Origin of the sequence: Paractinoplanes pyxinae, from assembly GCF_026626335.1 — a bacterium.
GTDB lineage: Bacteria > Actinomycetota > Actinomycetes > Mycobacteriales > Micromonosporaceae > Actinoplanes > Actinoplanes pyxinae.
Genome location: NZ_JAPNTZ010000002.1, coordinates 113,143 through 225,433 on the forward strand (window position 1 = coordinate 113,143; position 112,291 = coordinate 225,433).

The 112,291-nt window shown below is 70.5% G+C and carries 115 protein-coding genes, 1 tRNA gene and 2 riboswitches (2 of these 118 running past the window's edge); of the genes, 76 read left to right on the top strand and 40 right to left on the bottom strand.

Annotation, left to right across the window (positions count from 1 at the left end; genetic code table 11):
• Nucleotides 1-2,629, top strand: the 3' portion of a protein-coding gene (locus OWR29_RS05205) for an SseB family protein (RefSeq protein WP_267561342.1). 1,007 nt of this gene lie to the left of the window's left edge; only the last 2,629 of its 3,636 coding nucleotides appear in the window; the start codon falls outside the window, past its left edge; its stop codon occupies nt 2,627-2,629.
• Nucleotides 2,626-2,991 (top strand): UCP033725 family protein, encoded by a 366-nt coding sequence (locus OWR29_RS05210; RefSeq protein WP_267561343.1) that lies wholly within the window; start codon nt 2,626-2,628, stop codon nt 2,989-2,991. Before OWR29_RS05205 ends, OWR29_RS05210 begins: the two co-directional genes overlap by 4 nt.
• On the opposite strand, the gene OWR29_RS05215 is transcribed toward OWR29_RS05210, so the two are convergent.
• The 3 genes from OWR29_RS05215 to acs form a co-directional block, all read right to left on the bottom strand.
• Nucleotides 2,988-3,911, bottom strand: coding sequence for an alpha/beta fold hydrolase (locus tag OWR29_RS05215; protein WP_267561344.1), 924 nt, complete (start codon nt 3,909-3,911; stop codon nt 2,988-2,990). The two genes, OWR29_RS05210 and OWR29_RS05215, sit on opposite strands and share 4 nt — an antisense overlap.
• A 47-nt stretch (nt 3,912-3,958) precedes the next feature.
• Nucleotides 3,959-4,471 (bottom strand): hypothetical protein, encoded by a 513-nt coding sequence (locus OWR29_RS05220; protein WP_267561345.1) that lies wholly within the window; start codon nt 4,469-4,471, stop codon nt 3,959-3,961.
• A 127-nt stretch (nt 4,472-4,598) separates the two neighbouring features.
• Nucleotides 4,599-6,584 carry an acetate--CoA ligase gene (gene acs, locus OWR29_RS05225; RefSeq protein WP_267561346.1) on the bottom strand — a complete coding sequence of 662 codons (1,986 nt, stop codon included), beginning with the start codon at nt 6,582-6,584 and terminating at the stop codon, nt 4,599-4,601.
• A gap of 214 nt (nt 6,585-6,798) precedes the next feature.
• On the opposite strand from acs, the gene OWR29_RS05230 reads away from it, so the two are divergent.
• Nucleotides 6,799-7,530 carry a Fic family protein gene (locus OWR29_RS05230; RefSeq protein ID WP_267561347.1) on the top strand — a complete coding sequence of 244 codons (732 nt, stop codon included), beginning with the start codon at nt 6,799-6,801 and terminating at the stop codon, nt 7,528-7,530.
• Between the two features lie 68 nt (nt 7,531-7,598).
• Nucleotides 7,599-8,075: an SCO5741 family PH domain-containing membrane protein gene (locus tag OWR29_RS05235; protein WP_267561348.1), complete on the top strand. Its 477-nt coding sequence runs from the start codon at nt 7,599-7,601 to the stop codon at nt 8,073-8,075.
• Nucleotides 8,076-8,428: 353 nt separating this feature from the next.
• Here OWR29_RS05235 and OWR29_RS05240 read toward each other — a convergent pair whose 3' ends face one another.
• A complete protein-coding gene (locus tag OWR29_RS05240; protein WP_267561349.1) occupies nt 8,429-9,229 on the bottom strand; it encodes an HAD family hydrolase in 801 nt (266 codons plus the stop codon).
• Nucleotides 9,230-9,568: 339 nt separating this feature from the next.
• On the bottom strand, nt 9,569-9,922 hold the full coding sequence (locus OWR29_RS05245; RefSeq protein ID WP_267561350.1) for an STAS domain-containing protein: 354 nt from the start codon (nt 9,920-9,922) through the stop codon (nt 9,569-9,571).
• Nucleotides 9,923-10,139: 217 nt separating this feature from the next.
• Between OWR29_RS05245 and ssd the strand changes: the two genes are divergently transcribed.
• The 9 genes from ssd (at nt 10,140) to OWR29_RS05290 (ending at nt 15,549) form a co-directional block, all read left to right on the top strand.
• Nucleotides 10,140-11,213 carry a septum site-determining protein Ssd gene (gene ssd, locus OWR29_RS05250; protein WP_267561351.1) on the top strand — a complete coding sequence of 358 codons (1,074 nt, stop codon included), beginning with the start codon at nt 10,140-10,142 and terminating at the stop codon, nt 11,211-11,213.
• Entirely contained in the window at nt 11,210-12,433 is a 1,224-nt protein-coding gene (locus tag OWR29_RS05255; RefSeq protein WP_267561352.1) for a TadA family conjugal transfer-associated ATPase, read from the top strand. The genes ssd and OWR29_RS05255 overlap by 4 nt, the downstream gene beginning before the upstream one ends.
• Nucleotides 12,430-13,137, top strand: a complete 708-nt coding sequence (locus OWR29_RS05260) for a hypothetical protein (RefSeq protein ID WP_267561353.1) — start codon at nt 12,430-12,432, stop codon at nt 13,135-13,137. The genes OWR29_RS05255 and OWR29_RS05260 overlap by 4 nt, the downstream gene beginning before the upstream one ends.
• Nucleotides 13,134-13,418: a hypothetical protein gene (locus OWR29_RS05265; protein ID WP_267561354.1), complete on the top strand. Its 285-nt coding sequence runs from the start codon at nt 13,134-13,136 to the stop codon at nt 13,416-13,418. Before OWR29_RS05260 ends, OWR29_RS05265 begins: the two co-directional genes overlap by 4 nt.
• 97 nt (nt 13,419-13,515) lie before the next feature.
• Complete coding sequence (locus OWR29_RS05270) at nt 13,516-14,187, top strand: type II secretion system F family protein (protein WP_438872558.1); 672 nt, start codon at nt 13,516-13,518, stop codon at nt 14,185-14,187.
• Nucleotides 14,188-14,305: 118 nt separating this feature from the next.
• Nucleotides 14,306-14,434, top strand: coding sequence for a DUF4244 domain-containing protein (locus tag OWR29_RS05275; protein ID WP_250002493.1), 129 nt, complete (start codon nt 14,306-14,308; stop codon nt 14,432-14,434).
• Nucleotides 14,431-14,790: a TadE family type IV pilus minor pilin gene (locus OWR29_RS05280; protein WP_267561356.1), complete on the top strand. Its 360-nt coding sequence runs from the start codon at nt 14,431-14,433 to the stop codon at nt 14,788-14,790. Before OWR29_RS05275 ends, OWR29_RS05280 begins: the two co-directional genes overlap by 4 nt.
• Entirely contained in the window at nt 14,787-15,314 is a 528-nt protein-coding gene (locus tag OWR29_RS05285; RefSeq protein ID WP_267561357.1) for an Rv3654c family TadE-like protein, read from the top strand. The genes OWR29_RS05280 and OWR29_RS05285 overlap by 4 nt, the downstream gene beginning before the upstream one ends.
• A gap of 1 nt (nt 15,315) precedes the next feature.
• Nucleotides 15,316-15,549 (top strand): hypothetical protein, encoded by a 234-nt coding sequence (locus tag OWR29_RS05290; protein WP_267561358.1) that lies wholly within the window; start codon nt 15,316-15,318, stop codon nt 15,547-15,549.
• On the opposite strand, the gene OWR29_RS05295 is transcribed toward OWR29_RS05290, so the two are convergent.
• Nucleotides 15,484-17,805, bottom strand: a complete 2,322-nt coding sequence (locus tag OWR29_RS05295; protein ID WP_267561359.1) for a DEAD/DEAH box helicase — start codon at nt 17,803-17,805, stop codon at nt 15,484-15,486. The genes OWR29_RS05290 and OWR29_RS05295 overlap by 66 nt on opposite strands.
• A gap of 133 nt (nt 17,806-17,938) precedes the next feature.
• Between OWR29_RS05295 and OWR29_RS05300 the strand changes: the two genes are divergently transcribed.
• The 6 genes from OWR29_RS05300 to topA all read left to right on the top strand — a co-directional run bounded on the left by OWR29_RS05300 (nt 17,939) and on the right by topA (nt 25,788).
• Nucleotides 17,939-18,295: an STAS domain-containing protein gene (locus tag OWR29_RS05300; protein WP_267561360.1), complete on the top strand. Its 357-nt coding sequence runs from the start codon at nt 17,939-17,941 to the stop codon at nt 18,293-18,295.
• A complete protein-coding gene (locus OWR29_RS05305; protein ID WP_267561361.1) occupies nt 18,292-18,732 on the top strand; it encodes an ATP-binding protein in 441 nt (146 codons plus the stop codon). Before OWR29_RS05300 ends, OWR29_RS05305 begins: the two co-directional genes overlap by 4 nt.
• A gap of 272 nt (nt 18,733-19,004) precedes the next feature.
• The gene (locus OWR29_RS05310) at nt 19,005-21,338 is read left to right on the top strand and encodes a sodium-translocating pyrophosphatase (protein WP_267561362.1); all 2,334 of its coding nucleotides are present in this window, start codon (nt 19,005-19,007) and stop codon (nt 21,336-21,338) included.
• A 93-nt stretch (nt 21,339-21,431) separates the two neighbouring features.
• The gene (locus tag OWR29_RS05315) at nt 21,432-21,962 is read left to right on the top strand and encodes a hypothetical protein (RefSeq protein ID WP_267561363.1); all 531 of its coding nucleotides are present in this window, start codon (nt 21,432-21,434) and stop codon (nt 21,960-21,962) included.
• Between the two features lies 1 nt (nt 21,963).
• Complete coding sequence (locus OWR29_RS05320; protein WP_267561364.1) at nt 21,964-22,785, top strand: hypothetical protein; 822 nt, start codon at nt 21,964-21,966, stop codon at nt 22,783-22,785.
• A 195-nt stretch (nt 22,786-22,980) separates the two neighbouring features.
• Nucleotides 22,981-25,788, top strand: coding sequence for a type I DNA topoisomerase (gene topA, locus OWR29_RS05325; RefSeq protein WP_267561365.1), 2,808 nt, complete (start codon nt 22,981-22,983; stop codon nt 25,786-25,788).
• On the opposite strand, the gene OWR29_RS05330 is transcribed toward topA, so the two are convergent.
• Nucleotides 25,789-27,090 carry a D-arabinono-1,4-lactone oxidase gene (locus OWR29_RS05330; protein WP_267561366.1) on the bottom strand — a complete coding sequence of 434 codons (1,302 nt, stop codon included), beginning with the start codon at nt 27,088-27,090 and terminating at the stop codon, nt 25,789-25,791. It lies immediately after the preceding gene.
• Nucleotides 27,091-27,205: 115 nt separating this feature from the next.
• Between OWR29_RS05330 and OWR29_RS05335 the strand changes: the two genes are divergently transcribed.
• Nucleotides 27,206-27,835, top strand: a complete 630-nt coding sequence (locus OWR29_RS05335) for a TetR/AcrR family transcriptional regulator (RefSeq protein WP_267561367.1) — start codon at nt 27,206-27,208, stop codon at nt 27,833-27,835.
• A gap of 7 nt (nt 27,836-27,842) precedes the next feature.
• Here OWR29_RS05335 and OWR29_RS05340 read toward each other — a convergent pair whose 3' ends face one another.
• Entirely contained in the window at nt 27,843-29,048 is a 1,206-nt protein-coding gene (locus OWR29_RS05340; RefSeq protein WP_267561368.1) for an amino acid deaminase/aldolase, read from the bottom strand.
• Nucleotides 29,049-29,275: 227 nt separating this feature from the next.
• On the opposite strand from OWR29_RS05340, the gene tmk reads away from it, so the two are divergent.
• On the top strand, nt 29,276-31,522 hold the full coding sequence (gene tmk, locus OWR29_RS05345; protein ID WP_267561890.1) for a dTMP kinase: 2,247 nt from the start codon (nt 29,276-29,278) through the stop codon (nt 31,520-31,522).
• 385 nt (nt 31,523-31,907) lie between these two features.
• Here tmk and OWR29_RS05350 read toward each other — a convergent pair whose 3' ends face one another.
• Entirely contained in the window at nt 31,908-33,101 is a 1,194-nt protein-coding gene (locus OWR29_RS05350) for a DNA polymerase III subunit delta' (protein WP_267561369.1), read from the bottom strand.
• A 163-nt stretch (nt 33,102-33,264) separates the two neighbouring features.
• Here OWR29_RS05350 and OWR29_RS05355 point away from each other — a divergent pair, with 163 nt between their 5' ends.
• From OWR29_RS05355 to OWR29_RS05365, 3 genes are read left to right on the top strand one after another with little or no spacing between them, the layout of a single operon-like run.
• Complete coding sequence (locus OWR29_RS05355; RefSeq protein ID WP_267561370.1) at nt 33,265-33,591, top strand: YbaB/EbfC family nucleoid-associated protein; 327 nt, start codon at nt 33,265-33,267, stop codon at nt 33,589-33,591.
• Between the two features lies 1 nt (nt 33,592).
• Nucleotides 33,593-33,910 (top strand): hypothetical protein, encoded by a 318-nt coding sequence (locus OWR29_RS05360; RefSeq protein WP_267561371.1) that lies wholly within the window; start codon nt 33,593-33,595, stop codon nt 33,908-33,910.
• A complete protein-coding gene (locus OWR29_RS05365) occupies nt 33,910-34,521 on the top strand; it encodes a hypothetical protein (RefSeq protein ID WP_267561372.1) in 612 nt (203 codons plus the stop codon). The genes OWR29_RS05360 and OWR29_RS05365 overlap by 1 nt, the downstream gene beginning before the upstream one ends.
• Nucleotides 34,522-34,859: 338 nt before the next feature.
• On the opposite strand, the gene OWR29_RS05370 is transcribed toward OWR29_RS05365, so the two are convergent.
• Complete coding sequence (locus OWR29_RS05370; RefSeq protein WP_267561373.1) at nt 34,860-36,656, bottom strand: hypothetical protein; 1,797 nt, start codon at nt 36,654-36,656, stop codon at nt 34,860-34,862.
• A 157-nt stretch (nt 36,657-36,813) separates the two neighbouring features.
• Between OWR29_RS05370 and OWR29_RS05375 the strand changes: the two genes are divergently transcribed.
• On the top strand, nt 36,814-37,650 hold the full coding sequence (locus OWR29_RS05375) for a PSP1 domain-containing protein (protein ID WP_267561374.1): 837 nt from the start codon (nt 36,814-36,816) through the stop codon (nt 37,648-37,650).
• 1,145 nt (nt 37,651-38,795) lie between these two features.
• Here OWR29_RS05375 and OWR29_RS05380 read toward each other — a convergent pair.
• Nucleotides 38,796-40,457, bottom strand: coding sequence for a metallophosphoesterase (locus OWR29_RS05380; RefSeq protein WP_267561891.1), 1,662 nt, complete (start codon nt 40,455-40,457; stop codon nt 38,796-38,798).
• A gap of 172 nt (nt 40,458-40,629) precedes the next feature.
• Between OWR29_RS05380 and OWR29_RS05385 the strand changes: the two genes are divergently transcribed.
• A tRNA-Thr gene (locus OWR29_RS05385) sits at nt 40,630-40,706 on the top strand.
• Between the two features lie 52 nt (nt 40,707-40,758).
• Here OWR29_RS05385 and OWR29_RS05390 read toward each other — a convergent pair.
• Both OWR29_RS05390 and OWR29_RS05395 read right to left on the bottom strand, forming a co-directional pair.
• On the bottom strand, nt 40,759-41,301 hold the full coding sequence (locus OWR29_RS05390; protein ID WP_267561375.1) for a type 1 glutamine amidotransferase domain-containing protein: 543 nt from the start codon (nt 41,299-41,301) through the stop codon (nt 40,759-40,761).
• Between the two features lie 18 nt (nt 41,302-41,319).
• A complete protein-coding gene (locus tag OWR29_RS05395) occupies nt 41,320-41,778 on the bottom strand; it encodes a DUF2231 domain-containing protein (protein WP_267561376.1) in 459 nt (152 codons plus the stop codon).
• Between the two features lie 401 nt (nt 41,779-42,179).
• Between OWR29_RS05395 and OWR29_RS05400 the strand changes: the two genes are divergently transcribed.
• From OWR29_RS05400 to OWR29_RS05430, 7 genes are all read left to right on the top strand, one after another.
• Nucleotides 42,180-42,629 carry a DUF6232 family protein gene (locus tag OWR29_RS05400; protein WP_267561377.1) on the top strand — a complete coding sequence of 150 codons (450 nt, stop codon included), beginning with the start codon at nt 42,180-42,182 and terminating at the stop codon, nt 42,627-42,629.
• A gap of 158 nt (nt 42,630-42,787) precedes the next feature.
• On the top strand, nt 42,788-43,717 hold the full coding sequence (locus OWR29_RS05405) for a helix-turn-helix domain-containing protein (RefSeq protein WP_267561378.1): 930 nt from the start codon (nt 42,788-42,790) through the stop codon (nt 43,715-43,717).
• 45 nt (nt 43,718-43,762) lie between these two features.
• Nucleotides 43,763-43,957: a DUF397 domain-containing protein gene (locus tag OWR29_RS05410; RefSeq protein WP_267561379.1), complete on the top strand. Its 195-nt coding sequence runs from the start codon at nt 43,763-43,765 to the stop codon at nt 43,955-43,957.
• A 298-nt stretch (nt 43,958-44,255) separates the two neighbouring features.
• A complete protein-coding gene (locus OWR29_RS05415; protein ID WP_267561380.1) occupies nt 44,256-45,179 on the top strand; it encodes a helix-turn-helix domain-containing protein in 924 nt (307 codons plus the stop codon).
• Nucleotides 45,180-45,233: 54 nt separating this feature from the next.
• Nucleotides 45,234-45,431: a DUF397 domain-containing protein gene (locus OWR29_RS05420; RefSeq protein WP_324291219.1), complete on the top strand. Its 198-nt coding sequence runs from the start codon at nt 45,234-45,236 to the stop codon at nt 45,429-45,431.
• A gap of 329 nt (nt 45,432-45,760) precedes the next feature.
• On the top strand, nt 45,761-45,958 hold the full coding sequence (locus OWR29_RS05425) for a DUF397 domain-containing protein (protein ID WP_267561381.1): 198 nt from the start codon (nt 45,761-45,763) through the stop codon (nt 45,956-45,958).
• Nucleotides 45,959-46,018: 60 nt separating this feature from the next.
• Entirely contained in the window at nt 46,019-46,669 is a 651-nt protein-coding gene (locus OWR29_RS05430) for a DUF6226 family protein (RefSeq protein WP_267561382.1), read from the top strand.
• Between the two features lie 24 nt (nt 46,670-46,693).
• On the opposite strand, the gene OWR29_RS05435 is transcribed toward OWR29_RS05430, so the two are convergent.
• The gene (locus tag OWR29_RS05435; RefSeq protein WP_267561383.1) at nt 46,694-47,803 is read right to left on the bottom strand and encodes a geranylgeranyl reductase family protein; all 1,110 of its coding nucleotides are present in this window, start codon (nt 47,801-47,803) and stop codon (nt 46,694-46,696) included.
• A gap of 43 nt (nt 47,804-47,846) precedes the next feature.
• Here OWR29_RS05435 and OWR29_RS05440 point away from each other — a divergent pair, with 43 nt between their 5' ends.
• The 6 genes from OWR29_RS05440 to OWR29_RS05465 all read left to right on the top strand — a co-directional run bounded on the left by OWR29_RS05440 (nt 47,847) and on the right by OWR29_RS05465 (nt 52,127).
• Nucleotides 47,847-48,407 carry a sugar O-acetyltransferase gene (locus tag OWR29_RS05440; protein WP_267561384.1) on the top strand — a complete coding sequence of 187 codons (561 nt, stop codon included), beginning with the start codon at nt 47,847-47,849 and terminating at the stop codon, nt 48,405-48,407.
• On the top strand, nt 48,404-48,973 hold the full coding sequence (locus OWR29_RS05445) for a TetR/AcrR family transcriptional regulator (RefSeq protein ID WP_267561385.1): 570 nt from the start codon (nt 48,404-48,406) through the stop codon (nt 48,971-48,973). Before OWR29_RS05440 ends, OWR29_RS05445 begins: the two co-directional genes overlap by 4 nt.
• Entirely contained in the window at nt 48,970-50,214 is a 1,245-nt protein-coding gene (locus OWR29_RS05450; protein ID WP_267561386.1) for an MFS transporter, read from the top strand. Before OWR29_RS05445 ends, OWR29_RS05450 begins: the two co-directional genes overlap by 4 nt.
• Nucleotides 50,215-50,722: 508 nt before the next feature.
• Nucleotides 50,723-51,301 carry a hypothetical protein gene (locus OWR29_RS05455; RefSeq protein ID WP_267561387.1) on the top strand — a complete coding sequence of 193 codons (579 nt, stop codon included), beginning with the start codon at nt 50,723-50,725 and terminating at the stop codon, nt 51,299-51,301.
• 20 nt (nt 51,302-51,321) lie between these two features.
• Nucleotides 51,322-51,591 (top strand): hypothetical protein, encoded by a 270-nt coding sequence (locus OWR29_RS05460; RefSeq protein WP_267561388.1) that lies wholly within the window; start codon nt 51,322-51,324, stop codon nt 51,589-51,591.
• A gap of 11 nt (nt 51,592-51,602) precedes the next feature.
• Nucleotides 51,603-52,127: a GNAT family N-acetyltransferase gene (locus OWR29_RS05465; RefSeq protein ID WP_267561389.1), complete on the top strand. Its 525-nt coding sequence runs from the start codon at nt 51,603-51,605 to the stop codon at nt 52,125-52,127.
• Here the strand turns inward: OWR29_RS05465 and OWR29_RS05470 are convergent.
• From OWR29_RS05470 to ku, 3 genes are read right to left on the bottom strand one after another with little or no spacing between them, the layout of a single operon-like run.
• The gene (locus OWR29_RS05470) at nt 52,093-53,373 is read right to left on the bottom strand and encodes an MFS transporter (RefSeq protein WP_267561390.1); all 1,281 of its coding nucleotides are present in this window, start codon (nt 53,371-53,373) and stop codon (nt 52,093-52,095) included. The two genes, OWR29_RS05465 and OWR29_RS05470, sit on opposite strands and share 35 nt — an antisense overlap.
• A gap of 40 nt (nt 53,374-53,413) precedes the next feature.
• A complete protein-coding gene (locus OWR29_RS05475) occupies nt 53,414-53,902 on the bottom strand; it encodes an NUDIX domain-containing protein (RefSeq protein ID WP_267561391.1) in 489 nt (162 codons plus the stop codon).
• 13 nt (nt 53,903-53,915) lie between these two features.
• Complete coding sequence (ku, locus tag OWR29_RS05480; protein ID WP_267561392.1) at nt 53,916-54,809, bottom strand: non-homologous end joining protein Ku; 894 nt, start codon at nt 54,807-54,809, stop codon at nt 53,916-53,918.
• 92 nt (nt 54,810-54,901) lie between these two features.
• On the opposite strand from ku, the gene ligD (OWR29_RS05485) reads away from it, so the two are divergent.
• The 4 genes from ligD (OWR29_RS05485) to OWR29_RS05500 are packed head-to-tail and all read left to right on the top strand — an operon-like array spanning nt 54,902 to nt 57,535.
• The gene (gene ligD, locus OWR29_RS05485) at nt 54,902-55,849 is read left to right on the top strand and encodes a non-homologous end-joining DNA ligase (protein ID WP_267561393.1); all 948 of its coding nucleotides are present in this window, start codon (nt 54,902-54,904) and stop codon (nt 55,847-55,849) included.
• Nucleotides 55,842-56,747, top strand: coding sequence for a non-homologous end-joining DNA ligase (ligD, locus tag OWR29_RS05490; RefSeq protein ID WP_267561394.1), 906 nt, complete (start codon nt 55,842-55,844; stop codon nt 56,745-56,747). The genes ligD (OWR29_RS05485) and ligD (OWR29_RS05490) overlap by 8 nt, the downstream gene beginning before the upstream one ends.
• Nucleotides 56,748-56,780: 33 nt before the next feature.
• A complete protein-coding gene (locus OWR29_RS05495) occupies nt 56,781-57,125 on the top strand; it encodes a PadR family transcriptional regulator (protein ID WP_267561395.1) in 345 nt (114 codons plus the stop codon).
• Nucleotides 57,122-57,535: an HAAS signaling domain-containing protein gene (locus OWR29_RS05500; protein ID WP_267561396.1), complete on the top strand. Its 414-nt coding sequence runs from the start codon at nt 57,122-57,124 to the stop codon at nt 57,533-57,535. Before OWR29_RS05495 ends, OWR29_RS05500 begins: the two co-directional genes overlap by 4 nt.
• 1 nt (nt 57,536) lies before the next feature.
• Here the strand turns inward: OWR29_RS05500 and OWR29_RS05505 are convergent, their stop codons facing one another.
• Both OWR29_RS05505 and OWR29_RS05510 read right to left on the bottom strand, forming a co-directional pair.
• Nucleotides 57,537-59,198 carry a DNA repair helicase XPB gene (locus OWR29_RS05505; RefSeq protein ID WP_267561397.1) on the bottom strand — a complete coding sequence of 554 codons (1,662 nt, stop codon included), beginning with the start codon at nt 59,196-59,198 and terminating at the stop codon, nt 57,537-57,539.
• A gap of 138 nt (nt 59,199-59,336) precedes the next feature.
• Complete coding sequence (locus OWR29_RS05510; protein WP_267561398.1) at nt 59,337-61,772, bottom strand: helicase-associated domain-containing protein; 2,436 nt, start codon at nt 61,770-61,772, stop codon at nt 59,337-59,339.
• Between the two features lie 85 nt (nt 61,773-61,857).
• Here OWR29_RS05510 and OWR29_RS05515 point away from each other — a divergent pair, with 85 nt between their 5' ends.
• Genes OWR29_RS05515 through OWR29_RS05525 form a run of 3 tightly spaced genes read left to right on the top strand, consistent with a single transcriptional unit; the run spans nt 61,858 to nt 63,180 of the window.
• The gene (locus tag OWR29_RS05515; RefSeq protein ID WP_267561399.1) at nt 61,858-62,061 is read left to right on the top strand and encodes a hypothetical protein; all 204 of its coding nucleotides are present in this window, start codon (nt 61,858-61,860) and stop codon (nt 62,059-62,061) included.
• A 58-nt stretch (nt 62,062-62,119) separates the two neighbouring features.
• Nucleotides 62,120-62,743 (top strand): HAD family hydrolase, encoded by a 624-nt coding sequence (locus OWR29_RS05520; protein WP_267561400.1) that lies wholly within the window; start codon nt 62,120-62,122, stop codon nt 62,741-62,743.
• Between the two features lie 50 nt (nt 62,744-62,793).
• Entirely contained in the window at nt 62,794-63,180 is a 387-nt protein-coding gene (locus OWR29_RS05525; protein ID WP_267561401.1) for a cold-shock protein, read from the top strand.
• Between the two features lie 4 nt (nt 63,181-63,184).
• On the opposite strand, the gene OWR29_RS05530 is transcribed toward OWR29_RS05525, so the two are convergent.
• From OWR29_RS05530 to OWR29_RS05540, 3 genes are all read right to left on the bottom strand, one after another.
• Nucleotides 63,185-63,997, bottom strand: a complete 813-nt coding sequence (locus OWR29_RS05530) for a 1,4-dihydroxy-6-naphtoate synthase (protein WP_267561402.1) — start codon at nt 63,995-63,997, stop codon at nt 63,185-63,187.
• Between the two features lie 71 nt (nt 63,998-64,068).
• Nucleotides 64,069-64,695, bottom strand: a complete 627-nt coding sequence (locus OWR29_RS05535) for a futalosine hydrolase (RefSeq protein WP_267561403.1) — start codon at nt 64,693-64,695, stop codon at nt 64,069-64,071.
• A 231-nt stretch (nt 64,696-64,926) separates the two neighbouring features.
• Nucleotides 64,927-66,975 carry an MFS transporter gene (locus OWR29_RS05540; RefSeq protein ID WP_438872553.1) on the bottom strand — a complete coding sequence of 683 codons (2,049 nt, stop codon included), beginning with the start codon at nt 66,973-66,975 and terminating at the stop codon, nt 64,927-64,929.
• Between the two features lie 44 nt (nt 66,976-67,019).
• Here OWR29_RS05540 and OWR29_RS05545 point away from each other — a divergent pair, with 44 nt between their 5' ends.
• A complete protein-coding gene (locus tag OWR29_RS05545) occupies nt 67,020-67,892 on the top strand; it encodes a DUF3027 domain-containing protein (RefSeq protein ID WP_438872554.1) in 873 nt (290 codons plus the stop codon).
• Here OWR29_RS05545 and OWR29_RS05550 read toward each other — a convergent pair.
• On the bottom strand, nt 67,889-68,101 hold the full coding sequence (locus tag OWR29_RS05550; protein WP_267561893.1) for a DUF2530 domain-containing protein: 213 nt from the start codon (nt 68,099-68,101) through the stop codon (nt 67,889-67,891). The genes OWR29_RS05545 and OWR29_RS05550 overlap by 4 nt on opposite strands.
• A gap of 173 nt (nt 68,102-68,274) precedes the next feature.
• Between OWR29_RS05550 and OWR29_RS05555 the strand changes: the two genes are divergently transcribed.
• From OWR29_RS05555 to OWR29_RS05570, 4 genes are all read left to right on the top strand, one after another.
• Nucleotides 68,275-69,699, top strand: coding sequence for an NCS2 family permease (locus OWR29_RS05555; RefSeq protein WP_267561405.1), 1,425 nt, complete (start codon nt 68,275-68,277; stop codon nt 69,697-69,699).
• A gap of 61 nt (nt 69,700-69,760) precedes the next feature.
• The gene (locus OWR29_RS05560) at nt 69,761-70,222 is read left to right on the top strand and encodes a MarR family winged helix-turn-helix transcriptional regulator (RefSeq protein ID WP_267561894.1); all 462 of its coding nucleotides are present in this window, start codon (nt 69,761-69,763) and stop codon (nt 70,220-70,222) included.
• Nucleotides 70,223-70,289: 67 nt separating this feature from the next.
• The gene (locus OWR29_RS05565; RefSeq protein ID WP_267561406.1) at nt 70,290-71,609 is read left to right on the top strand and encodes an MFS transporter; all 1,320 of its coding nucleotides are present in this window, start codon (nt 70,290-70,292) and stop codon (nt 71,607-71,609) included.
• Nucleotides 71,610-71,668: 59 nt separating this feature from the next.
• The gene (locus tag OWR29_RS05570; RefSeq protein WP_267561407.1) at nt 71,669-72,118 is read left to right on the top strand and encodes a hypothetical protein; all 450 of its coding nucleotides are present in this window, start codon (nt 71,669-71,671) and stop codon (nt 72,116-72,118) included.
• Here OWR29_RS05570 and OWR29_RS05575 read toward each other — a convergent pair.
• Nucleotides 72,106-72,441 (bottom strand): hypothetical protein, encoded by a 336-nt coding sequence (locus OWR29_RS05575; RefSeq protein WP_267561409.1) that lies wholly within the window; start codon nt 72,439-72,441, stop codon nt 72,106-72,108. The two genes, OWR29_RS05570 and OWR29_RS05575, sit on opposite strands and share 13 nt — an antisense overlap.
• A gap of 54 nt (nt 72,442-72,495) precedes the next feature.
• Between OWR29_RS05575 and OWR29_RS05580 the strand changes: the two genes are divergently transcribed.
• Complete coding sequence (locus OWR29_RS05580; RefSeq protein WP_267561410.1) at nt 72,496-73,110, top strand: TetR/AcrR family transcriptional regulator; 615 nt, start codon at nt 72,496-72,498, stop codon at nt 73,108-73,110.
• A gap of 22 nt (nt 73,111-73,132) precedes the next feature.
• Here OWR29_RS05580 and OWR29_RS05585 read toward each other — a convergent pair whose 3' ends face one another.
• Nucleotides 73,133-73,579: an anthrone oxygenase family protein gene (locus OWR29_RS05585; protein WP_267561411.1), complete on the bottom strand. Its 447-nt coding sequence runs from the start codon at nt 73,577-73,579 to the stop codon at nt 73,133-73,135.
• A gap of 91 nt (nt 73,580-73,670) precedes the next feature.
• Between OWR29_RS05585 and OWR29_RS05590 the strand changes: the two genes are divergently transcribed.
• A complete protein-coding gene (locus tag OWR29_RS05590; RefSeq protein WP_267561412.1) occupies nt 73,671-74,270 on the top strand; it encodes a TetR/AcrR family transcriptional regulator in 600 nt (199 codons plus the stop codon).
• Here the strand turns inward: OWR29_RS05590 and thpR are convergent.
• The 4 genes from thpR to OWR29_RS05610 all read right to left on the bottom strand — a co-directional run bounded on the left by thpR (nt 74,240) and on the right by OWR29_RS05610 (nt 78,172).
• On the bottom strand, nt 74,240-74,767 hold the full coding sequence (gene thpR / locus OWR29_RS05595; RefSeq protein ID WP_267561895.1) for an RNA 2',3'-cyclic phosphodiesterase: 528 nt from the start codon (nt 74,765-74,767) through the stop codon (nt 74,240-74,242). The genes OWR29_RS05590 and thpR overlap by 31 nt on opposite strands.
• On the bottom strand, nt 74,716-75,792 hold the full coding sequence (sepH, locus tag OWR29_RS05600) for a septation protein SepH (protein ID WP_267561413.1): 1,077 nt from the start codon (nt 75,790-75,792) through the stop codon (nt 74,716-74,718). Before sepH ends, thpR begins: the two co-directional genes overlap by 52 nt.
• Nucleotides 75,793-75,947: 155 nt before the next feature.
• Nucleotides 75,948-77,063 (bottom strand): phosphoserine transaminase, encoded by a 1,116-nt coding sequence (gene serC, locus OWR29_RS05605; RefSeq protein WP_267561414.1) that lies wholly within the window; start codon nt 77,061-77,063, stop codon nt 75,948-75,950.
• Complete coding sequence (locus OWR29_RS05610) at nt 77,060-78,172, bottom strand: citrate synthase 2 (RefSeq protein WP_267561415.1); 1,113 nt, start codon at nt 78,170-78,172, stop codon at nt 77,060-77,062. The genes serC and OWR29_RS05610 overlap by 4 nt, the downstream gene beginning before the upstream one ends.
• Nucleotides 78,173-78,382: 210 nt before the next feature.
• Here OWR29_RS05610 and pdxH point away from each other — a divergent pair, with 210 nt between their 5' ends.
• The 7 genes from pdxH to OWR29_RS05645 are packed head-to-tail and all read left to right on the top strand — an operon-like array spanning nt 78,383 to nt 84,204.
• Nucleotides 78,383-79,009 (top strand): pyridoxamine 5'-phosphate oxidase, encoded by a 627-nt coding sequence (gene pdxH, locus OWR29_RS05615; RefSeq protein WP_438872559.1) that lies wholly within the window; start codon nt 78,383-78,385, stop codon nt 79,007-79,009.
• Nucleotides 79,006-80,316: an MFS transporter gene (locus OWR29_RS05620; protein ID WP_267561417.1), complete on the top strand. Its 1,311-nt coding sequence runs from the start codon at nt 79,006-79,008 to the stop codon at nt 80,314-80,316. Before pdxH ends, OWR29_RS05620 begins: the two co-directional genes overlap by 4 nt.
• Before the next feature lie 10 nt (nt 80,317-80,326).
• Complete coding sequence (locus tag OWR29_RS05625) at nt 80,327-81,247, top strand: aldose 1-epimerase family protein (protein WP_267561418.1); 921 nt, start codon at nt 80,327-80,329, stop codon at nt 81,245-81,247.
• Nucleotides 81,247-81,879 (top strand): nitroreductase family protein, encoded by a 633-nt coding sequence (locus tag OWR29_RS05630; protein ID WP_267561419.1) that lies wholly within the window; start codon nt 81,247-81,249, stop codon nt 81,877-81,879. The genes OWR29_RS05625 and OWR29_RS05630 overlap by 1 nt, the downstream gene beginning before the upstream one ends.
• A gap of 43 nt (nt 81,880-81,922) precedes the next feature.
• Nucleotides 81,923-82,216 carry a type II toxin-antitoxin system VapB family antitoxin gene (locus OWR29_RS05635; RefSeq protein ID WP_202993985.1) on the top strand — a complete coding sequence of 98 codons (294 nt, stop codon included), beginning with the start codon at nt 81,923-81,925 and terminating at the stop codon, nt 82,214-82,216.
• Nucleotides 82,216-83,382, top strand: coding sequence for an acyl-CoA dehydrogenase family protein (locus OWR29_RS05640; protein WP_267561420.1), 1,167 nt, complete (start codon nt 82,216-82,218; stop codon nt 83,380-83,382). Before OWR29_RS05635 ends, OWR29_RS05640 begins: the two co-directional genes overlap by 1 nt.
• Nucleotides 83,383-83,424: 42 nt before the next feature.
• Complete coding sequence (locus tag OWR29_RS05645; protein ID WP_267561421.1) at nt 83,425-84,204, top strand: DUF4230 domain-containing protein; 780 nt, start codon at nt 83,425-83,427, stop codon at nt 84,202-84,204.
• A gap of 61 nt (nt 84,205-84,265) precedes the next feature.
• Here the strand turns inward: OWR29_RS05645 and OWR29_RS05650 are convergent, their stop codons facing one another.
• Nucleotides 84,266-84,454, bottom strand: coding sequence for a PspC domain-containing protein (locus OWR29_RS05650; RefSeq protein WP_267561422.1), 189 nt, complete (start codon nt 84,452-84,454; stop codon nt 84,266-84,268).
• 286 nt (nt 84,455-84,740) lie between these two features.
• On the opposite strand from OWR29_RS05650, the gene OWR29_RS05655 reads away from it, so the two are divergent.
• The 7 genes from OWR29_RS05655 to OWR29_RS05685 all read left to right on the top strand — a co-directional run bounded on the left by OWR29_RS05655 (nt 84,741) and on the right by OWR29_RS05685 (nt 94,998).
• On the top strand, nt 84,741-86,591 hold the full coding sequence (locus OWR29_RS05655) for a DUF5941 domain-containing protein (protein WP_267561423.1): 1,851 nt from the start codon (nt 84,741-84,743) through the stop codon (nt 86,589-86,591).
• Entirely contained in the window at nt 86,588-88,738 is a 2,151-nt protein-coding gene (locus tag OWR29_RS05660; RefSeq protein WP_267561425.1) for a bifunctional glycosyltransferase/CDP-glycerol:glycerophosphate glycerophosphotransferase, read from the top strand. Before OWR29_RS05655 ends, OWR29_RS05660 begins: the two co-directional genes overlap by 4 nt.
• Before the next feature lie 133 nt (nt 88,739-88,871).
• Nucleotides 88,872-90,176 (top strand): ABC transporter ATP-binding protein, encoded by a 1,305-nt coding sequence (locus OWR29_RS05665; protein WP_267561426.1) that lies wholly within the window; start codon nt 88,872-88,874, stop codon nt 90,174-90,176.
• Between the two features lie 103 nt (nt 90,177-90,279).
• On the top strand, nt 90,280-91,182 hold the full coding sequence (locus tag OWR29_RS05670; RefSeq protein ID WP_267561427.1) for a hypothetical protein: 903 nt from the start codon (nt 90,280-90,282) through the stop codon (nt 91,180-91,182).
• Between the two features lie 68 nt (nt 91,183-91,250).
• Nucleotides 91,251-91,745 (top strand): ATP-binding protein, encoded by a 495-nt coding sequence (locus OWR29_RS05675; RefSeq protein ID WP_267561428.1) that lies wholly within the window; start codon nt 91,251-91,253, stop codon nt 91,743-91,745.
• Nucleotides 91,746-91,832: 87 nt separating this feature from the next.
• Nucleotides 91,833-92,573, top strand: coding sequence for an HAD family hydrolase (locus OWR29_RS05680; RefSeq protein WP_267561429.1), 741 nt, complete (start codon nt 91,833-91,835; stop codon nt 92,571-92,573).
• Between the two features lie 61 nt (nt 92,574-92,634).
• The gene (locus OWR29_RS05685; protein ID WP_267561430.1) at nt 92,635-94,998 is read left to right on the top strand and encodes a glycoside hydrolase family 65 protein; all 2,364 of its coding nucleotides are present in this window, start codon (nt 92,635-92,637) and stop codon (nt 94,996-94,998) included.
• A gap of 66 nt (nt 94,999-95,064) precedes the next feature.
• On the opposite strand, the gene OWR29_RS05690 is transcribed toward OWR29_RS05685, so the two are convergent.
• Nucleotides 95,065-96,096 carry a coiled-coil domain-containing protein gene (locus OWR29_RS05690; protein ID WP_267561431.1) on the bottom strand — a complete coding sequence of 344 codons (1,032 nt, stop codon included), beginning with the start codon at nt 96,094-96,096 and terminating at the stop codon, nt 95,065-95,067.
• 3 nt (nt 96,097-96,099) lie between these two features.
• Nucleotides 96,100-96,233: riboswitch (cyclic di-AMP (ydaO/yuaA leader) on the bottom strand.
• Nucleotides 96,234-96,443: 210 nt separating this feature from the next.
• Nucleotides 96,444-96,594: riboswitch (cyclic di-AMP (ydaO/yuaA leader) on the top strand.
• A gap of 3 nt (nt 96,595-96,597) precedes the next feature.
• Between OWR29_RS05690 and OWR29_RS05695 the strand changes: the two genes are divergently transcribed.
• Entirely contained in the window at nt 96,598-97,638 is a 1,041-nt protein-coding gene (locus OWR29_RS05695) for a coiled-coil domain-containing protein (RefSeq protein WP_267561432.1), read from the top strand.
• A 154-nt stretch (nt 97,639-97,792) separates the two neighbouring features.
• Here the strand turns inward: OWR29_RS05695 and OWR29_RS05700 are convergent, their stop codons facing one another.
• Nucleotides 97,793-98,566 carry an ABC transporter ATP-binding protein gene (locus OWR29_RS05700; protein WP_267561433.1) on the bottom strand — a complete coding sequence of 258 codons (774 nt, stop codon included), beginning with the start codon at nt 98,564-98,566 and terminating at the stop codon, nt 97,793-97,795.
• Nucleotides 98,567-98,607: 41 nt separating this feature from the next.
• Nucleotides 98,608-99,504, bottom strand: coding sequence for an ABC transporter permease (locus OWR29_RS05705; protein ID WP_267561435.1), 897 nt, complete (start codon nt 99,502-99,504; stop codon nt 98,608-98,610).
• Between the two features lie 178 nt (nt 99,505-99,682).
• Between OWR29_RS05705 and OWR29_RS05710 the strand changes: the two genes are divergently transcribed.
• Nucleotides 99,683-100,285 (top strand): TetR/AcrR family transcriptional regulator, encoded by a 603-nt coding sequence (locus tag OWR29_RS05710; RefSeq protein WP_267561436.1) that lies wholly within the window; start codon nt 99,683-99,685, stop codon nt 100,283-100,285.
• A 90-nt stretch (nt 100,286-100,375) separates the two neighbouring features.
• Nucleotides 100,376-100,681, top strand: coding sequence for an Atu4866 domain-containing protein (locus OWR29_RS05715; protein ID WP_267561437.1), 306 nt, complete (start codon nt 100,376-100,378; stop codon nt 100,679-100,681).
• A gap of 24 nt (nt 100,682-100,705) precedes the next feature.
• On the opposite strand, the gene OWR29_RS05720 is transcribed toward OWR29_RS05715, so the two are convergent.
• Nucleotides 100,706-101,944: an MFS transporter gene (locus OWR29_RS05720; protein WP_267561438.1), complete on the bottom strand. Its 1,239-nt coding sequence runs from the start codon at nt 101,942-101,944 to the stop codon at nt 100,706-100,708.
• A 73-nt stretch (nt 101,945-102,017) separates the two neighbouring features.
• On the opposite strand from OWR29_RS05720, the gene OWR29_RS05725 reads away from it, so the two are divergent.
• Together OWR29_RS05725 and OWR29_RS05730 are read left to right on the top strand one after the other, a co-directional pair.
• Nucleotides 102,018-103,016: a LacI family DNA-binding transcriptional regulator gene (locus OWR29_RS05725; RefSeq protein ID WP_267561439.1), complete on the top strand. Its 999-nt coding sequence runs from the start codon at nt 102,018-102,020 to the stop codon at nt 103,014-103,016.
• A 43-nt stretch (nt 103,017-103,059) separates the two neighbouring features.
• On the top strand, nt 103,060-103,605 hold the full coding sequence (locus OWR29_RS05730; RefSeq protein WP_267561440.1) for a hypothetical protein: 546 nt from the start codon (nt 103,060-103,062) through the stop codon (nt 103,603-103,605).
• Here the strand turns inward: OWR29_RS05730 and OWR29_RS05735 are convergent, their stop codons facing one another.
• Both OWR29_RS05735 and OWR29_RS05740 read right to left on the bottom strand, forming a co-directional pair.
• Nucleotides 103,606-105,162: a GGDEF domain-containing protein gene (locus OWR29_RS05735; RefSeq protein WP_267561441.1), complete on the bottom strand. Its 1,557-nt coding sequence runs from the start codon at nt 105,160-105,162 to the stop codon at nt 103,606-103,608. It lies immediately after the preceding gene.
• Between the two features lie 55 nt (nt 105,163-105,217).
• Complete coding sequence (locus tag OWR29_RS05740; RefSeq protein ID WP_267561442.1) at nt 105,218-105,928, bottom strand: TetR/AcrR family transcriptional regulator; 711 nt, start codon at nt 105,926-105,928, stop codon at nt 105,218-105,220.
• A 90-nt stretch (nt 105,929-106,018) separates the two neighbouring features.
• On the opposite strand from OWR29_RS05740, the gene OWR29_RS05745 reads away from it, so the two are divergent.
• Nucleotides 106,019-107,677: an MFS transporter gene (locus tag OWR29_RS05745; protein WP_267561443.1), complete on the top strand. Its 1,659-nt coding sequence runs from the start codon at nt 106,019-106,021 to the stop codon at nt 107,675-107,677.
• On the opposite strand, the gene OWR29_RS05750 is transcribed toward OWR29_RS05745, so the two are convergent.
• The 3 genes from OWR29_RS05750 to OWR29_RS05760 form a co-directional block, all read right to left on the bottom strand.
• Nucleotides 107,671-108,078: a rhodanese-like domain-containing protein gene (locus tag OWR29_RS05750; protein ID WP_267561444.1), complete on the bottom strand. Its 408-nt coding sequence runs from the start codon at nt 108,076-108,078 to the stop codon at nt 107,671-107,673. The genes OWR29_RS05745 and OWR29_RS05750 overlap by 7 nt on opposite strands.
• The gene (locus OWR29_RS05755; RefSeq protein WP_267561445.1) at nt 108,072-108,545 is read right to left on the bottom strand and encodes a cysteine dioxygenase; all 474 of its coding nucleotides are present in this window, start codon (nt 108,543-108,545) and stop codon (nt 108,072-108,074) included. The genes OWR29_RS05750 and OWR29_RS05755 overlap by 7 nt, the downstream gene beginning before the upstream one ends.
• An 86-nt stretch (nt 108,546-108,631) precedes the next feature.
• A complete protein-coding gene (locus OWR29_RS05760; RefSeq protein WP_267561446.1) occupies nt 108,632-108,940 on the bottom strand; it encodes a hypothetical protein in 309 nt (102 codons plus the stop codon).
• A gap of 321 nt (nt 108,941-109,261) precedes the next feature.
• On the opposite strand from OWR29_RS05760, the gene OWR29_RS05765 reads away from it, so the two are divergent.
• The 3 genes from OWR29_RS05765 (at nt 109,262) to OWR29_RS05775 (ending at nt 111,795) form a co-directional block, all read left to right on the top strand.
• Nucleotides 109,262-110,422, top strand: coding sequence for a neprosin family prolyl endopeptidase (locus OWR29_RS05765; protein WP_267561447.1), 1,161 nt, complete (start codon nt 109,262-109,264; stop codon nt 110,420-110,422).
• A 144-nt stretch (nt 110,423-110,566) separates the two neighbouring features.
• Entirely contained in the window at nt 110,567-111,088 is a 522-nt protein-coding gene (locus OWR29_RS05770) for a sigma-70 family RNA polymerase sigma factor (protein ID WP_267561448.1), read from the top strand.
• On the top strand, nt 111,085-111,795 hold the full coding sequence (locus OWR29_RS05775; RefSeq protein WP_267561449.1) for a zf-HC2 domain-containing protein: 711 nt from the start codon (nt 111,085-111,087) through the stop codon (nt 111,793-111,795). Before OWR29_RS05770 ends, OWR29_RS05775 begins: the two co-directional genes overlap by 4 nt.
• Here the strand turns inward: OWR29_RS05775 and OWR29_RS05780 are convergent.
• A protein-coding gene (locus OWR29_RS05780) for an ABC transporter permease (RefSeq protein WP_267561896.1) crosses the window boundary here: on the bottom strand, nt 111,792-112,291 show its 3' portion. The gene runs 508 nt beyond the window's last position; only the last 500 of its 1,008 coding nucleotides appear in the window; its start codon lies beyond the right edge, outside the window; it ends in the stop codon at nt 111,792-111,794. The two genes, OWR29_RS05775 and OWR29_RS05780, sit on opposite strands and share 4 nt — an antisense overlap.

Below are 112,291 nucleotides of genomic sequence, written 5' to 3' on the forward strand. Positions count from 1 at the left end.
GTCCGGCCCGGACGCCTTGCCGTCGCGATCGCCGTCCGGCCCCGGTGGTCTGCCGACTCGTACGCCGTCGGCCGCGGACGCCCTGCCCACCCGTACGCCGTCGGCCGCGGATGCCCTGCCGACTCGTACGCCGTCGGCCACTGACGCGCTTCCCGCCCGCACACCCTCGATCGCGGACGCCTTGCCGTCGCGGTCGCCATCTGGTCCCGGTGGTCTGCCGACTCGTACGCCGTCGGCCGCGGATGCCCTGCCGCCCCGCACGCCGTCGGCTACGGACGCCCTGCCGACCCGCACGCCGTCGGCCTTCGGCCAGCCCGCGGCGAACGCCCAGGCCAGTGCCCCACCGGCGAGCGCACCCCCGGCGACCGACCGCCCCGCGAGCGCCCCGCCCGCAACCTACGGCCGCCCCGCCGGCGCGCCGCCGGCGTACGGCCAGCCCGCCAGCTCGCCGGCCGCGTACGGCCAGCCCGCGAGCGCACCTCCGGCGTACGGTCAGCCCTCCGGCGGTCAGCCCAACAGCGCTCCGCCTGCTTACGGGCGTCCCGCGAGCGCACCGCCCGCGTACGGCCAGCCCACCAGCCCGGCTGCGCCCGCTCAGTCCCCGGCGCCGTCCGGCCCCGGTGGCTTGCCGGTCCGCACGCCCGGCTCGGTCATGCCCAACGGCGTGCCGAACGGCCTTCCGGTTCGCACCCCGGGCGCCACGCCGTCCTCCGGCCCGGCCTCGCCGGTCGCACCGACGACGCCCCCCGCTTACCAGCAGCCGACGTTGCCCACCGCCTACCAGCAGCCGACGTCGCCGGCCGCGGTGCCGCCGGCCTACCAGCCTCCGCCCGTGCCGCCGGTGTCGTCCGCGCCGCCCATGAGCGCGCGCCCGCCGGCCGGTCCCGGCGATGACCCGCGCGGTGCCCTGCAGAACCCGAGCGGCCCGCTGCCGGTCCGCACCCCCATGGCGCAGACCCCGCCGGTGCCCGAGCACATCACGCCGCACAACCCCGAAGAGACCCCGTTCAACCCGAACTGGTCGGGCACGAGCGGCGCCCCGTCCGGCGCGCTGGGCGACCTGCCCCGCCGCCAGCCCACTGAAGGCGCGCTGGGCGATGTACCTCGCCGCCAGCCCACCGAGGGCGCGATGGGCGATGCACCCGGCCGCGAGGGCAGGATGGGTGACCTGCCCCGTCGCCAGCCGACCGACGGCGGCATGGGCGATGCACCCCGCCAGCCCACCGAGGGCCGGATGGGTGACCTGCCTCGTCGCCAGCCCATCGAGGGCGCGCCGGGCGACCTGCCCCGCCGTGAGCCCACCGAGGGCCGCCCGGCGGGCTTCCCGCAGGGTCCGGCCTCCCCGCAGGCCGCCGCGGCCCAGCGCACGCCGCCGGCCATGATGCCGCCCATCTCGGCGCCTCCGGCCCCGGCTTCGCCCTCACCGGCCATGCCGGCCGAGCCCAGCCCCGGTTTCGGCACGCCCCTGCCGCGCCGCCAGGCCACTCCGCCGTCGGAGCGCCCCGGTCTCACGTCGTTCCCGGCCTTCCAGACCCGGTCCGACGCCCCGCAGCAGCCGGTGGCCCCGCCGGTGATCCCGGGTTCGCCCGGCAGCGACCGCCCGGCCCGCCTGGGCGCTCAGGCCGCGTTCGAGCCGGCCCCGCCGGCCGAGAACCGGGCCGAGAGCCGAGCCGAGTCGTTCGTCCCGGCCAACGACGTCGAGCGGGACCTGTTCGAGGCAGCCGGCGGGCACAGCACCGACGCTTATCTCTCCACCCTGCTGCTCGCGACCGTCCTCGTCCCGGTGGCCAACCACTCGCGCCCGGGCAGCTCGCCCGGCGAGTCGGGCTTCGCCTTCCGCACCGAGCAGGTCGACGGCGAGACCTTCCTGATCGTCTTCACGAGCAAGGACAGGCTGGCCGAGCACTACTCGGAGCCGACCCGCACGGTCGGTGTCCGGTTCTACGAGCTGATCCGCAACTGGCCCGACCCGGCCTGGTCGTTCGCGGTCAACCCGGACGGCCCGATCGGCGCCAAGTACCCCGGCCCGCAGGTCATCGCCCTGGCCAGCTGGGCTGCCGAGTCCGGCCTGGGCGGCGACCAGGACGGCCCGCTCGAGGACGCCGACCCGGTGCCCGCGCCCGAGCCGGCCAGCGACGACGCGCAGCACGCCACGGTCATGCAGAAGACGCTGCCGCCCGAGCAGGTCGACTACTACCTCGAGCGCGGATACGACCGGGTGGCCGGCTTCGTGCACCGCGCGACCGAGGTGGAACATCTGCGTACGCCCGCGGAACTTCTCGGCGCGCTGGGCCTGAGCTACGACGGTTCGCCGCATCAGACGGACGCCAAAGAGGCGTACGTGCTGCGCTGGCCGGCCTACCGCCCGAGCCTCTACCGCATCCCCTACGGCGGTCAGAACGAGCAGGCTCTGCGCGCGATGGACGGCTGGGTGATCGAGCGGGCGCCGTTCCGTGGCAACGGTTTCGCGCCCGGCGAGGGTCGTGACGTCATCGCCGAGTTCAAGGTGGACAGTGTCCGCCTGCCGCACGGCGCGCAGTTGTGGCGGATCGACGCGGACGGCGCCGAGCGCATGGTCGCCATCTTCGACAACGACGGTCCGATCTGGCGCCGGGTGGGTGAGCAGTGATGCGGGACGGCTACGTGGTGGCCTGGCAGGGGCGTGAGTACGACGCCTCGCCCGACGGCGACAACGTCCGGATCTACCGCGCCGACCCGGCCGACGGCTTCGACGAGGTTCGTCCCGGCCGTCACGTGCGGGTGCTCACGCCCGAGGAGTACGACGAGCTTATTTACGTACGCACGACGTGCACCTGGCGTGGGGCGCCGTTCATCGTGCTGGCCGAGGCGAACTCATGGCTGCGCGTCGAGTACGCGGGTGGGCGGGCGCCGATCGCCCGGCAGCTCGGCCTGGAAGAGTTCGACTTCGGCGTCTACCAGGGCTGGGCGCCGCTGCACGAGGTGTCCGACCTGAGCGAACAGCGCATCTAGTTGGTCTTGAGCCAGCGCAGAACTTCACCGGTGACCACGTCGGTGGCCTCCTGGTGCAGGAAGTGGCCGGCCTCGGGGATCAGGCGCCACTCGTACGGCGCGAGCACGTAACGTCCCGAGCCCTGGGCCGTGCGCGGCAGCGTGGCGGTGTCGAATTCGCCGTGCAGTTGCAGGGTCGGCGTCACGAGCGGGCGCTGCATGAGCTTCACGAAGCGGTAGCCCTGCAGCCGGACGGCACTGCGGAACACCCAGCGGTACGCCTCGAGCGCGCAGAACGCCGCCTGCTGGATCTGCATGGCTTCGCGGCACCGGGCCACGTAGTCGGCGAATTCGGGTGTCTCTCTCCACTGTGGACTGGTCCAGCGGGTCATCAGTTCGCCCACCATCGCCGCGTCGTCGCGGGTGAGCACGTGTTCGTAGCGCGGGACCTGAAACCGCAGCGCGCTGGAGGAGGCCGCGAACTGGCCGCGCGGGTCGGCGAAGAGCGCCGCCCGCAGACGCAGCGGATGGGCCGCGCCCAGCACGACGAGCCGGTTGACCAGTTTCGGGTGGAACGCGGCGGCGGCCCAGCCGATCATGCCGCCCGCACCGGCGCCGACGATCGTCGCGTTCCGTTCGCCGAGCGCCCGGATCAGCCCCGTCACGTCGGCCGCCATGGTGTAGCCGTCGTAGCCGCGGGGTGGCTTGTCGCTCGCGCCGTAGCCGCGCAGGTCTATCGCGACGGCGCGGAAGCCCGCGTCGGCGATGCGGGGCAGGATGTCGTGCCAGGCCCACCAGAACTCGGGGAAGCCGTGCAGGAACAGCACGAGCGGCCCGGTGCCGGCCTCGACGACGTGGAAGCGGCTGCCGTTGGCGCCGACGAAGCGATGGGTCCACGGCCCGTCCACCAGCACGCACGACTCGTCAACCCGACCGCCCATGACCACCAGCGTAGGCGCTGGGGGCGAACGGGACGGAGTGCGCCTGGTTACTTCGGATTGATGAGGGCGCGGACGAGGGTCGCGGGCTTGCCGCTGCCGCAGTCGACCGGCGTCTTGCCGGGCGTGATCCGGACCCGGACCTTGTCGCCCTTGTCCATCGGCACGGCCTTTTTCGAGTACGCGGCCCAGGTCTCGCCGTCGGCCGTCTTCAGGCCGTAGCAGGACCCGCCGGCCCTGGTGACCGTCGCGTTCACCCAGCCCACACGCATGGCGCCGACGTCGGGGAAGTCGTGCCCGGCTGGGCGGCTGGGCTTGGCCGTGGAGTCGGCGGTGCCCGGTTGCGCCGCCTGGCCACCCGGCGCGGCCGCATCCGGCGCCGACCCGAGCGGAGCAGCGGGACCGGACGCACCCGGCGCGGGGACCGAGCCGCCGACCGAACCGTCGGCCGAGACCGGCGCCGGCGCGCTCGCGGCAGGCTTGTCGTCGTCGCTCGAACAGCCGCCGGCCAGCAGCAACGCCAGTGACAGCGCGCCCGCCGTCACCGCGATGGACCTGAGCATGACCATGCACCCCCGTGACCGAACCTCGCGGTCGGGCGGGACCGCGGCGCCAAAGCGTAACGGTTTCAGGTCTTCCGTGGGGAGCGGCGTCTCTTCCGCCGGGGAAGAGACGCCGCCGCAGGCCGGATCAGTCCTCGGACTTGCCGGTCTGCATGCCCTTCGAGATCAGCTCCATCACCGCGGAGTCCTGCAGCGTGGTGACGTCGCCCAGCGAGCGGTTCTCGGCCACGTCCTTGAGCAGCCGCCGCATGATCTTGCCGGAGCGGGTCTTCGGCAGCTCGGGCACGAGCATGATCTGGCGGGGCTTGGCGATCGGGCCGAGCGTCTTGGACACGTGGTTGCGCAGCTCGACGTTCAGCTGGTCGCCGGCGTCGCCCTCGGTGTCCACGCTTCCGCGCGGGATCACGAAGGCCACGATGGCCTGGCCGGTGGTCGGGTCGGTCGCGCCCACCACCGCCGCCTCGGCCACCGACGGGTGCGAGACCAGCGCCGACTCGACCTCGGTGGTCGAGATGTTGTGGCCCGAGACCAGCATGACGTCGTCGACCCGGCCCAGGAGCCAGAGCGCGCCGTCCTCGTCCTTCTTGGCGCCGTCACCGGCGAAGTAGATCCACTCGTCGCCCGAGCCCGCGCCCGCGCCGAACCGCGACCAGTACGTGTCGAGGAAGCGCTTGTCGTCGCCCCAGATCGTGCGGAGCATCGACGGCCACGGGTCGCGCAGCACCAGGAAGCCACCGCCACCGTTGGGCACCGACTCGGCCTGGTCGTCGACCACGTCGGCCGTGATGCCGGGCAGCGGGGTCATCGCCGAGCCGGGCTTGGTCGCGGTCACGCCGGGCAGCGGCGAGATCATCACGCCGCCCGTCTCGGTCTGCCACCAGGTGTCCACAATGGGCGTCCGGTTGCGGCCGATGTTCTCGCGGTACCACATCCAGGCCTCGGGGTTGATCGGCTCGCCGACGCTGCCCAGCACGCGCAGCGACGACAGGTCGTAGCCGGCCGGGATGTCGTCGCCCCACTTCATCATCGTGCGGATCAGGGTCGGGGCGGTGTAGAGGATCGACACCTTGTACTTGTCGACGATCTGCCAGAACCGGTCGCGGCCCGGCGTGTCCGGCGTGCCTTCGTACATCACTTGGGTGGCGCCGTTGGAGAGCGGGCCGTAGACGATGTACGAGTGGCCGGTGACCCAGCCGATGTCGGCCGTGCACCAGTAGACGTCGGTCTCGGGCTTGAGGTCGAAGACGGCGTTGTGCGTGTACGACACCTGGGTGAGGTAGCCGCCGGTGGTGTGCAGGATGCCCTTGGGCTTACCGGTCGTGCCCGAGGTGTAGAGGATGAACAGCGGGTGCTCGGCGTCGAACGGCTGCGCCTGGTGTTCCGGGCTGGCCTGCTCGACCGTCTCGTGCCACCACTTGTCCTTGTCGGTCCACTCGACGTCCTGACCGGTACGGCGTACGACAAGAACGTTCTCGATGCTGGGGGACTTCGCGACCGCCTCGTCGACCGTGGGCTTGAGGGCCGACGGCTTGCCGCGGCGGTAACCCCCGTCGGCCGTGATGACCAGCTTGGCGTCCGCGTCTTTGATGCGCGTCGAGAGCGCGTCGACCGAGAAGCCGCCGAAGACGACGCTGTGAGTGGCGCCGATGCGGGCGCAGGCCAGCATCGCGACCGCGGCCTCGGGGATCATCGGCATGTAGATGGCCACCCGGTCGCCGGCGGCGATGCCCAGCTCGGTCAGCGTGTTGGCGGCCTGGCTGACCAGCTTGAGCAGTTCGGCGTACGTGATGGTGCGGGTGTCGCCGGGCTCGCCCTCCCAGTGGATGGCGACCTTGTCGCCCCGGCCGGCCTCGACGTGCCGGTCGACGCAGTTGTAGGCGATGTTGAGCTCGCCGCCGACGAACCACTTCGCGAACGGCGGGTTGGACCAGTCGAGCACCTGGTCCCACTTCTTGGCCCAGGTGAGCCGGTCGGCCTGGGTGGCCCAGAAGGCCAGGCGGTCGGCGGCGGCTTCCTCGTACGCGCCCGCCTTCACATTGGCGGCCGCGGCCAGCTCTTCGGGCGGCGGGAACTGCCGGCTCTCCGATGACAAGTTCGCCAATGTCTCGCTCATGAGGGCGGCTCCTCTTTCACTGCTGACCGGGCATCTTCGTTGCACACTAGTTCCGCCGGTGGGTACCGGCGACACCTGTGGATAACTGCGCGCCAGATGGCGTCGTGGTCGCGCCGGATGACCAACAGGTGCTTGTTCCTGCGCGAATCTTGCCAGTTGTGAGCCTCTTTGCGCACCCCATGTTTCGTCCGATTTACCGGCTACGGTATTCGGCGTGGATCCGCTAGCTCCTCTTCTCGACCTTGCCGACGTCGCGCCCGCACTCTCCGAGGCGCGCGACCGGGTGGACGCCGCGATGCGGCACCGCGCTTTGCGCCGGCACGGTGGCCAGGTCGCGGCTGAGGCGAGTCTGCGGGCGGCCGTGGCGAGCGCTGCTCTCGAGGGCAATGTCCACGAGCTTGACGACGTACGGGGTGGGACCGTCACCGATCCGGTCGTGCAGGGCGCCTTGCGGGTCGCCGAGGGCGTCGGCGGGCTGGTCGACCTCTGGCCCCGCGCACCCCGGCAGGTGCTGGCGAAGCTGCACGTCCTGGCCGCGCGCGGGGTGGTGCCGCCGGCCGACCTGGGCCGGCTCACCGGGGGTGCGGAGCGTGTCGACATGCTCGCCGGCCTGGTGGCGGGCAACGACCGTACGCCGCCGCTGCTGCTCGCCGCGGTCGTGCACGCCGAGCTCATCACGCTACGGCCGTTCGCCGGCCCGGCCGGGGTCGTCGCCCGCGCCGCCGCGCGCCTCACTATAATCAGCCGCGGCCTTGATCCACGCGGTTTGGTCGCGGTCGAGGTCGGGCATCAGGCCCGCGAGCCGGAGTACGTGGGATCGGCCGGCGCCTATGCCACCGGCACGCCCGACGGGGTCCGCTCGTGGCTGCGTCACTACGCCGCCGCGGTGACGGTGGCCGCCGACGAGATCACCAAGATCGGCGACGAGGTGCTGGCGACGGTATGACCAGCCGTCGTACTGTGCGTATGTGCGAACAGCACACGTCGTGACCAGGAGTTTCTACACTTCCAGACGTGGAGTCCTGGACGCGCCCGTACACGCCCGGCACCGGCCGCTGGCTGATCATCGGCTGGGAAGCCTTCGCGCTGGCCCTGCTGGGCTGGACGTCGATCGAGACGTTCGAGCTGAACGACCACGGCCTGCGCCTGCTCGCGTGTGCGCTGGCCGCCGTGTGGGTGCTCGGCACTCACCGCATCCTGCAGATGGGCGCCTACGTCGGGGCCCGCGGCCTGCGCATTCACGGCCTGCTGCGCTCACGCACGATGGCCTGGGCCGAGATCTCGCAGGTGCACCTGCATGAGGCGAGCCACCAGATCGGTCCGTTCCGCATCCCGAGCGGCCTGACCGTGCTCATCGAGCGGCGTGACGGCTCGACCGTCAACACGGAGCTGTGGGCGCAGGGGGTCGACTTTCACTCGCGGCCGAAGCTGTTCCGCGCGGTCTATCACGAGCTGCGCACCCGTCACCTGGCCGCGGCCGGAAAAATTTAGAGCCGGCGTCCCTTGAGGGGCGCCGGCTGCTGCGCGTCCGGACCGGGTTATCAAGCGTGCACCTGGGTCGTTGTCGGCAGTCCTTAGCCTCACGGCTCCTCAAATGTGAGCCTGGGGGGCCGCGGTCCCGCCGCAACGTGCCTGCCGTGGCTGATCGCGCGTGGGTTCCCGGTGGCCGTGCACGAGAACCGGTGCTTTTACGCCGGGCAACCCCGGCTCCGCTTCGATCCTCGCCTGTTCTTTCTACGCCCGTACCGGCTTGATCGCCAGGGATTCGGCCCGGCAAATCTGGCTTTCCGCATTAGTCAGACCAAAGCCATTCGCGCTGCTCTTTGGCCCTCGGCAGAACCTGATCAGGCAGGTGTGCGGGTGCGGCGGTGCCGGGCGTAGATGGCGAAGCCGATGGCCGCGCCCACGCCCACGCTGAGGGCGGCCGCGGCCACCGGGACGGCCGGCTTGTCGCGCAGGCGGCGGCTCAGCGGGATGGGGTGGCGGAACTCGAGGATCGGCCACTTGTTCTCGACCGCGGCCCGGCGCAGCGTCCGGTCGGGGTTGACGGCGCTGGGGTGGCCGACCGACTCGAGCAGGGGCAGGTCGCTGCTGGAGTCGGAGTAGGCGTAGCAGTCGGCCAGGTTGTAGCCCCGCTCGGCGGCCAGCTCGCGAACGCCCACGACCTTGCTGGGGCCGGCCGCGTAGAACTCGACGTCGCCGCTGTAGCGCCCGTCGACGATGCTCATGCGGGTGGCGATGATGTCGGTGATGCCGAGCAGGGCGCCGATCGGGCGGACCATCTCGTCGCCCGAGGCGGAGACGAGCACGACGTCGCGGCCGGCCGCCTGATGCTCGGCAATCAGGGTCGCGGCCTCGGCGTACACATAGGGGTTGATCAGCTCGTCCAAGGTCTCGGCGACGATCTGCTGCACCTGCTCGACGCGCCAGCCCTTGCAGAGGGCGGCCAGGTAGTCGCGGGTGCGGGCCATGGCCTGCTCGTCGGAGCCGCCACCGAGCCGGAACATCAGCTGTGCGTAAGCGGATTTCACCATGTCGCGCCGGCTGATCAGGCCGTCACGGTAGAACGGCCGTCCGAAGGCCAACGCGCTGGACTTGGCGATGACGGTCTTGTCGAGGTCGAAAAACGCGGCGCTCAGGCCCACGGGCCGAAAGTGTAGTCGCAAGTGGTTCATCACCGTCGTCCCGGCGCGTCGGTTCAGGGCGGCCCGTGACTGGCAGTGAAATCGGTCAGACAGGCAGCACTATCGCAGTGAGCCACATTCAGTACTCGACTGTGCTGCTTCTGTGAGGCATGCTTGTGCTGTTGCGACCGGGATTCACGTTGCGACCCGACGAACATCACCACTTGAAAACACTCCGTGAACCCTCGGTGATTGCGCCCCCCGCGATCACCGAGTCGATTCGGCTCGACCCCCCCGGAGCCGAATCCTCGGACGGCCCCCGTCTCCCCCGACGGGGGTCGTTCCCTTTCCGGCGCCGGATCAGGCCCCTGTGGCCTGCGTCGGCTCGGCCGCGACGACCTCGCCCAGGCCGAAGAAGTCGCACAGTCCGGTTACGTCGAGTACACGGCGGAACGACGGACTCGGGTTGACGACCAGGAAGCGTGCCTCGGCCGCGGTGGCGGCTCGGTAGCCCTCGATCAGCGCGCCCAGACCGGTGGAGTCGATGAAGCTGGCGGCGCGCAGGTCGACCCGGACGACGGCCGCGGACCACTCGTCGACGGCGTCACGGATGCATCCGGCCAGCTCGTCAGCGTTCGAGAAATCGATCTCGCCCACGACGGACACGACGGCGGAACCGTCGTCGTCGAGCGAACGGGTGATCGAACTTTCCATGCCAACCCCACAGGTCCGTGTCGGCACCAACATACCCAACGGCCGCCGCTTCCACTCTCCACGCCGAGACCGCCCTTAGCAGACTGGCGGGACAGCGACGCGATATCCACAAGCGGCCCGGTTGTCCACAGGCTGCGTCGCCGCGCCTGGCCGCCGGTTCCGTCTCCCGCGAAGGTGGGCGCCTCACCCGCTGCCACCCGAGCGCTGGAGACCGCCGATGCCCCCTGCCCGCCTGCCCCTCGTCGTCACCGCCGACCCCGACCTGCTCGACGATCTGCTGCGCCTCGCCGCGGCCGGGGGCACCAAGGTCGACGTGGCGCCCGACCCGGCCGCCGCCCGCGCCCGCTACGGCACCGCCCCGATGGTCATGATCGGGGCCGACCAGCTCGAGGCCTGCCTGCGCGCCCGGCTCCCGCGCCGCTCCCGGGTCGCCGTGGTCGGCCGGGGCGAGGTGGCCGAGCCGATGTGGCACGCCGCCAACGCCCACGGCGTCGAGCACATCGCAGAATTGCCCACCGCCGACACCTGGGTGGTCGATCGCTTCGCCGAGCATCTTCAGCAGCCGGTGGGCCGCGTGCTGGCGGTCATCGGCGGGCGGGGCGGCGCCGGTGCCAGCACCCTGGCCGCGGGGCTGGCGGTGACCGCGGCCCGCGGCCGGCGCCGCACCCTGCTGATCGACGCCGACTCGCTCGGCGGCGGCCTCGACATGATGTTCGGCTGGGAGCGTCGCGACGGCCTGCGCTGGTCGGCCCTGGCCGAGGCGGGCGGCCGGGTCGATCCGCCGAGCCTGCTCGGGGCGCTGCCGCGCGACGGCGACCTGGTGCTGCTCTCGTTCGACCGCGGCACCTCGCCCGCCCTGCCCGCCGAGGCGATGGCCGCCACGATCGACGCCGGCCGCCGCGCCCGCGAGGTGATCGTGGTCGACCTGCCGCGCCGCCTCGACGACGCCGGCGTGCTCGCGCTCGAGTGCGCCGACCAGGCAGTGCTCATCGTGCCGGCCGAGGTGCGCGCCTCCGCCGCGGCGGCCCGGGTGGCCGGCCTGGTGCGGGCTCACCGCGAGGAGCTGTCCCTGGTGGTGCGGGGGCCGGCGCCGGGCCGGCTGCGAGCACGCGACATCGCGTCGGCGCTGGGGCTGCCGCTGATCGGCACGCTGCGGCCCGAGCCGGCGATCTCGCAGCGGATCGAGCACGGCCTGCCGCCGGCCGCCGACGGCAAAGGGCCGCTCGCGCGGCTGTGCCGGCGGGTGGTCAACGACCTGACGCGCGACGGGGCCGTGGCGGTGGCGGCATGACGGCGTACGCGGGACTCGGCAGCCGCCTGGCCGCATCGGCGCCGCGCGTCGCCGACCGGGTGCGCCACCAGTTCGCCGTCGACGGCGTCGAAGCGACCCCGGCCGCCGTGGTGCAGGCCGTGCGCAGTGAGTCCACGGCCGCCGTGCTGGGCGACACGGCCGTGCTCCGGCTGGCCGACCGGGTGCACGACCAACTGGTCGGGGCCGGGCCGCTGGCGCCTCTGCTGGCCGATCCGCAGGTGACCGACGTACTGGTGAACGGGCTCGCGGTCTGGGTCGACCGGGGTGCCGGGCTGCAACGGGCACCCGTCGTGCTCGGCGACCTGGAAGAGGTGCGGCGCCTGGCTCAGCGGCTCGCGGCAGCGTGCGGGCGCCGGCTCGACGATGGCCAGCCGTACGCGGACGCCCGCCTGCCCGACGGCACCCGCCTGCACGCCGTGCTGCCCCCGGTGGCGACCGACGGCCCGTACCTGTCGCTGCGCACCTTCCGCCACCGCCCGTTCCGCCTCGACGACCTGGTCGAGCACGGAACCGTCCCGGCCACGGTCGCCCCGGTGCTGGCCGCGATCGTCGCTGCCCGGCTGGCCTACCTGGTCACCGGCGGCACCGGCAGCGGCAAGACGACGCTGTTGGCCACGCTGCTGGGCATGGTGCCGCCGACCGAGCGGATCGTCCTGGTCGAGGACGCGGCCGAGCTGCGTCCGCTGCACCCGCACGTGGTCGCCCTGCAGTCCCGCACCGCGAACGTCGAGGGGGCGGGCGCGATCGGGCTGACCGACCTGGTGCGGCAGGCGCTGCGGATGCGGCCCGACCGGCTGGTCGTGGGGGAGTGCCGCGGTGCCGAGATCGTCGACCTGCTGGGCGCGCTCAACACAGGGCACGACGGCGGCGCGGGCACTCTGCACGCCAATGCGCCGGCCGACGTTCCGGCCCGGCTCGAGGCGCTGGGGTTGCTCGGTGGGCTGCCCCGGGCGGCGCTGCACGCCCAGGTGGTGGCCGCGCTGCAGGTGGTGCTTCAGGTGCGGCGTACGGAACAGGGGCGCGTCCTCGAGTCGGTCAGCGTGCTGTTGCCGGCCGGTGAGGAGCGGCTGGCGACCGTGGTTCCGGCCTGGCGCCGCTTGCACGGGGCCGGGCCGGGTGCGGCAGCGCTGGCCCGGATGCTGGCCGTTCGCGGGGTGGGCGCCCCGGCCGTCCTCCGGCCTCCGGTGGTGGCGCCGTGACGTGGGGGCCGTTGCTGCTCGTGGTGGGCGCGTTGGTGGTCGTGCTGCCGATCGGGCGGATCCGGTCGGCGCCACGGGTGTCGGTGGTGGCGCTGGGCCGGCGGGTCGCTGCCTACGCCTCGGTGGCGCCGAAGCAAGCGCTGGCCGGGGGAATCGCCGGGGCCGGGGTGGTGGGGCTGCTGCTGGGCGGCCCGGTGGCTGCGGCCATCGCCTGCGCGTACGCGGGGCTCGGGGGCCGGGCCTGGCTGCGGCGGGTGGCTCGCCGGCGGGCGGCGGCGGAACGGTCGGCCGCCCTGGACGCGCTGGCCGGACTGGCGGCCGACCTGCGGGCGGGGCTGCCGCCGGCCGAGGCCCGGAGCAACGAGGGCGACCGGCTGCGGCGGCTCACGGGTTCGGTGTGGCACCTCGCCGAACGGACCGGGGCGCCGGCGGCCGATTTGGTCGAGCGGATCGAGGCCGACGCCCGGGCGACCGACCGGGCCGGAGCTGCGGCGGCGGCCCAGGCGGCCGGTGCTCAGGCCACCTCGATGCTGCTGGCGGCTCTGCCGCTCGCCGGCCTCGGGCTGGGCGTGCTGATGGGGGCCGACCCGTTCCACGTGCTGCTGCGCACGCCTTTGGGTGCGGCGTGCGGGCTGGCCGCGGTCGTACTGCAGGCGGCCGGCCTGCTGTGGTCCGAGCGCCTGGTCGGCGGGGTGACCCGATGAGCGCGGGCGACGCGATGAGCACGGGTGACGCGATGAGCGCGGGCGACGCGATAAGTGCGGGCGACGCGATGAGCGCGGGGTGTGCGCTGACGGAGTTTCTGCGGGTCGGACGGCCGGGCCGGGTGCCCTTGCGGGCCTGCTGCGTGGCCGCGCTGCTGGCCGACGGTCGCGGCTGCCCGTCGTGGCCGGTCGGGCGGGCCTCGATCGGCGACCACGAGCCAGCCGACCGGCACGAAGCAGTCACCGGGCGCGTGCCGGCCACCGAGCAGGCGGCGCTGTGATGGCCGGCTCGAGTGTGGCGGTGGGGTTGTGACGGCTCTGCTGATCGTGGCGGCGGCGCTGGCTCTGGTTGTTGCCCCAGTGGCCGGCGGGCGGGTGGTGCGCGGCCGGCTGAGGCAGATTCGGGCGGCCTTGTCGTCGTCCTCGTCGCCCGCCTCGGCCTCGGCTGAGCGGAACGCGCGCCGGACTCGGTGGCTGCTGGCCGTCGGGGCGGGGCTCGCGGTGGCCGGGTTCGTCGGCACGTGGTGGGGCGGGCTGCTGGGCGTGGCCGCGGGCGTGGGTGCGGAACGCTTCCTGCGGCGGCGCGAGCCGGCCCGCGTGCGGCAAGAGCGCCGTGCTGCCGCGGCTGATCTGCCGCTCGGGGCCGACCTGCTGGCGGCCGCGCTCCGGGCGGGCGCCCCGGTCGACGGGGCGGCGGCCGCCGTGGCCGACGCGCTCGACGGGCCGCTCGGCCTCCGGCTGCGCCGCACCGCGCGCTCGCTCACCCTGGGCGCCGCGCCAGCCGAGGCTTGGGCCCACCTGGCCGAGATTCCGGGCGCCGAGCGGCTGATCGCGGCAGCCGTCCGTACCAGCGCGAGCGGCGGCGCGCTGGCCGGCGCCCTGGGCCGGCTCGCGGACGACCTGCGGGCCGACCGGGCGGTCGCCGTCGAGGCGGCCGCCCAGCGGGCCGGCGTGCTCATCGTGCTGCCGCTCGGGCTGTGTTTCCTGCCCGCCTTCCTGCTGGCCGGGCTGGTCCCGGTGCTGATCGCGGTCCTCGGGGACGTCCTCTGACCCGTGGGCCACCACGGCCGGCCGCGGGCCGGTCGTCAATCGGAAACCGAAGGAGAACCACGTGCGCAAACTCATCGCGAACCTCGTCCGGCTGCGGGCCGAGGCGGCCGACGCCGGCATGAACACGGCCGAGTACGCCGTCGGCACGCTGGCCGCGGTCGCGTTCGCCGGAGTGCTCTACAAGGTTGTGACCAGCACCGGCGTCGCCGGGGCGCTGGACGCGGTCATCGACCGGGCGCTGAAGTGACCCGGCGCCGGTGGCCCGGCCGCGACCGGGGTGCGTTCACGGCCGAGCTCGCGGCCGGGCTGCCGGCGCTCATGCTGCTGCTGGCGGCCGGGCTGGGCGCCGTCTCGGCCGTGGCCACCAAGGGCCAGTGCGTGGACGCCGCCCGCGAGGCCGCGCTGGCCGAGGCCCGCGGCGATTCCGGTGCGGCGGCCGGGGAGCGGGTCGCTCCGCCCGGCGCCGAGGTCGAGATCGGCGGTGACAGCGATGTCGTCACGGCCCGGGTCCGGGCGCGGCTGCGGGTGCTGGGGGCCAACCTGTCGGTGATCACCGTTGAGGGCACGGCCACCGCCGCGCGTGAGCCTGAGGCGGTGCTGTGAAACCGTGCGCCGCCCGCCGGCGCAGAGCATCGGGAAGCCGGGCCGGGCGCGGAGCAGCGGGAAGCCGGGCCAGGCGCGGAGCATCGGGAAGCCGGGCCGGGCGCGGAGCAGCGGGAAGCCGGGCCGGGCGCGGAGCAGCGGGAAGCCGGGCTGGGCGGGATCGCGGTGCGGCGACGATTCTGGTGCTGGCGTTCGGGCTGTTCCTGACCGTGGCCGGGGTGGCGGCGGCCGGCGTCGGCACGGCGCGCGTCGGGCGGCACGAGGCCCGCACGGCGGCCGACCTGGGTGCGCTGGCGGGCGCGGCCAAGGCGATCTACGGGCCCGAGGTCGCCTGCGCGCGGGCCGGGCAGTTGGTCGCGGCCAACCACGGCCGCCTGGCGTCGTGCGTGGTCGAGGGTCTCGACGTGGTGGTGCGGGCCGAAGTCGCCGTGCCTGGCCTGGGACGCCGAGCCGTGGCTACCGCTCGGGCCGGGCCGGTCTACGCGATGGCACCCGTGGTGGAGCAGCGGTCGATAACCTCCTGAGGTGACTGAGCGCATGCGCAGGGTGATCGAGTTGGGTGAGTGGCACGCCGAGTGGTCCGCGAAGTGGGCGGCCGAGTTCCACCCGGAGCACCATCTGCGCGATGCGCTTCTCGAGGCGCCGCCGGAGGCTCGGCAGGAGTTCTTCGAGCGGGCCGACCGGATTCTGGGCCTAGGCCGCAGAACGCAGGGCGGCCAGGACGGTGTCGAGGACCTGGACGGCGCCCGGCTTGTGTAGCGGGTTGTTGCCGTTGCCGCATTTGGGGGACTGGACGCACGACGGGCAGCCGGACTCGCAGCCGCAGGCCGCGATCGCCTCGCGGGTGGCGGCCAGCCAGGCGGACGCGGTGGCGTAGGCGCGTTCGGCGAAGCCCGCGCCGCCCGGGTGGCCGTCGTACACGAAGACCGTGGGGGCTTCGGTATCGACGTGGTTGGCCGTGGACAGGCCGCCGATGTCCCAGCGGTCGCACGTGGCCATCAGCGGGAGCAGCCCGATCGCGGCGTGCTCGGCGGCGTGCAGGGCCCCCGGCACATCCGGCGGCTCCACCCCGGCCGCTTCCAGCGCGCGCGGCGTGACGGTGAACCAGACGGCGACCGTACGCAGTTCGCGCACCGGCAGGTCGAGCGGCTTGGTGTCGATCACCTCGCCCGAGCCGAGCCGGCGCCGCTGGTACGACACGACCTGGCTGGTCACCTCGACGTCGCCCAGATAGAGGCCGACCGGGCCGGCGTCCACGTGGGAGCGCACGCCCAGCACCGACACGTCGGTGACGTCGCGGGCGTGGGTCGACCAGTCCGGGTCGGCCCGGTGCACGAGCGCGACCGCGTCGTCCAGGTCGAGCTGGTCGACCAGGTGGCTCACGCCCTGATGCAGATAGACCGCCCCGGTGTGCAGCATGAAGTGCGACGACGCCTGGTCGACCGTGCCGAGCAGCCGCCCGGTGGCCGATTCGACCACCGAGACCGGGGCCCCGCCGGCCCCGCGCAGGTCGACGTCGGGCCGCCCGGGATGCGTCCAGTACCAGCCCGACGGCCGCTTGCGCAGCGCGCCCGAGGCGGTCAGCCCGTCGACGGCCGCGCGCGCTGCCTCGCCGCCGAAGAGCTCCAGGTCGTCGGCCCGCAGGGGTGCTTCGGAGGCCGCGCAGCAGAGTTGCGGTCCCAGCACGTACGGGTTGGCCGGGTCGAGCACGGTCACCTCGACCGGCCGCCCGAACAGCGCCGACGGGTGGTGCACCAGATAGGTGTCGAGCGGGTCGTCCCGGGCGATCAGCACCGCCAGCGCCTCGCCGCCGGCCCGGCCCGCCCGCCCGGCCTGCTGCCACAGCGACGCCCGGGTGCCCGGATAACCGCAGATCAGCACCGCGTCCAGCCCGACCAGGTCGACGCCCAGCTCGAGCGCGTTGGTCGAGGCCAGTGCCAGCAGCTCGCCCGAGAGCAGGGCCCGCTCAATCTGGCGGCGGTCTTCCTTCAGGTAGCCGGCGCGGTAGGCGGCCACCCGATCGCCGAGGCCCGGCACCGCCTCGTCGAGGCTGCGCTTGGTCATGGTGGCCACCACCTCGGCCCCGCGCCGGGAGCGGATGAAGGCCAGGGTGCGGGTGCCGGCGGCGACCGCGTCGGCCAGGAGGTCGGCCGTCTCACTGAGCGCGGATCGGCGTACCTCGGGAAGGTCTTCGTCAAGCGGATCGGCGGGGAGCAGCGGCGGCTCCCAGAGCGCGAACGTCGTCGCCCCGCGCGGGGAGGCGTCGGTGGTCACGGCCGTCACCGGCAGACCCGTCAGGCGGGATGCCGCGTCGGCCGGATCGCCCGACGTGGCCGAGGCCAGCACGAAGGTGGGCGAACCGCCGTAGCGCGCGGCCAGGCGCCGCAGCCGGCGCAGGACATGCGCGACGTGCGAGCCGAACACCCCCCGGTAGGCGTGGCACTCGTCGATCACCACGTACGACAGCCGGCGCAGGAAGGTTCCCCAGCGCGCGTGGCCGGGCAGCAGGGCGTGGTGGAGCATGTCGGGGTTGGTCAGCACCAGCCGGGAGTGCTGCCGGATCCACTCCCGCTCCTCGCGTGAGGTGTCACCGTCGTACGTGGCCGGGCGCACCCCGTCGAGCCCGAGTCTCGCCACCGCGCGCAGTTGGTCGGCCGCGAGCGCCTTCGTCGGTGAGAGGTAGAGCGCCGTCGCGCGCTCGTCGTCGAGCAGCCGCGACAGCACCGGCAGTTGGTAGGCGAGCGACTTGCCGGACGCCGTGCCGGTGGCCACCACGACATGGGTGCCCTCGGCCGCCAGCGACGCCGCGGTGGCCTGGTGTTCCCACGGGCGCGTGATTCCGTGATCGTTCAGGGCGGCCACCACCGTCGGCGAGGCCCACGACGGCCATGGCACAGCGTGACCCAAACGAGCCGGGATCCGCTCGACATGGGTGATGGGGGAGGCCGACGTTCGCGCCTGCAACCGGTGGAGCAACTCGGCGGGGCTGTAGGCGGTCGACGTCACGCCCAGCACTGTGACACCGGAATGGGGCGAACCTCAAACGGGTACGACGGTGGAGCCGGACGGCGGCCCGATAGCGGGCGATGGTTAGATTCGCTGGGGAGATCGGCCGTCGGATCAAAGGCCCCCGCAGGGAGGAGGAGCGATGGAGCTGTCCCTTGCGACCCGGACCGTCGACGAGCACACGGTGCTCGAGGTGGGTGGCGAGGTCGACGTCTACACGGCTCCGAGGCTGCGCGAGCGCCTTGTCGAGCTGGTCGACTCCGGGGTGCGCAGCGTCGTCGTCGACCTGGGCGGTGTCGAGTTCCTCGACTCCACGGGCCTGGGTGTGCTGGTCGGCGCGATGAAGCGACTGCGGGTGGCGAACGGGCGGTTCAGCCTCGTCTGCTCCAAGGAAGCCCTCCTCAAGATTTTCCGGATCACGGCGCTCGACCAGGTGTTCCCGATCTTCCCCACGATCGAGGCGGCGACCCGAGGCAGCGACGACAGCGCGCTTTCGTGATGGCGACGGTTCGGCTGTCCTTCTCGCCCGCTCCCGTGCATGTGCGCACGGCCCGGCTGGTCGGCGTCGCGGTGGCCCGGCGGGCCGGCGTCGCCGAGGAACTGCTGGACGAGGTCCGGCTGGCCATCGGTGAGGCCTGCACCCGGGCGGTCGCCCTGCACAACCAGTACGGCCTGGCCGACCTGGTGACCGTCGAAATGTCTGATTCGGACGCGTACACCGTACGGGTCATCGACCACGCCCCGATCGAGGCGAGCGTCGGCCTGACCAAGTTGCCGCCGGACGAGCTGGCCGACGAGTCCCTCACCGAGGACGCGCTCACGACCGGCGTCGGTTTCGCGCTTCTCGCCGGATTCGTCGATGACCTGCAGGTCCGCCCGGTCGATGACGGTCCGGGCACCGAGGTCCGGATGGTGTGGCCCGTCCAGCGTCGCTGAGACGCTCAAAACAAATTGGACAAATCCGCGACGATATCAACCGGCATCAATACCCAGACATCCGGCTGCTAACACAGCGGCAAACATCACCACGACACGGCTGAACTCAGGTGTGACCATCACCACCATCGGCCGATACAGTACGCGAGTTATCAGCTACTGCTCCTGGTCCCGCGGCCGCGGGACCCAGTTGTCGTCTCCCCTTGGACGGGGATGCGCCCGCCGGTGCCGTCCGCCGGAACCGGGCGCGGTCGGTGTACAGGAGGACATTGATGTCCGGGACCTCATTAAGTGGTTCTAACGTCACGTTTGTCATCGTCGCCCTGGTCTTCGCGCTCATTGCGCTGGGCTTCGCGGCGATGTTCGTCCAGTCGGTTCTCAAGACCGGCCGGGGTACCAAGAACATGCAGGAGATCGCCGGAGCCGTCCAAGAAGGCGCGTCGGCCTACCTGTTCCGCCAGTTCAAGACCCTCGCCATCTTCGTGGTGATCGCGGTCGTCCTGCTCTTCCTCCTGCCGGTGCACGACACCGACAACGAGGTCTGGGTCAAGATCGGACGCTCGCTGTTCTTCATCGTCGGCGCGGTGTTCAGTTCGTTCATCGGCGGCGCGGGCATGGCGCTCGCCACCCGGGCCAACCTGCGGGTGGCCGCGGCGGCGAGCGAGAACGGCGGTCGCGAGACCGCCATGGGCATCGCCTTCCGCACCGGTGGTGTGGTCGGCTTCCTCACCGTCGGCCTCGGCCTGTTCGGTGGCGCGCTGGTCGTGCTGATCTTCCGCAGCGACGCCCCGACCGTGCTCGAGGGCTTCGGCTTCGGCGCGGCGCTGCTCGCCATGTTCATGCGGGTCGGCGGCGGCATCTTCACCAAGGCCGCCGACGTCGGCGCCGACCTGGTCGGCAAGGTCGAGCAGGGCATTCCGGAGGACGACCCGCGCAACGCGGCCACCATCGCCGACAACGTGGGCGACAACGTCGGCGACTGCGCCGGCATGGCGGCCGACCTCTTCGAGTCGTACGCCGTGACCCTGGTCGCCGCCCTCATCCTGGGCTCGGCCGCGTTCGGTCAGGACGGTCTGATCTTCCCGCTGATCGTCTCGACGGTCGGTGTCGTGATCGCCATCCTGGGCGTCTTCATCACACGACTGCGTCCCAGCGACCGCAACGGTCTGACCGCCATCAACCGGGCGTTCTACATCTCCGCCGCCGTCGCGGCCGTCGCCGTCGCCGTCGTCAGCTTCATCTACCTGCCGTCGACGTTTGCCGGCTTCGAGGACGAGGGCATCGCGGCCGACATCCTCAACAGCGGACGTGACCCCCGCTGGCTCGCGATCGGCGCGGTCGTCATCGGCATCGTGCTGGCCGCCGCCATCCAGGCGCTGACCGGCTACTTCACCGAGACCAACCGGCGCCCGGTGCAGGACATCGGCAAGTCGTCGCAGACCGGCGCGGCCACCGTGGTCCTGGCCGGCATCAGCGTCGGCCTCGAGTCCGCGGTCTACTCGGCCCTGCTGCTCGGCGCGGGTGTGTTCGGCGCGTTCCTGCTGGGTGGCTCGTCGCTCACCCTGTCGCTGTTCGCTGTCGCGCTGGCCGGTACGGGTCTGCTGACCACGGTCGGCGTCATCGTGGCCATGGACACCTTCGGCCCGATCTCCGACAACGCGCAGGGCATCGCCGAGATGTCCGGTGACGTCGACGAGAAGGGCGCGCAGATCCTCACCGAGCTGGACGCCGTCGGCAACACCACCAAGGCGATCACCAAGGGCATCGCGATCGCGACGGCCGTACTGGCCGCGACCGCGCTGTTCGGCTCGTACACGAACAGCCTGGCCACCTCGCTGGCCGACGCCGGCATCGACGCCGACCAGGTCGGCAACGAGATCCTGGGCCTGCTCAACATCGCCAACCCGCGCAACCTCGTCGGCCTGCTGGTCGGCGCGGCGGTCGTGTTCCTCTTCTCGGGCCTGGCCATCAACGCCGTGTCCCGCTCGGCGGGCGCGGTCGTCATGGAGGTCCGCCGCCAGTTCCGCGAGTTCCCCGGCATCATGGACCGCACCCAGCGGCCCGAGTACGGCCGGGTGGTCGACATCTGCACCCGGGACGCGCAGCGCGAGCTGCTCACCCCCGGCCTGCTGGCGATCATGGCCCCCATCGCCGTCGGCTTCGGCCTCGGCGCCGGCGCCCTCGCGTCCTACCTGGCCGGTGCGATCGGCACCGGCACGCTGATGGCGGTCTTCCTGTCCAACTCCGGTGGGGCCTGGGACAACGCCAAGAAGCTGGTCGAGGACGGCAACTTCGGCGGCAAGGGCTCCGAGGCGCACGAGGCCACGATCATCGGCGACACCGTCGGCGACCCGTTCAAGGACACCGCGGGCCCGGCCATCAACCCGCTGATCAAGGTGATGAACCTGGTCTCGCTGCTGATCGCCCCGGCCGTGGTGGCCTGGAGCATCGGCAACGACCAGAACAACCCGCTGCGCATCACGATCGCCGTCGTGGCGGCGCTGATCATCGCGGGCGCGGTGGTGTGGAGCAAGCGCAAGCCCATCTCGATGGGCGACGACACCCCGTCGAACAACAGCACGCCGACCACCAAGGTCACTGCCTGATCGAGTTGAAGAACGACCGCGGGGCACTCGGCGAACGCCGGGTGCCCCGCACCATAGATGAGGTTGTCGGACCTTGCCCGTACGCTGCTTCCCATGCGCCCGGCCCGACCCCTCGCATTAGTGGCTCTTCTCGCGCTCCTGGCCTCGCTCGCCGGCTGTTCCGGCAGCCCCGGCGCGCGAGCGTGGGCGGCCTCGGTGTGCACCACCCTCGAGCCGTGGCGCACCGAGATCGGCTCCTTGACCACGCGCACCCAGCAACAGATGGAAAAGGCGACCACACCCGGCCAGGCCAAGGAAAACCTGATGCGGCTGTTCGGCGGCGCGGCCGAGGCGAGCGAGAAGGCCCGGGCCGGGGTCGTCAAGGCCGGCGTGCCCGACGTGGACGACGGCGCCCGCATCGCCGACGGGTTCACCGGCTCGCTGGCGGCCACGCGCGACGCGTACGCCCGCGCCAAGACCGGCATCGAGGGCTTGGCGACCGCGCCCGCCGAGGCGTTCTACCAGCAGGTCACCAAGGTCGTCGAGCAGATGCAGGCCGACTACGCGGCGAGCAGTCTCGACACCAGCAACCTCAACTCGGTCGAGCTCAAGGCCGCCTTCGACGAAGCGCCCGAGTGCCGGTGAGATGACCGAGACGGGGTGGCCGCTGATCCCGCGCGAGGTGCTGCCCGCGCCGGTTCCGGCTGCCAAGCGTCCCGCCCATCCGCGGCCGGCTCAGCCCCACGACGCCGGTCGTCAGCTGCCGTTCTTCGGGGCCGAGACCACCGAGCCGTCGCCGGCCGACCTGGCCGGTCTGCTGGCCGGTCCGGGGCGGCTCGGGCGCATGGGCGGCACGGCCCGCGTCTCGGTCGTGGTCGACGGGGCCTGGCGGGTGCACGTGCTGGTCGGCGAGCTGGTGATCCGCGGCCTGGTCGTAAGTTGGCGTCCGGTCGACGAGAACGAGGGCGGCCCCAAGATCGACGGCGACAGTGAGGCCGCCGCCGAGCGCGAGGCTGGGGCTGAGGAAGCGGCTGAGGCCGGCGCCGACGACGAAGGTGATGCCGTTAAGTCCGGGATTGCCGACCCTGAGGCGGAAAGGCCCGAACCAGCGCTGTCCGTCCCGAGGTTCGAAGTCCTCACCGCGTACTCAAGAAGGTTGAATGGTCTTGCCCAGGCCTGGCCCCGGGCCGCCGCGCAGCTTTTCCTGAGCGGCCCTCGCCTGCGTCTGTGGGTGGCCGCCGCGGGCGATCCGGTTCCCGGCGGCTACGCGCTCGGTCTCGACCCGGCCAAGGACACGGCGGAGATCGATGCGGCGCTGGTGCGAGCGGGTCTCGCGGGGCGGCTGTCAGATGACGGGCGACAATATTTGATTATGGGAAAAAGGCGGGTCGCGCGGCTGGCCGAGCTGGTCGGCGAGCGACCCGAGGCGGCACCCGCCGAGTTGTGGCCCGGCGGCGCAGGTGCGTGATCTTCCTGGATTGTGTGCGACACGACAGCATGTTCCCGGTGTACGGTGTCGCCGTCGGAGGCATACGGTGGCCGGACCGTTACCATCCGGCTCCGGGGCCGTCGGGGAATGTGTGCTCGTCCGGCGCGTTACGTTGAAAGTCTGCGCCTCGCCGGTCCGGATGGCGGGAACGCTGAGTCGAAGTTTGGGAGTGCCGTGCCGAGTGACGCCAGGACGACCCGTCTGGTCATCGTCGAATCCCCGTCGAAGGCCAAGACGATCGCCGGTTATCTGGGCCCCGACTATCTGGTCGAGGCTTCCATCGGCCATGTCCGCGACCTGCCCAAGAATGCCGACGAGGTGCCCGAACAGTACAAGGGCGAAGCGTGGGCCCGGCTCGGCGTCGACGTCGACAACGGCTTCCACCCGCTCTATGTGATCTCGGCCGACCGCAAGCAGCAGATCGCCAAGCTGAAGAAGCTGGCCAAAGAGGTCGACGAGATCTTCCTCGCCACCGATGAGGACCGCGAGGGCGAGGCCATCGCCTGGCACCTGCTCGAGACGATCAAGCCCAAGGTCCCCGTCCACCGGATGGTCTTCCACGAGATCACCCGGCCCGCGATCCAGGCCGCCGTGGCCAACCCGCGCGCCATCGACCAGAACCTGGTCGACGCGCAGGAGGCCCGCCGCATCCTCGACCGCCTGTACGGCTACGAGGTCAGCCCGGTCCTCTGGAAGAAGGTCATGCCGAAGCTCTCGGCGGGCCGGGTCCAGTCCGTGGCGACCCGCATCGTGGTCGAGCGGGAGCGTCAGCGCATGGCGTTCCGCACGGCCGAGTACTGGGACATCAACGCCCTGCTGGCCGTCCAGGGCGAGGTCGAGGGCCCGCGCCAGTTCGGCGCCACCCTGATCGCGCTCAACGGCGACCGCATCGCCACCGGCAAGGACTTCGAGCCCACCACCGGCAAGCTCAAGCCGAGCTCGGGCGCGGTCCAGCTGGACGAGAGCGGCGCCCGCGGCCTGGCCGCCCGGCTCGAGGACCAGCCGTTCAAGGTCACCCGGGTCGAGGAGAAGCCCTACCGCCGCCGGCCGTACCCGCCGTTCATCACCTCGACGCTGCAGCAAGAGGCGGCCCGCAAGCTCCGCATGTCCTCGGCCCAGACGATGCGCACCGCGCAGCGGCTGTACGAGAACGGCTACATCACTTATATGCGTACCGACTCGGTGAACCTCTCCGAGACGGCCATCGCCGCCGCCCGCCGCCAGATCGCCGACCTGTTCGGCCAGCGCAGCGTCCCGCCGGAGCCGCGCCGCTACACCGGCAAGGTCAAGAACGCGCAGGAGGCGCACGAGGCGATCCGCCCCGCCGGCGACTCGTTCCGCACCCCGGGCGAGGTGGCCAATGAGCTCGAGGGCGACCAGTTCCGGCTGTACGAGCTGATCTGGCGGCGCACCATCGCCTCCCAGATGATCGACGCGGTCGGCAACTCGATCTCCGTACGCATCCGGGCCGTCTCCACGGCCAGCGAAGAGGTCGACTTCGGCGCGACCGGCAAGACGATCACCGAGCCCGGCTTCCTGCGGGCCTACGTCGAGTCGTCGGACGACGAGAGCGCCGACGCCGAGGACGCCGAGCGTCGCCTGCCCAACCTGGTCAAAGACCAGCCCTTGGACGCCGACGAGCTCAACCCGGCCGGCCACCACACCTCGCCGCCCGCCCGCTACACCGAGGCCTCGCTGGTCAAGGCCATGGAAGAGCTGGGCATCGGCCGCCCGTCGACGTACTCGTCGATCATGCAGACGATCCAGGACAGGGGTTACGTCGAAAAGCGCGGACAGGCGCTCATCCCGACGTTCATCGCGTTCGCGGTGGTCAATCTCATGGAGAAGCACTACCCACGCCTGGTCGACTACGGCTTCACCGCGGCCATGGAGAACGACCTCGACGGCATCGCCGGTGGCGACCACGCCTCGCTCGACTTCCTCACCGCGTTCTACTTCGGCAGCCAGACGGCCGGCGAGGACGACGAGATCGCCAAGGCCGGCGGCCTGCGCAAGATGGTCACCGAGAACCTGGGCGACATCGACGCGCGCCTGATCAACTCGATTCCGCTCTTCGACGACGACGAGGGCCGGCACATCGTCGTACGGGTCGGCCGGTACGGGCCCTACCTGCAGCGGCAGGTTCCCGGCGCGTCCGAGGAGCAGACCAACGACCCCAGCAACCGGGTCTCGATCCCCGAGGGGGTCGCGCCCGACGAGCTGACTCCCGAGAAGGTCGAGGAGCTGTTCCTCGGCGGCAGCGGTGAGCGCAGCCTCGGCGACGACCCGCAGACCGGCACCGCCGTCGTGCTCAAGTCGGGCCGGTTCGGGCCGTACGTCGAGAGCGGCGAACGCCGTGGCTCGCTGTTCCGCTCGCAGTCGCCCAACACGCTGACGCTCGAACAGGCGCTCCAGCTGCTGTCCCTGCCCCGGGTCGTGGGTAAGGACCCCGAGGGCAACGAGATCATCGCCAAGAACGGGCGCTACGGCCCGTATGTGCAGCGCGGCACCGACTCCCGCTCGCTGGCCGGCGAGGATCAGCTGTTCACGGTCACCCTGGAAGAGGCTCTGGCCCTGCTGGCGGCGCCGAAGACCCGGGGCCGGGCCGCGGCCAAGCCGCCGCTGCGCGAGATGGGTCCCGACCCGGTGACCGAGAAGCCGATGGTCATCAAGGACGGCCGCTTCGGCCCGTACGTCACCGACGGCGAGTACAACGCCTCGCTGCGCCGCGACCAGACGCCCGAAGAGCTGACGATCGAGCAGGCCTCCGAGATGCTGGCCGAGAAGCGGGCCAAGGGTCCGGCGCCCAAGAAGCGGGCGGCCAAGAAGGCTCCGGCCAAGGCGGCGGCGGACACCCCGGCCAAGAAGACGGCCGCGAAGAAGACACCGGCCAAGAAGGCCGCGACGAAGAAGGCGACCCCGGCCAAGAAGGCGCCGGCCAAGAAGGCCGCGCCGGCCAAGGCCGCCGCCAGCGCGGAGTAATCAGTCGCCGAGAACCCGGTCCAGGTAGTCGTTGGTGAAGACCCGGGCCGGGTCGAGGCGGTCGCGCACGGCCACGAAGTCGTCGAACTTCGGATAGACCGGTCGCAGATCCTCGGCCGTACGGTAGTGGAGCTTGCCCCAGTGCGGCCGCCCGCCGAGCGGCCGGCAGACCGCCTCGAAGGCGCGGAAGTACGGCTCGTAGGGCGCCCCGGTGAACTGGTGCACCGCAATATAGGCCGATTCCCGCCCGTACCCGTGGCTCAGCCACACGTCGTCGGGGCCGGTGAACCGCACCTCGACCGGGAACTGCACCTTGAACGGCAGCCCGTCGATGATCTTCGGCAGCGCGCCCAGCGCCTCGCCCAGGGCGGCCCGGGGGATCTCGTACTCCATCTCGGTGAAGTGCACGCGTCGCGGCGTGCAGAAGACCCGGTCGGAGCGTTCGGTGTACGTCCGGGCGGTCAGCGCCCGGGCGGCGATCGATTGGACTGTGGGCACGACGGCCGGCACGCGGCGCCCGAGGCGGCACACGCCCTGCCAGACGGTGTTGGCCAGGAACTCGTCGTCCATCCAGCCCCGGAACGACGACAGCGGCCGGTCGTTCGCGGGCACCTTGTTGTTGCGCTTGAGCTGGGCCCGGTCGGTGTACGGGTACCAGTAGAACTCGACGTGCTCGTTGCTCGGGATCCACTCGTCCAGCCCGGCCAGCACGTCCGGCAGCGCCATGGGCCGCTCGTCGGCCAGGAGGGTGAACGCCGGCACACAGCGCAGGGTCACCTCGACCAGGATGCCGAGCGCCCCGATGCCGAGCTGGGTGGCCGGGAAGATGTCATCGCCCTTACTGAGGGTGAGAACTTCGCCGGTGCCGGTCACGATGGTCACACCCTCGACGCAGGCGGCCAGCGTCGTGTGCGTGATGCCGGTGCCGTGCGTACCGGTCGAAACCGCCCCGGCCACCGTCTGCGCGTCGATGTCACCGAGGTTCGGCATGGCCAGGCCGTGCCGGGCCAGCGTCTCGTTGAGCTTCCACAGCGGCATGCCCGCCTGCACCCTGACCAGGGGACCGTCGACCGCGATGAGATCGGTCATCCGGTCCAACAGCAGCCGTTGATCGTTCGCGACGGCGATGGCGGTGAACGAGTGACCGCTGCCGACGACCTTGACCCGGCGTCCGGTTCCCGACGCCTCCTTGACGTGGGCCGCCACCTCGTCGACAGTGCCAGGGGTCAAAACATCTACGGCGAGTGACTGCTGGTTGCCGCCCCAATTGATCCAGCGCCGGGCGTTACGAGGGGTCGTCATTTAGGCCCTTGTCCTCCGTACGAGCGGACGAGCACCCGGCGCGTCCCGTCGATGCGTTTCGCTCGTTGATCCGAGTAACGTTCCGATTATCACTGCTGAGAGGGAGTGGCGACGCGTGTCGACACCAACCGTCACCACCGGGCCGCTGCGGCGTGTCCCGGTGCAGGGCAGAAGCGTTGCCCGGGTCCAGCGCATGCTCGACGCCTGCGCCGAGCTTGTCGACGAGGTCGGCTATGAGGGGCTGACCACGACGCTTCTCGCCGAACGGGCCGAGGTAGCCATCGGCTCGGTCTACCAGTTCTTCCCCGACAAGAGGGCCATCGTCCAGGCCTTGGCCATGCGCAACATGGACGCGTACCTGCAGGGCCTGTCCGACCGCTTCGGACGCGAGACCTTCACCCACTGGTGGGACGGCGTCGACGCGGCGATCGACATCTTCATCCAGATGCACCGCACGGTGCCCGGCTTCCGCACGCTGCACTTCGGCGACGTGGTCGACGTGCACCTGCTGGACGTCGAACGCGACAACAACGCGGTCATCGCCGAGCGCCTGGCCGAGCTGCTGGTCGACCAGTTCCAGCTGATCGACCGGGAGAGGCTGCGGTTCTCGCTCGAGATCTCGGTCGAGGCGGCGGACGCGCTGATCAAGCTGGCTTTCCGGCGCGACCAGAGCGGCGACGAGGCGGTCCTGACCGAGGCCAAGGCCCTCATCCGGGAGTACCTGCACCGCCACGTGACCGCCTGATCCGCGGTCACCCCAGGAAGGCATGACCCTCCCCCCGGTACGTCGGGGCCGGCGTCGCTGACCCGCCGTCGACGAGTTGCAACTCGTTGACGTGCTCGCACAGCTCGCCGGCCTTGGCGTGACGGAACCAGACCCGGTCGCCCGGGCGCAGCGTGCCGGCCACGTCGCCGACCAGCGGCGTCTGCACCTCGCCGGGGCCCTCGTCGGGCTTGAAGGCCAGACCTTCGGGCAGGTACGGGGTCGGCTGGCGGGACGTCTCGGCCGGGCCTGAGGCGATCCAGCCGCCGCCGAGCACGGTGGCGATCCGCGGCGCCGGGCGGCGCACGACGCTGAGCGCGAAGAACGCGGCCGGGGTCGGGCGCCACGCCGAGTAGGCGTCGAACAGGGTCGGCCCGTACAGGCCGGAGCCGGCGGTGACCTCGGTGACCACCGGGTCCGAGCCGCTGGCGGCCACGCTGCCGGTGCCGCCGGCGTTGACGAACTTGAGGTCGGCGTGCTCGCGCACGGCGGCCACGGCCTCGGCGCGGCGGCGCAGGATCTCGGGGAACGAGCGGGACTGCATGAGCCGGATCACCCGGCCGCGCAGCGCCTGGCCGGGCGGAAGGTCGCCCAGTCCGGCGATCTGGGCCTCGTACGACATCATCCCGACCAATGCGAAGCCGGGCCGCGCAACCAGACGGCGGGCCAGCGCTCCGGCCTGACCGGCGGTGTGCACGGGGGAGCGGCGGACACCCAGGTGCAGGGGGCCGCCGGGACGCCAGGACGAGTCGAGATCCAGACACAGCCGCACCGCCGGACGGTCACCCGGAGGAGTCACCTGATCCACCAGATCGAGGTGCGAGGGGTGATCCACCATGATCGTGATGGCCGCGGCCAGCTTGGGGTCGGTGGTCAGCTCGCGCATCGCGGTGCGATCGACCGACGGGTACGCCACCAGCACGTCATCGGTGAGCCCGGAGCGCACGAGCCAGATTGCTTCGGGCAGCGTGTACGCCATCACGCCGTGCCAGCCGGGGGCGGCCAGCACACGTTCCAGCAGCGTGCGGCACCGCACGGACTTGCTGGCGACCCGCAGCGGCTTGCCCTGCGACCGCGCGGCCAACTGGGCGGCGTTGTCGTCGAAGGCGGCGAGGTCGACGGCCGCGACGGGCGTCTCGAGATGCGCGGTGGCCCGGTCGAGCCGCTCCTTCAAAGCAGTGCGGTCTTCGATCACGTCAGCACGGTATCGCCGTTACCGGTTATGCGAAACCTCTTCACTTCTTCGATACCCGAACGTGGGTCACCTGGCCGCGTGTGGCCGCCCGATAGAGTGCACCTGCAGCAATCACGGGAGGTAAGGCCATCGACAGCGAAAAGCGGGACTCCGGACCGGTTGACCTGTCGGGCGCGGCGGCGCTGCGATCAGTGCTGCGCATCCGGCCCTTCCGTCGTCTCTGGCTCGTGCTGGGCCTGGCCTCGTTCGGCGACTGGATCGGCCTGCTGGCCACCGGCATCTTCGCCGCCGCCCAGTTCGAGAGCAGCGCCGGCCAGGGCGCCGCGTTCGGTGGCACGATCGCCGTCCGCCTCCTGCCTGCCCTGCTGCTCGGCCCGATCGCCGGTGTCTTCGCCGACCGGTTCGACCGGCGCTACACCATGGTCATCACGGACCTCATCCGGTTCGTCTTCTACGGCTCAATTCCGCTGGTCCCGCTGTTCGGCGGGTCACCGGGCGTCACCGTGGCCTGGGCGACCATCGCCACGTTCATCGGCGAGACGATTACGCTGATCTGGATCCCGGCCAAAGAGGCTGCGGTCCCGAATCTCATCCCTAAGTCGCGGATCGAGGTCTCGAACCAGCTCACTCTGGTCACCACCTACGGCATCACGCCCATCCTGGCCGCCCTGGCCCTCTCCGCCCTCACCGCGGGCATCCAGCAATCCGGCGCCACCCTGCCCGACTGGGCCCAGCCGGTGCAGATCGCGCTCTACCTGAACGCGATCTCGCGCCTCGCCACCGCGCTCACCGTCTTCTTCGGAATCAAAGAGATCGGCGGCAAGAGCGAGCAGCGGCAGCAGGACGCCCAGCAGCAGAGCATGACCAAGCAGTTCCTCGACGGCTGGAAGTACATCGGCACCACCCCGCTCGTGCGCGGCCTGGTGCTGGGCATCTTCGGCGCGTTCGCGGCGGGCGGCGTGGTGATCGGCGCGGCCAAGACCTTCGCCACCTCGCTGGGCGCCGGTGAGGCCGCGTTCTACCTGCTCTTCGGCACCATCTTCATGGGCCTGGCGGTCGGCATCGGCCTCGGCCCGATGATCATCCGGGATCTGTCCCGTCGGCGCTGGTTCGGCATGAGCATCGTGCTGGCCAGCGGATCGGTGATGTTCCTGGGCGTCGCCTTCCACCTGTCCATGGCGCTGGTGGGCGCGCTGCTGGTCGGCGCGGGGGCGGGCATGGCGTTCCTGGCCGGCACGACCCTGCTCTACGGCGAGGTCGACGACGCCGTACGCGGTCGGGTCTTCGCCGTCGTGCAGATCGGCGTGCGGATGGTGCTCCTGCTGGCCATCACGCTCTCCGGCTTCCTGGTCGGCCTGGGCAGCTCCCGCCGCGTCGACCTGGGCGCGCTCAGCTTCGACATCTCCTTCACCCGCGTGCTGCTGCTGGTGGCGGGCGCGGTCGGGGTGTTCGTCGGCATCGGCTCCTTCCGCCAGATGGACGACAAGCGCGGCGTGCCGGTGCTGGCCGACCTGTGGGGCTCGCTGCGCGGGCGGCCGCTGTCCCCGGCCGAGCAGTTCGTGCGCAGCGGCATCTTCATCGTCTTCGAAGGCGGCGAGGGGGCCGGCAAGTCGACCCAGGTCACCCGCCTGGCCGCCGCCCTGCAGGAGCAGGGCCGCGACGTGGTGGTCACCCGCGAGCCGGGCGCCACCGACGTCGGCGCCCGCATCCGCCAGCTGGTGCTCGACAAGAGCGAAAGCCCGTCGGCCCGGGCCGAGGCCCTGCTGTACGCGGCCGACCGGGCCCACCACGTCGCCACGGTGGTACGGCCGGCCCTGGCCCGCGGCGCGGTGGTGATCAGCGACCGCTACGTCGACTCGTCCCTGGCCTACCAGGGCGCGGGCCGCACGCTGCCGGTGGCCGAGATCAGCTGGCTGTCGTCGTGGGCGACCGGCGGCCTGAAGCCCGACCTGGTGGTGCTGCTCGACGTCGACCCGGGCGTCGGCCTCAACCGGGTCGACTCCCGGGGCGAGGGCGCCGACCGCCTCGAGAGCGAGTCCAGGGCCTTCCACGAGCGGGTGCGCTACGCCTTCCTCGACCTGGCCGCCGCCGACCCGAAGCGCTACCTGGTGCTGGACGCGGCCCGCCCGATCGACGAACTGTCCACCGCCGTGAGCGACCGCCTCACCACCCTGCTGGGCGCCGCGGAACCGGCCCACCCGGCCCCCGCCTCGACCGACCTGCCTCCCACACCCGATTTCGAGGCCCCCGACCTGACCGCCGTCCCCGACCGCCGAATCGGCCCCGACGACCGCCGAGCCGCCACCAGCGCCACCAGCGCCACCAGGGCCGACAACGGTGCGCCGGCTGGCGACCGGCCCGCGCGCCGGGCCGACGGCCGTGACGGGGAGCCGCCGCTCGAAGAGATGGCGGAACTGATCGGCATCAACGACGACGAAACCCCGGACGGCCCCACCCACGCCGGCCGCCGCTGACGCCCAGCGCCCGCGTTACGCCGCGATCCGGCCCGCGTTACGCCGCGATCCGGCCCGCGCTGCGCCGCGATCCGGTCCGTGCCCAACCATCGCCGGCGGGGCAGGCCAGCTCAGCAACCGCGCTCTGCACTTCGCGCCGGCTGCCTGCGGCTTTGGATCAGCCCGCGGTGCCTGCGGCTCGAGGCCCGAGTCGCATTCTGTTCGACGTCAGCCGGGTTACCTGTGGCCCGACGAACGCCGGCCGCCGCTGACGTCCAGTGTCCGCGCGCCGAGCCCTCAGCCCGGCTCAACAGCCGCGATCTGCGCGTCGCGCCGGTTGCCTGCGGTCTGGGTCAGTCGCGGCTTCCTGCGGCTCGGGGTCGATCGGGGTTGCCTGCGGCTCGGGTCAGCCGCGCCAGAGGGTGAGCATCATGGCCTCTACGGCGATCTCGGGTTTGACGTTCTCGTCGATGGCCTGGCGGCAGGCGAGCACCGCTTCGAGGCGGCGCAGGGCGCTCTCGGGCGACCACTTGCCGGCGGCGGCCTGGGACTGCGTGGCCACGTCGGTGTGCACGACGCCGACGGGCGCGTGCATGTTCGTGATCAGCACGTCGCGGTAGAAGCCGGCCAGGTCGACCAGGGCGCGGTCGAGCGCGTCCCGCTTCGAGCGAGTGGCCCGGGACTTCTGCCTGCGCTCGAGATCTTTCAGCTGGCCGGCCGCGCCGCGCATCGCACCGGCCGCGCCCCGGCCGGTGCCGCCGGCGCCCAGCGCCTGTTCCAGCGCGGCGCGTTCCGAAGCGTCCGTCTCGACCAGCAGTTCGGCCGCCTCGGCCTCGGCTGCCTTGATCAGAGCGCTCGCCGCCTCGAAGCAGGCGCCCACCCCGGTGAGCCGCCGCGGCACCGACAGCACGGCCTCACGCCGCCCACGGGCGTCGGGGTCGTTGGCCAGCCGCTTCGCCCGCCCCACGTGGCCCTGCGCGGCGGCGGCGGCCCACGACGCCACGTCGGGCTTCACGCCGTCACGCCGCACCAAGACTTCGGCCACCGCATCGGCCGGCGGCTGCCGCAGCGCCACCACCCGGCACCGGGACCGAATGGTCACCGAAATGTCGTCGGGATGGGTCGACGGCGTACAAAGAAGGAAAACCGTACGAGGAGGCGGTTCTTCGATCGCCTTGAGCAGCGCGTTGCCCGCCTGCTCGGTGAGGCGGTCGGCGTCCTCGATCACCACGATCTGCCACCGGCCGCCCGACGGCGCGCTCGCCGCCCGCAGAACCAGCGCGCGCATCTCGTTGACGCCGATCGACAACCCCTCGGGCACCACAAAACGTACGTCGGCATGGGTCTTGCCCAGCGTGGTGTGGCACCCGTGACACTCGCCGCAACCGGCCCCGCCACGCTCGCACTGGAGAGCGGCCGCGAAGGCGCGCGCGGCCACCGACCGGCCGCTGCCCGGCGGACCCGTGAAGATCCAGGCGTGGGTCATCGCGCCGGCGGGCACCTGTTCGCCGGCCACGACCCGGGCCGCCGCCGCGGCAGCCTGCCGCAGCGTGGCCACCGGCTCGGCCTGGCCCACCAGATCAGCGAAGACGTCATTCACGGCACCGATGGTATTGCGGACCTCCGACAGAATGCCCGCCCTGTGGATAGCGGCCTCGAGTTATCCACAGTGGAAAACAAGCCGTAGCGAAGGCGTCACTCTTCCGGGTACGGTCTGGTCCCGGTCCGCGACGGCGCATTGACACACCGTGAGGAGCCTCGGCATGGCACGTGAGATCGACGAGGCCTGGATCAGCGAAGCCATCGAGAGGCATCGACGTGTCGAAGAGCTGCGCGGTGACTACGACCGGGCCGTCGAGTCCCACGAGGTCTCGGTCCACTCACCCGACAACACCATCGAGGTCACCGTGACCGCATCCGGTCGCATCACTAATATCCAGATCCACGGCGGTCTGCAGCATCGCAACCCGGCCGAGTTCAGCCGCGAGCTGCAGGCCGCGGTGGGCAGCGCCGCCGACGCGGCCCGCTGGGCTCGCGAGAAGCTGCACGACGAGGTCTTCGAGAAGTTCCGTTCCCTGGGCGAGGCCTGACGTGGATGATCTGCCCGACCGGCTCGACCAGGCCGCCGACGCCCTGACCGCCCTCTCCCGCGACGTTCCGGCTCTGGCCGTGGCGCCCGGCGCTTTCTCGGCGCCTCCGCCCCTGGCCGCTGCTGGCGGCCCTGGTTTGCCCGCTCGGCTCGGGGGAGCCCTGCATGACCACTGGACAGCCGTGCTCGACGCGCGTGCCAGTGAGGCGTCGGCGGCTGCCGCTCGGCTGGCCGAGTTGTCGCGCTCGGTGCGGATCACCCGCCAGCAGTACGCCGAAACTGACGAGGCGGTCGAGCGCCGTTTCCAGCGGGAGGTGTGATGGATCGGCTCGACTCGGTTCTCGATGCCGCCACGCCGTTGTTGCGCCGGGCGGAAGAGGTCCTGGAGGCCGCCGGGGCTCCGATCGGCCACCCGCTGTGGGGGCACCTTCGCCGCGTACGACTGATGCCCGCCGACGCCGCCGCCGCCGTGGCCGGGCTACGTCCTCCGGCCCTGGCCGACGCCGCCGCCGACCTGCGGGCGGACGCCCGGGTGTGTGCCGGCGTCGCCTCCTCGTTGCCTTCGCCCGGCCAGTGGGAAGGGGAAGCGGCCGAAGCCTACGAAGACCAGCGCCGCCGCTTCGCCGGCCATCTCTCCGGTACGGGCGAAAGCCTCGACGAGCGCTTCGAAGCGACCGCCGATCTGGCCGCGGCCCTGCACGACTGGATGGTGCGCACCCGCGACAATCTGGCGTCCGCCCTGGCCGACGCGCTGAGCTCCGCCGAGGCCGTGATTCTGGCTGCTCCGCTGGCGTACCCGCCCTCGCCGGCCGAGATCAAGGCGGCGGCCGATCTGGCCTCGCACGTCCTCGACGTTGTGGCCACCGACTACGCCGAGGCGGAAGATCTTCTGCACGGCTCTCAAGAGCTGGCCAACCCGGTCCCGATGTGACCAAGGGCTGTTCGCATGAGGCGGCGCCGCATTCGCACCAACCTGGTCGCGATCGCCCCAGGGCTGTTCGCATGGGCGCGGCGCCACATTCGGACAACCGGAAGAACCCGAATGCGACGCCGCGACCTCCTGCACCCCCCGCAGGTGTAGGGACCACTCAACGCTACGCATCGATGATTGTCTCGGGGTTCGGGCGGCTTCCGGCCGCTCGGACGATCAGGATGGGACATCCGTTCGGGTGCGGCTCACCCATCAGGAGATCGACATGTCTCCATCCGGATGACCCGGTTCCGGTAAGGGCGGACGGGCGGCCCCGCACGAGACCGCCCGTCGATCCGTCAGGAGTGCGTACGGCGGCGGCGCACAGTCAGCAGCACAGCGATTACACCGGCCAGCAGCAGCCCTCCGCCCGCCAGGGCCACCCGGGTCACGTTCGAGCCGGTGACCGGAAGTCCGCCGCCCCCGCCCGACGACGCGACCTCTCCCGCCGCGGGCGAGACCGCCGCAGCCTCCAGCACGCCCAGCGCCATGGTCAGCGACACGTCAGAGGCGGCGCCGTAGCCCTTGGAGCCCGACGACTTGGTCATCGACACCTTGATGGCCGACGCCCGGGCCGCGATGGCCTGGCCCTTGATGGCGTGCCGCACGTCGCCCAGCGCCACCCGCAGCTTGATCCCGCTGGTCGCGGTCGGCGCCGACTCGGTCGTGGGCGCGGCGACCGGCGGAAGGTCCGGCACGGCCGGCACGGGCATCGGCTCGGCCTTCCGCAGGCGGTCGGCCTCGGTGAGGTTCGGCGCGGACTCCATCTCGTGGTACTGCGGGGTCACCGAGATGTCGACGTGCTCACCGGCCGTCCTCAGCCGCCGGGTCGTGATGCCGTCGCCGGAAACCTCGACGACCGCGGGGCGATAGTCGATCTTGCCGCCGGAGCCGGCCGACATCGTCGCCTCGAGAACGGGAGCCTGCAGAATACGCAGCTGGATCTGGCCGCCGGCCAGCTCGACCCGGCCGGCGGTCATCGTCGACCGGGCGATCGAGCGGGTCTCGTCCCCGCGGCGGTCCAGGGCGGTCGTGCCGCGGCTCGTCATCGGGCCCGGCACGCGAACCAGGTTGTTCAGCAGGCTGACGCTGTTCAGGGAGGCGTCGGCCCGCCCGGTTTCGCCGGCCATCCGGCCGCAGGCCATTTCCGTGTCCCACTGGGCGTGCGTACCCAAACCGCCCTTGCCCAGACGCAGCGGACCGGCCTTCCCGGCCGGAGTCGAACGCCGGGTCGCCTTGATGTTGGTCGGCGGCGCCTGCTGGAGCAGCGGCTTCACCATTGCCGCGTACTTCCCCGACGCCTTGTCGCCGGGGTAGCCGTCCAGCGTCCGGGCATAGGCGGCCGACGCGATCGGGGCTTGCGCGATCATCGCCGTACGGGCCTCACCCAGCCTGACCTCGGCCAGCGAAACGGACTTCGCGCGCTGTCCGCTGCTCGGGGCGTCCGAAGCCTCGTCGTCGCCACCGGCACTGTCTTCGTCCGCAGAATCACCGTCGCCGGCGTTGTCTTCGTCCACCGGCTCGCCGTCGCTGTCCTCGCCTGCGAGCTCACCGTCGCCGGCGCCGTCCTCGTCTGCGGGCTCATCGTCGTCGGCGTTGTCTTCGTCTACGGGCTCACCGCCACCGGTGCCGCCGGAGTCCAGGCCCTCCTTCAGGCCGTCGACCACCGCGCCACCACGCTGCGCGACGTCGCCGACGAGCCCGTCCTTGGGTGCGGAATTGCCGGTCCGCGCCTCCTGCCCCGGAAGGACGCCGAGGTACCCCAGGGCGCCCTCCCCGATCAGGCCGATCCCCTCGCTCAGGGTGTCGCTGTCCTCGGGATCGGGGATGATCGGGTCGTCGCCGCCGCTCAGCACCCGGTTGGCGGTGTTCCCGACCGTGCCCTTCTCCTGCCGGTCGCTGTTCGCTCGGGGCTGGTTCGCCAACGCGCGGACCTCCAACCGGTCGATCCGGAGCATCTCGGCCCCGGACTGGGCGGCGAAGTTCTCGGCCCGTTCGCAGGATGCGGGCGCCGCGAGGGCTGGTTGCGGTGCGGTGAGGGCGCTCGCGAAACCGAACGCGACGACACTGGCGGCCAGCGACCTGGCGGGCGTCATGAAGGTTCCTCCCGATTGGGCCGCACTGCTGCGGCGTCTACGGGTCTGCCCAACGAAGGTCTATCTGGGTGGTTGTGAAGCGTCGATGCGACAACCCTGTCGGGTAGCCCAAAACAGGCATTTGGTGCGGGCTGTCCGGCGTCGTACTGTGGTGACCATGGGCATGCTCTGCGCGGTCAGTTTCAACCGCTACGGCCGCCTCTACTACCTCGACCCGGGCGAGTTCTCGCCCCAGGTCGGCGACCGTGTGCTCGTGCCCACGGACGACGGCCCCGAGGTGGCGGAGTGCGTCTGGGCGGCGCAGTGGGTGAGCGAGGACACGTCGGCCTTCCCCAAGGTCGCGGGTCTGGCCGGCGACGACGACCTGCGCCGTGACGAGATGCTGCGCAAGCGCAAGGCGGAGGCCAAGGTCGCCGCCAAAAAGCTGATCAAGGCGCACGAGCTGCCCATGAAGGTGGTGGCCGTCGACCACGTGCTCGACCAGACCGGCTCGGGCGGCGCCCGCACCACGATCTATTTCACCGCCCCGCACCGGGTCGATTTCCGTTCCCTCGTACGAGACCTCGGCGCGACACTGCACTGCCGGGTCGAGCTGCGCCAGCTCTCAGCACGCGACTCGGCCCGCGTCCAGGGCGGCATCGGCTCCTGCGGCCGTGACCTGTGCTGCGCCACGTTCCTGACCGACTTCGAGCCGGTCACCATCCGCATGGCGAAAGACCAGGACCTCCCGCTCAACCCCCTACGCATCTCAGGCGCCTGCGGCCGCCTCATGTGCTGCCTGAAGTACGAGCACCCGCTGTACCAGTCTTTCCAGGCCTCCGCCCCAGCCGTCGGCAGCCGCGTAACCACCCCCGAGGGCGACGGCCGAGTGGTAGCCCACAGCGTCCCCAAGGACGCAGTGGTAGTCCGCATGGACGCCGACGGCTCCCGCTGCTCATGCAGCCGAGCCTCCGTCTGCGGCCCCCGCCAGGCCCACGAGGAGCGCTACAACTAACGCCCACGAGCAACGATCCCCACAAGAAGCGCCGCAACGAGCGCCCGCCAGCGGCAAGCCCTTCGAGGGGTGCCTCAACCAACGCCCGCCGACGGCGCGAGCCCCGGGAGAGGCGCCACAACGAGCGCCCGCCAGCGGCAAGCCCTTCGAGGGGTGCCTCAACCAACGCCGCCGACGGCGCGAGCCCCGGGAGAGGCGCGACAACGAGCGCTCGCCAGCGGCAAGCCCTTCGAGGGGTGCCTCAACCAACGCCCGCCGACGGCGAGAGCCCCGGGAAGGGGTGCTACAACCAGTGCCCGCGGGCGGCGAGGCTTAGTAGGAGCGCTGCAGCTAGCGCCTGCCGGCGGCGAGTTCTGGGAAGGGCGCTGCCACTAGTGCTCGTCGGCGGTGAGCCCCATCAGGAGCGCTACAAACTAGCGCCCGCCGTCGGCGAGCCCCGGGACGGGCGGCGACAACTAGTGCCCGCCAGCGGCGAGTCCGCGAGGGGCGCGACAACTAGCGCCCGCCGACGGCGAGCCTTACGAGGGGCGCTTCAACCAACGGCCGCTGGCGGCGAGTCCCGGGAGGGGTGCGACAACTAGTGCCCGTCGGCGGTGAGCTCGCGAGGAGCGCTGCAGCTAGCGCCTGCCGGCGGTGAGTCCGCGAGGGGCGCTTCAACCAACGCCCGCCGGCGGCGAGTTCCGGGAGGGGCGCGACAACTAGCGCCCCTCGGCGGTGAGCCCCGCGAGGTTCACGAGTGCCTATTTCGACCGGCCGAGGAGCACTGCAACTAACGCCTGGCGGCGGTGAGTCCGAGGCGTGCTTCAACCAGCGCCCGCCGGCCCCGAGCTCGCGAGTGCCGCAAGAACGCGAGGGGCGCAAGAACTAGCGCCCGCCGACGGCGAGCCCCGGGACGGGCGCGACAACTAGTGCCCGCCAGCGGCGAGTCCGCGAGGGGCGGCGACAACTGACGTCGGCCGGCCTCAAGGCCCCGAGGAGCACTACAACCAACGCCAGCCGGCGGCGGGGACACCAGTCGGCGCGCCAACTTCCCAACACGAGCCGAGGTTCGCCCCTCGTCGAGGTACGTCTTTGCGACGAACTCGAGCAACCGCTGCTGAACGCGGCGCGGCCGTGTTCGTGGCGGCGTCGGCATCAGGCCGTGCTCAGCGGATCACGATGGGTGCCTCGATTCGGTGGGGGATCAGCGGGTCTTGTGGGTGCAGCCAGGCGGTGTCGGGTGCGCCGTGTGGGTCGGAGGTCCATTTGCGACAGATCTTGTCGACGCCGATGGGGTGGATGGTCAGCGTGCCGTCGGTGGCGATGTGCAGGCGTAGGAAGCTTTTCGCGTCCTCGATGCTCTGGCCCGCGTAGAGCTCGTTCACATTGACGTCGACTGTGGATGCGATCAGCAGGTACAGCGCCGTCAGCTGGGTGGCTAGGAAGCCGATGACTGGGCCGTACAAGACGGCGGCGACCAGCGGGGGGCCCGGCCAGGCCCAGTCGTGGAACGGCAGCTGGAGCCACACCCAGGTGCCGCCGATGGCCAGGCCGATGTGGGCTAACGCGTGCAGCAAGCCGGCTATCCAATGGCGGGCGTGCTTGGGCCTGTCGGCCTTCGGCGGCTGGGCGAACGCCACCGAGCCGGCCAGGATGAGCACGAGCATGACAGTGAGCGGGATGCTGAACAGTCGCTGCACGATGCCCGCATTGCCGGCGGCCGCGCCCGCCATGGCCAGCATGGTGAGCACGTGCAGGATGCCGAGCATCGTGACGAAGCCGGGGTTGCGCGTCGGCACCCGGCGGAACACGCCCCAGGCCATCCGCTTCGAGGCGGCCGCGTCGGGATAGGACGACTGGAACGCGTACGGCTTGCTGACGCTCCGACCGCGGGTCAACGTGTCGGGCTGGGGCACGACCAGCTCTTTCGGCAGTTGCTGGGTGCCGAGCAAGTAGGCGCCGCCGCCACCGCACGTGATCAGCTCGCGGTCAGGGTGGCTGTAGCGCGCATAGTGGTGCAGGTCGCCGGAGACGAGCACGCGCGTGGACGCGCCGGTCGGGTCGAGCGTCTTGCGGATGAAGTAGTCGATGGCGTCGTACTCTTCCGGCTTGTCGACCGACTTGACCCACTTCGGCGACGGGGTCATCAGGATCACGCGGTCTTGCGGGCCGACGTGCCGGGCCGCCTGCTCGAAGTACCCGAGCTGGGGGTCGTCGATGTAGGCGCCGAACTGCTCGTCGATCGCGAACAGCCACCAGTCGGCCGGCAGCTTGACCGCGAAGTAGGAGCGGCGCTGCTCGGTGCGCCAACCGCCGATGTGACCGTCGCGGCGGCGGGCGAAGAGCCGGATGAACGCGGTGAGACCGTCGTACCAGTCGTGGTTGCCCGGCAGCGCGAACAGCGTCGGCTGCGGCGAACCGATCGGCGGCTCGGGCAGCGCGGCGCGGTAGGGGCCCTTCATCCGGCTCTCGTACCCGTCGCCGCTGGCCAGCGGATAGACCTGGTCGCCGCCCATGAGCAGCAGCCGGCCGCGGGGCAGCGAGGCGCCGTCGACCTGGAGGTTCGGCTGAGCCAGGAGGTAGGCCACCGAATACGTCGCGTCGAAGCCGTCGCCCAGGTCGGCCACGTAGTCGAGCCAGAGCTCGCCGTCCTCGGTCTGCGAATGGTCGAACCAGTCGCCGTCGAGCGCGTTCTGCAGCTCACGCTTGTCGAGATAGGCCCCGAAGAGGACGGCCAGCAAGGTGCGCAAGCCGGTGCTGAGCAGGAGGAGGGGCGCGAGCCAGCCGACCGGGCGCTGCGGCGTGAAGCCCAGCTCCTGCGGATCCATGCTCGCGGGCCGGGGCGGCACGACCTGGCCCGTGGGGGGCGGTTGCGGGTGATCGACGGTCACGCCAGGCAGAGTAGACCCGCCCTCCGACAGAACCGCTGTCCGATTCCGTCGATCTCTGGGGGTGGCCCCGCGAGGCGTCCGGCGGCATACCGTACACTTGTTTCTCGTTGCCGCCTTAGCTCAGTCGGCTAGAGCGACGCACTCGTAATGCGTAGGTCGACGGTTCGATTCCGTCAGGCGGCTCCACGCAGAAGCCCAGGTCACCGACCTGGGCTTCTGGCATTTCGGCGTACGGTGTTCAGGCCTTGGCCACAGCGGAGAGCAGTTCGTCGGTGAAGGCGGGGATGTCGTCCGGCTTCCGGCTGGTGATCAGGTTGCCGTCGACGAAGACCTGCTCGTCGACCCAGGTGGCGCCCGCGTTGGTCAGGTCGGTGCGCAGGCTGGGCCAGCTGGTGAGCGTGCGGCCGTCGACAACCCCGGCCTCGATCAGCGTCCACGGGCCGTGGCAGATAGCGGCGACCGGCTTGCCCGCGTTGACGAACTCCCGAACGAAATTGACGGCGTCGGGATTCGTACGAAGGAAATCGGGGTTGGCCACGCCGCCGGGGAGCACAAGGGCGTCGTAATCGCTCGCGCTGGCGTCCTTGATCGGCTTTTCGACGGGATATTTGCCGGCCGGATCCATGTGGTTGACGGCCTGGATCTCGTCGTCCTTGATCGAAACCAGTTCGGCCGTGCCGCCGGCGGATTCGACTGCCTTGCGAGGCTCGGTGTATTCGACCTCTTCCACCCCGTCGGTGGCGAGGAACGCGATCCGCTTGCCCTGGATCGACGTCGTCATGAGGGGCTCCTTTCGGCTTTAGTAGCCGCGGTTCCCCACAGCGGCCCGGGCAAACGCCGGGGTGCGCCCATTGGCGAGCTCGCCGCCGAACCAGGCGCCGAAGCCGGAGATGGCCAGCGCGAGCAGTTCGAGCAGGAAGAGGCCGACGCCGGCCTGACGGTTCGGATCCCCGACGCGAACCATGACGATCACGGCGAAGAGAAAAAGCACGCCCATGTTGAGCAGCAGACGCAGCACACCGATCCGCTTGGCCACCGGCCGGTGGACAAAGGCCAGGTCAACGGCGCCCGCGACGGCAGCCGCCACGCCGCCGACCAGACCGGCCACGACGTTCCAGTAGGCCAGCGATCCGACGATGGCCGGCGCCCCGAGCAGGTTGGCAAGATCGAAAATGATCGCCATCGCGAACAGTCCCAGGGGGAACATCACCAGGATGGGTTGCACCGCTTGGCCCGCGATCTTCAGTCGGCTCTCCATGCGGATAATCGCCCTTCTACCTGCACTTTCACAGGATTGACAGTGGCTTCCGACGCTTGGGCTACCCGGTCGGTTCGTCTATGAAACGCCACAACCCGGTCAGAGTGACGCGCCCCTCACGCCAGGCGGCTTGTACGCAATCTGCAACATGGCAGATTGCTTTGTAGCGGACAGCCGTACGGCATGCTCTACTGGTTGCAGAGCAACAAGGGCGGAGTTGGAGGGGAGAGGTCCAAAACAACGGCACCCGGCGGCAACCGGGTGCCGTTATCGCCTCTGCAGCGTTCTCTGTTGACTTCGAAGCTGATGTCTGACGCGCGAGGCTGGAAACTATCTCTCTCTAGAGCCCATGGTGGCCCGGTCTTCCTTTCCTCGCAAGAAGCAGCGGAGAGGAGTGCACCATGAGTAAACGTATCTACTACAGCCGTAAAGACGCCGTGGTGACCGACCAACTCTTCATCTGGCGCACTAAGCCCCTGAAGAGCTTCGCCGTACGAGACTTGCGCAATGTAGGAGTCGTGCGGGCCACCGCCCGGCCCGCCTCCCCGGCCATCGTGATGGCGGCCGCCGTCATCACAGTAGTCGCCGTAGGCGCCGGATGGACGATGTTCCAGCCCTCTACCGCCCTCGCCGTAGGACTACTCGCCGTGACGGTTCCCCTGGCTTGCATCCTGCCCTCGATGGTCCGCCGGCCACGAGGATGGGAGCTGCACGCCCTCTATCGCGGTTCCGAGGTGGTTCTCTATGCCTGCGCTGATGAACGTCAATTCAACCAGGTAAAGCGGGCTTTGCGGCGGTCGCTGGAGGACGCGAGACCACCCGAGAGGGGGCTTGACCTGGCGGCAGCTTGAACCGAGGCGCTGTTGACCTCGTAGTTTGCCAAAACCGCACCCCTCCGCAATCGTTCTGATAGGACGGTACTAGAGTGCACCTCGCTGACTGCTAGCTAGCAGTCAGCGAGGTAGCAGCTTCATCGGTAACACCGACCTACTTCAACGTTGAAGGATTTATGGCCGAGGGTGAATTGCCCACCGTCGCGCGCCGGCGTGTTCGCATTGCGATCCGCGAGGCCCGTGAGGCGATTCCGCTTACCCAGGCACAGGTCGCGGAAGAGATGGAGTGGTCCCTCAGTAAGGTCATCCGTATCGAGAACGGTGACGTGTCACTCTCGATCAACGACCTCCGTGGCTTGATGACCCTGCTCGGCATACGGGACAAGGCACGGGTGGAGTCGCTGCTCGCCGACGCGCGAATCGCCAAGACTCGCAAGCGGGCCGCCTGGTGGGAGGATGCGCGCTTCCGCGGAAACACCTCGGACGACTTCCGGAAATTCCTCGAGTACGAGGCGGAGGCGACGGAGCTGCGGTCGTTCAACGTCTACTACGTGCATGGTCCGCTGCAGACTCCGGAGTACGCGGCCGCGCTGACCGGTCCCTGGGTGGACGACGGCACCGACGACTCCGATGGCGTGTTCTCACAAGAGAAAATCGACGCTCTGGTCGAGATTAGGCGCCAGCGTCGCGACGCCATGCTTCGGCGTACGGACCCGCTCAAGTACTACTTCCTCGCTGATCAGTCCGTGTTCATGCGGCCGATCGGCGGTTTGCATATCTTCATTCCGCAGCTGGAACAGATTGTCCGACTCGCCGAGGACGGACTCTTTCAGATGCGCATGCTGCCGTTCGACCTCGCCCAGACCATCGCGAACAACGGCAGCTTCGAACTTCTGACGGTCGACCCACTTCATCCGGATCGCGAAGTGATGTATCGCGAGAACGGCGTGGAAGACCAGATCGTGGAACAGCCTGCCGAGATCCGGCGGCATCGAAAGCGTTTCAACCAACTTTGGCAGGCTGCTGCTGACGAGAGCGACACAATTGCTTTCGTCAGAGAGCGAATAAAAGTTCTGGGATCGACCTCTCCGAGCCCTCGAAGTTGACTAACTCAACAATATTATATAAACACCGAAGGGAAAACAGGGAAAATGCGAGAGGTCGAGTCGCCTCAGTGGCGTAAGAGCAGCCGCTGCGCGAGTGGGAACTGCGTCGAAGTGGCCAAGGTCGACGGTCAGTACCTGATCCGGGACAGCAAGAATCCCGACCAGCAGCCCCACACGTTCTCGGAGGCCGAGTGGGTCGCGTTCAAGGCAGGAATTGGGGCCGGCGACTTCGACTTCTGATCGGTTTTCCGCGTCACCCGCCTGGTGCGGGAGTTTTTCCGTGTGGGGCGACATGTATTTTATGTCGCCCCTTTTAATTCAAGTCCTTTTGATCATGCTTTACGCTTGTCGTGCGAAGCCGAAAAGACGTGCTTAACTGCCTATATGCTGCAGAAATTCGTCGGGGATGTCAAGCATTATGACGCTCTCATTCTAATGGAGAAAAGTTCGACGCAAGGCTGGTGTTTCGTGGCAGGAAGGCGGCATACTGTCTACGGCGGTATTTATTGGTTGAGCAGACTTCAACGACGAAGGAAATATGGCCGAAGGCGATTCGCCTGTGATTGCGCGCCGGCGCGTACGCCTGGCGTTGCGCGAGGCGCGTGAGGCGGTACCACTTACTCAAGCGCAAGTGGCTGAGGCGATGGAGTGGTCGCTCAGCAAAGTCATTCGAATCGAGAGCGGCGACGTCACCATCTCGATCAATGACCTCAGGGGCGTCCTGAGTCTCCTCGATGTCAGCGACCGTGCCATAGTTGATTCATTGGTGGCTGACGCGCGAGTCAGCCGCATCCGTCCGAAGGTCCAGCCGGCTTGGTGGATGAGTCCCCGGTTCGATGACGTTCTGGCCGATGCGCTTCGTCAATTACTCGAGTACGAATCCGAGGCGACGGCGATCCGGTCGTTCAATCTCCTGTTCGTGCCAGGTCCGTTGCAGACGCCGGCCTACGGCGCCGCGCTCACCAATCCCTGGGTCGAGGAACTCGGCGACGAATTTTCACAGACCCGGGTCCAAGTCCTCGTCGAGGCCCGGCAGCGGCGTCGCGAAGCGTTGCTGGCGAGACCCGGGTCGTTCAAGTATTTCATCCTGATCGATCAGTCGGTGCTCATGCGCCCGATCGGCGGCATCGAGGTCTTCGCCGATCAGCTGCGGCTAATCGTCGAGCTGTCGAGTCAGGCGATGTTCCAGATTCGGATGCTTCCGTTCGACCTCTCCATCGCCATCGCGAACAACGGCAGCTTCGACCTCCTGACGGTCGGCGCCGACGCGAGGGAGGGCGATGTTCTCTACCGAGAGAACGGAGTTTACGACCAGCTGGTCGAGAACCGCGCCGAGGTGGCGCGGCACCGCGACCGTTTCGAACAACTTTGGAGCGCTGCCGACAGTGAAAGTGACACGATCACTTTCATCAAGAAGCGCATGGAGGCTCTTGAGAAAAACTCTCCGGAGGCCCGAGGTTGAGATGGAACAGGTAATCGTCATTCCACTGATCACTTGCTAGATCACAGGAGAGTCATGATGCACGACGTTCAAGCGCCGCAGTGGCGCCGGGGTAGTCAGTGCACCGGCGGCAACTGCATCGAGGTTGCCAAAGTCGGCGAGCAGTATCTGATTCGGGACAGCAAGAACCCGGAACGGGCCCCGCACTCCTTCACCGAAGACGAGTGGGTCGCCTTCGTTCAGGGGGTCAACTCCGGCGAATTCATCTTCTGATTCGACCGGGCTTAAGCCGCCCTGCGTGGGTCACCGCGCAGGGCGGTCCTGGCGAGAGGAGAGAGAACGGTGCAGCGTGGCCGTCCGGATGGAAGAAAAGGCGAAGATTTCGGGTAGAGTAACGGCTTTCCCGCTCGGAATTCCCCCGTCCGGCTCCGCCCTGCGTTACGCGCGCCGTAGAACGGACTCCAGCTTTCAGAGCGGGATCTTTCGCCTAGGCGTTTATCTGACAAAACGGGCGAATCGTCTGGAGTTCACATCATTCATTCCTGCTGGATCCTGAAATGGTCGCTTAACGTGGACTTCGGGAACCGGCATGGAGGTGCACGATGAAGATCCAGTTCACCGAAGCCCTGCTCTGGCAAAAGGCTAAACGTTGCACGGGGGGTAACTGCGTCGAGGCGGCCGAGGCCGAGGGGCAGGTCCTGCTGCGCAACTCGACGAACCCGAACATGATCCTGACCTTCACCGCTGAGGAATGGGACGCGTTCGTGGACGGCGTCAAGAAGGGGGAGTTCTCCTTCTGATGAGGGGAAGTCCTGGCGAAGCGCTGGTGGGTCGTCGGCCGGGGGCGGCATACTGCGCTGGTGAGGGCTGACCCGCACGTTGCCCGCTTTGCCGTCCTGCAGGACGCGGCCGAGGCGTTGCTGGATGGGCTGGCAGAGCGGTACATGGTCGACCGCCGGGAGAGTAAAGAAGCTCTTGGGGCGGCCGACGCGTTGGTGCGGGTGGAAAGACTCATGCCGCGTACGCCTGCGGCCGCACCGCTCGCCATCGCGTTCACCGAGACGCCGGGGATCACCCTGCGTCTCGGTCGATGGTGGGTCGAGACCATGCCGGGGTGCGCGTGTGAAGTGTGCGACGAAGACCCCGAGCCGCTGGTCGAGATGCTTCACCTGCAGGTTTCCGCCCTCGTGGAGGGTGGGCTGTGGGAGCGGGTGCGGCGCGGGGTGGGCGGTTCGTGGTTCGAGAGCCGGCTCATCGGGGTTGGGCTCAACGCACGTCGGGAAGGGCCGCTGACCAGGCAGGACTCGCGTGAGGCGAGGCGTAGCGGCTTCGCCGCCGCCGTGCAGTGGGCGCCCTGGCCGCCGCGGCCGATCCAAGACAACGACGGCCGGGCGGCGGCAAGCGGTAGTGGCCCGGCATCCCAAGAGCAAAGCGGCCCGAACGCCGAAGAGCAAGGCGGGCCGTCGGCACATGAGAACGGCGGCTCGGCGGCGGGACGCGGCGAGGAGTGAGGCTGGCGTCGGCCGGGTGAGGCGTCAGGCGCGGAACAGGGTCAGCAGGGCTCGGATGCTGGGGCGTTGCACGACGCTGGCCATGGAGAGGTTGCCTCGGCAGAAGGATTCGAAGGCGCGCCAGCCCAAGGGTGTGGCCATCGCGGCGTGGACGATTCTGGGATGGCGGGAGAAGGCGCTCAGCATGCGGGCGCCCGCTGTCATCTCGGGTTCGAGCTCGGCGGCCACCTGACGTTCGTACCGGGAAAGATCTTGCCATGCTGTGCCGGCCCAATCGCCCGAGCGCAGCGCGTAGCTGATGCCCTCGCGGGTCCACGGCTCGAGCAGGCCGGCTGCGTCGCCGACCACCACGACTTGGCCGCGCCGTAACGGGGCGTCGGGGCGGCGGCAGCGCGTCAAGTGTCCGGAATCGCGGACTACCTTGCGGTCGGTTAGGCCCAGGCGCTCGCGGAAGTCGGCCAGGTACTGCTTCGTCTCGGCGCCGTGGCCCTTTGCCATGATCACGCCGACGGTGAGCTCGTCTTCCTTGGGGAAGACCCACCCGTACGAACCGGGAAAAGCACCCCAATCCAGCTGGACCCGGCCCTGCCAGGTTGCGCGGTCCTCCGGCGTGGCGGCCAGCTCCACCTCGAGGCCGAGGTCTTGCTGCGCGAACGTGACCCCGACGTATCGGGAGGTGATGCCGGCCGAACCGTCGGCGCCGATGATCACGCGGGCGGTGATCTGCTCACCGTCGGTCAGCGTGACGACGCCCTGGTCGACCGCACGTACCTGAGCGTTCTGCCGGACCACGGCACCGGCTGTCACGGCGGCCGAATACCAGGCGTGATCGAAGTCGTCGCGGCGGACGAGAGTCAGGAATGGTGACGAGGTGGCGCGGCGGGTGAATGTGTGGCGGCCGGCCCGGGTGAAGGTCAGCGCTGAGATGCGGTCGCGCGCCGGCACGTCGATGTGCTGGTCGGCGTACGCCAAAGAAGTTCCGATGAGACCGCCGCCGCACGTTTTGTAGCGCGGGTGCTCGGCGCGTTCGAGCACGATCGTGCGTGCTCCGGCCGAGGCCGCGGCGCGCGCCGCCGACAAACCGGCCGGCCCGCCGCCGACAACCGCCACATCCCAAGCCGGCTCCGCGATCACGGGGCGGAAGTCTAACCGCGCCAGCTTATGTACGCTCGTACGCATGACCACGATGCGCGAGCGCATGCTCGCCGGTGAGCTCTACCGGGCCGACGATCCGGCCCTCTTCGACGACATGAACCGGGCCGCGAAGCTGTCTCACCAGCTCAACACGGCCGATCCCACCGATCACGCCCTGCGCCGGCGGCTGCTGACCGAGCTGCTCGGGCGGTTCGGCGAGGACAGCGAGATCCGCCCGCCGTTTCGCTGCGACTACGGCTACCAGACCTTCGTCGGGGCCCGCACCTTCGCCAACTTCGGGTTGATCAGCCTCGATGTGGCAACTGTCACCATCGGCGACGACGTGCAGATGGGGCCGAACGTGCAACTGCTCACCGCGTGGCATCCGGTCGCGGCCGGTCCGCGGCGCGACAAGTGGGAGGCCGCCTCGCCGATCGTCATCGGCGACAACGTCTGGCTCGGCGGCGGTGTCATCGTCCTGCCCGGGGTGACCATCGGCGACAACACGGTGGTCGGGGCCGGCGCCGTGGTGACCAAAGACCTGCCACCGAACGTGGTCGCGGTGGGCAACCCGGCCCGCGTGATCCGGGAGGTGGAGCCGTGACCGCCGTGCCCGCCGCCCGCTCGCCCCGCCGCTACGACCCCGACCGCAAGAGCCGGATCATTGACGCGGCCATCGAGGTGATCGCCGACCACGGCGTCGCCGGAACCACCAGCCGGCGCATCGCGGCCGCGGCCGACGTGCCGCTGGGCTCGATCACGTACCACTTCGACAGCGTGGAGGACCTGCTCGAACAGGCCTTCCGCCGGCACGCCGAGCTGATGTCGCCGCGCTACGAGGCGCACTTCGACGGGGTCACCGACCTGGCCGGCTTCGCCGACGCGGTCACCGACCTGATCAACGGGGACGCCGGCGGCGACCCGCGCGACTGGGCCGTGTCGTACGAGCTCTACCTGGCCGCCCTGCGCAACCCCGCCCTCCGCAGCGTGACCGACGCCTGGATGCGCCGGTCACGAATCGTGCTCGAGCGCTTCATCGATCCGGTCACCGCCCGCGGCGTCGACGCGCTCATCGAAGGCCTCGTCATGCACCTCACTTTGTCCACCGCCACGTACGACCGGGCCGAGACCCGGACCATCGTCGGCCGTTTCCTCGGAGTGCCGCAGTGAGCTCGACTGTCGAGACCGTGCCGGAGGTGCGCGCGGCGACCCGTGCCGTCTACGCCGCCTTCATCCTGGCCGGGGTGGCCGCGGCCAGCTGGGCGTCGCGGATCCCGCAGGTGCGCGACGAGCTCGGCCTGACCCCGTCCGGCATCGGCCTGGTCCTGCTCTCGCTGGCCGCCGGATCGATCATCTCGCTGCTGCTGGCCGGGCAGATCGTCGCCCGGTTCGGCTCGAGCCGCACGGTCGCCGCGATGGGTGTGCTGCTGGGCGTGGCCCTGGTCGCGGTGGCGATCGGCTACCAGTTCGGCGTGCTGCCGGTGGTCGTCGGCCTGTTCGCCTTCGGCTTCGCGAACGGCTCGTGGGACGTCGGCATGAACGTCCAGGGCGCGATCGTCGAACGGCGCCTCGGCAAGGCGATCATGCCGCGCTTCCACGCCGGCTTCAGCGTCGGCACGGTCGCGGGCGCCCTGGTGGGGGCGGCGGCGGTGGCGCTCGGCCTCTCGGTGACGATCCACCTCGCCGTCACGGCGGTGCTGATCGCCGTCATCGTGGTTCTGTCCGTACGCGCGTTCGTGCCCGACGACGCCGGCCCCGCGCCCGTCGTCACCCCGTCCGACCCGACGATGGTCGGCTCGACCGCGCCCGTCACCAAGCGCAGCCGCCTGCACGACGCGTTGGCTACCTGGCGTGAGCCCCGCACCCTCGTGGTCGGAGTGTTCGTGCTGGCGTTCGCCTTCACCGAGGGTGCCGGCATCGACTGGATCAGCGTCTCGATGATCGACAGCTACGGCACGTCGGCCGCGGTCGGCACGCTGGCGTTCGCGCTGTTCCTGGCGGCCATGACGGTCGGTCGCTGGTTCGGGCCGGCGCTGCTCGACCGGTACGGGCGGGTGGCTGTGGTCCGGGTGCTGGCGGCCGTGAGCCTGGGCGGCTTGGCGCTCTACATCCTGGGGCCGGCCACGCCGTTGGCCTTCGTGGGCGCGCTGTTCTGGGGGTTGGGGGCATCGCTGGGCTTCCCGGTGGGCATGAGCGCGGCGGCCGACGACCCGGCCCACGCGGCGTCACGGGTCAGCGTCGTCGCGTCGATCGGGTACTGCGCCTTCCTGGGCGGGCCGCCGTTGATCGGCTTCCTCGGCGACCACGTCACGGTCAAGAACGCGCTGGTCGCGGTGGCGGTGCTGCTGATCGTCTCCATCACCATCGCAGGCGCGGTAAAACCCCTACCCGAACCAGAAGTGATGAGCTGACTTCTCCTGGCCGGCGAATCCAAAAGCGAGACCCGTCGTGACGGTTGCGGTGGGTGCTGGCTTGGGCTTCTATCTCGTACGACCTATGGGCACACGGTTCGTTCGGTGCGCAGCCAAGCGCCCCGGCGGGTTAGGGCGCACACGGTTCGTTCAGTGCGCAGCCGTGCGCCACAGGCGAGTTAGCGGGCGCTGAATCCGTTCGGTGCCCCAGCCCAGCGCCCCAGGCGGGTTGGGGCGCGCTCGGTTCGTTCGGTGTGCAGCCGAACGCCCCGGGCGGGTTGGGGCGCGCTCGGTTCGTTCGGTGCGCAGCCGTGCGCCACAGCGGGTTGGCGGGCGCTGAATCCGTTCGGTGCCCCAGCCCAGCGACTCAGGCGGGTTAGGGACGCTCGGCTCGTACGGTGCGCAGCCCAGCGCCCGGGCGGGTTAGCGGGCGCTCGATCCGTTCGGTGCGCAGGCCAGCGCCTCGGGCGAGCTTGCGGGGCTCAGCGGGTGCGTACGATCTTGGGTCGTGGGGAGCAGCTATCAGACGGTTCTGGCCAGTGGTGAGCTCGACGACGTGAGGGCCGGTGTCTCGGCGTCCGGGCAGCGGGCGGTGATCATGCCGGTTGGCGAGCGTCGGTGGGCGGTGGTGCCGGCGCAGGAGGACGGCGTGTACGCCGAGACCGAGGGGCTGGCGGCTCGGCTCAGCGTGGGTGGGCCGGCGGCGTCGTTCAGTGTGTTCGACTCCGACGTTCTGGTGGCCATGCTGTTCCGGGGTGGCGCGGCGTACCACGAGTTCCTGTCGGACCAGTCCTTTCTGATGGAGGGCTGGGACGACGACGACAACGAGGTCCTGTACGACATGCTGGGCCGGCCCTATCTGCCCGACGACACTCCGCCGACCGGGCCGTTCGGAGCCGATGCGGCCGCCTTCGCGCCGCTCGGGGTGGGGTCCGTCGACGAGGGTGAGCTGAGTGCGGCGCTGCGGCAGGGGGCTCGCGACGCCGTCGAGTGGCATCACGCCATCGTGCATGCGCTCAAATTCGCCGACGCGCGGCCGCTGACCATGACCTACGACGAGGCCGCGGCGTCCGGGCTGGGTGTCTGAAAACGTCGTACGGTGGGGGCATGGCCAAGCCTCAAATGCGCCCGCCCGCGGCATCGGACGACACAGCGGCACCCGGCGACGCGGAGTCGATGCCGGCTCAGGTGTTCGGGGTGGTGACCGCGGACAGCCGCTGCCCCACCTGCGGCAAGGTGGTCACCGACGTGAACGCCGAGCCGCTCGACTATCAGGAGCTCGAGGACGGGTCGCTGCTCGTCGAGTCGGTCGTGTTCGTCGTGCTGCCGTGCGGGCACGACTTCACCCGGCCGGTGGAGACCCGCGAGAATCTCTAAGCTGACCCGCCATGGACGCTTACGGGGATCAGGTTCGGTTGCGGGCCATGGATGTGGCCGACGCCGAGGCGTTGTGGCGGTGGAACCACGACGCTGAGGTCATGCGGTGGATGGACGAGGGGTACGCCGAAACAACCGCCCAGGTGGCCAAGTGGCTCGGGGAGCGGCCCGAGAACGCGTACGGTGACGTGCTTTTCGGTGTCGAGGAACCCGGCGGCACCTTGATCGGGCTGGTGCGCCTGCACGGCGCCGAACCGGAGACCGGGATCGCCGAGCTGGACATCTACCTCGGTGAGAAGGACTTCTGGGGTAAGGGCTACGGCACCGACGCGATGCGGACCGCTTGCCGGTACGGGTTCGAGAAGATGCGCCTGCGCAAGATCAACCTGACTGCGGTGGTCGAGAACGAGGCCGCCGTCCACATCTACCGCAAGGTCGGCTTTATCGAGGAGGGCCGCCTGCGCCAGGTGTTCCGCCGCGACGGCGAGTGGATCGACAAGTTCACGATGGGCCTGCTGGCGCACGAGCTGCGCTAGCCGCCAGCCAGGCGTCGTCGGCGGCCTTCTTGAGGGCCATGCCGTCCTTGCCGTCGTAGCGCAGGAAGCGGGGCAGCGCCAGGGCCAGCGCCGCGGTGCCGGCGACGCACAGAACGCCGCCCACCCAGATCGAGCCTCCGACACCCAGCCGGGTACGGGCCATCAGCCCCGAACGCAGTTGGCCCAGCAGCGGGCCGGTGGTGTACGACAGCATCTCGATCCCGGCCAGGCGTCCGCGCAGGTGGTCGGGGATGGTCTGGCTCCAGATGATCGAGCGGAAGATCCCGGAGACCATGTCGGCCGCGCCCGCGAAGGTCAGGCACAGCAGCGTCAGCCACAGCCAGTGCGACAGCCCGACCCCGACGATGCCGACGCCCCACAGCGCGGCCGCGATCACCACCATCAGGCCGTGCCGGTGCACCCGTCCGGTCCAGCGGCTGGTCAGCGTGGCCAGCATCGAGCCGACCGCGGGTGCCGCGTACAGCAGGCCCAGGATTTTCGGCCCGCCCAGCTGGGTGGCCAGGAACGGGTACAGCGCCTGCGGCATGCCGAAGAACATGGCGTTGATGTCGACCAGATAGGTGCCAAGCAGTTCGGGGCGTGATCGCGCGTAGCGCAGGCCGGTGACCACGGCGCGGATCGACGGGCGGTCGGCGTCGGGTGGGGGCGGCACGGCCCGTACGAGCGTCAGGCACAGCAGCGACGCGGTGAACGTGAGCAGGTCGAACGCGTACACCCAGGCCAGGTCGACCGCCGAGATCAGCAGACCGGCGACGGCGGGCCCGCCGACCTGCGCGATCTGTGAGCTGAAGGCCTGCAGCGACATCGTGGCGGGCAGTTCCTCCGGACGCACGAGCCGGGGCACCATCGCCTCGAGGGCCGGCCGTTGCAGGCCGTCGACCGTCGCCGTCAGCGCCGCCACCACGTACAGCAGCCACAGGTGAGGCTCGTGCGAAAGAGCGTTGACCAGCAGTACGCCGGTGAGCGCGGCCAGAGCGAACTCGCCGCCCCGCACCAGCAGGCGCCGGTCGAGATAGTCGGCCAGCGCCCCGCCGACGAACGCCATGACCAGCAGCGGCACGAGCTCGCAGACGCCCAGCAGCCCGACCATCAACGGGTCGTCGGTGATCGCCGCCACCTGGAAGGGGATGGTGACGTACGTGATGAAGGACCCGAAGCCGCTGATCGAGCCGCCGACGAAGACGAGGCGGTAGTCGCGCGAGGTGCGTAGCGGGGTCAGGTCCACGCAGGGGATCGTGCCTGACGGGACCGGCGGCGGGCGACCGTTATTTCATGACCAGGCGGCCGGTGGACTCGAACTCGGCCAGGTCGGCCAGGGTCTCGTCGAGGACGAACGACTTGGTGCCGGGCAGCGCGTCGAGCGGGAAGAAGCCGGCGTCGACCGACTCCTCGGTCTGGCGCAGCAGTTCGCCCTCCCAGGTGTGGATGCGGAAGGACATGAGGATCTGCTGGTACGTGTGCCCGTAGTCGTTCGTGTAGGTGTACGCGCTGTAGAAGGCGAACGGCGTGAGCGACGTGGCCCGCAGGCCCGTCTCTTCCCACACCTCGCGGATCGCGCAGTCCTCCATGCTCTCGCCGAGCTCCATCGCCCCGGCCGGGATGGCCCAGCGGTGGTTGTCGGACCGCTGGATCAGCAGCAGCCGGTTCTGGTCGTCGAGGATCACACCCCGCGCCCCGACGAAGAGGATCGTGTCGGAGTCCCCGACGCTCGCCCGCACCTTGCCCAGGTAAGACTCAGCCCACGTCAATGCCACGGGCCAACTCTAGTCACGCCGACTTCTTGACGGCCTTCTTGGCGGCGGGAGCGGTCTTCTTGGCCGCAGCTTTCTTAGCCGGCGCTTTCTTGGCCGGCGCTTTCTTGGCGGGCGCAGGCGCCGCCTCCCCGCGCGCGGCCTTCGCCCTTTCCACCGACGCCTTCAAGGCGGCCATCAGGTCGACCGCGGCCGCCGGGGCCTCCTCGGTCTCTTCCGGCTGGACGATCTCGCGGCCCTCGACCTTGGCGTCGATGACCTCTTGCAGCGCGGCCCGGTAGTTGTCGGTGAACTCCTCGGCCTTGAAGCTGCCCGCCATCGAGTCGATCAGCGAGCTGGCCATGGCGAGCTCGGCCGGCCTGGTCTCGATGTCTTCGTCGAGGAAGCCGAAGTCGGGGGTGCGCACCTCGTCCGGCCAGAGCATGGTGTTGAGCACCAGCACGCCCTCGTGCACCCGCAGCGTGGCCAGCTGCTCGCGCTGGCGGATGGCGATCTTGACGATGGCGACCCGGTCGGCGTCCTGCAGCGCGTCGCGTAGCAGCACGTACGGCTTGGCCGCCTGTCCCTCGGGCTCGAGGTAGTACGACTTGGCGAACAGGATCGGGTCGATCTGCTCGGCCGGCACGAACTCGAGCACGTCGATGGCGCGCGACGTGGTCAGCGGCAGATCGGCGAAGTCCTCGTCGGTGAGGATGACCATCTCGCCGCCGCCGATGTCGTAGCCCTTGGCGATGTCGTCGTAGCTGACCACCTCGCCGTCGACCGAGCAGGTGCGCTGGTATTTGATCCGGCCTCCGTCGGTGCGGTGCACCTGGTGGAACCGGATGTCCTTCTCCTCGGTCGCCGAATAGAGCTTGACGGCGATGGACACCAGGCCGAAGGAGACCGCGCCCTTCCAGATCGCTCGCATGACAACTCCTGTACCCAGGGTGAGACGACCTGATCAGGATGGCATCACTGAGACCCCTGCGTAAGGTGTTCGATCCTGCCTATGGTGATCGGGTGCCTGGTGCGCCGCTGTCTCCCATGCTCGCGACCGCCGGCGCGCTGCCGGTCGGGCCGGGGTGGAGCTACGAGTTCAAGTGGGACGGGGTACGGGTTCTCGCGCTCTTCACCGAAGGTCCACCCGACCTGTTCGCGCGGTCCGGGGCGGTCGTGACGGCGGCGTACCCCGAGATCGCCGAGCTCCGCCTGCCCGCGGGCACGCTGGTCGACGGCGAGATGGTGGTGCTGGACGCGGCCGGGCGGCCGTCGTTCACCGCGCTGGCCGAGCGCATGCATGTGCGCGAACGTCTGCGGGCGGCCCGGCTGGCGGCGACCCTCCCGGTGACGTACATGGTCTTCGACCTGTTGTTCCACGACGGCGACGACTACACCGGGCTGCCCTATCGGGCCCGGCGCGAGAAGCTCGAGCAACTGGGCCTGGCCGGGCCGCACTGGATGGTGCCGCCGTCGTTCGGCGACGGGCCGGCCACCGCCGACGCGGCCCGTGAGAACAGCCTCGAGGGCGTGGTGGCCAAGCGGGACGATTCGGTCTATCTGCCCGGCAGCCGCTCGCCGGACTGGGTCAAGGTCAAGTTCGACCGCACCGGCGACTACGTGATCGGCGGCTGGCGGTCGGGCGTCCGCAAGCTGGGCGGCCTGCTGGTCGGGGTGCCGACGCCGGACGGGCTGGCCTTCCGGGGGCGGGTCGGCGGCGGCATCGGCGCCGTGGCCGAGAAAGAGCTGCTGGCCGCCCTGGAGCCGCTGGCCACGCGGCAGTCGCCGTTCGCGGCCGGTGCGGTTCCCCGTGAGGATTCCCGAGGAGCCCACTGGGTACGACCGGAACTGGTGGTCGAGGTCCGCTACGGCAACCGGACGCCGGACGGGCGGCTGCGCTTCCCCCGGTACCTGCGCCTGCGCGACGACAAGTCTCCCGAGGAATGCGCGGAGGAGGACGAGGATGCCTGACCGGTTCCCCGTGTCGATCGAGGGGCGCGACCTGGAGTTGTCCAACCTCGACAAGGTGATGTACCCGGCCGCCGGGTTCACCAAGGGCGAGGTCATCGACTACTACACGCGCATCGCCCCGGTCATGCTCCCGCACCTGGCCGACCGGGCGGTGACCCGCATCCGCTTCCCGAACGGCGTCGACGGGATGCACTTCTTCGAGAAGAACAAGCCCGGGGGTACGCCGGGGTGGGTCCGCCTCGAGACGCTGCCCGTGCCGGGGTCGACCAAGAGCCGCGAGACGATCGACTTCGTGGTCGTCGACGAGCTGGCCACCCTGGTCTGGCTGGCCAACCTGGCCGCGCTCGAGCTGCACACCCCGCAGTGGCGGATCGGCGAGGACCCGGACCTGCTGGTGGTCGACCTCGACCCGGGAGCACCGGCCGGGCTGAAGGAGTGCAGCGCGGTGGCCATGCTCATGCGCGACCGGCTCGAGGCGGACGGGGTCTCGGCGTACCCGAAAACGTCGGGCAAGAAGGGCATGCAGCTCTGCTGTCCGATCTCGGGAACGCAGAACTCCGAGCTCGTTTCCGCGTACGCCAAAAAGGTCGCGGAAGAGCTGGCGGCGATGGTTCCCGGCTCGATCACGGCCAAGATGGCCAAGGCCGTGCGGCCGGGCAAGATCTTCATCGACTGGAGCCAGAACAACGCGGCCAAGACCACGGTGACGCCCTATTCGCTGCGGGCCCAGGCAGAGCCGACCGCCTCGACCCCCCTGACCTGGGACGAGGTGGAAGCGGTGGCCACCGGCGCCGAGGAGCCCAGGCACTACCGCGCGGCCGAGGTGCTGGAGCGCGTCGAAAAGCACGGCGACCTCATGAAAGACCTGCTCGAACGCGGCCCGGAGCTACCCGTCTAGACCTACCTTGCGACGCAAGGTACTGTGTCGCGCATGGCAGATGATTCGCAGCTGGCGACGAGTCTGCGCCGCGGCACGCTCGAGTTCTGCGTCCTGGCCATGGTCGAGACCGAGGACAGGTACGGCAACGAGCTCGTGCGACGGCTGGGCGAGGAGCCGAGCCTTGCCGCCGGCGAGGGCACGATCTATCCGCTGCTCTCCCGGTTGCGCCGGTCGGGTTGGCTGGAGAGCAAATGGGTCGAGTCGCCGAGCGGCCCCCCGCGGCGCTACTACGGCTTGACCCCGGGCGGGCGCTCGGCGCTCGACCACTTCCGCACCGAGTGGGTGCAGTTCCGACAGACCGTCGACCGACTTGTGGGCACAGGTGAGGCCGCATGAAGACCCAACCGAACGACGTCGTCGCCGAATACCTGCGCGAGGTCGACCAGCGCCTGGCCGGCATCCCCGTCCTGCAGCGCCGGGAACTGCTCAACGACCTGGCCGCGCACATCGCCGCCGAGCAGGCCGAGCGCAACCTGGCCAGCGAGGGCGAGATCATCGAGGTGCTCGAGCGGCTGGGCAGCCCCGAGGTGGTGGCCGCGGCCGCTCACGAAGAGGCGGGCACCCGCTTCACGCCGCCGCCCGCCCGCAGTCGCAACAAGACCTGGCTGATCGCCGCGATCATCGCCGGGGCGGTCGTGCTCGTGCTGTTCCTCTGCGCCTTCCTGGCCTTCACCGGCCGCGACAGCAGCGTCGAAGGCCCGGCCCAGCCGGCGGTGACGGCGGATGCGCCGTCACCGACGACCTGAGTCAGTCGATCTGGGGCAGCGCCGGGCCGAGGATGTCGTCGGCGTCGACGATTGTGTACGCGTAGCCCTGCTCGGCCAGGAAGCGCTGGCGGTGGGCGGCGTACTCGGTGTCGATCGTGTCGCGCGAGACGACCGTGTAGAAGTGCGCCTGGCGGCCGTCGGCCTTCGGGCGCAGCACCCGGCCCAGGCGCTGAGCCTCTTCCTGCCGCGAGCCGAAGGTGCCGGAGACCTGGATGGCCACCGCCGCCTCGGGCAGGTCGATCGAGAAGTTGCCGACCTTGGACAGCACCAGCGTGCGCAGCTCGCCGGCCCGGAACGCGTCGAACAGGCGCTCCCGCTCCTTGTTGGTGGTCGAGCCCTCCACGATCGGGGCGTCCAGATATTCGCCGAGCTGGTGCAGCTGGTCGAGGAAGCCACCGATGACCAGCACCGGCTCGTCGGGGTGCTTGTCGACCAGCGCCTTGACCACCGGCAGCTTGGTGCGCGCGGTGGCGGCCACCCGGTAGCGCTCCTCGGCCTCGGTCACCGCGTACGCCATCCGCTCGGCGTCGGTCAGCGTGACCCGCACCTCGACGCACTCGGCGGGGGCGATCCAGCCCTGGGCCTCGATGTCCTTCCACGGGGCGTCGTAGCGCTTGGGGCCGATCAGCGAGAACACGTCGCCCTCGCGGCCGTCCTCGCGCACCAGGGTGGCGGTCAGGCCGAGCCGGCGGCGGGCCTGCAGGTCGGCCGTGAACCGGAAGATCGGGGCCGGCAGCAGGTGCACCTCGTCATAGATGACCAGGCCCCAGTCGCGGGCGCCGAACAGGTCGAGGTGGGGATAGGTGCCACCGCGACGCGACGTGAGCACCTGGTACGTCGCGATGGTGACGGCGCGGATCTCTTTGCGCTCGCCGCTGTACTCGCCGATCTCGTCCTCGGTCAGCGACGTGCGCGCGATCAGTTCACGCTTCCATTGCCGGCCGGCCACCGTGTTGGTGACCAGGATCAGCGTCGTGGCCTTGGCCGTGGCCATCGCGGCCGCACCGACCAGCGTCTTTCCGGCGCCGCAGGGCAGCACCACGACACCCGAGCCGCCGGCCCAGAAGCCGTCGACCGCCTCTTGCTGGTACGACCGGAGCGTCCAGCCGTCCTCGGCCAGGTCGATCGGGTGGGCCTCGCCGTCGACGTACCCGGCCAGGTCTTCCGCCGGCCAGCCCAGCTTGAGCAGCGCCTGCTTGAGGCGGCCCCGCTCGGACGGGTGGACCGCGATGGTCTCGTCGTCGATCTTGGCGCCGAGCATGCCGGCCAGCTTCTTGGACTTCGCCACCTCGACCAGCACGATCTTGTCGAGGCCGCGCAGGACCAGGCCGTGGCCGGGGTCGTTGACCAGCTGCAGCCGGCCGTAGCGGTCCATCGTCTCGGCCACGTCGACCAGCAGCGCGTGCGGCACCGGGTAGCGCGAGAACTTGATCAGCGAGTCGACCACGCTCTCGGCGTCATGCCCGGCGGCGCGCGCGTTCCACAGGCCGAGCGGGGTCAGCCTGTATGTGTGCACGTGCTCCGGCGACCGTTCGAGCTCGGCGAACGGGGCGATGGCCATCCGGCACGCCTTCGCGTCCGGGTGGTCGACTTCCAGCAGGAGGGTCTTGTCGGACTGGACGATAAGTGGTCCGCCGCTCACCTGTAACACCCTTCGAAGAGCTCACACCGACCCTCCAGTCTGACACGAGTTCGGTGCAACCTTCCGGCCCGCGATCACGTTGATAGGGAGCGCGGGGGAGGCGGGTCGCACCCGACGGGGGTGTGCGACCCGCGCGCCTCAGTTCTCTTCGTCCGGCACCGCCGCGGTTATCCGGTGCAAGGCGAAGGTGTGAAGCGTTTCCGTACGCTCGTCCTCCGCCCGCAGATAGCCGGCGCTCAACGACACCGGGCGCACCAGCCGCGAGAGCGTGGCCCCGTGCGAGTCGACATAGCCCACCCACACGCGTGCCTTTTCCCGTACTGCCTGCTGCAGCACCGCCATGGCCTGGCCGTGCTGCTGCACCGAGGTCAGCCCCGGCACGCCCTGCCCGTTGGCCGCCCGCACGCTCACCGGCGCCCGGCGGGCCGCCCGGGTGGCGATGTCCCCGCGGCGGATCTGCTCGACCACCCCGGCCAGCCGCGGCCCGGCCAGCACCGGCGGACCGGCCTGCTCGGTCAGGCGGGCGGCCACCGACGTACGGGTGGGGGCGCGACGCACCTTGGGCCGGGTCAGCACGGCCACGCCGCCCGCGTCCTCGGCCACCGGCGCGAAGCCCGCCTCCCGCAGGCCGCCCAGCAGCCGCGCCACCTGCAGCGGACTGACCAGCACGGTCGGCGCGATCTGACGCAGCCCGAGCGAGCCCAGCCGCTTGTCGGCCATCACCTCGGCCAGCAGCGCCTCGTCGTCGCTGCGCAGATACGACCCGGCCGACCCGGCCCGCAGGCCGCCGTGCTTACGGGCGGCGTCGTCGATCATGTAGCTCAGCGTCTGCGGCACCGGGGTGCGCGACCGGCGGCGGAACAGCGAGTGCAGGTCGGCCGCCGTGTAACCGACGTCGAGGGCCCGCCGCACGCTGGCCGCGGTGACCCGGAACACGCTCGCGCCACCGGCCGACTCGGGCTCGGCCACCACGTCGAGCTCGGCCGCCAGCTCGGGCTCGGGCGGCCCGGGCACCACCACGGACAGGTCGGCCTGCACCAGCACGTGGTCGACCGGGGCCGGGAGCAGGGCGTCCAGCGTGCGCACGACGTCGCCCGGCGGTTCGGTCGCGCCCGGGTGCACGCCGAGCGGATCGCCGTCGGCGTCGTCGACATCTTCGAACAACAGACGCCCGTACGAGGTGATGGCCCCGAGGGCGGTCACCCCCAGCGCGGCCGCGCCGGCCAGAGCATCACGGTGGGCCGCCTCACGGCCGCGGGCCCGCCGGGGCGTCTGCCAGGCGAGCAGGCCCAGCACCTCGTCGACCTGGGGCGCCGTGCCCGGCTTGAGGTCGGCCAGCACCAGCAGACCCTCGCGCCGGGCCTGCGGGGCGCCGGCCCGCTCGGCGTCGGGGGCCAGCGCGTTGATCGGGCGGTCCCGGTCGTCGCGCTGACCGACCAGGCTCGGCTGCCGGGTCATGGCCAGCCAGGCCCGGGCCAGCGACACCCAGCGCTGGGCGCTGCTGAGCGCGCGCCACAGGTCGTAGGCGCCGGTGGGCAGGAAGATCTCGTCGACCGCGCCGGACGCACGGCTCACGGTCACCGAGCGCGAGGTGCCGGCCGCGTCGGCCTCGCCGAGCAGGCCGGCCGCGTGCGTCACCTCGAGCAGCAGGGCGGCGTTCGGCTCGTCCAGGCCGGCCGCCTTGGCCAGACGCTTCAGGTCGCGGACGCCCAGACCGCCGGCCCGCAGCACCGGAGCCGGCTCGGCGGCCAGCGCCTCGAGCAGCGATTCCGCGCTGCGGACGGCCTCCATCACCTGGCCCGCACCGGCCGAGTCGACGGACTTCGGATCGCGAGCCGTGCCCTCGGGAATGGGCGGGAACGGCCGCAGCGGGCCCAGCGGGCCGGTGTCGCGGCGCAGCAGCAGGCCCACCTCGCGGGGCAGTTCGACCAGCTCACCGTCGGGGCGCGGGGCCCGGCCGGCCTCGCTGATCGGCACCAGCACGTGGTTGTCGACCAGCCAGCGCACCGGTGGGGCGCTTGGCTGGGAGTCACGCCCGAGCGCGCCGATCGGCGGACCGGCGGCCAGCCTGTCCAGGACGGCCCGAGCGCCGGGTGGGGCCGCGAGCACCGTACGGCGCAATTTGGCCTTGTCGGCGCAGAGCGCCGCCGCCTGCGGATCGAGGAAGTCGGCGGGCCGGCCCAGACCGGCCGGATAGGGCGAGGTGACCTCGTCGATCGCGGCCACCAAGTGCAGGGCGTCGTCGGCGCCGAACATCAGGAACCGGACGCGGAGGCGTTCGACGGCGACGCGGACGTCCGCCGGCTCGACGTCGCAGGCGAGCTCGAGAATCGCGTCGATCGAGGTCAGCGCCGTCTCGGCCGACCGGCTGAGCCGGGCCGCGTCGAGGACGGCGAGGGTGAACTCGTCCAGGCCGTCGAGGCAGCGGGCGACCGAGCCGCGGGACTGCGCGCGCACGGCGAGAGCGGACACGTCGGCGGGCACGGGCACGACGAGGTCGGGGCGCAGCTGGACGAGCGCGCTCAGCGCCTCGTCGGTGAGCGACCGCAGGTGATCGGCGAATGTGGTGGCCATCGTGTTCAACGCTAGCGACCGTGGGACGATATTGGAGTGCCCGGCTCGTCCGGGGCTTCGTTCGTCGGGATTGAAGGGGACATCAGTGGCCGCGAAGAACACTCTGCCGGGAACCGACGTCAAGGGCGGCGCGGCCGACCGTCAGACGCAGCCGCGCGGGCCCGAGGATCACTTCAACGTGTCGGAAATCGTGTCCGACCGGGCCGCCGCGCCGTCGCCCTTCGGTGACGACCAGAGCTTCCCGCTGCCGGTCGAGCAGCTGCACTACATCCCGTCGACCCCCGCGTGAGCTCTCACCTGCGGATTTCTCATGTGATCGGGCCGCGTGCCGGTCGGGGCCGCCGGTCATGACGCAGGCGGTCGGGTTCGACCTGGACATGACCCTGATCGACTCCCGGCCGGGCATTCGTGCCGCCTACCAGGCGCTGACCGCCAAGACGGGCGTCTTCGTGGACGCCGACCTCGCGGTCAGCCGGCTGGGACCGCCGCTGCGCACCGAGCTGGCCCACTGGTTCCCGGCCGACCGGATCGAAGAGACGGTCACCACCTACCGGGCCCTCTACGCCGAGTACGCGATCACTCCCACCGTGCCGATGCCGGGCGCGGTCGAGGCGCTGGCCGCCGTGCGTGAGATGGGCCTCCGTGTCGTGGTCGTCACATCGAAGCTGGGCCGGCTGGCTCACCTGCACCTCGACCATCTGGGCATCGTGGCCGACGAGGTGGCCGGAGATTTGTTCGCTGAGGGCAAGGCGACGGCGATCACGGAGCACGGCGTGGGCTGGTACGTCGGGGATCACGTGGCCGACATGGTCGCGGCGCACACCGCGGGCGTGCCGGGTATCGGCGTGGCCACCGGGCCGTGCTCGCCCGACGAGCTGAGGGACGCCGGGGCCGCGTACGTGTTGAAGGATCTGACCGGCTTGCCGCCCCTGCTGCGCGAGATTGCAGTTGGGACCGGGCCCGCCGCTTAAGTAGCCTTGCCGTGAGCGGATGTTTCCTTTGAGTGAAGTTGAGGTCAGCGGTGCCCACGGGTCGAGTGAAGTGGTACGACGCGACGAAGGGATTCGGGTTCGTCACCAGCGATGAGGGCGGCGACGTGTTCCTGCCCAAGGGCGCGCTGCCGGCCGGGGTGGCCGAGTTGAAGACGGGTCAGCGCGTCGAGTTCGGCGTGGTCGACAGCCGCAAGGGCGCCCAGGCGATGGGCGTCAAGCTGATCGACGCGCCGCCGTCGCTGGCCGAGCTGCGGCGCCGGCCCGCCGAAGAGCTGCACAGCATGGTCGAAGACATGATCAAGGTGCTCGAGTCGCAGGTGCAGCCGGGCCTGAGCCGCGGCCGCTACCCCGACAAGCGAGTCGCCCAGAAGATCGCGCAGCTGGTCCACGCGGTCGCGAAAGAGTTCGAGGTCTGAGCTCTCAGAGGAACGGCTTCACAGCAGGCGTGAGACCCGCCGCTGCCGCACGCTGCAACAGGGCGTCGGCGGCGGCGAGTCCGTCCCGGCCCAGTTCCAGCGTGAACTCGTTCACGTAGAGGTCGATGTGCTGCTGGACGACCTCGGGCTCCATCTCTTGCGCGTTGGCCAGCACGAACTTGCGGCTCGCGTCGGGGTTGGCCCACGCCATGCTCACCGAGTTACGGATCCACTCGGTGGCCTCGGCCGGGTCGACCGTGCCCTTCTTGGCCAGGATCGCGCCCAGCGGGATGGGCAGGCCGGTGTCCGACTCCCACCACTCGCCCAGGTCGGCCAGGGCGGTGAGGTTGTAGCGCTGGTAGGTGAAGCGGGCCTCGTGGATGACCAGGCCGGCGTCGAACCGGCCCTCGGCCACGCCCGGCATGATCTGGTGGAACGGGACCACCTCGATGCGCTCGGGCGCCCGGTCGGCCGACCAGAGGCGGAACAGCAGATAGGCCGTCGTCCGGTCGCCGGGCACGGCCACCGTCTTGCCGGCCAGGTCGAGCCCCGGCTCGCGGGCCAGCACCAGCGGGCCGCAGCCGCGGCCGAGCGCGCCGCCGGTGGGCAGCAGCTCGTAGTCGTCGAGCAGCCAGGGCAGCGCCGCGTAGCTCACCTTGACCAGGTCGAACTCGCCCCGCTCGGCCGCCGTGTTCGTCACGTCGACGTCGGCGAAGGTCAGATTGACCTCGGGCGTGCCCGGGATGAGCCCGTGCACCAGGGCGTGGAAAACGAACGTGTCATTGGGACACGGGGAGACCGCGAGAGAGAGCGCCACGGCGTCCACGCTAGAGGGTGCCCGAGGTCAACAGGCGTCACGACGGCTGTCTCTCATCCCACACGGTGAAGTTATCCACAGGCTGTCCACAACCGGCCGGAAGCTGTGGATAACGCGGCGAAGGCCTCCTTCAGCCGCCACGCGCCGCGGTCCCGAGGGCCGATCGGGTTCGAGATGGTGCGCAGCTCGGCAAAGGGAAGACCGGCGGCGGCCACGGCGACGCCGTACCCCTCCATGGCCTCGGCCACAGCCTGTGGATAACTTTTCGCCAGGCGATCGGCGGTCGCCTGAGTGCCGGTGACCGTGCTGAGAGTCACGACATCACCGACGACGGCATCCGGCAGTTCGGCGGCCAAAGCCTTCACGAGGGCCGGGTCGGCGCTGATGACGCTGGTGCCGAAGCCGAGCTCGTCGACGGGCAGGAAGCCGTCGGAGGTCTCGGCGCCCAGATCGGCGGCGATGCTGCGAACGCCGAGGACGACCGAGCCGACGGGAGCCCGGCCGACGAATCCGCCGGCGATGCCGGCCGAGATGACGGCGCAGTAGTTGCCGGTCGCGAGCAGGCGGGCCGTGCCGGCGGCGGCCGCGGCCGGACCGACACCGACCGGCTCGACCACGACGTGGGTGGGGTCGGCGCCGGCGCGTACGGCCTCGGCCTCAGCGGCCACAGCCGTGACCACCAACAGCGGCAAAGTCATCAGTCAGCCCCTCATTTTCTCAGCTCACACGCTTGGGACGCGCCAGAAGCCGACCCGCACACAGAGCCCACCCTCCCTGAGGGGGGACCCCCACCTCGGACATTGTGGCGAGTTTTGTGGATCTTTGCTGAGCGCGAGCCGGGTGCCTGTGGATAGGGCGGAATTGTGGATAACGCGCTCGTCGCCGAGCAGCGGTTGACCTGCCGGCCGCTCGGGCCGGGACTGCGCCATTCAGCGGTTCTGGTCGTCGGGGCCCGAGCCGTTGGTGGGGTGGTCGGCTGAGGTCGGCCGGTACACGTGGAAGCCGGGAGGCGCGAGCGCGGCGTCGGGCTTCGGCTGTGGAGTGGGCTCCGGCGGGGCGGGCGGCGGCTCGGCGGCTGGCGGCGGGGGTGGCGGCGGCTGGGTGGCGCGCTTGTCTTTGCGGCGGCTGAACCAGCTCTTCTTGGGCTCGCCGGGGTCGACTCGGGTGGGCGGGCCGTCGGTGGTGGGGCGGTCGCCGCGTCCTTGGGTGGTTCGGCCGCTTCCGCTGGTGGCGCTTCGGGTGGGCGGCGGAGTGTTGTTGGGGCGCGTGTGGGTGGGGACGGTGGGGGCGTCCGGCCACGGGTCGCTGGGGTCGGCTGATCCTCGGATCCAGCTGTCGGCTGGGCGGCGGGTTCCGGGCGGGCTCGGCGGTGCCCAGGGCGAGGCGGGCTCGTCAGCTTCCGGGTTGAAATACGCGGCGTCGCCGGCCCCTGAGCGGGAGCCGGTCCCTGAGCCGGAGCCGGTCCCTGGGCCGGAGCCGGATGCGGAAGCGGAGCTGGTCGCGGAAGCGGAACCCGAGCCCGAGCCCGAGGTGGAACCTGAGCTGGATGTGGATGATGCGGTGCCGGCGTGGGCCGGCTCGCGGTCGGTGGCGGCGGGGGTGGGCTCGTCGACTCGGCCGCTGAGGCGTTCGTTGTGCAGGCGGGCGGCCACCCAGCCGGCGCGGGCGGCGGCCGCCACGGCCAGCACGGTGGCCAGGGCCACGCCGAGGCGGCCGGGGAGGGGGATGATGCCGATGCCGCCGCCGAGGACCCAGGCGATCATCAGCACTGTTTCGGAGTGGGCGAAGGCGCTGGCCCGCAGGCGTTCGGGCACCCTTTCCTGGATGCTGGCGTCGACGGCCAGTTTGGCTATGCCGCTGAAGATGGCCACCAGCAGCGCCAGCAGGGTGACCGTGGCCAGGCTGTAGAACAGCGTGGTCAGCACGCCCACGGCGGCCACCACCGTCAGGCCCGTCGACTGCAGGGCCAGCGGGCGGCGGATGCGCAGCCTGGTGCCGACGGCGGTGGACAGGAACGTGCCGACGGCCAGGGCGCCGCCGATCAGGCCGACCGCGCCCTGGCGGCCGATGTCGTTGCCCAGGACCGTCGTGTCGAGCTCGTCGGCCATGATGACGAAGGCCAGGAAGAGCAGCATGAAGCCGTACAGCAGGCGCAGGCTGGCGCTGCCGATCAGCGTGGCGATCACCAACTTGCCGGCGAGAGGGCGGTCTTCCCCGCGGGGCAGGCGCAGCATCGCCCGCCACGGGCGCGGCACCGCCTCGGGCGGGTCGGAGTCGGCTCGGGGTGGCAGGCGCAGGGAGACCACCATGCCGACGATGAAAATGATCATTGCGACGCGCAGTGGCCACTGCGGGCCGAACTTGAAGGCGAGCAGGCCCACGGGGGCGACCACTGCGCCCGCGAAGGTGCCGTAGACGCTGGCCCGGGCGCCGACCTGGGACAGGCCGATGCCCTCGGGCAGGAGCCTCGGCACGGCAGCTGAGCGAGCTACGCCGTACGCGCGGGAAAGCGCCAGCACCCCGAAGGCCGCCGGATAGAGGCCCCAGCCGAAGAGATGATCGGAGATCACATAGGCCAGGAACGCCCGGCCCAGCATGGTGACCGCCAGCGCGTAGCGGCGGCCGTGCCGGAAATGGTCGAGCAGCGGCCCCACCACGGGCGCCAGCAGGGCGAACGGCACCATCGTGATGAGCAGGTAGAGCGCCACCTTGCTGCGCGCCTCGCCCAAGGGCACGTTGAAGAAGATCGTGCCGGCCAGGCCGATGGCGATCAGCGTGTCGCCCGCGCACGAGAGCGCGTGCAGGTCGAAGAGCCGGATCATGCCCTGCTCGTTGGCGGCGCCCCGGGCCCGCGCCGTGCCGACCCGGCGGGTGGCCCACGCGCCACCGCGCACCGAGCCCCGCACCAGCAGGCGGGCCGCCTTGATGCTGGTGCCGACGGTGCGTCCGAGCGAGGGAAGCAGCGGCATGGTTCCCATCCTGACTGATCCAGGCGAGTGCTGTCCCGTCCCGCGCGCGCCGGATGTGGGGGAGTCGGTGCGGAACATCAGTCCCGGTGGGGGACAATGAATATGTGACGACTCGCACCACCACTCGCGCCGCCCGTCTCGACCAGGTTTGTGCCGACGCGGTCGGGATCGCGCGCGGCGCGATCACCGATGTGGACCCGGCCGACATCGGCGAGCATCTCGAGGCCATCGCCGAGGGCGACCGTCTCGTGACCCACCTTTTCGAGAGCCACCTGGCGGGCTACCGAGGCTGGCGCTGGGCCGTCACGGTGACCCGGGTTCCGCGCAGCCGGCACGTCACGGTGTGCGAGACGGTGCTGCTTCCGGGGCCCGACGCGCTGCTGGCCCCGGGCTGGGTGCCGTGGAACGAGCGGCTGCAGCCGGGCGACCTCGGCGTGGGCGACCTCATGCCCACCGCGCCCGACGACGAGCGGCTGGCCCAGGGCTACGTGCTGAGCGACGACCCCGCCGTCGAAGAGGTCAGCTGGGAGCTCGGCCTCGGCCGGTCCCGGGTGATGTCGCGCGAGGGCCGCATCGACACGGCCCAGCGGTGGTACGACGGCGAGGCCGGCCCCGAGGCGCCGATCTCCGCCGCCGCGCCGCGCAACGCCCGCTGCGGCACCTGCGGCTTCTACCTGCCGCTGGCCGGTTCGTTGCGGGCGATGTTCGGCGTCTGCGGCAACCTCTACGCCCCCGACGACGGCCGCGCGGTCAGCTCCGACCACGGCTGCGGCGCGCACTCCGAGGCGCTGCTGGGCTCGGCCGAGCAGCCGGTCGAAGAGCTGCCCACGGTGTTCGACGACAGCGAGGTCGAGTCGGTCGCGGTCAGCCGGGGCCACGGCTCGGTCGAAGAGAGCGAACCGGCCGAGGACTACGGCCACAGCTAGGTCTGTGAGGTCACCCGGAACTCGGGGTGGGTCAGGGCCCGCCGGCGGCGGCGGTGCCGGTCGTGCACGATCATCGTGATCAGGCCGGGGATGCCGGCCAGGAAGCCGGCGATGCACACGTGCAGCCACCGGTCGGGACCGTCGGCCAGCAGCACGATCAGCGCGGCGACGGCGAAGGCGGCCAGCCCGCCGACGGCGAACGGGACCATGGGTGGATCCAGCGGCTCGACCCGGGGCTTCGGTTCACTCACACGGACAGGATAGGTCGGCGGAGATCACGGGTACGTCCCTGTGACAGGGCCGACATCCCTCGGTTTTGCGCAGGTCATCGAGGGCTGAGAACATTCCGGCGACGCATACCCCGTGATCCGGAGAGAGCCGCATGTCCACCGCAGCCGATACACGTACGTCGAAGAATGGTTTTGACCGGTTCTTTGAGATCTCGGCGCGGGGTTCGACCCTCGGCCGCGAGGTCCGTGGTGGCCTGGCCACCTTCTTCACGATGGCCTACATCGTGGTGCTCAACCCGCTGATCATCGGGAACGGGGTCGACGGGGACGGCGGCCAGTTGCCGATCGCCGCCCTGGCCGCCGGCACCGCGCTGGTGGCGGGCGTCATGACCATCCTGATGGGAGTCGTGGCCAGGTTCCCGCTCGCTCTGGCGGCCGGGCTCGGTGTCAACGCCCTGGTCGCGTACGAGATCGCACCCGAAATGACCTGGGCCGACGCCATGGGTCTGGTCGTGATCGAGGGTGTGCTCATCGCCATCCTGGTGCTCACCGGCCTGCGCGAGCTGGTCTTCCGGGCCGTGCCGACCCAGCTCAAGACGGCCATCGGGGTTGGCATCGGCCTGTTCCTGATGATCATCGGCCTGGTCGACGCCGGCTTCGTCAACCGCGTGCCGGACGCCGCCAACACCACCGTGCCGGTCGAGCTCGGCGTCGGCGGCAAGCTGGCCACCTGGCCGGCCGCGGTGTTCGTGATCGGCCTGCTCTTCACGCTGATCCTGTTCGTGCGCAAGGTTCGTGGCGCGATCCTGATCGGCATCCTCGGCACCACCGTGCTGGCGATCATCGTCGAGGCGATCGCGCACCCCAAGGGCTGGTCGCTGAACGTGCCCAAGCTGCCCGAGAAGATCGTGAGCACGCCCGACCTGTCGCTGATCGGCCACTTCAACGTGCTCGACTCGTGGTCGCGGGCGGGCTGGCTGGTCGTGCTGATGTTCATCTTCAGCCTGCTGATCACCGACTTCTTCGACACGATGGGCACGATGGTCGCGGTCGGCCAGGAGGGTGGGCTCCTGGACGAGCGGGGCATGCCGCCGCGTACGCGGGAAATCCTGCTCGTCGACTCGGTCGCGGCCGCCGCCGGTGGCGCCGCCAGCGTGTCGAGCAACACCGCGTACATCGAAAGCGCGGCCGGCGTCGGCGAGGGCGCCCGCACCGGCGCCGCGAACCTGGTCACCGGCGGTCTGTTCCTGCTCGCGATGTTCCTGACGCCGCTGGTCTCGGTGGTTCCGTTCGAGGCGGCGTCGACCGCGCTGGTGGTGGTCGGCTTCCTGATGCTGACCGCGATCCGGCAGATCGACTGGACCGATTACACGATCGCGGTGCCGGCCTTCCTGACGGTCACGCTCATGCCCTTCACCTACTCGATCTCCAACGGCATCGGGGCCGGTGTCATCTCGTACGTCGTTCTGAAGGTCGCCACGGGCCGGGCCCGCGAGATCCACCCCATCCTGTACGGGGTCGCCGTGCTCTTCGTCCTGTACTTCTTGCGTGGGCCGTTGGAGAGCTGGATCCTGTGACCGCAGTCATGACCTGTTCGAATGTCGTTAGCCAGGCTCATTAGCTAGGCTAAGAATCGTGATGGAGTGGCCCGTGGTGGCGGATCATGGCCTGGCCGGTCGGGAAAGTGCCGACGAGCTGGCCAAGACCGTGCGCGAGTCGATTCAGCGGTTGAACCGGCGGATCCGTCAGGCCCGCCCGGTCGGTGATCTCACCTTCAGCCAGCTCTCCGCGCTGACCAGCCTCCAGCTGGCCGGCGCGCTGACCCCGCGCGAACTGGCCGACGTGGAACGCGTCCAGCCCCCGACGATGACCAAGATCGTCGGGAAGCTGGAGGAGCGTGGGCTGGTCGCCCGGACCCCGCACCCGACCGACGGCCGGCAGGTCATCCTGTCGGCCACCGAACAGGGGCAGGCCGTGCACGCCCAGTTCGAGAAGGCGCGTAACGAGTGGCTGGCCTCCCAGCTGGCCGCTCTGGCGCCCGAGGACAGGGAGACGCTCGCGAAGGCGTCGGAGATTTTGCAGAAGATCTCCCGCGCCTGAGGGTTCGGCTACGCGGCGCTTCGTCACGTGACGATGACGCGTACGACCGAACAGGAGGCACAGCCGCGTGCGGTCAGTGCTCAGCACCACCTTCAGCTCGCTGCGAGTCCGCAACTACCGGCTCTTCGCCACCGGCCAACTGGTGAAGCTCGTCGGCGTGTGGATGATGTTCACCGCGCAGGACTGGCTGGTGCTCGACCTGTCCGGCAACTCGCCGGGCGCGCTCGGGGCGGTGACCTCGCTGCAGTTCCTGCCGGTGCTGCTGCTCACCCTCTATGCCGGCAAACTGGCCGACCGCTTCGACAAGCGGCGCCTGCTGGTGGCGGCCAACGCGGCCTTCGCGGTCACGGCGATCGCCCTCGCGGTGCTGGTCGCCTCGGGCCACGTCCAGTTGTGGCACGTCTTCCTCTTCGCCGGCCTGCTCGGCATCGCCAACGCCGTCGAGACCCCGGTGCGGCAGGCCTTCGTCTCCGAGCTGGTCGAGCTGCCGCTGCTGCCGAACGCGCTCGCCCTGTCGGCGGCCACGTTCAACACCGCGCGGATCGGCGGGCCGGCGCTGGCCGGGGTGGCGCTCGCGCTGTTCGACACCGGGCCGGTCTTCCTGATCGCGACCGTGCTCGCGGTGGCGCCGATCTTCAGCTACACCCGCATGCGGGCGGCCGAGCTGCGACCGGCGGAGCGACAGGCCAAGAAGGACGCCCGCATCGCCGACGGCCTGCGGTACGTGTGGAAGCGGTCCGACCTGATGCTGCCGATCGGGTTGATGTTCGTGGTCGGCATGATCGGCTTCAACTTCCCGGTCACCCTGGCCGCCCTCGCGAAGATCGACTTCAACGCGGGGCCGTCCACCTTCGGCCTGCTGACCACGGCCTTGGCGGTGGGTGCGCTGGGCGGGGCGCTGGCCGGTAGCGGCCGGCGGGCCCGCCCCGGGGCGTACGTGGTGATCGGGGCCGCCCTGGCCTTCAGTGTGCTCGAGTTCGTGGTTGGGTTCGCCCCGACCTTCGTGGTGGCCATGCTGTTGCTGGTGCCGACCGGGTTCTTCTCGATCTATCTGGCCCAGGCGGCCAACCACCGCGTGCAGATGGGCGTCGACCCGGAGTTCCGGGGCCGCGTGATGGCGCTCTACGTGCTGGTCTTCCTGGGCACGACGCCGATCGGGGCGTCGCTGGCGGGCTGGTGGGGTGAGCGCTTCGGGGTGGCGTCCAGCATCTCGGGCGCCGGGATCGTCTGTTTCGTCGCCTCGCTGGCCGCGCTCGTGTGGCAGCTGCGCACCAGCGGCGAGCGCCTTTCGGTGACGCTGCGCCCGAGGCCGCGCCTCCGCCTGGTGCAGTCCGTCCGGGAGCCCTTCGAGGCGTCGGCGGAGGAGAAACTGCCGTCGGCCGCCTGACGGGTATTTGGCAGAAAAAGGTATTCCGGTACAGGGCTGTTTCGAATTAGCTTCAGTGCGTGGCCCTGACGCACATGGTTGTGCTGACGGCGGCGCTCGTCCTCCCCCTGACCGTGCCCTACGCGGTGGCGGTCCGGCTGCGGCGCGACGAGTTCCGCCGCAAGCGCGCGTGCGCCGACAGCCCGGCCCACGTGGGTGCCTTGATCCGTCTTGACGAGTCGATCCGGGGCACCGATCCGGCCCACGTGCTGGCCCGCCTGGCGCCGCCCCCGATCGAGTGGCTGGCGCGTGACCTGCGCCGTCTCGACCGGCAGCGGCGGGGCGGGGTGACGCTCGAGTCGGTCCGCTGGCGGGCGGCCGTCATGCGCGCCTACGACGAACGGCTCTGCCTGGCCTGCCAATGCCTGGGCGTCACCGAAAACCTGCGTCCGCTCGATGGTCTCGATCGCGAAATTGAGCGCGTACGCGTGGAGGGCGCGCTCGAAGAGGCCGGTCTTCAGCTGCGCTGACCGGCCGGCCGCGCGGGCACCAGCACGGCCAACGCCACGGCGAGCACCGCCCCCAGCACGCTCGGGAGCCCGAGTTCGCCCTCGACCGCGTAGGACGCCGCCGAGGTGGCGAGCACGCCCCCGCTGTACGCGAAGGCGGCGGGCAGAGCCACCCGGGCGAGCCGGTCGGGCAGCACCGCCGCGACCGCCAGGGCGACGATCAGGATCAGGTCGGGCACCAAGAAGAGGTTGTCCGGGCGCCACGAGTCGTGGACGAAGAGAAAGACGAGCGTGGTCAGGCTGAGAAAGGCCGCCGCTATCCGGCCCCACTGGAGGAGTCGCATGTCTACACCGTAGACAAGGCCGCCTGAGTTGTCTACGGCGTAGACTGGTGTGCCGTGCCGCTGTCACCTGCCTCAATCGCCCAGGCCACGCTCGCGCTCGGCGACCGGGAGGGCGAGAAGGCGATGTCCATGCGCCGCATCGCCGCCGAACTGGGCTGCGATCCGATGGCCATCTACCGGCACTTCCCCAACCGGGAAGCGTTGCTCGATGCCGTCGCCGACGCGGTGGTCGACGAGGTGCCCGCGCCCGGCGACGAGGACTCCTGGGACGAGCGCATCCGGGTCGTTCTGGCCGGCATGCGGACGGTCGCGCTGCGCCACCCCGGCATCGCGGGACACGTCGCCTCCCGGCCGCCGCTCGGCCCCCGTGGGCGCCGGGTGGCGGGGACGTTGTTCGGGGCCCTGGCGGAGGCCGGGCTGCCGCCGGCCGATGTCGTCCGGGCCTTTCAAGCCCTGATCGCCTATGCGGCGGCCGGGCTGCAGATGGCGGTCGACGCGGGGGAGCGGGATGCGCGCTGGCAGCAGGTTAGCGACGCCATGGAGGGCCTGCCCGGTGATCAGATGCCCGTGGTGGGCTCGGCCGAGCAGTTCGAGTACGGCCTGCGGCTGCTGCTCAACGGCATCCGGCTCGAGGGCGAACAAGCCCGCCGCCTTACGCGAGAGCGGTGACCAGGGCAACAAGCGCGCCGCCTTACGCGAGAGCGGTGACCAGCAGGGCGAACGCGGCGATGATGACCGCGACGCGGAGGTAGTGGAAGCGGTCCCACCGGCTCATCTGCTGCTTCCAGTCTGCGGGCCGGGTCTCCGGCGTCCACGTCTTGGCCCGGTTGTTGATCGGGACGAGCAGCAGGACCGACATGACCACGCTGACGATGAGCAGGGCGCCGGCCGTGATGACCAGGCCTGTGCCGCCGTCACCCCAGCCCGCGACGGCCCAGATCGCGACGAGGACCAGCGAGCTGATGTACCAGACCGGCATCGCGGCGCCGAGCATCCGGCCGCCGTGGGCGCGACCCAGCTGACCGCTGTCGCCCGGGAGGGCGTCGAGGATCCGGTTGAGAACGACGGCGACGGCGAATTCGACCCCGACCATCACGCCGACGACCACCGTGGTGACAACTTGGAGCGAGGTGAGCATGACGACTCCATCCAGAATCTAGCGTTGATAGCGAATGAAGCAACGCTATATCTGCTGTCGCTCGGTTGTCTAGCGGTGCTAGGATTTCTTCATGTCGGTACAGGGACGCAAGGAGCGCGAACGAGCGGACCGCGAGCGGCTGATCCTGGCGACGGCCCGCGAACTCGCCGAGCAGCAGGGGTGGGAGGCGGTGACCACCCGCCGGCTGGCCGAGCGCATCGAGTACAGCCAGCCCGTCCTCTACAGCCACTTCCGGGGCAAGCGCGAGATCATCGGCGCCGTCGCGCTGCAGGGTGCGGCCGAGATGGCGACGGCGTTGCGGGCCGCGGCGGCCACGGCCGACGAGCCGCGCGGGCGGGTCGCCGCCCTGGCTCAGGCCTACCTGGACTTTGCCGCCCGCAACCCGGCTGTCTACGACGCCATGTTCCAGCTCGACGGCGGCCTGGCGTTCGCCCAGGCGGACACCCCGGAACCGCTGAAGGAGGGGTTCGCCGCGTTGCTGGGCAGCCTGAGCGAGGTCGCGGGTGACGGCGTCGACCCAGGGCTGTTCACCGAGGTGTTCTGGGCGGCCCTGCACGGGCTGGCCACCCTGACCCGGGCGGGACGGCTGCCGTCCGAGCACGCCGAACGCCGGACGGAACTGCTGGTCGACCGGTGGGTTCAGAGCGGCCAGGAAGCCAAGCGCTCGTAGCGGCCCTCGCTGCTGCTCATCAGCTCGAACGACGTCACCGGCCACGGAGCGCCCTCATGAGCGGCCAAGGCACGGCGTAGGGCGCCGTCCGAGTGGTACGAGACTGTCAGGTGCGGACGGAACGGGCGATCGTCGCTGGGGAAACCGCCTAGGGTCAGCGCTTCCCGTACGTCTTCCCGCAGCTCAGCCAACTGCGCGAGATCACCCTCGACGCCGGCCCAGGCCGCCGAGCCGAACTGGCCGCCACCGCTCAGGCGCAGCTCGAACGGGCCGGGCGACGGCACGTCGGCCAGCACGGGCGCGACCGTCGACGGTGGCGCGTCGCCCAGGAAGACCAGGGTGAGATGCCACTTCTCGACAGGCGTCAGCCGTGAGGCGGGCGGGAGAACACCGCGCAGCGCCTCCAGCGGAGACGCCGGCGGGAAGATGCCGACGAAGAGCCGCGTCAGGACGACTCGCGGGCCGCGGGACCGCCCCCGAAGAGGACGTCGTCCCAGCTCGGGAGCCGCTTGCGGGGCTTCGCCTCGTCGGTCTCGGACGGCTGCTGACCCTGGCCGACCGTGCGCCGGGGGCGCAGGACCGCCAGCGACGGCACGGCGGGAACCTCTTTGGGGAGGTCGGAGTCTTCGTCGAAGGCCGAGCCGGAACCGCCGCCGAGCAGGGCGGCGGCGCCACCGGCGACCGGGCGGCGCGGGGACTCGGCCGGGCCGGCGTCGAGGCTGCGGCCGCCGGACGGGCTGAGTGGACGGTCGAGCGAGGCCAGCAACGCGTCCCGGCCGGCCCGGATCGGGTCGCGGGTGGGGCGCTGCGGAGCCTCGGCGGCGGGCAGGCCGTGGCCGCCGCGGGCCGGTTCCGCCGTACGGGCCGGGCCGGGCAGGCCGTGGCCGCCCCGCTCGGTGAAGGCCCGCTCGGGCGCGGGTTCCTGCCCGAGGATCTGGGTCGGGCGCTCGGCGCACAGGTATTGCGCCATGTCGTCGTGCGGGGAGACGACCTGGCGTCCCTTGTCGAGATCCCAGATGGCCTGGGCCGTCGCCTTGCCGGACGGCCAGGTGGCGACAATGCGCCACGTGCCGTCCTCACGCCGGAACGCGTCCCACGAGATCTTCTCGGTGTCGATGCCGTGCTGGGACAGGCGGCTGTCGACCACCTCGGCCAGGGCGGCGCCGGAGTCGGAGGTCTTGAGGCGGGTGCGGCGCGCGTGCTGGGCCAGCATGGCCCGCTCTTGCAGCACCGGGCCCGCGTAGCGGAGCACCCGGTCGACCGGGACGCCGGCGATGCGGGCGACCTCTTCGGCCGACTCGCCGGAGCGAATGCGGGACTGGATGTCGCGCGGAGACAGGGAGGGCTGAGCGTCGGGCGCCATGACGGCGACCGCGGACCCGGGTGAGACCGGGTGCCCCTCGTGACTGATCGCAGAAGAGATGCGGTCGTCGATGGGAAGAGCCAGGAGCCGGCCGACCTCATCGGCGAGCACCATGGCCTGACCGTCCTCGGAGAGGGCGACGAAGCGTACCGGCCGCATGCGTTGCCTCCGTCCCGTCGCGTTGGCCTGTGCCCCGAGAGTCAGCCACCCGGGCGCGTTTCGGAACACGGTACGCGCCTTGGTCACCTAATGGTGGTATGCCACGCCGTCAAAGTGGCTGAGCTGCGATGATCATGAAAATTTACCGGTGCCACTCAGAGCCGTTCGGCCACGTAATCGACGCAGGCGGTCAGGGCGGCCACGTCGGACGGCTCGACGGTGGGATAGAGCGCGACCCGCAGCTGGTTGCGGCCGAGCTTGCGGTACGGCTCGGTGTCGACGATGTCGTTGGCCCGCAGCACTTTGGCGATCGCCGCCGCGTCGACCCCCTCGAAGTCGATCGTGGCCACCGCGGCCGAGCGCAGCACGGGATCGGTGACGAACGGCGTCGCGTACGAGGATTTCTCGGCCCACCCGTAGATGACGGCCGCGCTCTCGGCGCTGCGCTTGACCGCCCACGAAAGACCGCCCTGCGCGTTCATCCAATCGAGTTGCTCGGCGGCGAGGAACACTGTGGCCAGCGCCGGGGTGTTGTACGTCTGCTCGAGGCGGGACTGCTCGATCGCCGTGACCAGGTCGAGGAACTGCGGGATGTAGCGGCCGCTCGCCTTGATCTCGAAGGCCCGCTCGATCGCGGCCGGCGACATGAGGGCCATCCAGAGGCCGCCGTCGGAGCCGAGCGCCTTCTGCGGGGCCAGGTAGTAGACGTCCGTCTCGCGCAGGTCGACGTCGAGGCTGCCGCCGCCGGAGGTGGCGTCGGTGAGCAGCAGGGCGCCCTGGTCGGCGCCCTCGACCCGCCGGACCGGGACGGCCACGCCGGTCGACGTCTCGTTGTGGACCGAGGCGTACACGTCGATGCCGGCCTCGGCCTCGAGGAAGGCGGCCTGGCCACCGGGCGCCCGGTGCACCGTCGGCTCGGCCAGGAACGGCGCGTCCTTCACGGCCTTGGCGAACTTGGCCCCGAACTCGCCGAACTCGGCGAACTGGGCCCGGTCGCGCACCAGGCCGAACGTCGCGACCTCCCAGAACGCGCTGGTGCCGCCGTTGGCCAGCACGACCTCGTAGCCCTCGGGCATGGCGAAGAACTCGGCCAGGCCGCGCCGCAGCCGGGCCACCTGGTCTTTCACCGTGCGCTGGCGGTGCGACGTGCCCAGGAAGGTGCGGGACACCGCGGACAACGACTCGACGCCCTCGGGGCGCACCTTGCTCGGGCCGGAGCCGAAGCGTCCGTCGACGGGCTTGATCGAGTCAGGAATCCTGATGTCAGTCACGAGGGCATGCTATGCGAAAGGGCCTCCCAGCCCTCGACCTGTTGCGGCTTGCGGGGGGCTGGTCCCACGTAGCGGACACGGGGGTAGACGTTGCGGCCCAGACGCTTCTGCTCGAGCACGTGCGCGCTCCAGCCGGCCACCCGGGCGCAGGTGAACATCGAGCTGAACATATGGCCCGGCACCTCGGCGAAGTCGAGCACCACGGCCGACCAGAACTCGACGTTCGTCGGCAGCGGCCGGTCGGGCTTGCGTTCGGCCAGTTCGGCCAGGGCGGCCTGCTCGAGCGCGGCCGCCACGTCGTAGCGCGGGGCGCCGAGCTCGCGGGCGGCGCGCTTGAGCACACGGGCTCGCGGGTCTTCGGCGCGGTAGAGGCGGTGCCCGAAACCCATCAGGCGCTCGCCGCGGTCGAGGACTTCTTTCACGTACGCCCGGGCGTCGCCGCTTCGTTCGACGTCCTCGAGCATGGTGAGCACCCGGGACGGCGCGCCGCCGTCGAGCGGGCCGGACAGGGCGCCGATGCCGGACGAGATGCAGGCGGCCACGTCGGCGCCGGTCGAGGCGACCACGCGGGTGGTCAGCGTGGAGGCGCTCATGCCGTGCTCGGCGGCCGAGATGAAGTAGGCGTCGACCGCCTTGACGTGCCGCGGGTCGGGTTCGCCGCGCCAGCGCCGCATGAACCGCTCGACGATCGTGCCGGCCTTGTCGATGTCTTTCTGCGGCACGGCCGGCAGGCCCAGCCCACGGGCGGCCTGGGCCACGAACGAGAGCGCGGTCACCGACACCCGGGCCAGGTCGCGCCGGGCCTGCTCGTCGCTGATGTCGAGCAGCTGGCTGAGCCCCCAGTAGGGCGCGAGCATGGCCACCGCCGACTGCACGTCGACCCGGATGTCGCCCGAGTGCACCGGCACCGGGAACGGTTCCGCCGGTGGCAGCCCTGGCCCGAACCGCCCGTCGACGAGCAGTCCCCAGACGTCGCCGAAGGAGACCTGACCGATCAGGTCCTCGATGTCGACGCCGCGGTACCGCAGCACGCCATCGGCCTCGTCGGGCTCGGCGATCTCGGTCTCGAAGGCGACCACGTCCTCGAGCCCGGGCTTGAAGTCGGTCACGACCCTCCCTGGGACAGAATGTTGTAGGTGTTTCATCTTGCTCGCCGGGTAACGGCGGGTCGACCCACCGGGATGTGCTCTCCGCGACACCCATCCTCACCGACCTGACGTGGGGCCCGGAGCGACTTAGGGTCGTTTGCAGTGCTAACGATCGGCCGGACACCTGACGCGGGAGCTTTCGTGACCCTGGAACCACCCTCGCCCGCGAGCATGCGGCGCGACTACACCGCACGCGGGGCGCTCCTCGAGACCGACCTGGCGGCCGACTGGCGTACCCAGTTCGAGGCCTGGTTCACCGACGCCGCCGGGTTCGGGCTGCCCGAGCCGAACGCGATGATCGTGTCGACCGCGACGCCGGAGGGCCGGCCCAGCGCCCGTACGGTGCTGCTCAAGGAATACGACGAGCGCGGTTTCGTCTTCTTCACCAACTACGGCTCGCGCAAGGGTGGCGAGCTGGGCGCCAACCCGTACGCGAGCCTGGTCTTCCCCTGGTTCCCGATGCAGCGCCAGGTGCTGGTGACCGGGGCCGTCGAGCGGGTGAGCCGGGCCGAGACCGAGGCCTACTTCGCCACCCGGCCGCGCGGCTCGCAGCTGGGCGCGTGGGCCAGCCCGCAGTCGTCGGTGGTGCCGGGCCGGGAAAGCGTCGACGCCGCGTACGCCGAGGCCGAGCAGCGGTTCGCCGACGGGCCGGTGCCACCGCCCGAGCACTGGGGCGGGTTCCTGGTCGTGCCCGAGACGGTCGAGTTCTGGCAGGGACGCAGCAGCCGCCTGCACGACCGGTTGCGATTCCGGCGTACGGAAAACGGGGTCTGGATCGTCGAACGGCTCGCTCCGTGAGCCAGGATTCGGTCGAGGCCACGGAAAAGGTGGTCGAACGCAAGTCCTGGGTGATCGACATCCGGCCGTTGAAGGTCACCGCGTACCGCCGGATGTGGGTCGGCAACGGGCTCTCGTTCTTCGGCTTCCAGTTCACCTCGGTGGCCGTGCCGGTCGAGATGTACGCGATCACGAACTCCTCGGCCTGGGTCGGCCTGCTCGGCATCGCCGGCCTGATCCCGCTGCTGATCTTCGGGCTGTGGGGCGGCGCCGCGGCCGACGTGGTCGACCGGCGCAAGCTGCTGCTGGCCAGCTCGATGCTGGCCTGGATCGCCACCGTCGGCCTGCTGGTGCAGGCATTGTTCAGCGTGAACAGCGGATGGCTGCTGCTGGCGCTCACGGCGGTGCAGTCGGCCGGCTTCGCGATCAGCTCGCCCACCCGGCAGGCGATCATCCCGCGGATCGTGTCGCCCGGCCTGGTGCCCGCGGCCAACACGCTGGCCTACACGACCACCACGGCCGGCGGGGTGCTCGGACCGCTGGCGGCCGGCCTGATCTTCGCTGTCTCGGGCACGGGCACCGGTGTGACGGTCGCCTACGCCGTGGACGCGCTGCTGTTCACCGTCTCGTTCTGGGCCACCTGGAAGCTGCCGCCCATCCCGCCCGTCGAGCACGAGCCGGGCGAGGAGAAGCCCACCGCCGGCCTGCGCGGCATCCTGGTCGGCCTGCGCTTCCTGGTCACCCAGCCGGTGCTGCTGCTCTCGTTCGCGGTCGACATCGTGGCCATGGTCTTCGCCATGCCGCGGGCGCTGTTCCCCGAGGTGGCGGCCGACCGGTTCGGCGGCGAGGGCGCGGTCGGCTGGTTGTTCGCCGCGATCGCCATCGGCTCGGTGCTGGGCGGCCTGACCTCGGGCTGGATCGGCCGGGTGAAACGGCAGGGCGTGGCTCTGGTGATCGCCGTGGTGGGCTGGGGCGTGGCCATCGGGTTCTCCGGCCTGGCCCACAGTCTGTGGCTGATGGTGTTGCTGCTCGCCGTGGGCGGAGCGGCCGACCTGGTGAGCGCGGTCTACCGGCAGTCGATCCTGCAGGTGTACGCGCCCGACCGGCTGCGCGGCCGCCTGCAGGGCGTCTTCACGGTCGTGGTCGCGGGCGGGCCGCGGCTGGGCGACCTGCGCGCGGGCGCCACCGCCGACTTCACGTCGACCACCGCCTCGTGGGCCGGCGGCGGCTTCGCGGCGGCCGGCCTGGCCGTCGTGCTCGCCGTCGCCTTCCCGGCCCTGGTCAAGTACCGGCCACCGGCCGCCACCGGCGACGACGCGAACCGATAATGTCCAAGCCATGACGAGTGTCGTTGCCGCGAAGTCCGGCACCCAGTGGTCCATCGAGGCGGACGGGCAGAGCGCCGTCGTCGTGGAGGTCGGCGGCACGCTCCGCGGCTACTCCGCCGGCGGCGTGCCAGTGCTCGACGGCTTCGAGGCGGACGAGCTCTCCCCGGCGTCGGCCGGCCAGATCCTGGCCCCGTGGCCCAATCGCATCCGCGACGGGCAGTACACCTTCGAGGAGCAGAAGTACCAGCTGGCGCTGACCGAGCCGGCCCGGCACAACGCCATCCACGGCCTGGTCAACTGGAGCCGCTGGACGCTGGTCGAGCAGAGCGCGTCGGCCCTGACCCTCGAGTACGAGCTGCCGGCCCAGATCGGCTACCCGTGGTGGCTGACCCTGCGGACGACCTGGTCGATCTCGGCCGACGGTCTGCGCTGCGACCAAGAGGTCGTGAACAACTCGTCGTCCAACGCCCCCTGGGGCTACTCGGTGCACCCGTACGTGCAGCTGCCGGGCGTGAGCGTCGACGACACGCTCCTGCACGTGCCGGGCCGCACGCGCGTCGTGGCCGACGGCCGGCTGCTGCCGATCGGGGCCAACCCGGTGCCCGGCACCGAGTACGACTTCAGCGAGCCCCGCAAGATCGGCGACCTGGTCCTCGACACCACCTTCGGCGACATCAGCCACGACGCCGACGGCATCACCGAGGTGACCATCGCCGACCCGCACTCCGACCGCAAGGTCGTGGTCTGGGCCGACGACAAGTTCAAGTACTGGCAGGTCTTCTCGGGCGACACGCTGCACGGCGAGCGGTTCCGCCGCTCGGTCGCCATCGAGCCGATGACCTGCCCGCCGGACGCCTTCCGCACCGGCCGCGACCTGATCGTGCTGGCGCCGGGCGAGCGCTGGACCACCTCGTGGGGGATCAAGGGCTGATGGAATTCGACGAGGTGGTCCGCCGGCGGCGGATGATCCGCAGCTACGACCCCGACCGCCCGGTCCCGGCCGAGCTGCTCGACAAGGTCGTCCGGCACGGCCTGCGGGCCCCCAGCGCCGGCTTCTCGCAGGGCTGGGGCTTCCTCGTGCTGACCGAGCAGAAGGATCGCGACCTCTACTGGGAGTCGACGACCGAGGGCGACCTGGGCGACGCCAAGACCGACGAGGCGTGGAAGGGCGACTGGCTCACCCGCATGCGGACCGCCCCGGCGATCATCGTCTGCCTGTCCAACAAGTCGGCCTATCTGGAGCGGTACGCCCAGCCCGACAAGGGGTGGACCGATCGCAGCGAGTCGCACTGGCCGGTGCCGTACTGGGACATCGACACCGGCTTCGCCGCGCTGCTCATGCACCTGAGCGCGGTCAACGAGGAGCTGGGGTCGTGCTTCTTCGGCATCCCGGTGCCCACGGTCCAGAAGTTCAAGGACGCCTTCGGGGTGCCGGCCGAATACACGCCGATCGGCACCCTGACCGTTGGCTATCGGGCACCGGACAAGAGGTCTCCGTCACTCAAGCGCGGACACAAGCCGGTGGACGATGTGGTGCATCATGGCCGATGGACCGCGGGCTAGGCTGGTCGAGCATTCGCACAAGCTTCGGAGAGGGGGATCGGCCGTGATCTTCAAGGCGGTCCGGGACGGCGCTCCCTATCCCGACCATCACACCACCCTCAAGGCGTGGGCCGAGATCCCGCCGCGGCCGATCCGGCTGGCCGACCTGATCACCACGAAACGCGAGCTCGCGCTGGACAAGCTGCTGGCCGAGGATTCGACCTTCTACGGCGACCTCTTCCCGCACGTCGTCGAATACCAGGGCCACCTCTACCTCGAGGACGGTCTGCACCGCGCCTTGCGGGCGGCCCTGCAGCAGCGCAACCAGATCCACGCGCGAGTGCTGGTCGTCGACTGATGGTCGCGCCCCTCGATCTGCTGGATCTCGACACGCTGCTCGGCGACGAGGAGCGTGACATCCGGGCCGTCGTGCGCCGGGTGGCCGACGACAAGGTCCGCCCCCACGTGGCCGGCTGGTACGAGGCGGGCAGCGTTCCGGTGCGTGAGCTGGCCCGCGAGTTCGGCAAGCTGGGCTTGCTGGGCATGCACCTCACGGGCTACGGCTGCGCCGGTGCGTCCGCGGTCTCGTACGGCCTGGCCTGCATGGAGCTCGAGGCGGCCGACTCCGGCATCCGCTCCCTGGTCAGCGTGCAGGGCTCACTGGCCATGTACGCGATCTGGAAATACGGGTCGGAGGAGCAGAAGCAGCGCTGGCTGCCCGGCATGGCGGCGGGCGAGCTGATCGGCTGCTTCGGCCTGACCGAGCCCGACCACGGCTCCGACCCGGCCAACATGAGCACCTGGGCCCGCCGCGACGGCGACGACTGGGTGCTCGACGGCGGCAAGATGTGGATCACGAACGCGCCGGTGGCCGACGTCGCCGTGATCTGGGCCCGGGGCGAAGAGGGCGTGTTCGGCTTCGCGGTGCCGACCGACACCCCCGGCTTCGCCGCGCGCGAGATCAAGAACAAGATGTCGCTGCGCGCGTCCAGCACGGGTGAGATCACTCTGGACGGCGTACGCCTGCCCGAGAGCGCGCGGCTGCCCGAGGCGCGCGGCCTCAAGGCGCCGCTGTCGTGCCTGACCGAGGCCCGCTTCGGCATCATCTGGGGCTCGATGGGCGCGGCGCGCGACTGCCTGCGGGTGGCGCTCGACTACGCGACCACGCGCGAGCAGTTCGGCCGGCCCATCGGCGGCTTCCAGCTCACCCAGGCCAAGCTGGCCGACATGTCGCTCGAGCTGCAGAAGGGCTTTCTGCTCGCGCTGCATCTGGGCCGGCTGCGCGACTCGGCCGGGGCGCTGCGGCCGGAACAGGTGAGCGTGGGCAAGCTCAACAACGTGCGTGAGGCGATCGCCATCGCCCGGACGTGCCGCACCATCCTCGGCGGGAACGGGATCAGTGGGGAATATCCCGTCATGCGCCATGCGAACAATTTGGAGAGCGTCCTCACGTACGAGGGAACTTCTGAGATCCATCAGCTGGTGATCGGCCAGAAATTGACCGGATTGAACGCTTTCGCCTGAGGGTTCGCTGCAAATGTCGCACCCCCCTCGTACCGTGAAAGCATGGCCAAGTCACCGGAAGATGTCACCACCGATGTCTCCGCGCACGGGGGTGTCAGCGAGCCCACGAGCGAATATCCGGCCGTGCCGCCTTCAGCCGAGCCACCTTCGGCCGAGCCGGCTCAGCCCCCCTCGAAGATCAGCGGCTTCGCCCGCCTGCTGATCTTCACGTTCTTCGTCTTCGCGCTCATGGTCGCGGCCTGCCTGGGCCTGCGCGCGGTCAACATCCTGCCGGGCTTCGACAACCCGTTCTCCGACAAGACGACCGACCGCAGCCAGCCCGTGCTGCTGCAGTCGATGCGCGACCTCAGCCGCTACGTCGCGGCCGACGGAACGTTCCAGGTCATCGTCGACCTGCAGGAGAACAAAGAAAACATCCCCGACTTCCTGGTCAACCGCCGCACGCTGTTCGTCGGCTCCGGCACCGTCGAGGAGTATGTCGAGTTCGGCTCGCTCTCCGAGAAGGCGCTGCAGGTCGACGAGGACAAGAACACGGTGACCATCACCCTGCCGCCGCCGCAGCAGGGCACGGCCAATCTAGACCTGCAGAAGAGCTACGTCGTGGCCGAGGAGCGAGGCCTGCTCAACCGCTTCGGCGACGCCTTCCGCAGTGACCCCGGCAAGCAGCAGCAGGTGTACGCGCTGGCTCAGCAGCGCATCACCGAGGCGGCCCGGGCCAGCGGCCTCGACGAGCGGGCCCGGAAGAACACCGAGAGCATGCTGGAAAGCCTGTTCACGCGCCTGGGCTACCAGACCGTGACGGTGACCTTCGGCAGTCCGTGACGAGGCGGACCGGGCGCCGCTGATCCGGGGGCGGGGGCGGCGGCGCCCGGTGGTCTGGGGGTTACTCGTTGGGCAGCAGGGCCCAGAGGATGAAGTAGATCAGCACCTGCGGGCCGGGCAGCAGGATCGAGACCACGAAGATCAGCCGCATGACGCCCGGCGACACGCCGAAGCGGCGGGCCAGACCGGCGCAGACACCGGCGACCCAGCGGTCGTCCCGGGGGCGAGCGAGACGGCGAGTCACAGTCACTTCACTCCTTATCCAAGGTTCCGGCTGTTCCGCCGGTTCCTGTTCAACGGTATGGGCGCGGTGACCGTCCGCCCTCGGTCCCCAGGTGGAGAAGGGCGACCCGGCTCCCGTAAGGGTGACCCGTACCCTCGCGCTATCCGCTGTTAACCTGGGTGCCGATTTCCGGCTTCTCGGGCGCTCCCGCGTGCCGCAGGTCGAGCGACGGCGTCCCGGATCTTTCCTCGAAGTGCACGCCGCAGCCCCGTCTCTTCGCTGCCCACCCTTGGAGGCGCACGGTGACTTCCCGGTGACGCTAGCCGTCCTGACCAGTGCCGGTCCCGGTCTCGATCCCGCCGAGTCGGCCCAGCTGGCCGACGAGCTCACCGCCGCTCTGCGCGCGGCCGGCGCGAGCGCGGTCGAAACCGGGCAGTCGGCTCTGCCCGAGGTGGTGAAGCGGGCGCAGCAGTCGCACGAGGGCGTGTTGATCTGCGCGGGCAATCTGGTCGCGCATCCCGCTCTGCTATGGATGCTGGCCACCGAGCCGGCCGGCCGCACCACCGCCCTGGTGGTGCCCGACCCGACCGGCGACCTGCGCGACGACCGCGGCAAGATCCTCCCGGCCACCGACGGGCCGGGGACGGTGCGCTACGGCGGGGCGATCTGGGTCGCCCCGGCCGACCTGACCGTGCTGGCCAAGGTGGCCGACCGCCCCGACCTGCTGCCCGCGTTGCTCGAGGCCGGCCTGGTGCCGGTGGCCACGCCGCTGCGCCTGCTGCGGGCCGAGCTGGTGCACGACCACGCCGAGCTGAGCCGGACGCGGGCCGAGGTCGCCGCCGTCGACGAGGACAAGGCCCGCCTGCGGATGGCGGTCAAAGAGAAGGACGACTTCTTCACGACGTACGCGGTCAGCACCTGGTCCCCGTACGTCACCAAGGCCGCCGCCCGCCTGCGCCTGACCCCCAGCGGGGTCACGTTCATCTCGGTCCTGTTCGCCGTGGCCGCCGCACTCGCCTTCTGGCAGGCCTCGCGGCCGGCCCTGATCGCCGGTGGCATCCTGCTCTACCTGGGCTTCGTGCTCGACTGCGTCGACGGTCAACTGGCCCGTTACACGCGGCGGTTCGGGGCGTTCGGCGGCTGGCTCGACACGATGGCCGACCGGGCCAAGGAGTACGCGGCGTACGCCGGGCTGGCCGCGGGCGCCGAGCGGGTCGGCATCCCGTACGCGTGGCCGCTGGCCATCACGGCGATCGTGCTGCAGACCGTGCGGCACATGACCGACGCCTGGTACGGCGCGCTGCACGACGAGGCCGCGGCCCACCCGCGCCCGCAGGCGGCCGGCGGCGTCGGGGCCCGGCTGAGCGCGGCCTCGACCCGGGTGCAGGGCGACACCGGCTCGGTCGCGTACTGGCTCAAGCGGATCGTCGTCTTCCCGATCGGCGAGCGCTGGGCGCTGCTGTCGGTGCTGGCCATCTTCACGAACGGGCGGATCGCGCTGGCCGGCATGGTCGTCTGCGGGCTCTTCGCCTTCGCGTACACGCTGGGCCTGCGCTCTCTGCGAGCGTTGAGCATGCGGATCGGCGTGCTCGACAAAGTGGACACGGCCCGGTTCCGCGACGACGGTTTTCTGGTCCGGAAGATCGTCGGACGGGCCAAAGTGCCGGTCCCCCTGGCCTTTGCTGCGCTCGCCGCTATAGCGGCCCTGGCCCTGGTCGTGGCTCTGCTCGCCGGCTGGCTCGAGCCGCCCGCCAAGGTCGCCCTGGTTGTGGTGGCCCTGCTGGTGCTCGGGGCCGGTCTGCCCGCCCGGGCCCGGCACGGCGGCCCGCTCGACTGGCTGATCCCGGCCGCCCTGCGTGCCGCCGAATACCTCTTCGTGGTGGCCGTCGGGGTCTCCGGCTCGGTGCCGACGCCCGTCGTCTACCTGCTCGTCTTCATGCTGACGCTGCACCACTACGACCTGGTCGCCCGGATGGAGAAGGGCACCCCGGCCGGCCGGGCCACGGGTGACCCGTTCGGCTGGGACGGCCGGGTCGTGCTACTGACCGCCGCCGCCCTGGCCGGGATCCCGACCGCGGGCATGGTGGTGGTGGCCGTGCTGGTCGGCGGCATGTTCCTCGTCAACACGATCGCCGACTGGCGGACAGGTGGCTCCCGCCCGTGACCTTCCTGAGCATCGTCCTGCCCGTCTACAAGGTGCAGGGCTATCTGCGGCAGTGCCTCGACTCGGTGCTGAGCCAGTCGTTCACCGACTTCGAGGTGGTCGCGGTCGACGACCGGTCGCCCGACTACAGCGGCGCCATCCTGGCCGAGTACGCCGCGCGCGACCCCCGCGTACGCGTGGTGACCGCCCCCGAGAACGTGGGCCTGGGCCGCGCCCGCAACCTGGGCCTCGAACACGCCACCGGCGAGTACGTCTGGTTCGTCGACTCCGACGACTGGCTCTCCGAGGGCACGCTGAACGCGGCCGCCGAGCGCCTGCGGGAGACCGACGCCGACCTGCTGATCGTCGGCTGGGACAGGGTGCACTGGGACGGCCGGGTGCAGGCCGGCACGGCTCGCAAGTCGCTGGCCGCGGCGCCCGACGTCTTCTCGGTCGAGCAGTGGCCCCAGGTGCTCAACATCCTGCACGTCGCCTGGAACAAGGTGGTGCGGCGCGAGTTCCTGCTGCGCCTCGGCTTCGTGTTCGAGGCCGGCTGGTACGAGGACGTGTCGTTCTCGTTCCCGGTGATGCTGGCCGCCCCGCGGATCAGCACCCTGCCCCGCACGTGCGTGCACTACCGGCAGCGGCGCACCGGCGCGATCACCCGGACCGTCGGCGACCGGCACTTCGAGGTCTTCGACCACTGGGAGCACGCGCAGGCCCTGGCCACCAAGTACGCCTCGCCCACCGACGAGGTGCGCGGCCTGCTCTTCCGGCGGATGATCTGGCACTTCCTGCGGGTGCTGCGGCACGACGCCCGGGTGCCGCGCGAGTCGCGGGCCCGGTTCTTCGGGCGAATGTCCGAAATGTACAAGACGTACCTGCCGCCGGCCGGCTACCCGGTTCCCGCGCGGGCCGAGGGCGTGCGCTACCGCATGGTGGCCCGCGGCTCCTACCGGTCGATGCGGCTGTTCGACTTCACTATCGCTCAGGCGCGGCGGGGCAAGCGGGTGCTGCGGCGGACCGCCGGATGGGTCAAGCGGCGCGCCCGGCAGGCCGCGGGGCAGGTCTACTACCGGGTGCAGCGGCGGCTGCCGGTCGACCAGTCGCTTGCGCTGTATGGCGCGTACTGGTTCCGCGGGGTCACCTGCAACCCGGCTGCGATCGCCGCCAAGGCGGCCGAGCTGGCGCCGCACCTGCGGCCGGTGTGGGTGGTCGCCGAGCCGTACGCGAAATCCATGCCGCCCGGCGTCGAGCACGTGGTCGCCGGCACCCTGCCCTACTACCGCGCGATCGCCCGGGCCCGCTACCTGGTCAACAACGTCAACTGGCCCAACCGCCTGGTCAAGCGCCGCGGCACCACGCACGTGATGACCCACCACGGCACCCCGCTGAAGAAGATGGGCGCCGATCAGGCCGACCACCCGGCCGGTGTGAAGGATCCGGACTTCCAGGCCCAGATGCGCCGGGCCGACCGGTGGGACTTCAGCGTCACGGCCAACCCGTTCACCACGGTGGCGTGGGAGTCGGCCTATCCGAGCGCCCACGAGACGCTCGAGGTGGGTTATCCGCGCAACGACCGGCTGGCCGCCGCGACGGCCGCCGACAGCGCCGCCGCCCGGGAAAGACTCGGCATCCCGGCCGACCGGCGGGTGGTGCTCTACATGCCCACGCACCGCGAGTGGCTGCCGCCCGGGCGCCGGGTTCTCGACACCGAGCGGTTCGCCGAAGAGCTCGGGCCGGACACGACCCTGCTGGTCCGCGAGCACTACTTCACCACGCCGGCCGAGCCCGCGTCGGGCGCCGCGGTCGACGTCTCGGACCATCCGGTGGTTGAGGATCTCTACCTCGCGGCCGACGTTCTGCTGACCGACTACTCGTCGGCGATGTTCGATTTCGCCGTGCTCGACCGGCCGGTAGTTATTTTCGCGCCGGACTGGCCGGTCTACCGGGACGTCCGGGGCGTCTACTTCGATCTGCTCGCCGAGCCGCCGGGGGCGGTCACCACCGGGTATCCGGCCCTGATCGGCCTGTTCCACAGTGGGGCATATGCCGACGAATCGGCCGCCTCGGTGCGGTCGAAGTTCCGCAAGCGCTTCTGTTCGCTCGACGACGGGCATGCCGCCGAGCGTGTCGTCCGCCGGGTTTTCCTCGACAAAAAGCAGTAACTACGCCGTTACCCAGTGCAAATGGCACCTTTACCCGATGGTGTGACATCGATACTCCTCGTCAAATTAGGCCGATCGCCGGCCGTCGTGGGACCGGGATCACATTGATGTTGCCCGGCAGGGGAGGTAGGCGGTGTCGACCGTCTCGCTCAAGGACGTCACCAAGGTGTGGCCTGACGGCACGGTGGCCGTCAACCACGTCAGCCTGGACGTCGACGACGGTGAGTTCCTGGTTCTCCTCGGGCCGTCGGGCTGCGGAAAATCCACGATCCTCCGGATGATCGCCGGGCTCGAGGACCCGACCGAGGGCGACATCCTGCTCAACGGCGATCCGGTGCTCGAGCTGGCGCCGCGCGACCGCAGCATCGCCATGGTCTTCCAGGATTTCGCCCTCTACCCGCACATGACGGTGGGCGACAACATCGGCTTCCCGCTCAAGCTGTCCGGCGTCGAGCCCACGCCCCGGGTCGAGCGGGTCGGTGACGTGGCGTCCGCCCTGGGCATCGGGGACGTGCTGCGCCGCAAGCCGAGCCAGCTCTCCGGAGGCCAGCGGCAGCGGGTCGCGATGGGCCGCGCCATCGTGCGCCGGCCCGGCCTGTTCCTGATGGACGAGCCGCTGTCCAATCTGGACAGCGGCCTGCGGGCCGAGCTGCGGGCCGAGATCACCGGGCTGACCCGCGAGCTCGGCGTCACCACCATGTACGTCACCCACGACCAGGCCGAGGCGCTGACCATGGCCGACCGGGTGGCGATCATGCGCAAGGGCGTCCTGCAGGACATCGGCACGCCGACCGAGGTGTACGGGCGACCGGCCACCCTCTATGTGGCGGCCTTCCTCGGCGCCCCGCGGATGAACCTGCTCGAGGCGGCGGTCTACGTGCACCTCGAGCGCTACATCGAGCTCAACTTCGGCGAGCAGGCGCTCTACCTGCCCTGGAACGACATCCGGGCCCGGGCGGTGTCGCACTACCACGGCGAGCGGATCGTGGTCGGGATGCGGGCCGAGGCGCTTACTCCCGTCGCCCCCGACGTGCCGGGCGACGTGCTGCGGGGCCGGATCCGCTACCTGGAGCACCACGGGCACGAGTCGCTGGCGTTCCTCGACATCGGCGCCACCGCGATCGTGCTGGACGACCCCGGCGCGCGGGCCCGCGACGACGAGGTGCCGGCCGACAGCCCGCTCAAGCGGATCGGCGGGGCCCTGCAGCGGCTGGCCGGGCGCTCGAACGGCTCCTCCGACGGCGCTGCTCGCGAGTCAGGGCCCGAGAGCGTGCTCAACGACCCGGGCCGGCATCACCGCCGTCCGGCCGAATTGGGCGTACGGCTGGCGCCCTACCCGCCGGTGTCGGCCGGCCATCCGCTGTCGGTGGCCGTCCGCATGGACGCGCTTCACTTCTTCGACGAGCGCGGCGACCGCATCGACGTCGGCTGGCGCTGAAACTTCGACACTTCCCCTTCGTTGCACCCATGGCGTACCGTTCCGCCCACACGTCGGTGCGATGGCGTATCGACGATACGGACCCGACCTAGGGGGTAGGCACGTGGCGAACGCGTCCGGACTCTTGGTTATCGAGCGCATCCTGCGCGACAAACAGGGCATCTGGCAGCAGATCGTGGAGGACCGCGAGCTACCGCGGCTCGCCGGCCAGATGCTGGTCAGCTCGGTGGTGGCCCTCGCCGTCTACGGCGCGGTGCTCGGCTCTTTTCACAGCGTGCTGATGGCCCTGACCTCGGCGGTGAAGCTGCCGCTGCTGTTCATGGTCACGCTCGCCATCTGCCTGCCCACGCTCTACCTGTTCAACCTGGTCTTCGGGGCCCGGCTGTCGATCCGGCAGTCGCTCTCGCTGGTCATGGTGGCGCTGACCGTGACCGCCATGCTGGCCCTGGCGTTCGCCCCGATCAGCCTGTTCTTCCTGATCACGGCGCCCGACTACGCCTTCTTCAAGCTGCTCAACGTGGCCATCCTGGGCCTGTCAGCGCTGGTCGGGCTGCGCTTCCTGACCGGCGGCATGAAGGTGCTCAACGAGCACGGGCTGCTCGCCCCGAAGGTCGCCGAGCCCGCCGTTGCTGCCCCCGCTCCGGCCCCGGCCCCGGAGCCGGTCAAGGAGCTGGTGGCGGCCGAAGCCACGACGAACGGCGCGGCGCCGGCCGCGGGTCCGGCTCCGGTCCCGATGCCGGTTCAGCCGCCGACCGTGCAGATCCCGCCGCCCGGCTTCGCGCAGCAGCACCCGCGACAGCGTCCGCTTCAGCCGGCCGGGGCCTCGACTCCGCCCAGCATGAGCCTGCTCTACATCTGGATCCTGCTCTTCGGCTTCGTCGGCACTCAGCTGGCGTGGACGCTGCGGCCGTTCTTCGGCAGCCCGGACAAGGGCTTCAGCCTGTATCGGGACATCGACGGCAACTTCTACGCCGAGATCTTCCGGACGATCGCCGACCTGTTCTGATTTCCTTCGGGGGCTGATCATGGACGCGTGGTGCCACCACGGTGGCACACCGCGTAGGCTGCACCACGGTGGAGGACACAGTGAAGCAGGGTGTGCGGCCGGCTCCGGTGACGGAGGCGGTCCTCGCCGAGCCGTCGCCCAGGGCCGGTCGGCTGGCCGACCGGCGCTTCGGCCGCGACGACATCACCCTGGTGCGCCACGAGGTCTCGGCCCGGCTGCGCGAGGCCGGGCTCGACGGCGACCGGCTGCACGGCTTCATCCTGGCCGTCAACGAGGTCGTCACCAACGTCGTGCTGCACGCCGGCGGCAACGGCCGGCTGGCGCTCTGGGTGGCCGGCGGCTCGGCGTGGTGCTCGGTCACCGACTCCGGCCCCGGCATCCCGGCGCGGTTCCTGGCCACTCCCGAGATCCCCGAGGTTCCCGAGGCGTTCGAGGTGGGCGGCCGGGGCATCTGGCTCGCCTATCAGCTGTGCGACGAGGTGACCGTGGCGACCGGCCCGATCGGTACCACGATCGGGTTGCGGATCTTACTCGCCACGCCGGTCGACACGGGTCCGCAATAGCACTTTGAACAGGCCGTAAACCCGCCGTCAAAACGTGAAGCAGCCCTTCCGGACTCACGGGTGCCCGGGGGCGACTACATTGGGCGCGTGCTCGGACTACCTCCTCACGTGACCGCCTGCCTTTTCGATCTTGACGGCGTGCTCACCCAGACCGCCCTTGTGCACAATGCTGCCTGGAAGCTGACCTTCGACGAGTTCCTCGAGAAGTGGTCGGCGCAGCACGGGCAAGAGTTCGTGCCCTTCGACTCCGGCGCCGACTATCACAAATACGTCGATGGCCGGCAGCGCGCCGACGGTGTTCGCACCTTCCTGGCCTCTCGGCAGATCACCCTTCCCGAAGGCAGCCCGGACGACGGTCCCGACCTGCAGACCGTCAACGGCGTCGGCAACCGCAAGAACCTCCTCGTCCTGCAGAAGATCAAGGAGGGCGCCGTCCAGGTCTACGACGGATCGGTCGCCTATCTGACAGCCGCGCGGGACGCCGGCCTGCGCCGGGCCGTGGTCTCCGCGAGCGCCAACTGCAAGGACGTGCTCGAGGCGGCCGGTATCGCGGACCTCATAGAGGTACGCGTGGACGGGGTGACCGCCCGTGAGCGAAACTTGCCTGGCAAGCCTGCCCCCGACACGTTCCTGTACGCCGCCGAGCAGCTCGGACTCCCGCCCGAGAACTGCGCTGTGTACGAGGACGCGCTGGCCGGGGTCGCGGCGGGTCACGCCGGCAAGTTCGGGATCACCATCGGGGTTGACCGCGTGGGTCAGACTCAGGCCCTTCTGGACAACGGCGCCGACATTGTGGTCACCGACCTGTCCGAAATCCTGACGCGCTGAACGCGTATCAGCGTTTATATCTTCAAGACTTTCACCTTTCTCATTTGCGAGAGGCACCACCGTGATCCGTGAACGGGCCTATCCCGTCGACCCCTGGCACATCCGGGAGACGCGACTCGACCTGGACCTGCTGGCCCAGTCCGAGTCGGTGTTCGCGCTGGCCAACGGTCACATCGGGATACGCGGAAACCTGGACGAGGGCGAGCCGCACGGTCTGCCCGGCACCTACCTGAACTCGTTCTACGAGCTCCGGCCGCTGCCGTACGCCGAGGCCGGTTACGGCTTCCCCGAGTCGGGCCAGACGATGGTCAACGTGACCAACGCCAAGCTCATGCGGCTGCTGGTCGACGACGAGCCGTTCGACGTGCGCTACGGCGAGCTGCGGTCGCACGAGCGGGTGCTCGACCTGCGGGCCGGCACGCTCGAGCGCACCGTCGAGTGGGTGTCCCCGTCGGGCCAGGCGATCCGTGTGCGCACCGTGCGCATGGTCTCGTTCACCCAGCGGGCCGTCGTCGCTTTCCTGTACGAGGTCGAGCCGCTCGACGGGCCGTCGCGGCTCATCCTGCAGTCCGAGCTGGTCGCCAACGAGCAGCTCCCGCCGATGAGCAAAGACCCGCGCGTCGCCGCCGTCCTCGACCACCCGCTGCAGGCCGAGGAGCTGCTTGAGCAGCGCACCGGCGGCCTGCTGGTGCACCGCACCAAGGCGAGCGACCTGCGCATGGCGGCGGCCATGGAACACCTTGTCGAGACGCCCGGCAAGCACGCGGTGACCACCGAGGGCCACCCGGACTGGCTGCGCACGACCGTCGCCTGCAAGCTCGAGCCCGGTCAGAAGCTGCGGGTGGTCAAGCTGGCCGCGTACGGCTGGTCCAGCCACCGCTCCCTGCCCGCCGTGCGCGACCAGGTCGGCGCGGCGCTGGCCAGCGCCCGGCTGGACGGCTGGGAGGGCCTGGTCGAGGCGCAGCGCGACTACCTGGACGCCTTTTGGGACCACTCCGACGTCAAGGTCGAGGGCGACCCCGAGGTGCAGCAGGCGGTCCGCTTCGGGCTGTTCCACACGCTGCAGGCGGGCGCCCGGGCCGAGCAGCGACCGATCGGCTCCAAGGGCCTGTCCGGCCCCGGCTACGACGGCCACACGTTCTGGGACGCCGAGACCTTCGTGCTGCCCGCCCTGACGTACACCCAGCCGTCCGCGGCGGCCGACGTGCTGCGCTGGCGGCACTCGACGCTCGACCTGGCCCGGGAGCGGGCGCAGACGCTCGGCCTGCAGGGCGCCGCCTTCCCGTGGCGCACCATCCGCGGGCAGGAGTGCTCGGCGTACTGGCCGGCCGGCACGGCGGGCTTCCACATCGGGGCCGACATCGCCGACGCCGTCCGCCGCTACGTGCAGGCCACCGGCGACTACGACTTCGAGCGTGAGGTCGGCCTGGAGCTGCTGGTCGAGACCGCACGGCTGTGGCGCTCGCTGGGGCACCACGACCGGCACGGGCGCTTCCACATCGACGGCGTCACCGGCCCGGACGAGTACACGGCCGTGGTCGACGACAACATCTACACCAACCTGCTGGCCCAGCAGAACCTGATGACCGCGGCCGACGCGGCCAAGCGCCACCCCGACCTCGCCCGCAAGCTGGGCGTGGACGACGAGGAGACGGCGAGCTGGCGGGACGCGGCGGCCTCGGTGCACATCCCGTTCGACAAAGAGCTGGGCGTGCACCAGCAGTCCGAGGGCTTCACCCGGCTGCAGGAGTGGGACTTCGAGAACACTCCGCCCGAGGCCTACCCGCTGCTGCTGAACTACCCGTACTTCGACCTGTACCGCAAGCAGGTGGTCAAGCAGGCCGACCTGGTCATGGCGATGTACATCAGGGGTGACGCGTTCACGCCGGAGGAGAAGGCGCGCAACTTCGCCTACTACGACGCCCGTACGGTCCGGGACTCCTCGCTCTCGGCCTGTGTGCAGGCGGTGCTGGCGGCCGAGGTGGGCCACCTCGAGCTGGCCCACGACTATCTGGGCGAGGCCGCCCTGATGGACCTGCACGACCTGCACCAGAACTCGCGGGACGGCCTGCACATCGCGTCGCTGGCCGGAACCTGGATCTCGCTGGTGGCCGGCCTGGGCGGCATGCGCGACTTCAACGGTCAGCTGTCGTTCTCGCCGCGCCTGCCCAGCCGCATCAACAACCTGGAGTTCTCGCTGCTCTGGCGCGGGCTGCGGCTGCGGGTGAACGTGACCGCCGAGGACGTCACCTACTCGCTGCGCAACGGCGGCGGCTCGGCCCGCCTGGTGGTGCAGCATCACGGCAAGGACGTCGAGGTCACCCAGGTGAAGCCGGTGACCGTGCCGATCCCGCCGGCCCACCCGGTCGGCCCGGCGCCGACCCAGCCGGCCGGCCGGGCCCCGGTGCGACGCGCGACGTCGTAAGCGGGCGGACAACGAGAAAGGGCCCCGGAGAAATCCGGGGCCCTTTTCGTCGTACAGGGAAATTCTTTAAAGCATCGACACGTGCACATGGTCGGTGTGCGCACTCGGACCGTGGTAAGTGCTCCAGCCCCGGGTCGGGAACCAGATCTGCTTGTACCAGATCACGTAGTAGATGCCGAGGCGGTCGGCATTACGCACGAGGAATGCCATGAGGTTGTTGCCGTAGGTCTTCATGTCGGCGTTGTGCGCGACCGCGAAGCCCCGATCTTGCAACGACCAGTCGCAGGCCCGGCCCTTCGGATGCTCGAACGGCCCGCCGTCGCGATGGCAGCCGACGAATCTGTCGAAGCCGGCCTTCTTGACCTCTTTGTACATGTGCAGCGTGCGCGCGGTGATGCAGCCGCCGGTCGTCGGGTCGTCGACGTTGCAGGGCAGGCTGGCGAAGCCACCGTTCGAGTCACGCGGCGCGGGCGCGGCCACCGGCGACTTGGCCAGCACGACGCCCTGGGTCAGGCTCTCGCCACCGACCAGCGCGAGCGCCTTGTTGGCGGCGTCCTTCTGCTTGCGCATCGCGACCAGGTTGGTCTGCTGCTTGCGGACCTCGGCGTCGAGCGCGGCCTTCTTCGAGTTGACCTCGTCGATGACCTTGTTCAGCTCGGCCAGCTTGCGGTCCTGCAGGGTGTTGATCTCTTCGAGCGAGACCGCCTTGCGCAGGAAGTCGCTCGAGCCCTGGCTGCCGAGCAGGAAGCCGGCCGTGCCGAGGTGGCCGGTGCGGTACTGCTGGCCGGCGATCGCGTTGACCTCGGGCAGCAGCGCGAGGCGCCGGCCCTCGGCCAGTCTGATGTCGTTGGCCAGCTTCTTCTGGGCCGTCGTCGACTTCGCCACCGCGGCCTTGGCCGCGACGAAGCGGCGGTTGGAGGACTCGATGACGTCGTCCAGAGTCGCGTTCTTGCCGACCGAACCGCCTGACTCGTCGGGGGTGGCGGAGGCGCCGTCACCGGGCTCGGCCATCGCCGGGGAGGCGGGTGCGGCCAAGAAGGACAGGGCCACGATCGGCGCCAGGGCAAGCATCAGCCACCGGCGGGGTCGTACGGTCAATGCAGTTCCTTCCGGTAAACCGCCGACCGGGTTAGCTGACGGGTTCGGGACGGAAGCGATCCCTACCGCTTGACGCGGATGCACCCCACTGACCTGGTTCCCCGGCTCGCCTCGCGGCGATTGGGCGGTGGCCTGCCGGCACCTCGGGGGCGGCGCCTAGGTGGCAGAACCGGCGGCCAGTTTACCCGAGAGTTCGCGTAGCTTCAGCGCCGCGGAAAGGCAATTTCGTATTCGTTCCGACACATTCTGTGACGGCCGTGACAGCTAGTTGTGAACGAATTGCGGTGCGTGCGATAACTGTCGATTGTTCGATGAGTTCGGTATGGTCGGTGGCGGTCTCCACCCCCAGGAGGCCGCCGCCTAATCGCCTTCGGCGAGCCGGGGAACCACGATTTTGAAAGCTGGCTCAGCTTTCCGGGGTGCATCCGCGTCAGCGGTAGGGATCACTTCCGTCCCGAACCCGTCAGCTAACTCGGTCGGCGGCCGACGGAAGGAACAGGTGTGCGGCACAACACTGTCCGGCGAAGATTGGCGTCCATAACGGCGCTGCTCGTCGCGATCTCCGGCCTCATGGTCGCGGTGGCCGGTCCGGCCGCGGCGGCGCCCGGCGACAACGGCGACGACGGCGAAGGCGCCCCCAAGTCGCTCATCCAGCAACTCGAGGCGGCCTCCAAGGGCTTCGTCGAGGCCAAAGAGGCGCTGGAACTCTCCCGCAAGCGGCAGACACAGCTGGCCGCGCGGGTCAAACAACTCGATGCCGAACTCGGGCCGCGGCAGGCCGCGATCGACGAGATCGTCCAGCAGTCGTACCGGACGGGCCGGCTCGGCCCGATGACGGCGCTGCTCACGGCCAGCTCGTCCGGCAGCTTCCTCGACCGGGCCGAGACCCTGGAAACCGTGGCGGTCAAAGAGAACGCCGCCGTGGCCGACCTCAAGGCCAACCGGGACGCGCAGCAGCGGGCCAAGCTGGCCATCGACGCCGAGGTGCGCAACCAGGTCAAACAGGTCAACCTGATGGCCAAGCGCAAGGTGCAGGCCGAGGCCGCGCTGAAGGCGGCCAACACGGGTGGGGATGCCGACGAGCCGTCCGACAAGCAGGCCGGATCGAGCGACAAGGCCACCGCGGCCCCGCGGAACAAGGACGGCTCGCTGCCCAACGAGGGCTGCACCGAGAACGACCCGACCACCAACGGCTGCATCACACCGCGCATGCTGCACGCGCTCAAGCAGGCCCAGGCCGACGGGTTCACCCGCTACGTGGCATGTTTCCGCCACCAGAACAGCGGTGAGCACCCGAAGGGGCAGGCGTGCGACTTCGCGGCCGAGAAGAAGGGGTTCGGCGGGGTCGCGTCGGGCGGTGACAAGGCGTACGGCACGGATCTGGCCAACTACTTCATCAACAACTCGAGCCGGCTGGGCGTGCTCTACGTCATCTGGTTCAAACGCATCTGGCTACCGAGTAGTGGCTGGAAGGCGTACTCCCGAGGCAACGGAGACCCTTCCAGCGACCACACGAACCACGTCCATCTCTCTGTGCGCTAATTAAGTCGCGAGCGCCGCCGGTGAGATGGGGCTCGGTTTTTCGACGGCCGCGGGGTTTGCGGACGGCGGAAAATCGCGCCCCATCTCACCGGTTACAAGGCGATCGCCCGCGGAGCGAAGCGGAGCCATCAGGCTCAGCGTGCGAGGCTTACGTCTATTTGTTGACGTAGGTCTCGTATTCCTTCAGGACGTCGTCGGTTGGGCCGTCGGCTCGGATCACGCCCGACTCGAGCCAGATGCTGCGCTCGCACGTGTCCCGGATCGACTGCTCGCTGTGGCTCACCAGGAACACCGTGCCGGCCTCTTTGCGCAGGTCGCGCACCCGCTGCTCGCTGCGCTTACGGAACTTGGCGTCGCCGGTGGCCAGCGCCTCGTCGATCAGCAGCACGTCGTGCTTCTTGGCGGCGGCGATCGAGAACCGCAGCCGGGCCGACATGCCCGACGAGTACGTCTTCATCGGCAGCGAGCTGAAGTCGCCCCGGTCGTTGATGCCGGAGAACTCGATGATGCCGGGCGCCTGCTCCTTGACCTGGGCCGGCGTCATGCCCATGGCGAGGCAGCCGAGTTCGACGTTCCGCTCGCCCGACAGGTCGTTCATCAGGGCCGCGTTCACCCCCAGGAGGGACGGCTGGCCGGCCGCGTAGATGCCGCCGCCGCGCTCCACCGGCAGCAGCCCGGCGATCGCCCGCAGCAGCGTCGACTTGCCGGAGCCGTTGGTGCCGATCAGGCCGATCGCCTCACCCCGGTAGGCGATGAAGCTGACCCCCTTGACCGCGTGCACTTCGCGTACGGCTGCGCTCTTCTTGCCCGTCACGATCCGCTTGAGGCTGGCCAGCGGCGTGTTGGCGCCGGGCGCGACCGAGCCGTAGATGCGGTAGACGATGTGCGCGTTGTCCGCGATGACGGTTGGTTCCCGCTGGTCAGCCACGGCCGTGTCCCTTCTCTGCGCGCTTCGCGATGCCCCGCTGGTCAGCCACGGCCGTAACCCTTTTCTCCGCGCCAGAAGTAGACGTAGCCGCCGAAGCCGACGAGCGCGGTCCAGATGGCCGCCTGCAGCCACAGCAGCGGGGCCGAGGTGGCCAGCTCGACGTTCTCCATCAGCGCGTGCCGGACCAGCTCGATGTAGATCAGCATCGGGTTGGACTCGACCAGCGCGAGCTGCCAGCCGTGGATCCGCTCGGCGAAGAACGTGACCGGGTAGAGCACGGCCGACCCGTACATCCAGATGCGCAGGATGTAGGGAATGAGCTGGCGGATGTCGGTGATCTTGGAGATCAGCCGGGCCACGAACAGGGCCAGGCCGGTGTTGAAGATCGTCTGGAGCAGCAGGGCCGGGAGCAGCAGCAGCCACTGCAGCGTGATCGGCTCGCCGGTCAGCAGCACGATCGCGATCAGCACGATCATCGAGGCGATCATGTTGCGCACCTCGACCAGGCTGACCGCGATGGGCAGGCTGGCCCGGGGGAAGTGCAGGGCCCGGATCATCGCGATGTTCGACGTGATCGACTGGGAGCCCGCCTGCACCACCGACTGGGTGAACCCGAAGATGAAGACGCCGGCGCACAGGTACGCGATGAAGTTGTCGACGTCCTGCTTGGTGTTGATCAGAACACCGAAGATCAGGTAGTACACCCCGGCGTTGATCAGCGGGGTCAGGAGCTGCCAGACGACACCGAGCTTGGTGCTGCCCAGCGACGCGTTCACCTTCGCGTTGGCGAAAGCGGCGATGAAGTGCCGGTACGACCACAGGTGCCGGGTGTATTCCGGCAGGCTGGGCAGGCGCCCGGCCTTCGTCAGGCCATGACTCCGAGCCAGCTCTTTGAGCGATGGCCCGGTGTCGGAATCGGCAACCGCCGTCTGAGCCATGGGGTGGTGCTCCGATCTCGTCGGCCCGTGCGGGGTGCTGGGCCCTGGTTCCTTAGGCGAGAACACTTAAGCAGCATGTCAAGTCGCTGCCGATGGAACGGCTTCGTATCGACGTCCGGAGAGGTTATCGGACCAAACGGCGGAACGCAACCGTAACGTCCTGGCGTATAGTGACCGTGTGGCGACAGGAAAGCGTGCACCTGCTGGGGCGGCCGTGCTGCGGAGCGACATCACCGTGGCCATCCGCGACGCCGTGATGTACGAGCTGGCCGAGGTGGGTTACGGCCGGCTCTCGATCGAGGCTGTGGCCCGCCGGGCCGGCGTCGGGAAAACCGCGATCTACCGGCGCTGGAGCAACAAACTCGAGATGGTGCTCGAGATCGTGTCGGACGTGGCCGGCCGCAGCGTGCCGCTGCCCGACACCGGCAGCTTCGCCGGCGACCTCCAGCTCATCATGATGATCGTGAACCGGGCCCTGCAACACCGGATCGCGTCCCAGATCATTCCCGACCTGATGGCCGAGGCGGCCCGCAACCCGCAGATCGCCGAAACCCTCCAGAAGGCGCTGCGCACCCACCAGCAGGCCGTCGGCGAAAGTCTGGTCGGTCAGGCCGTGGCCCGGGGCGAACTGCCTCAGGGAACCGACCCGGACCTGGCCGTCGACCTGATCCTGGGCCCGCTCTACTGGCGGCTGGCCGTGTCGCGCAGCAAGCCCGACGAGGCGTACCTGGAAAAGCTGATGGCGGCGGTCACGGCCGCGCTCCGGAGCACGGCGGGCTGAACGCAACCGGCTTGCACCGGCGGTTCGCCGCGAGGCGGGCCCGCGGCTGCCGAAGGGGAGGGCTCCCCGCCCTCTGACCCCGGAGCCTTCATGCAGCAGCACGTGGACACCGCCGTTCTGGACGCTTCCGCCCTTTTCGCGACCGCCCTGGCCGAGGTCGCGGTCTCGGCGCCGGTCGGTCAATGGCTCAGCGCGGATGGCACGGTTCGTCTGGATATCAGGACTGACGGAACGTACGCGGGGAAGGTGGCGGGACGCAAGCGCCGGCCGCAGGGCACGTACTTCCTCGCCGGCCGCACGCTGACCCTCAGCGATGATTCCGGCCTGCACACGCCGGTTGCCGTGGGCGACGGCGTGCTCGAGATGGCCGGCCACCGCCTCGGCCGCACCGCCTGACTGAACCTTCGAGCCCGATAGGCGTCAGATCACGGCGGGCTCTCGGTGGTCGGGCGCCTCGGTGGGCGTGGGGGCCGGGTCGAGGCGGAAGCTGAGGACGGCCAGGGCGAGGCCGGCGGCGGCCAGGGCCACGCCGATCCAGACCGAGGACAGGTAGCCCCAGCCGGCGGCGATCACCACGCCGCCCAGGGCGGCTCCGGCGCTGTTGGCGACGTTGGAGGCCGACTGGTTGACCGCGGCCCCCATGAGCTGGGCGGTGGGGGCCACGGCGATCAGGCGGGCCTGCAGGGCGGGGCCGATGAACAGGGCGGCCACGCCGACCAGGAAGACGCCCGCGAACAGGCCGATCGGGTTGCGGGCGACCAGGCCGAACAGCGTGATGGTGGCGATCATGGCCACGAAGCCGAGCAGGACGCTGCGCTTGAGGTTGTGGTCGGCGGCGAAACCGCCCAGCGCGTTGCCGGCCGTCATGCCGAGGCCCATCACGGCCAGGACCCAGGGCACGTACGACTCGGACAGGCCCGTCACGTGCGTCGTGACCGGGGCGATGTAGCTGTTGACCGCGAAGAACCCGCCGAAGCCGACGGCGGCCACCGCGGCGGCCAGCCAGACGTGCGGGGACTTGAAGGCGGCCAGTTCGGCGCGCGGCGAGCCGCCGGGGGCCGCGGCCACCTCGGGCACCGTGAACAGCACGAAGAGCAGCGTGAAGGCGAAGACGCCGGCGACCGCCAGGTAGGCGGCACGCCAGCCGGCGGCCTGGCCCAGGGCGGTGATCAGGGGCACGCCGAACACGTTGGCCGCGGTGAGCCCGCCCAGCACGATCGCGAAGCTCTTGCCCTGGCTGCCGGGTCCGAGCATCGACGCCGCCAGCAGGCCGGCCGCGCCGAAGTAGGCGCCGTGGGCCAGGGCGGCCGCGAAGCGACCGGCCAGCACCAGCGCGAACGTGGGGGCCAAGGCCGAGGCGACGGTGCCGACCACGAAGAGCGAGAGCAGCAGGAGAACCAAGCGCCGGCGGGGAAGGCGGGCGGTCAGCGCGGCAATGGTGGGCGCGCCGACCACCACGCCCAAGGCGTAGATCGTGATCATCCATCCGGCCGTGGCCACCGCGTCGGGGGCCGATCGGGCGTACGCCTCGGGCAGCAGATCCTGGGCGAGGTTGGGCAGCAGGCCCATGGCCACGAACTCGGTCAGGCCGAGGCCGAAGCCGCCCAGGGCCAGGGCGAGCAGGGCCGCCCAGCGGCGACCGGCGGTAAGGTTCTCCACGTCCTCGACTCTAGAACGTTCTAGTCGTGTCAGCCGTAGAACGTTCTAGTGATCACAGGTAAATTCCCGGGGCATGAGCAGCGAGCGGCGCGCGACCCTGGCCGATGTGGCGGCGGCGGCCGGTGTCTCGGTGGCGCTCGTCTCGATCGTCATGCGGGATGCGCCCGGCGCCAGTGCGGCCACGCGGGCCCGGGTGCTCGAGGTGGCGCGGCGGCTCGACTACCAGCCCGACAGCCGGGCCCGCCTGCTGCGCAGTGGCCAGAGCCGGCTGCTCGGGGTGGTGTTCAGCGTGATGCACCCGTTCCACGACGACCTGCTGACCGGGCTGTACGACGCGGCCGAGAAGATCGGGTACGAGTTGACGCTGAGCGCCGTCACTCCCCGGCGCGACGAACGCACGGCCATCGCGGGTCTTCTTCAGGATCGATGTGCCGCCCTCGTGCTGCTGGGCCCCCAGATTCCCACTGCCGAGCTCGCCACCCTCGCCGGGCGGCTGCCGGTGGTGGCCATGATGCGTACGGTCCGGCAGCGCCAGGTCGATGTCGTGCGCACCGACGACGGGCGTGGCCTGCACCTCGCCGTCGACCACCTGGTGGCGCTCGGGCACCGGAACATCGCGCACGTCGACGGCGGACGATGGCTGTCGTCGGCGGAGCGGCGCCAGGGCTATCGGGATGCCATGCGGCGGCACGGCCTGCAGGCGTACGAGCGGGTGGTGAACGGGGGTTACGGCGAGGAGGACGGGGCGCGCGCGGCCCGGGAACTGCTCGACGACCCGCCGACCGCGGTCACCGTCTTCAACGACCTGAGCGCCACCGGCCTGCTCGACGTGCTGCGCCGGCACGGGCTGTCGGTGCCGGGCGACATCAGCGTGGTGGGCTACGACGACAGCAGCTTCAGCCGGCTCGCGCACATCGACCTGACCACCGTCGCGCAGGACATCGAGACCATGGCGACCCTGGCCGTGGCCCGCGCGGTGGAACGGATCGACGGCGCGCAGATCGTGCACCGCGAGGTGGTGATCCCGCCCCGCCTGGTGGTCCGGGGGACGACCGGCCCGCCCGCCGCCTAAGCCCTCGTCTCTCCGCGCCGAACGGGAGGGGAGAGGGGGAAACATGCGCCGAGTTCTCGTGCTCGCGGTGCTGCCGTTCCTGCTGGGCTCGTGCGGCGGCTCGAGCCCGTCGACGAGCGCGAGCCCGGCCGCCACGCCCGGCCCGGCCTGGGTGACCGTCCAGCCGGGCAACGCCACGTCGAGCCCGGCCACCAAGTTCAGCGGCACCTTCCCGCCCGCCCTGCCGCCGGTCTCGTTCCTGCCCCAGAGCTCGGCCTGCGCGATCGCCTGGAACGAGGACATCGGCCAGGTGCTCATCCCGATGACCGTGACGCCGGGGGCGGGCTCGCTGAAGGTCCAGTGGCCGGCCCGCTACGGCAACGTCTACCGCCTGGCCGCCGTGCCGCAGGAGATCGTCAGCGGCGCCCAGCCCGAGCCGAAGTGGCAGACGGTGACCACCGACGGTGGCTGCACCGGCACGGCCACCCTCAGCGGGCTCAAGTCGGGCGCGGCGTACATCGTGTGGCTCGACGCCCCGGACACCCCGCGCGGCCCGGACAACTCGCGCAGCCTCTACAGCGGCCGTTCCGGCGTGGTGAAGCCGAACTGATCAGGACGCGATGGTGTTGCGGCCGCTCCACTTGGCGGCGTACAGGCGGTCGTCGGCCTCACGGAACAGGGTCTCGCCGGACATGCCCTCGCCCAGGGCGGCCAGTCCCACGCTCACGGTGAGCCGGACGCCGGGAATGATGTCGGTCCGGGCGACGGCGGCCCGGATGCGCTCGGCCACCTCACGCCCGACGGCCAGGTCGCCCTGCAGGAAGACGGTGAACTCGTCGCCGGCGTACCGGACCGGCACGTCCTCGGCCCGGCAGTGGGCGCGCAGAATGCGGGCCACCTCCCGCAGCGCGCGGTCGCCGGCGGCGTGCGAGTACGCGTCATTGATCGCCTTGAAATGGTCGACGTCCACGATCAGCAGCACCAGCGGGGTCGTCACCCGGCCCTCGTCGATGCGGTCCATCAGCAGGTCGAACCGGCGCCGGTTGTCCAGCCCGGTGAGCGGGTCGCGCAGCACTTCCCGCTCCGCGCGCTCGCGGGCCGCCTCCGACTCCTCCCGCTGGCGGGCCTGGCGCAGCATGGCCAGCCGTTGCATGCGCAGCCGCCACAGCTCTCGGGTCTGGCCCTCGACCGCGGAGAACATGTCCCGCCCGGCCTGGCCGTCGTCGGTGGCCAGCGCGGTCAGCGCCATCTCGAAGCGGATGATCGGCTTCTCGTCGGGGCGGGGGCCGAAGGCGCACAACTCGCGGGCAGCCACGAATTCCGTACGGGCCTCGGCCAAGGCGCCCTGGGCGCGCAGGCTGATGCCGAGGGCCAGGTGCGCCATCCGGGCGTACCGGAAATTCTCGGACTGACGCAGCGGCATCACCGCCTCCCGGGCCAGCTTCTCGGCCGGAACCACGTCGCCCAGCTTGGCCAGGGCGAGCGCGAGCATGGCCGACGCCACCATGTCGTCCGGGCGCTGCTCGACGTGGCGCCGGGTGATCTCGGCGCTGCGCCGCAGCCGGGTCGCGCCCTCGTCGTGCCGGCCGACATGGCTCAGCCGCAGACCCCAGTGCAGCAGCGTGGCCGCGTGCACCAGGCCGAAGCCGGCGTGCGTGATGCTCAGCTTCTCGTAGGTGGTCGCGGCGGTCTCGTACATCTCGGCCGCCGTCGCCGCCTCGGCGAAGGAGCAGAGCGCCGAGATGCGCCGGTCGACATCGGTGTACGGCTGATCGAGCAGCACGGCGGCGCGGGCCAGGTAGCGCATGGCCAGGAAATACCGTCCACGCAGGACCTCGACCTGAGCCAGGTCGCACAGGCACTTGGCCTCGCCCAGCGCCGAGCCGGCCGCCTGGTGCAGCCGCAGCAGCCGATCGCCGAGGTCAGCCGCCTCGACCAGCCGTCCCATGTAGAGGTTGGCGTACATCTGACCCTGCACCAGGAACAGGACCGTGCGGTGGTCGCCGACCGCGTGCGCGATGGCCAGATAGGCGTCGGCCGCCAGCAGCGCCTCGTGACCGTGGCCGGTGTCGGCCAGCCGGTGCACGCGCAGCGCCAGCAGATGCAGCGGGCCCTTCACGGTGACCGGCACCGGCAGCCGCGCACCCGAACCGATCTCGCCCGCCATGGTCCCAGTATCAACACTGGACGACGCGATCAACTACAGGGGATATCGACTTATCTCACTCGGGCGGTGTCGCGTACTTGTCCAAGCCGTCGACCAGCAGCTCCAGCCCGAGGTCGAAGCGCAGCTCGGGCCCGCCGCCGATCAGGGACTCGGCGTGCTCGGCCAGGTTCGGATAAGCCTCGGCCGGCAGCTGCTGGAGGTAGGAGAAGTACTGGTCGCTGATCGAGTCGATGAACGTCTGCTTGTCGCGGCCGACCGCCTGCCGGCGCCAGATCGAGTACTCGTACGCGTCGGCGGTGATGTAGAGAAAGATCCGGTCGAGCGCCAGCGAGGCGATCCGCGGCGGGATGCCGCCGGCCAGCATCATGCCCAGCATCGCGTCCGAGATGCGCAGCGCGTTGGGGCCGCTGGGGATGGTTGCGAGCGCGGCCCGGGCCAGGTCGTTGTAGCTGAGCATCGCCGCGTGCCCGGCCCGGGCGAGCTCCTTGACCTGCTCCTTCCAGCGGGGTGGATCGAGCTTCGGTACGCCGACCTCGCCGCACATCTCGTCGAACATCAGCTGAAGCAGCTCGTCCTTGTTGCGTACGTGCGCATAGAGGCTCGACGGCCCGGTGTCGAACTCGCCCGCGAGCCGCCGCATGCTCACGGCGTCGACCCCCTCGTCCCGCACGATCCGCAATGCGGTCCGCACGATCTGCTCCCGGACCAGCGGAGTCTTCGCGGGCCGGGACGGTCGGGCGCCGGGCGGCCAGGGCAGCTCTGTCACGTAGGCGAATTTACCTTGCCACGAACACTGTTCGCGCGTAGAACGGTGTTCGTCAAACGAACACCGTTCGTCGGGGGAGAGGTCGTAGTCATGGATGCCGTACTCGAGCGGTCGGCGGCGCCGCGCGCGCCCTACCGCTACCGCTGGGTCGCGCTCTTCGTGATCCTGGCCGTCGAGGTGATGGACCTTCTCGACGCGCTCGTCACCAACATCGCCGGACCGTCCATCCGCGCCGAACTGGGCGGGTCGTACAGCCTCGTCCAATGGCTGGGCGCCGCCTACACGCTGGCCATGGCAATCGGCCTGCTCACCGGCGGCCGGCTGGGCGATATCTACGGGCGGCGCCGGCTGTTCCTGATCGGCGCGGCCGGCTTCACCCTCGCCTCGCTGGCCTGCGCCCTCGCGCAGACACCGAGTCAGCTGATCGCCGCCCGCGCCGTCCAGGGCCTGTTCGGGGCGGTCATGCTGCCGCAGGGCCTCGGCATGATCAAGCAAATGTTCTCGCCGGCCGAGCAGGCCAAGGCGTTCGGCGCGTTCGGGCCGGTGCTGGGCCTGTCCTCGGTGGCCGGGCCGATCCTGGCCGGCTGGCTGGTCGACGCCGACTTCTTCGGGGCCGGCTGGCGCATGATCTTCATCATCAACCTGCCGCTGGGCCTGTTCGCCGTGCTGGGCGCGATCAAGTTCCTGCCCGAGTTCAAGAGTGAGCGCGCGCCGAGGCTCGACTGGCTGGGCGTGGCGCTGGCCGCCGTCGGCGCCTTCCTGCTGTTGTATCCGCTGGTGCAGGGCCGGGAACTGGACTGGCCGGTGTGGTGCTTCGCGCTGCTGGCGGTCGGCGTGATCGTCTTCGGGCTGTTCGCGATCTACGAGGGCCGTCGCGAGCGGCGGGGCCTCGACCCGCTGGTCACCCCGAGCCTGTTCCGTAAGCGTGCGTTCAGCGGCGGGCTGGCGGTCGGGTTGGTGTTCTTCGCGGCACTGATCGGCACCGGTCTGGTCTTCACCTTCTATCTGCAGATCGGGCTCGGCTACTCGCCGCTGAAGGCCGGCCTGACCACGCTGCCGCAGGCGCTGGGCACGGTGGCCGGGTTCGTGGCGGCCGGCGTCGGGCTCAGCGAGCGGCTCGGCCGCAAGCTGCTGCTGATCGGCACCGCGGTGATGATGGCGGGCACGCTCGGCTTCATGCTCACGGTCGGGCTGGCCGGGGCGGCGATCAGCCCGTGGCGGCTGAGCCCGGCGCTGGTGCTGATCGGCGCGGGGATGGGCCTGGCCATGGCCCCGTTCTTCAACATCGTGCTGGCCGGTGTGGACGACGAGGAGACGGGCTCAGCCGCGGGCGCGCTCACCTCGGTGCAGCAGCTCGGCGGGGCGTTCGGCCTCGCGATGCTCGGCACGATCTTCTTCGCGCTGGTGCCCGGTCAGGTCGCCCGGCACGTCGACGACTCGAGGGCCGAACTTCGTACGGTGCTGACGGCCGCCGGTGTGCCGGCGGACGCGCAGAACGCGGTGGCGTTGAGCCTGCGTGACTGCCTGCGCGACCGCACGGCCGAGGACGACCCCGACGTGACCCCGCCAAGTTGCCGGAACGCCCCGGCACAGCCTGAGCTGCAGGCGTTCGCCCAGGACAAGGTGCGGGCCGGGTTCCAGGACGCGACGATCGGGACCGCCGGGGTCTCGTTCCTGCTGCTGGCGCTCGCTTTCGGACTGTCGTTCCTCTTGCCGAGGCGGGCCCGTCCCGACGCGGAAGCTCACTGACTCCGGGTCGTCGGCAGGCCGGCGTCGCGCCAGGCGGCGAAACCGCCGTCGAGGTCGGTGGCCCGCCACAGGCCGAGGTCCTGCAGGGCAGCGGCGGCCAGGCTGCTGGTGTAGCCCTCCTGGCAGGTGACGATCACTTCCAGGTCGTACGAGCCGGCGAAGGGCAGCCGGGCGTCGCTGCGCGGGTCGAGCCGCCACTCCAGCACGTTGCGTTCGATGACGACGGCGCCGGGGATCTCGCCGAACTGGGCGCGCTGGGCGGCCGGCCGGATGTCGATCAGGACGGCCCCACGGCCCAGGGCGGCGGCCGTCTCGGCCGGGCCGACCCGGGTGAGCCGGGCCCGCGCGTTGGCCAGGATCTGGTCGATGCCGAGGGAGCCGGCGGGGGCCGCGGTCACCATTGCGCACCGGCCCGTTCGACCTCGAGCACCTCGAGCCCCGCGGCGGCGAGGCGGTACTTGGTCATCGTCGTGAGGGCCGGGCCGTAGACGTGCACGCTGATCGCCGGGCGGCCGGAGCGGTTGGTCATGCGGTGGACGTGGTGACTGCCGAACCGGCGGCCGGCCCCCTCGCCCAGTTCGCGTGAGGTGACGCGGGGCGGGCGGCCGTCGGCCACGACCACTGTGTCCTCGGTGAGCGTGCCGCCGAAGACGTGGAAGGCGCCGGCCGAGCCGCCGTGGTCGTGCCACTCGGTGCCCTGACCGGGCAGCCAGGTCAGCAGCCAGACCTCGTGGTCGTCGGCGACATGCAGCCGGTGGTACCACCGGTCGACCGGGTTGAACCGCGGGGCGACCGGCCACTGCTCGGGAGCGGCGGCGAAGCGGGCGGCGGCGGCGAGATGGTCGGGACGGGCGTCGACGACTGTCACGGGAGCTCCTCGCTTTTTATACATTGCCTATCAGTCCAGTAGGTTTAGGGCCACACTACCGCGTGGGCGGCCGGGGTGGCGGGAAGTCAGCCGATCAGGATCACGCGGCGCTCGCCGGCCGCGCGGGAGGTGCTGGTCAGCTGGGACAGCAAGCGCTGGCGCACCGCGCCAGATCGATCGCCAGGTCGGCGATGAGAGGGATGCCCTTCCGCTGCATGGTCAACATGCTGCCCGGCCGGGAGTTTGTCGTCAAACGCCGTCCAAGATCTGAGAGCCGGCAATAGGAAGGGAACAAGATCGCTATTGCTGATCCGGATAAATCCGGACAGGGGCGAGACATTCCATTGCGTACGGCGGCCGGTTATCCAAATCGGCCGATCGAACCGGTTCGGCATGGCTCATCCCCGTACGCACAAGGCTTTCTGTCCGCTTGAGAGGTCGGGCCCGGCTGCCGTACTTGAAAGAAGCTCACAGCAGTTAGCCTCTTTCCTGACAAAGATGGAATGCGGCACTCCGGAGTCGCGCCGACACGCTCCGTCAGCGAAATGCGCCGATGGGTCGCCGGATCGGTTGATGGCCTCAGCCGTTAAGGCGGAAATCAAGCTGAGCAGGGGCTCGGCAATCGAGAAAGCTATATGGTGACGTCGCCGCCGAGAACCGGTGCCGGAGGCAGCCTCGCCCCCTCCTCCGACCCCCCGATCAACGAGGACGGACACGTGTTGAAGTCACGCCGCGGTCTACTAGCTGCAGGCCTAGCGGTTGCCGTGGTCGGCGCCATCGGCGTCGTCTCTACCGTGAATGCGGGCGCCGACCAGATCGCGAGCCCGCCCGAGGCGAGTTCGGCCCCGGCGGTCGCCGACGACGCCCCCGATCCCGACGCCGATGCCGTGGTGGCCGGCGCCGCCGATGCAGCGACACCGCCGCCGGTCCTGCCCTGGGGCGCTCGGCCGACCCGGATCAAGAAGGGTCGCAGCGGCGCCACCAGCAAGACGCTGAAGGCCGAGGGCCTCTCCGCCGCGCCGCCCGACACCACCGGGTCGCTGGTGCCGCGGCCCAAGTACGGGCCGAAAGGCCGCAGCGGCGGGCGGGCCGGGGTCATCAAGGCCGAGCAGACCGATGCCGTGCCGCCGAAGCCGCTGGGTGTGAAGGCGGCCGACAGCAAGGTGAGCTATCTCTACACCGTCGGCTCGCACAACGCCGACACCGCAGGCGTCTTCGCGAACGTCACTATCGGCAAGCCCGAACTCGACAAGGCCGACTTCCACTCGCTGGCTGAGGTCGCCCTCCAGTCGCCTGACGGGAAGCAGATCGTCGAGATCGGCTGGACCGTCGACCGCCTGGTCAACGGCGACGACGACCCGCACCTGTTCGTCTTCCACTGGGTCAACGGCGAGCCCACCTGCTACAACAAGTGCGGCTTCGAGCAGGTGAGCCCGAACGTCAAGCCGGGTGCCACGCTCGCCTACGGCGTCACGAAGAAGTTCGGCATCCAGTACTTCAAGGACGCGTGGTGGGTCGCCTACGACAGTGAGTGGGTCGGCTACTTCCCCGAGAAGATCTGGAACAACGCGGGCATCAAGTTCGACCGCTCCGGCTTCCTGCAGGTCTTCGGTGAGGTGGCCTCCAGCCGTCCGCTGCCGTGCGGCACCGCGATGGGTAACGGCACGGGCCCCGACAAGGACACTGCGGCTCGATTCTCCAGCGTCGGCTACGTCGACGGCCCGCCGGTCGACCTCTTCATGCGCAGCGAGACGCCGTTCTATCAGTTGAAACCGGCCAAGGACGTATCGGTCGAACCGCCGGTCGACTCCAAGCGGTCGTTCCGCTTCGGCGGGCCGGCCTATCCGGAGGCGTTCTGCAAGCCGCCTGCCTCCTGACATGTGACGCGATGCCCGGTCCCGGCGAGGGGGACCGGGCATCGTTCTTATTGTGAGGCACGTCGTCGCAAGCCCGGTCGAACCGAGTTCACCACCGCGGTGTACAACGTGGTGGCGGAGCGTTGGTCGAGAAAGCGGGCGCGGATGAGGCGACGGGTGAGCCCCGACGAGGAGCTGATGACCGCGCTCTACACCGAGCACTACGCGGTCCTTCTCAGCTTCGTCCTGCGTTACGTGCACGACCGGCACCGCGCCGAAGACCTCGTGCAAGAAACTCTGCTGCGGGCCTGGAAGCACATCGACCATCTCGATCCGGACCCCGGCCGCACCCGTTCCTACCTACTGACCATTGCCCGCAACGTGGTGACCAACGCCTGGCGGGCCGAGCAGCGCCGCCCCCACCTGGTGGCCGACGAGGCCGCGGTCAACGCGATGCCGTCGGCCGACAACGTCGACCGGATGGTCGAGGGCTGGCTGGTGGCCGAGGCTCTTGAGCGGCTCTCGGCCGACCACCAGGCGGTGGTCCGGGCCATGTACTACGAGGGGCAGAGCGTGGCCGACGCGGCCCGCCAGCTCTCGGTGCCCGAGGGCACGGTCAAGTCCCGGGCCTATTACGCGGTGCGGGCCTTGCGCACAGTGTTCGAAGAGATGGGGGTGCTGCGGTGAGCACCGACCACGATGAGCTGCACCGCCTGCTCGGCGGCTACCTGCTCGGCGGCCTCGACGAGGCGGACACCGAGCGGCTCGACGAACACCTGCGCGACTGCGACCGCTGCCGCGACGAACTCGACCGGCTGGCCGCCGTGCCCGAGCTGCTGCGCCGGCTGCCCGAGGCCGAGCAGGTCGACGACGATGTCGCGGCCGCGCCGGTGAGCATGTCGGCCCGGCCGAGCCAAGAGAACATCGACGGCCTGCTGCGCCGCATGCGGGCCGAACGCACCCGGCAGAGCCGCATGGCCGGGGTTCGCTGGCTGGCCGCCGCGGCCGTGGTGCTGGTGGCGGTGGCCGTCGGCATCGGGGTGGTGCGGGGCAGCCGCGAGTCCCGGCAGCCGCAGGTGCTGCCGAGCCCGCAGCTGGTGACCGCCCAGTTCCAGCCGGCCCAGGGCAGTGGCATGGCCGGTCAGGCGGTGCTGACGCCGAAGACGTGGGGCGTGTCGGTGTCGCTCGACGTCAGCAAGCTCAGCGGCGACGGCCCGTTCCACTGCCAGGTCCGGGGCTCGTCGGGTCAGGTCGAGCAGGCGATGGTGTGGGGGCCGACGCCGAGCGGCAACGCCAAGGTGATCGGGGCCAGCTCGATCCAGCTGCGCGAGGTCAGCCGGATCGAGGTGCAGGACCACGACGGTCACGTGCTCGGCTCGGCCGACGTGGATTAGGTCACTCGTCTCAGCCGTACGAGATAGGTCTGCGCCACCACGACCAGGGCCAGGAAGGCGCCGCTGATCACCTGCTGCCAGTTGCTGTTGACGTTGCCGACCTGGTTGATCAGGTTCTGGATCACGCCCAGCAGCAGCACACCCGCGATGGTTCCGGCGATCGTGCCGGCCCCACCGGTCAGCAGCGTCCCGCCGATCACCACGGCGGCGATCGCGTCCAGCTCCATGCCGGTGCCCAGCACGGTCACGCCCGAGCCCAGCTTGGCCGCGTTGATCGAGCCGGCCAGGCCGGCCAGCAGACCCGACAAGACATAGACCCAGACCTTCGTACGGCGTACCGGCACCCCCATGAGGCTGGCCGCGTCCTCGCTACCACCGACCGCGTACACCGAGTGACCGAACCGGCTGCGGGCCAGCACCACCATGCCGATCACGACCAGCGCCGCTACCAGCCACACCTGATAGCCGATGTCGAGGAACGAGCCGTTGCCCAGCT

Coding starts and splice junctions, on each gene's coding strand:
- OWR29_RS05495 (WP_267561395.1), top strand. CDS start 56,781: ATGGCAGATGATTCGCAGCTGGCGACGAGTCTGCGCCGCGGCACGCTC.
- OWR29_RS05465 (WP_267561389.1), top strand. CDS start 51,603: ATGGACGCTTACGGGGATCAGGTTCGGTTGCGGGCCATGGATGTGGCC.
- OWR29_RS05320 (WP_267561364.1), top strand. CDS start 21,964: ATGACCGAGACGGGGTGGCCGCTGATCCCGCGCGAGGTGCTGCCCGCG.
- OWR29_RS05400 (WP_267561377.1), top strand. CDS start 42,180: ATGAGTAAACGTATCTACTACAGCCGTAAAGACGCCGTGGTGACCGAC.
- OWR29_RS05500 (WP_267561396.1), top strand. CDS start 57,122: ATGAAGACCCAACCGAACGACGTCGTCGCCGAATACCTGCGCGAGGTC.
- OWR29_RS05265 (WP_267561354.1), top strand. CDS start 13,134: ATGAGCGCGGGCGACGCGATGAGCACGGGTGACGCGATGAGCGCGGGC.
- OWR29_RS05745 (WP_267561443.1), top strand. CDS start 106,019: ATGGATGCCGTACTCGAGCGGTCGGCGGCGCCGCGCGCGCCCTACCGC.
- OWR29_RS05575 (WP_267561409.1), bottom strand. CDS start 72,441: ATGCGACTCCTCCAGTGGGGCCGGATAGCGGCGGCCTTTCTCAGCCTG.
- OWR29_RS05375 (WP_267561374.1), top strand. CDS start 36,814: ATGGGCATGCTCTGCGCGGTCAGTTTCAACCGCTACGGCCGCCTCTAC.
- OWR29_RS05425 (WP_267561381.1), top strand. CDS start 45,761: ATGAAGATCCAGTTCACCGAAGCCCTGCTCTGGCAAAAGGCTAAACGT.
- OWR29_RS05405 (WP_267561378.1), top strand. CDS start 42,788: ATGGCCGAGGGTGAATTGCCCACCGTCGCGCGCCGGCGTGTTCGCATT.
- OWR29_RS05625 (WP_267561418.1), top strand. CDS start 80,327: ATGACGAGTGTCGTTGCCGCGAAGTCCGGCACCCAGTGGTCCATCGAG.
- OWR29_RS05310 (WP_267561362.1), top strand. CDS start 19,005: ATGTCCGGGACCTCATTAAGTGGTTCTAACGTCACGTTTGTCATCGTC.
- OWR29_RS05220 (WP_267561345.1), bottom strand. CDS start 4,471: ATGCTCAGGTCCATCGCGGTGACGGCGGGCGCGCTGTCACTGGCGTTG.
- OWR29_RS05590 (WP_267561412.1), top strand. CDS start 73,671: ATGTCGGTACAGGGACGCAAGGAGCGCGAACGAGCGGACCGCGAGCGG.
- OWR29_RS05705 (WP_267561435.1), bottom strand. CDS start 99,504: ATGGCTCAGACGGCGGTTGCCGATTCCGACACCGGGCCATCGCTCAAA.
- OWR29_RS05365 (WP_267561372.1), top strand. CDS start 33,910: ATGGATCGGCTCGACTCGGTTCTCGATGCCGCCACGCCGTTGTTGCGC.
- OWR29_RS05735 (WP_267561441.1), bottom strand. CDS start 105,162: ATGGCGGGCGAGATCGGTTCGGGTGCGCGGCTGCCGGTGCCGGTCACC.
- OWR29_RS05390 (WP_267561375.1), bottom strand. CDS start 41,301: ATGACGACGTCGATCCAGGGCAAGCGGATCGCGTTCCTCGCCACCGAC.
- OWR29_RS05730 (WP_267561440.1), top strand. CDS start 103,060: ATGCGCCGAGTTCTCGTGCTCGCGGTGCTGCCGTTCCTGCTGGGCTCG.
- OWR29_RS05520 (WP_267561400.1), top strand. CDS start 62,120: ATGACGCAGGCGGTCGGGTTCGACCTGGACATGACCCTGATCGACTCC.
- OWR29_RS05215 (WP_267561344.1), bottom strand. CDS start 3,911: ATGGGCGGTCGGGTTGACGAGTCGTGCGTGCTGGTGGACGGGCCGTGG.
- OWR29_RS05535 (WP_267561403.1), bottom strand. CDS start 64,695: ATGACTTTGCCGCTGTTGGTGGTCACGGCTGTGGCCGCTGAGGCCGAG.
- OWR29_RS05510 (WP_267561398.1), bottom strand. CDS start 61,772: ATGGCCACCACATTCGCCGATCACCTGCGGTCGCTCACCGACGAGGCG.
- OWR29_RS05770 (WP_267561448.1), top strand. CDS start 110,567: ATGAGGCGACGGGTGAGCCCCGACGAGGAGCTGATGACCGCGCTCTAC.
- sepH (WP_267561413.1), bottom strand. CDS start 75,792: ATGCGGCCGGTACGCTTCGTCGCCCTCTCCGAGGACGGTCAGGCCATG.
- OWR29_RS05460 (WP_267561388.1), top strand. CDS start 51,322: ATGGCCAAGCCTCAAATGCGCCCGCCCGCGGCATCGGACGACACAGCG.
- OWR29_RS05545 (WP_438872554.1), top strand. CDS start 67,020: ATGTGGGGGAGTCGGTGCGGAACATCAGTCCCGGTGGGGGACAATGAA.
- OWR29_RS05645 (WP_267561421.1), top strand. CDS start 83,425: ATGGCCAAGTCACCGGAAGATGTCACCACCGATGTCTCCGCGCACGGG.
- OWR29_RS05555 (WP_267561405.1), top strand. CDS start 68,275: ATGTCCACCGCAGCCGATACACGTACGTCGAAGAATGGTTTTGACCGG.
- OWR29_RS05750 (WP_267561444.1), bottom strand. CDS start 108,078: ATGGTGACCGCGGCCCCCGCCGGCTCCCTCGGCATCGACCAGATCCTG.
- OWR29_RS05255 (WP_267561352.1), top strand. CDS start 11,210: ATGACGGCGTACGCGGGACTCGGCAGCCGCCTGGCCGCATCGGCGCCG.
- OWR29_RS05330 (WP_267561366.1), bottom strand. CDS start 27,090: ATGACGACCCCTCGTAACGCCCGGCGCTGGATCAATTGGGGCGGCAAC.
- OWR29_RS05300 (WP_267561360.1), top strand. CDS start 17,939: ATGGAGCTGTCCCTTGCGACCCGGACCGTCGACGAGCACACGGTGCTC.
- OWR29_RS05715 (WP_267561437.1), top strand. CDS start 100,376: ATGCAGCAGCACGTGGACACCGCCGTTCTGGACGCTTCCGCCCTTTTC.
- OWR29_RS05315 (WP_267561363.1), top strand. CDS start 21,432: ATGCGCCCGGCCCGACCCCTCGCATTAGTGGCTCTTCTCGCGCTCCTG.
- OWR29_RS05725 (WP_267561439.1), top strand. CDS start 102,018: ATGAGCAGCGAGCGGCGCGCGACCCTGGCCGATGTGGCGGCGGCGGCC.
- OWR29_RS05420 (WP_324291219.1), top strand. CDS start 45,234: ATGATGCACGACGTTCAAGCGCCGCAGTGGCGCCGGGGTAGTCAGTGC.
- OWR29_RS05760 (WP_267561446.1), bottom strand. CDS start 108,940: ATGCCGAACCGGTTCGATCGGCCGATTTGGATAACCGGCCGCCGTACG.
- OWR29_RS05410 (WP_267561379.1), top strand. CDS start 43,763: ATGCGAGAGGTCGAGTCGCCTCAGTGGCGTAAGAGCAGCCGCTGCGCG.
- OWR29_RS05560 (WP_267561894.1), top strand. CDS start 69,761: ATGGAGTGGCCCGTGGTGGCGGATCATGGCCTGGCCGGTCGGGAAAGT.
- OWR29_RS05380 (WP_267561891.1), bottom strand. CDS start 40,457: ATGGATCCGCAGGAGCTGGGCTTCACGCCGCAGCGCCCGGTCGGCTGG.
- OWR29_RS05370 (WP_267561373.1), bottom strand. CDS start 36,656: ATGACGCCCGCCAGGTCGCTGGCCGCCAGTGTCGTCGCGTTCGGTTTC.
- OWR29_RS05640 (WP_267561420.1), top strand. CDS start 82,216: ATGGTCGCGCCCCTCGATCTGCTGGATCTCGACACGCTGCTCGGCGAC.
- OWR29_RS05585 (WP_267561411.1), bottom strand. CDS start 73,579: ATGCTCACCTCGCTCCAAGTTGTCACCACGGTGGTCGTCGGCGTGATG.
- OWR29_RS05540 (WP_438872553.1), bottom strand. CDS start 66,975: ATGGGAACCATGCCGCTGCTTCCCTCGCTCGGACGCACCGTCGGCACC.
- OWR29_RS05415 (WP_267561380.1), top strand. CDS start 44,256: ATGGCCGAAGGCGATTCGCCTGTGATTGCGCGCCGGCGCGTACGCCTG.
- OWR29_RS05355 (WP_267561370.1), top strand. CDS start 33,265: ATGGCACGTGAGATCGACGAGGCCTGGATCAGCGAAGCCATCGAGAGG.
- OWR29_RS05440 (WP_267561384.1), top strand. CDS start 47,847: ATGACCACGATGCGCGAGCGCATGCTCGCCGGTGAGCTCTACCGGGCC.
- OWR29_RS05395 (WP_267561376.1), bottom strand. CDS start 41,778: ATGGAGAGCCGACTGAAGATCGCGGGCCAAGCGGTGCAACCCATCCTG.
- OWR29_RS05550 (WP_267561893.1), bottom strand. CDS start 68,101: ATGGTCCCGTTCGCCGTCGGCGGGCTGGCCGCCTTCGCCGTCGCCGCG.
- ssd (WP_267561351.1), top strand. CDS start 10,140: ATGCCCCCTGCCCGCCTGCCCCTCGTCGTCACCGCCGACCCCGACCTG.
- ku (WP_267561392.1), bottom strand. CDS start 54,809: ATGCGAGCGATCTGGAAGGGCGCGGTCTCCTTCGGCCTGGTGTCCATC.
- acs (WP_267561346.1), bottom strand. CDS start 6,584: ATGAGCGAGACATTGGCGAACTTGTCATCGGAGAGCCGGCAGTTCCCG.
- OWR29_RS05245 (WP_267561350.1), bottom strand. CDS start 9,922: ATGGAAAGTTCGATCACCCGTTCGCTCGACGACGACGGTTCCGCCGTC.
- ligD (WP_267561394.1), top strand. CDS start 55,842: ATGCCTGACCGGTTCCCCGTGTCGATCGAGGGGCGCGACCTGGAGTTG.
- OWR29_RS05275 (WP_250002493.1), top strand. CDS start 14,306: ATGAACACGGCCGAGTACGCCGTCGGCACGCTGGCCGCGGTCGCGTTC.
- OWR29_RS05630 (WP_267561419.1), top strand. CDS start 81,247: ATGGAATTCGACGAGGTGGTCCGCCGGCGGCGGATGATCCGCAGCTAC.
- pdxH (WP_438872559.1), top strand. CDS start 78,383: ATGCGGCGCGACTACACCGCACGCGGGGCGCTCCTCGAGACCGACCTG.